Annotated in this window: 118 protein-coding genes and 4 tRNA genes (2 of these 122 running past the window's edge); 66 read left to right on the top strand and 56 right to left on the bottom strand. The window is 52.4% G+C overall.

The window, feature by feature from the left end:
• The 3 genes in view from E3E37_RS09705 to E3E37_RS09715 are tightly spaced (at most 10 nt apart) and all read left to right on the top strand, a layout consistent with a single transcriptional unit that may run on beyond the window.
• Positions 1 to 827 carry the 3' portion of an OB-fold nucleic acid binding domain-containing protein gene (locus E3E37_RS09705; protein WP_167717193.1) on the top strand. The gene continues 238 nt to the left of window position 1, outside the view, so the window shows 827 of its 1,065 coding nt (coding positions 239-1,065); its start codon lies beyond the left edge, outside the window; it ends in the stop codon at positions 825 to 827.
• Positions 828 to 837: 10 nt separating this feature from the next.
• Positions 838 to 1,215, top strand: coding sequence for a replication protein RepA (locus tag E3E37_RS09710; RefSeq protein WP_088863976.1), 378 nt, complete (start codon positions 838 to 840; stop codon positions 1,213 to 1,215).
• Complete coding sequence (locus tag E3E37_RS09715) at positions 1,212 to 2,015, top strand: OB-fold nucleic acid binding domain-containing protein (RefSeq protein WP_088863975.1); 804 nt, start codon at positions 1,212 to 1,214, stop codon at positions 2,013 to 2,015. The genes E3E37_RS09710 and E3E37_RS09715 overlap by 4 nt, the downstream gene beginning before the upstream one ends.
• 37 nt (positions 2,016 to 2,052) lie before the next feature.
• Here E3E37_RS09715 and E3E37_RS09720 read toward each other — a convergent pair whose 3' ends face one another.
• From E3E37_RS09720 to E3E37_RS09730, 3 genes are read right to left on the bottom strand one after another with little or no spacing between them, the layout of a single operon-like run.
• Positions 2,053 to 2,433 (bottom strand): ribonucleoside-triphosphate reductase, encoded by a 381-nt coding sequence (locus E3E37_RS09720; RefSeq protein WP_088863974.1) that lies wholly within the window; start codon positions 2,431 to 2,433, stop codon positions 2,053 to 2,055.
• Positions 2,434 to 2,445: 12 nt separating this feature from the next.
• Positions 2,446 to 3,276, bottom strand: coding sequence for a geranylgeranylglycerol-phosphate geranylgeranyltransferase (locus E3E37_RS09725; protein WP_167717195.1), 831 nt, complete (start codon positions 3,274 to 3,276; stop codon positions 2,446 to 2,448).
• Positions 3,277 to 3,320: 44 nt separating this feature from the next.
• On the bottom strand, positions 3,321 to 4,388 hold the full coding sequence (locus E3E37_RS09730; RefSeq protein ID WP_167716964.1) for a Clp1/GlmU family protein: 1,068 nt from the start codon (positions 4,386 to 4,388) through the stop codon (positions 3,321 to 3,323).
• A gap of 163 nt (positions 4,389 to 4,551) precedes the next feature.
• Between E3E37_RS09730 and E3E37_RS09735 the strand changes: the two genes are divergently transcribed.
• A complete protein-coding gene (locus E3E37_RS09735) occupies positions 4,552 to 5,016 on the top strand; it encodes an Lrp/AsnC family transcriptional regulator (protein ID WP_088863971.1) in 465 nt (154 codons plus the stop codon).
• On the opposite strand, the gene engB is transcribed toward E3E37_RS09735, so the two are convergent.
• Positions 4,963 to 5,592 (bottom strand): GTP-binding protein EngB, encoded by a 630-nt coding sequence (gene engB / locus E3E37_RS09740; RefSeq protein WP_088863970.1) that lies wholly within the window; start codon positions 5,590 to 5,592, stop codon positions 4,963 to 4,965. The two genes, E3E37_RS09735 and engB, sit on opposite strands and share 54 nt — an antisense overlap.
• Before the next feature lie 94 nt (positions 5,593 to 5,686).
• On the opposite strand from engB, the gene E3E37_RS09745 reads away from it, so the two are divergent.
• A complete protein-coding gene (locus E3E37_RS09745) occupies positions 5,687 to 6,343 on the top strand; it encodes a hypothetical protein (RefSeq protein WP_088863969.1) in 657 nt (218 codons plus the stop codon).
• Here E3E37_RS09745 and E3E37_RS09750 read toward each other — a convergent pair.
• Positions 6,340 to 6,510: a preprotein translocase subunit Sec61beta gene (locus E3E37_RS09750; RefSeq protein WP_088863968.1), complete on the bottom strand. Its 171-nt coding sequence runs from the start codon at positions 6,508 to 6,510 to the stop codon at positions 6,340 to 6,342. The two genes, E3E37_RS09745 and E3E37_RS09750, sit on opposite strands and share 4 nt — an antisense overlap.
• A 148-nt stretch (positions 6,511 to 6,658) precedes the next feature.
• On the opposite strand from E3E37_RS09750, the gene E3E37_RS09755 reads away from it, so the two are divergent.
• The 3 genes from E3E37_RS09755 to E3E37_RS09765 all read left to right on the top strand — a co-directional run bounded on the left by E3E37_RS09755 (position 6,659) and on the right by E3E37_RS09765 (position 8,828).
• Complete coding sequence (locus E3E37_RS09755) at positions 6,659 to 7,036, top strand: 30S ribosomal protein S6e (RefSeq protein ID WP_167716966.1); 378 nt, start codon at positions 6,659 to 6,661, stop codon at positions 7,034 to 7,036.
• Positions 7,037 to 7,143: 107 nt separating this feature from the next.
• Positions 7,144 to 8,376, top strand: coding sequence for a translation initiation factor IF-2 subunit gamma (eif2g, locus tag E3E37_RS09760; RefSeq protein ID WP_167716968.1), 1,233 nt, complete (start codon positions 7,144 to 7,146; stop codon positions 8,374 to 8,376).
• A gap of 35 nt (positions 8,377 to 8,411) precedes the next feature.
• Positions 8,412 to 8,828 (top strand): PIN domain-containing protein, encoded by a 417-nt coding sequence (locus E3E37_RS09765; RefSeq protein WP_167716970.1) that lies wholly within the window; start codon positions 8,412 to 8,414, stop codon positions 8,826 to 8,828.
• A gap of 8 nt (positions 8,829 to 8,836) precedes the next feature.
• Here the strand turns inward: E3E37_RS09765 and E3E37_RS09770 are convergent, their stop codons facing one another.
• Together E3E37_RS09770 and E3E37_RS09775 are read right to left on the bottom strand one after the other, a co-directional pair.
• Positions 8,837 to 9,256 carry a type II toxin-antitoxin system VapC family toxin gene (locus tag E3E37_RS09770; RefSeq protein WP_167716972.1) on the bottom strand — a complete coding sequence of 140 codons (420 nt, stop codon included), beginning with the start codon at positions 9,254 to 9,256 and terminating at the stop codon, positions 8,837 to 8,839.
• Positions 9,240 to 9,428 (bottom strand): antitoxin family protein, encoded by a 189-nt coding sequence (locus tag E3E37_RS09775; RefSeq protein WP_167717198.1) that lies wholly within the window; start codon positions 9,426 to 9,428, stop codon positions 9,240 to 9,242. Before E3E37_RS09775 ends, E3E37_RS09770 begins: the two co-directional genes overlap by 17 nt.
• 189 nt (positions 9,429 to 9,617) lie before the next feature.
• On the opposite strand from E3E37_RS09775, the gene E3E37_RS09780 reads away from it, so the two are divergent.
• The 6 genes from E3E37_RS09780 (at position 9,618) to E3E37_RS09805 (ending at position 16,042) form a co-directional block, all read left to right on the top strand.
• On the top strand, positions 9,618 to 10,388 hold the full coding sequence (locus E3E37_RS09780) for a metal-dependent phosphohydrolase (protein ID WP_167717201.1): 771 nt from the start codon (positions 9,618 to 9,620) through the stop codon (positions 10,386 to 10,388).
• A gap of 21 nt (positions 10,389 to 10,409) precedes the next feature.
• Positions 10,410 to 11,063 (top strand): DUF434 domain-containing protein, encoded by a 654-nt coding sequence (locus E3E37_RS09785; RefSeq protein ID WP_167716974.1) that lies wholly within the window; start codon positions 10,410 to 10,412, stop codon positions 11,061 to 11,063.
• 130 nt (positions 11,064 to 11,193) lie between these two features.
• Positions 11,194 to 12,327, top strand: coding sequence for a hypothetical protein (locus E3E37_RS09790; RefSeq protein WP_167716976.1), 1,134 nt, complete (start codon positions 11,194 to 11,196; stop codon positions 12,325 to 12,327).
• Between the two features lie 231 nt (positions 12,328 to 12,558).
• Positions 12,559 to 14,253, top strand: coding sequence for a hypothetical protein (locus E3E37_RS09795; protein ID WP_240921971.1), 1,695 nt, complete (start codon positions 12,559 to 12,561; stop codon positions 14,251 to 14,253).
• A 39-nt stretch (positions 14,254 to 14,292) separates the two neighbouring features.
• On the top strand, positions 14,293 to 14,934 hold the full coding sequence (locus E3E37_RS09800) for a DUF432 domain-containing protein (protein ID WP_167716980.1): 642 nt from the start codon (positions 14,293 to 14,295) through the stop codon (positions 14,932 to 14,934).
• Between the two features lie 4 nt (positions 14,935 to 14,938).
• Positions 14,939 to 16,042 (top strand): mechanosensitive ion channel family protein, encoded by a 1,104-nt coding sequence (locus E3E37_RS09805; RefSeq protein ID WP_167716983.1) that lies wholly within the window; start codon positions 14,939 to 14,941, stop codon positions 16,040 to 16,042.
• 11 nt (positions 16,043 to 16,053) lie between these two features.
• Here E3E37_RS09805 and E3E37_RS09810 read toward each other — a convergent pair whose 3' ends face one another.
• The 6 genes from E3E37_RS09810 to dph2 form a co-directional block, all read right to left on the bottom strand.
• Positions 16,054 to 19,056: a PKD domain-containing protein gene (locus tag E3E37_RS09810; protein ID WP_167716985.1), complete on the bottom strand. Its 3,003-nt coding sequence runs from the start codon at positions 19,054 to 19,056 to the stop codon at positions 16,054 to 16,056.
• 143 nt (positions 19,057 to 19,199) lie between these two features.
• The gene (locus E3E37_RS09815) at positions 19,200 to 20,528 is read right to left on the bottom strand and encodes an RsmB/NOP family class I SAM-dependent RNA methyltransferase (protein WP_167716987.1); all 1,329 of its coding nucleotides are present in this window, start codon (positions 20,526 to 20,528) and stop codon (positions 19,200 to 19,202) included.
• A gap of 38 nt (positions 20,529 to 20,566) precedes the next feature.
• On the bottom strand, positions 20,567 to 22,276 hold the full coding sequence (locus E3E37_RS09820) for a hypothetical protein (RefSeq protein ID WP_167716989.1): 1,710 nt from the start codon (positions 22,274 to 22,276) through the stop codon (positions 20,567 to 20,569).
• 57 nt (positions 22,277 to 22,333) lie between these two features.
• Entirely contained in the window at positions 22,334 to 23,287 is a 954-nt protein-coding gene (locus E3E37_RS09825; protein WP_167716991.1) for a hypothetical protein, read from the bottom strand.
• Between the two features lie 61 nt (positions 23,288 to 23,348).
• Complete coding sequence (locus E3E37_RS09830; protein ID WP_088863955.1) at positions 23,349 to 23,960, bottom strand: METTL5 family protein; 612 nt, start codon at positions 23,958 to 23,960, stop codon at positions 23,349 to 23,351.
• A complete protein-coding gene (dph2, locus tag E3E37_RS09835; RefSeq protein WP_167716993.1) occupies positions 23,957 to 24,991 on the bottom strand; it encodes a diphthamide biosynthesis enzyme Dph2 in 1,035 nt (344 codons plus the stop codon). Before dph2 ends, E3E37_RS09830 begins: the two co-directional genes overlap by 4 nt.
• Positions 24,992 to 25,087: 96 nt before the next feature.
• On the opposite strand from dph2, the gene E3E37_RS09840 reads away from it, so the two are divergent.
• The 6 genes from E3E37_RS09840 to E3E37_RS09865 all read left to right on the top strand — a co-directional run bounded on the left by E3E37_RS09840 (position 25,088) and on the right by E3E37_RS09865 (position 28,019).
• Positions 25,088 to 25,462, top strand: coding sequence for a hypothetical protein (locus tag E3E37_RS09840; RefSeq protein ID WP_167716995.1), 375 nt, complete (start codon positions 25,088 to 25,090; stop codon positions 25,460 to 25,462).
• A 19-nt stretch (positions 25,463 to 25,481) separates the two neighbouring features.
• The gene (locus tag E3E37_RS09845; protein WP_167716997.1) at positions 25,482 to 25,862 is read left to right on the top strand and encodes a hypothetical protein; all 381 of its coding nucleotides are present in this window, start codon (positions 25,482 to 25,484) and stop codon (positions 25,860 to 25,862) included.
• A gap of 81 nt (positions 25,863 to 25,943) precedes the next feature.
• A complete protein-coding gene (locus E3E37_RS09850; RefSeq protein ID WP_088863952.1) occupies positions 25,944 to 26,525 on the top strand; it encodes a YiiX/YebB-like N1pC/P60 family cysteine hydrolase in 582 nt (193 codons plus the stop codon).
• A gap of 86 nt (positions 26,526 to 26,611) precedes the next feature.
• Entirely contained in the window at positions 26,612 to 26,950 is a 339-nt protein-coding gene (locus E3E37_RS09855; protein ID WP_088863951.1) for a heavy metal-binding domain-containing protein, read from the top strand.
• Positions 26,951 to 26,952: 2 nt separating this feature from the next.
• Complete coding sequence (locus E3E37_RS09860) at positions 26,953 to 27,657, top strand: YhfC family glutamic-type intramembrane protease (RefSeq protein ID WP_167717000.1); 705 nt, start codon at positions 26,953 to 26,955, stop codon at positions 27,655 to 27,657.
• Positions 27,658 to 27,662: 5 nt separating this feature from the next.
• A complete protein-coding gene (locus tag E3E37_RS09865) occupies positions 27,663 to 28,019 on the top strand; it encodes a PadR family transcriptional regulator (protein WP_088863949.1) in 357 nt (118 codons plus the stop codon).
• Positions 28,020 to 28,124: 105 nt separating this feature from the next.
• On the opposite strand, the gene E3E37_RS11785 is transcribed toward E3E37_RS09865, so the two are convergent.
• The 3 genes from E3E37_RS11785 to E3E37_RS09880 are packed head-to-tail and all read right to left on the bottom strand — an operon-like array spanning position 28,125 to position 30,620.
• Complete coding sequence (locus tag E3E37_RS11785; RefSeq protein WP_371731714.1) at positions 28,125 to 29,204, bottom strand: helix-turn-helix transcriptional regulator; 1,080 nt, start codon at positions 29,202 to 29,204, stop codon at positions 28,125 to 28,127.
• The gene (locus E3E37_RS09875) at positions 29,197 to 29,934 is read right to left on the bottom strand and encodes a hypothetical protein (RefSeq protein ID WP_167717002.1); all 738 of its coding nucleotides are present in this window, start codon (positions 29,932 to 29,934) and stop codon (positions 29,197 to 29,199) included. Before E3E37_RS09875 ends, E3E37_RS11785 begins: the two co-directional genes overlap by 8 nt.
• A complete protein-coding gene (locus E3E37_RS09880; protein WP_167717005.1) occupies positions 29,931 to 30,620 on the bottom strand; it encodes a hypothetical protein in 690 nt (229 codons plus the stop codon). Before E3E37_RS09880 ends, E3E37_RS09875 begins: the two co-directional genes overlap by 4 nt.
• Positions 30,621 to 30,712: 92 nt before the next feature.
• Here E3E37_RS09880 and E3E37_RS09885 point away from each other — a divergent pair, with 92 nt between their 5' ends.
• Positions 30,713 to 31,513: a class I SAM-dependent methyltransferase gene (locus tag E3E37_RS09885; RefSeq protein WP_167717006.1), complete on the top strand. Its 801-nt coding sequence runs from the start codon at positions 30,713 to 30,715 to the stop codon at positions 31,511 to 31,513.
• Here the strand turns inward: E3E37_RS09885 and E3E37_RS09890 are convergent.
• Together E3E37_RS09890 and E3E37_RS09895 are read right to left on the bottom strand one after the other, a co-directional pair.
• The gene (locus E3E37_RS09890) at positions 31,497 to 31,883 is read right to left on the bottom strand and encodes a multidrug transporter (RefSeq protein ID WP_240921972.1); all 387 of its coding nucleotides are present in this window, start codon (positions 31,881 to 31,883) and stop codon (positions 31,497 to 31,499) included. The two genes, E3E37_RS09885 and E3E37_RS09890, sit on opposite strands and share 17 nt — an antisense overlap.
• A 224-nt stretch (positions 31,884 to 32,107) precedes the next feature.
• Positions 32,108 to 32,902, bottom strand: a complete 795-nt coding sequence (locus E3E37_RS09895; protein WP_167717008.1) for a nitrilase — start codon at positions 32,900 to 32,902, stop codon at positions 32,108 to 32,110.
• A 509-nt stretch (positions 32,903 to 33,411) separates the two neighbouring features.
• Between E3E37_RS09895 and E3E37_RS09900 the strand changes: the two genes are divergently transcribed.
• Together E3E37_RS09900 and E3E37_RS09905 are read left to right on the top strand one after the other, a co-directional pair.
• Entirely contained in the window at positions 33,412 to 34,068 is a 657-nt protein-coding gene (locus E3E37_RS09900) for a metallophosphoesterase (RefSeq protein WP_167717010.1), read from the top strand.
• Between the two features lie 92 nt (positions 34,069 to 34,160).
• Positions 34,161 to 34,502: a transcriptional regulator gene (locus tag E3E37_RS09905; protein WP_088863940.1), complete on the top strand. Its 342-nt coding sequence runs from the start codon at positions 34,161 to 34,163 to the stop codon at positions 34,500 to 34,502.
• Here the strand turns inward: E3E37_RS09905 and E3E37_RS09910 are convergent.
• The 4 genes from E3E37_RS09910 to E3E37_RS09925 form a co-directional block, all read right to left on the bottom strand.
• Positions 34,499 to 36,187 carry a DUF4910 domain-containing protein gene (locus E3E37_RS09910; RefSeq protein WP_167717012.1) on the bottom strand — a complete coding sequence of 563 codons (1,689 nt, stop codon included), beginning with the start codon at positions 36,185 to 36,187 and terminating at the stop codon, positions 34,499 to 34,501. The genes E3E37_RS09905 and E3E37_RS09910 overlap by 4 nt on opposite strands.
• Before the next feature lie 60 nt (positions 36,188 to 36,247).
• A complete protein-coding gene (locus E3E37_RS09915; RefSeq protein WP_167717014.1) occupies positions 36,248 to 36,655 on the bottom strand; it encodes a hypothetical protein in 408 nt (135 codons plus the stop codon).
• Positions 36,656 to 36,664: 9 nt separating this feature from the next.
• A complete protein-coding gene (locus E3E37_RS09920; protein WP_088863937.1) occupies positions 36,665 to 37,378 on the bottom strand; it encodes an ATPase domain-containing protein in 714 nt (237 codons plus the stop codon).
• A 271-nt stretch (positions 37,379 to 37,649) separates the two neighbouring features.
• Entirely contained in the window at positions 37,650 to 38,708 is a 1,059-nt protein-coding gene (locus tag E3E37_RS09925; protein ID WP_167717205.1) for a glycosyltransferase, read from the bottom strand.
• Between the two features lie 73 nt (positions 38,709 to 38,781).
• Between E3E37_RS09925 and E3E37_RS09930 the strand changes: the two genes are divergently transcribed.
• The 17 genes from E3E37_RS09930 to E3E37_RS10010 all read left to right on the top strand — a co-directional run bounded on the left by E3E37_RS09930 (position 38,782) and on the right by E3E37_RS10010 (position 48,601).
• Positions 38,782 to 38,859 (top strand) — tRNA-Pro (locus E3E37_RS09930).
• A 152-nt stretch (positions 38,860 to 39,011) separates the two neighbouring features.
• Positions 39,012 to 39,087, top strand: a tRNA-Gln gene (locus E3E37_RS09935).
• Positions 39,088 to 39,493: 406 nt separating this feature from the next.
• The gene (locus E3E37_RS09940) at positions 39,494 to 39,709 is read left to right on the top strand and encodes a hypothetical protein (protein ID WP_088863936.1); all 216 of its coding nucleotides are present in this window, start codon (positions 39,494 to 39,496) and stop codon (positions 39,707 to 39,709) included.
• A gap of 3 nt (positions 39,710 to 39,712) precedes the next feature.
• Positions 39,713 to 40,147 carry a hypothetical protein gene (locus E3E37_RS09945; RefSeq protein ID WP_167717017.1) on the top strand — a complete coding sequence of 145 codons (435 nt, stop codon included), beginning with the start codon at positions 39,713 to 39,715 and terminating at the stop codon, positions 40,145 to 40,147.
• A 218-nt stretch (positions 40,148 to 40,365) separates the two neighbouring features.
• The gene (locus E3E37_RS09950; RefSeq protein ID WP_240921974.1) at positions 40,366 to 40,947 is read left to right on the top strand and encodes a DUF1102 domain-containing protein; all 582 of its coding nucleotides are present in this window, start codon (positions 40,366 to 40,368) and stop codon (positions 40,945 to 40,947) included.
• Between the two features lies 1 nt (position 40,948).
• Positions 40,949 to 41,500, top strand: coding sequence for a DUF1102 domain-containing protein (locus E3E37_RS09955; RefSeq protein ID WP_167717019.1), 552 nt, complete (start codon positions 40,949 to 40,951; stop codon positions 41,498 to 41,500).
• A 58-nt stretch (positions 41,501 to 41,558) separates the two neighbouring features.
• A complete protein-coding gene (locus E3E37_RS09960; RefSeq protein WP_167717021.1) occupies positions 41,559 to 42,068 on the top strand; it encodes a DUF1102 domain-containing protein in 510 nt (169 codons plus the stop codon).
• A complete protein-coding gene (locus E3E37_RS09965; protein WP_167717023.1) occupies positions 42,065 to 43,132 on the top strand; it encodes a signal peptidase I in 1,068 nt (355 codons plus the stop codon). The genes E3E37_RS09960 and E3E37_RS09965 overlap by 4 nt, the downstream gene beginning before the upstream one ends.
• Complete coding sequence (locus E3E37_RS11570; RefSeq protein ID WP_206204092.1) at positions 43,129 to 44,511, top strand: hypothetical protein; 1,383 nt, start codon at positions 43,129 to 43,131, stop codon at positions 44,509 to 44,511. Before E3E37_RS09965 ends, E3E37_RS11570 begins: the two co-directional genes overlap by 4 nt.
• Positions 44,508 to 45,533 carry a DUF5305 family protein gene (locus E3E37_RS09975; RefSeq protein ID WP_240921973.1) on the top strand — a complete coding sequence of 342 codons (1,026 nt, stop codon included), beginning with the start codon at positions 44,508 to 44,510 and terminating at the stop codon, positions 45,531 to 45,533. Before E3E37_RS11570 ends, E3E37_RS09975 begins: the two co-directional genes overlap by 4 nt.
• 111 nt (positions 45,534 to 45,644) lie before the next feature.
• Positions 45,645 to 46,181: an inorganic diphosphatase gene (locus E3E37_RS09980; RefSeq protein WP_088858767.1), complete on the top strand. Its 537-nt coding sequence runs from the start codon at positions 45,645 to 45,647 to the stop codon at positions 46,179 to 46,181.
• 36 nt (positions 46,182 to 46,217) lie between these two features.
• Positions 46,218 to 46,778: a DNA-directed RNA polymerase gene (locus tag E3E37_RS09985; RefSeq protein ID WP_088863929.1), complete on the top strand. Its 561-nt coding sequence runs from the start codon at positions 46,218 to 46,220 to the stop codon at positions 46,776 to 46,778.
• Positions 46,778 to 46,966 carry a transcription elongation factor subunit Spt4 gene (gene spt4, locus E3E37_RS09990; protein ID WP_088863928.1) on the top strand — a complete coding sequence of 63 codons (189 nt, stop codon included), beginning with the start codon at positions 46,778 to 46,780 and terminating at the stop codon, positions 46,964 to 46,966. The genes E3E37_RS09985 and spt4 overlap by 1 nt, the downstream gene beginning before the upstream one ends.
• Complete coding sequence (locus E3E37_RS09995) at positions 46,963 to 47,496, top strand: GTP-dependent dephospho-CoA kinase (RefSeq protein ID WP_167717025.1); 534 nt, start codon at positions 46,963 to 46,965, stop codon at positions 47,494 to 47,496. Before spt4 ends, E3E37_RS09995 begins: the two co-directional genes overlap by 4 nt.
• Positions 47,486 to 47,782 carry a 30S ribosomal protein S24e gene (locus tag E3E37_RS10000; protein WP_167717027.1) on the top strand — a complete coding sequence of 99 codons (297 nt, stop codon included), beginning with the start codon at positions 47,486 to 47,488 and terminating at the stop codon, positions 47,780 to 47,782. Before E3E37_RS09995 ends, E3E37_RS10000 begins: the two co-directional genes overlap by 11 nt.
• Position 47,783: 1 nt before the next feature.
• Positions 47,784 to 47,939, top strand: coding sequence for a 30S ribosomal protein S27ae (locus tag E3E37_RS10005; RefSeq protein WP_167717029.1), 156 nt, complete (start codon positions 47,784 to 47,786; stop codon positions 47,937 to 47,939).
• A gap of 74 nt (positions 47,940 to 48,013) precedes the next feature.
• Positions 48,014 to 48,601: a HemK2/MTQ2 family protein methyltransferase gene (locus E3E37_RS10010; protein ID WP_167717031.1), complete on the top strand. Its 588-nt coding sequence runs from the start codon at positions 48,014 to 48,016 to the stop codon at positions 48,599 to 48,601.
• On the opposite strand, the gene E3E37_RS10015 is transcribed toward E3E37_RS10010, so the two are convergent.
• A complete protein-coding gene (locus E3E37_RS10015) occupies positions 48,579 to 48,716 on the bottom strand; it encodes a hypothetical protein (protein WP_167717034.1) in 138 nt (45 codons plus the stop codon). The two genes, E3E37_RS10010 and E3E37_RS10015, sit on opposite strands and share 23 nt — an antisense overlap.
• Positions 48,717 to 48,861: 145 nt before the next feature.
• On the opposite strand from E3E37_RS10015, the gene twy1 reads away from it, so the two are divergent.
• The 11 genes from twy1 to E3E37_RS10070 all read left to right on the top strand — a co-directional run bounded on the left by twy1 (position 48,862) and on the right by E3E37_RS10070 (position 63,157).
• The gene (gene twy1 / locus E3E37_RS10020; protein WP_167717036.1) at positions 48,862 to 49,863 is read left to right on the top strand and encodes a 4-demethylwyosine synthase TYW1; all 1,002 of its coding nucleotides are present in this window, start codon (positions 48,862 to 48,864) and stop codon (positions 49,861 to 49,863) included.
• 74 nt (positions 49,864 to 49,937) lie between these two features.
• Positions 49,938 to 52,160: a prenyltransferase/squalene oxidase repeat-containing protein gene (locus tag E3E37_RS10025; RefSeq protein WP_167717038.1), complete on the top strand. Its 2,223-nt coding sequence runs from the start codon at positions 49,938 to 49,940 to the stop codon at positions 52,158 to 52,160.
• A 7-nt stretch (positions 52,161 to 52,167) separates the two neighbouring features.
• On the top strand, positions 52,168 to 53,337 hold the full coding sequence (locus E3E37_RS10030; protein ID WP_167717040.1) for a cell division protein FtsZ: 1,170 nt from the start codon (positions 52,168 to 52,170) through the stop codon (positions 53,335 to 53,337).
• On the top strand, positions 53,330 to 53,959 hold the full coding sequence (locus E3E37_RS10035) for a hypothetical protein (protein ID WP_167717042.1): 630 nt from the start codon (positions 53,330 to 53,332) through the stop codon (positions 53,957 to 53,959). The genes E3E37_RS10030 and E3E37_RS10035 overlap by 8 nt, the downstream gene beginning before the upstream one ends.
• Positions 53,960 to 53,997: 38 nt before the next feature.
• Positions 53,998 to 54,630, top strand: coding sequence for a class III signal peptide-containing protein (locus E3E37_RS10040; protein WP_206204093.1), 633 nt, complete (start codon positions 53,998 to 54,000; stop codon positions 54,628 to 54,630).
• 2 nt (positions 54,631 to 54,632) lie between these two features.
• Positions 54,633 to 55,073: a hypothetical protein gene (locus E3E37_RS10045; RefSeq protein ID WP_167717044.1), complete on the top strand. Its 441-nt coding sequence runs from the start codon at positions 54,633 to 54,635 to the stop codon at positions 55,071 to 55,073.
• Positions 55,054 to 55,527, top strand: a complete 474-nt coding sequence (locus E3E37_RS10050; RefSeq protein ID WP_167717045.1) for a hypothetical protein — start codon at positions 55,054 to 55,056, stop codon at positions 55,525 to 55,527. The genes E3E37_RS10045 and E3E37_RS10050 overlap by 20 nt, the downstream gene beginning before the upstream one ends.
• Positions 55,524 to 56,936 (top strand): hypothetical protein, encoded by a 1,413-nt coding sequence (locus E3E37_RS10055; protein WP_167717047.1) that lies wholly within the window; start codon positions 55,524 to 55,526, stop codon positions 56,934 to 56,936. Before E3E37_RS10050 ends, E3E37_RS10055 begins: the two co-directional genes overlap by 4 nt.
• Positions 56,933 to 59,032: a hydrolase gene (locus E3E37_RS10060; protein ID WP_167717049.1), complete on the top strand. Its 2,100-nt coding sequence runs from the start codon at positions 56,933 to 56,935 to the stop codon at positions 59,030 to 59,032. Before E3E37_RS10055 ends, E3E37_RS10060 begins: the two co-directional genes overlap by 4 nt.
• Positions 59,032 to 62,397 (top strand): DUF2341 domain-containing protein, encoded by a 3,366-nt coding sequence (locus tag E3E37_RS10065; protein WP_167717051.1) that lies wholly within the window; start codon positions 59,032 to 59,034, stop codon positions 62,395 to 62,397. The genes E3E37_RS10060 and E3E37_RS10065 overlap by 1 nt, the downstream gene beginning before the upstream one ends.
• Before the next feature lie 4 nt (positions 62,398 to 62,401).
• Positions 62,402 to 63,157, top strand: coding sequence for a DUF2101 family protein (locus E3E37_RS10070; protein WP_167717053.1), 756 nt, complete (start codon positions 62,402 to 62,404; stop codon positions 63,155 to 63,157).
• A gap of 390 nt (positions 63,158 to 63,547) precedes the next feature.
• On the opposite strand, the gene E3E37_RS10075 is transcribed toward E3E37_RS10070, so the two are convergent.
• From E3E37_RS10075 to purD, 8 genes are all read right to left on the bottom strand, one after another.
• Complete coding sequence (locus E3E37_RS10075; protein ID WP_088863912.1) at positions 63,548 to 64,114, bottom strand: GMP synthase subunit A; 567 nt, start codon at positions 64,112 to 64,114, stop codon at positions 63,548 to 63,550.
• 9 nt (positions 64,115 to 64,123) lie between these two features.
• Positions 64,124 to 65,047, bottom strand: a complete 924-nt coding sequence (gene guaA / locus E3E37_RS10080; RefSeq protein ID WP_167717215.1) for a glutamine-hydrolyzing GMP synthase — start codon at positions 65,045 to 65,047, stop codon at positions 64,124 to 64,126.
• 69 nt (positions 65,048 to 65,116) lie between these two features.
• On the bottom strand, positions 65,117 to 66,112 hold the full coding sequence (locus E3E37_RS10085) for a formate--phosphoribosylaminoimidazolecarboxamide ligase (protein ID WP_167717055.1): 996 nt from the start codon (positions 66,110 to 66,112) through the stop codon (positions 65,117 to 65,119).
• Entirely contained in the window at positions 66,109 to 68,250 is a 2,142-nt protein-coding gene (purL, locus tag E3E37_RS10090) for a phosphoribosylformylglycinamidine synthase subunit PurL (protein WP_167717056.1), read from the bottom strand. Before purL ends, E3E37_RS10085 begins: the two co-directional genes overlap by 4 nt.
• A 4-nt stretch (positions 68,251 to 68,254) precedes the next feature.
• Complete coding sequence (purQ, locus tag E3E37_RS10095; RefSeq protein ID WP_167717058.1) at positions 68,255 to 68,926, bottom strand: phosphoribosylformylglycinamidine synthase I; 672 nt, start codon at positions 68,924 to 68,926, stop codon at positions 68,255 to 68,257.
• A gap of 1 nt (position 68,927) precedes the next feature.
• Entirely contained in the window at positions 68,928 to 69,170 is a 243-nt protein-coding gene (gene purS / locus E3E37_RS10100; RefSeq protein ID WP_167717060.1) for a phosphoribosylformylglycinamidine synthase subunit PurS, read from the bottom strand.
• Between the two features lie 10 nt (positions 69,171 to 69,180).
• On the bottom strand, positions 69,181 to 70,323 hold the full coding sequence (locus E3E37_RS10105; RefSeq protein ID WP_167717063.1) for a formate--phosphoribosylaminoimidazolecarboxamide ligase family protein: 1,143 nt from the start codon (positions 70,321 to 70,323) through the stop codon (positions 69,181 to 69,183).
• A 10-nt stretch (positions 70,324 to 70,333) separates the two neighbouring features.
• A complete protein-coding gene (gene purD, locus E3E37_RS10110; protein ID WP_167717217.1) occupies positions 70,334 to 71,650 on the bottom strand; it encodes a phosphoribosylamine--glycine ligase in 1,317 nt (438 codons plus the stop codon).
• A 106-nt stretch (positions 71,651 to 71,756) separates the two neighbouring features.
• On the opposite strand from purD, the gene purE reads away from it, so the two are divergent.
• A complete protein-coding gene (gene purE / locus E3E37_RS10115; protein ID WP_167717219.1) occupies positions 71,757 to 72,188 on the top strand; it encodes a 5-(carboxyamino)imidazole ribonucleotide mutase in 432 nt (143 codons plus the stop codon).
• A gap of 130 nt (positions 72,189 to 72,318) precedes the next feature.
• On the opposite strand, the gene purT is transcribed toward purE, so the two are convergent.
• Entirely contained in the window at positions 72,319 to 73,608 is a 1,290-nt protein-coding gene (gene purT, locus E3E37_RS10120; protein ID WP_167717065.1) for a phosphoribosylglycinamide formyltransferase 2, read from the bottom strand.
• 117 nt (positions 73,609 to 73,725) lie between these two features.
• Between purT and purM the strand changes: the two genes are divergently transcribed.
• Both purM and E3E37_RS10130 read left to right on the top strand, forming a co-directional pair.
• On the top strand, positions 73,726 to 74,727 hold the full coding sequence (gene purM, locus E3E37_RS10125) for a phosphoribosylformylglycinamidine cyclo-ligase (RefSeq protein ID WP_167717221.1): 1,002 nt from the start codon (positions 73,726 to 73,728) through the stop codon (positions 74,725 to 74,727).
• Positions 74,728 to 74,757: 30 nt separating this feature from the next.
• Positions 74,758 to 74,919 carry a hypothetical protein gene (locus E3E37_RS10130; RefSeq protein ID WP_167717067.1) on the top strand — a complete coding sequence of 54 codons (162 nt, stop codon included), beginning with the start codon at positions 74,758 to 74,760 and terminating at the stop codon, positions 74,917 to 74,919.
• On the opposite strand, the gene purC is transcribed toward E3E37_RS10130, so the two are convergent.
• Positions 74,906 to 75,598 (bottom strand): phosphoribosylaminoimidazolesuccinocarboxamide synthase, encoded by a 693-nt coding sequence (gene purC, locus E3E37_RS10135; protein ID WP_305849825.1) that lies wholly within the window; start codon positions 75,596 to 75,598, stop codon positions 74,906 to 74,908. The genes E3E37_RS10130 and purC overlap by 14 nt on opposite strands.
• 162 nt (positions 75,599 to 75,760) lie before the next feature.
• Between purC and purF the strand changes: the two genes are divergently transcribed.
• Complete coding sequence (gene purF / locus E3E37_RS10140; protein ID WP_167717071.1) at positions 75,761 to 77,095, top strand: amidophosphoribosyltransferase; 1,335 nt, start codon at positions 75,761 to 75,763, stop codon at positions 77,093 to 77,095.
• Here purF and fdhF read toward each other — a convergent pair.
• The 7 genes from fdhF to guaB all read right to left on the bottom strand — a co-directional run bounded on the left by fdhF (position 77,058) and on the right by guaB (position 85,706).
• Complete coding sequence (fdhF, locus tag E3E37_RS10145; RefSeq protein WP_167717223.1) at positions 77,058 to 79,079, bottom strand: formate dehydrogenase subunit alpha; 2,022 nt, start codon at positions 79,077 to 79,079, stop codon at positions 77,058 to 77,060. The genes purF and fdhF overlap by 38 nt on opposite strands.
• 73 nt (positions 79,080 to 79,152) lie before the next feature.
• Complete coding sequence (gene pdxT, locus E3E37_RS10150) at positions 79,153 to 79,746, bottom strand: pyridoxal 5'-phosphate synthase glutaminase subunit PdxT (RefSeq protein WP_088863896.1); 594 nt, start codon at positions 79,744 to 79,746, stop codon at positions 79,153 to 79,155.
• Between the two features lie 32 nt (positions 79,747 to 79,778).
• Positions 79,779 to 80,786, bottom strand: a complete 1,008-nt coding sequence (pdxS, locus tag E3E37_RS10155) for a pyridoxal 5'-phosphate synthase lyase subunit PdxS (RefSeq protein WP_167717074.1) — start codon at positions 80,784 to 80,786, stop codon at positions 79,779 to 79,781.
• A 132-nt stretch (positions 80,787 to 80,918) separates the two neighbouring features.
• The gene (gene nadC / locus E3E37_RS10160; protein ID WP_167717076.1) at positions 80,919 to 81,752 is read right to left on the bottom strand and encodes a carboxylating nicotinate-nucleotide diphosphorylase; all 834 of its coding nucleotides are present in this window, start codon (positions 81,750 to 81,752) and stop codon (positions 80,919 to 80,921) included.
• Between the two features lie 50 nt (positions 81,753 to 81,802).
• Positions 81,803 to 82,711 (bottom strand): quinolinate synthase NadA, encoded by a 909-nt coding sequence (nadA, locus tag E3E37_RS10165; RefSeq protein WP_167717078.1) that lies wholly within the window; start codon positions 82,709 to 82,711, stop codon positions 81,803 to 81,805.
• A 63-nt stretch (positions 82,712 to 82,774) separates the two neighbouring features.
• Positions 82,775 to 84,175, bottom strand: a complete 1,401-nt coding sequence (locus tag E3E37_RS10170; RefSeq protein ID WP_167717080.1) for an L-aspartate oxidase — start codon at positions 84,173 to 84,175, stop codon at positions 82,775 to 82,777.
• Positions 84,176 to 84,245: 70 nt separating this feature from the next.
• Entirely contained in the window at positions 84,246 to 85,706 is a 1,461-nt protein-coding gene (guaB, locus tag E3E37_RS10175) for an IMP dehydrogenase (RefSeq protein WP_167717082.1), read from the bottom strand.
• A gap of 466 nt (positions 85,707 to 86,172) precedes the next feature.
• Between guaB and E3E37_RS10180 the strand changes: the two genes are divergently transcribed.
• The 3 genes from E3E37_RS10180 to E3E37_RS10190 all read left to right on the top strand — a co-directional run bounded on the left by E3E37_RS10180 (position 86,173) and on the right by E3E37_RS10190 (position 89,147).
• Positions 86,173 to 86,436 (top strand): hypothetical protein, encoded by a 264-nt coding sequence (locus E3E37_RS10180; protein ID WP_232460720.1) that lies wholly within the window; start codon positions 86,173 to 86,175, stop codon positions 86,434 to 86,436.
• A 131-nt stretch (positions 86,437 to 86,567) separates the two neighbouring features.
• Positions 86,568 to 88,550: an IGHMBP2 family helicase gene (locus E3E37_RS10185; RefSeq protein ID WP_167717084.1), complete on the top strand. Its 1,983-nt coding sequence runs from the start codon at positions 86,568 to 86,570 to the stop codon at positions 88,548 to 88,550.
• A 3-nt stretch (positions 88,551 to 88,553) separates the two neighbouring features.
• On the top strand, positions 88,554 to 89,147 hold the full coding sequence (locus E3E37_RS10190; RefSeq protein ID WP_167717086.1) for a hypothetical protein: 594 nt from the start codon (positions 88,554 to 88,556) through the stop codon (positions 89,145 to 89,147).
• A gap of 5 nt (positions 89,148 to 89,152) precedes the next feature.
• Here the strand turns inward: E3E37_RS10190 and thsB are convergent, their stop codons facing one another.
• Positions 89,153 to 90,790, bottom strand: a complete 1,638-nt coding sequence (gene thsB, locus E3E37_RS10195; protein ID WP_167717088.1) for a thermosome subunit beta — start codon at positions 90,788 to 90,790, stop codon at positions 89,153 to 89,155.
• A gap of 170 nt (positions 90,791 to 90,960) precedes the next feature.
• On the opposite strand from thsB, the gene E3E37_RS10200 reads away from it, so the two are divergent.
• A complete protein-coding gene (locus E3E37_RS10200) occupies positions 90,961 to 91,704 on the top strand; it encodes a hypothetical protein (RefSeq protein ID WP_167717091.1) in 744 nt (247 codons plus the stop codon).
• A 110-nt stretch (positions 91,705 to 91,814) separates the two neighbouring features.
• A complete protein-coding gene (locus E3E37_RS10205; RefSeq protein WP_167717227.1) occupies positions 91,815 to 92,840 on the top strand; it encodes a lipopolysaccharide assembly protein LapB in 1,026 nt (341 codons plus the stop codon).
• Here the strand turns inward: E3E37_RS10205 and E3E37_RS10210 are convergent.
• From E3E37_RS10210 to E3E37_RS10240, 7 genes are all read right to left on the bottom strand, one after another.
• Positions 92,837 to 93,061, bottom strand: a complete 225-nt coding sequence (locus tag E3E37_RS10210) for a DUF2283 domain-containing protein (protein WP_167717093.1) — start codon at positions 93,059 to 93,061, stop codon at positions 92,837 to 92,839. The two genes, E3E37_RS10205 and E3E37_RS10210, sit on opposite strands and share 4 nt — an antisense overlap.
• Entirely contained in the window at positions 93,058 to 93,342 is a 285-nt protein-coding gene (locus tag E3E37_RS10215; protein ID WP_167717095.1) for a DUF4258 domain-containing protein, read from the bottom strand. Before E3E37_RS10215 ends, E3E37_RS10210 begins: the two co-directional genes overlap by 4 nt.
• A 123-nt stretch (positions 93,343 to 93,465) precedes the next feature.
• On the bottom strand, positions 93,466 to 93,741 hold the full coding sequence (locus E3E37_RS10220; RefSeq protein WP_088865731.1) for an elongation factor 1-beta: 276 nt from the start codon (positions 93,739 to 93,741) through the stop codon (positions 93,466 to 93,468).
• A 20-nt stretch (positions 93,742 to 93,761) separates the two neighbouring features.
• The gene (locus E3E37_RS10225; RefSeq protein ID WP_012572828.1) at positions 93,762 to 93,941 is read right to left on the bottom strand and encodes a zinc finger domain-containing protein; all 180 of its coding nucleotides are present in this window, start codon (positions 93,939 to 93,941) and stop codon (positions 93,762 to 93,764) included.
• Positions 93,942 to 94,602: 661 nt separating this feature from the next.
• Positions 94,603 to 94,677: transfer RNA gene (locus E3E37_RS10230), tRNA-Ile, on the bottom strand.
• A gap of 13 nt (positions 94,678 to 94,690) precedes the next feature.
• A tRNA-Glu gene (locus tag E3E37_RS10235) sits at positions 94,691 to 94,768 on the bottom strand.
• Positions 94,769 to 95,170: 402 nt separating this feature from the next.
• On the bottom strand, positions 95,171 to 96,124 hold the full coding sequence (locus E3E37_RS10240; RefSeq protein WP_167717097.1) for an NAD-dependent epimerase/dehydratase family protein: 954 nt from the start codon (positions 96,122 to 96,124) through the stop codon (positions 95,171 to 95,173).
• 82 nt (positions 96,125 to 96,206) lie between these two features.
• Between E3E37_RS10240 and E3E37_RS10245 the strand changes: the two genes are divergently transcribed.
• The 5 genes from E3E37_RS10245 (at position 96,207) to E3E37_RS10265 (ending at position 103,112) form a co-directional block, all read left to right on the top strand.
• On the top strand, positions 96,207 to 96,614 hold the full coding sequence (locus tag E3E37_RS10245; protein WP_167717099.1) for a nucleotidyltransferase domain-containing protein: 408 nt from the start codon (positions 96,207 to 96,209) through the stop codon (positions 96,612 to 96,614).
• Positions 96,615 to 96,744: 130 nt separating this feature from the next.
• Complete coding sequence (locus tag E3E37_RS10250) at positions 96,745 to 98,823, top strand: hypothetical protein (protein WP_167717101.1); 2,079 nt, start codon at positions 96,745 to 96,747, stop codon at positions 98,821 to 98,823.
• A 37-nt stretch (positions 98,824 to 98,860) separates the two neighbouring features.
• Positions 98,861 to 100,090, top strand: coding sequence for a GDP-mannose 4,6-dehydratase (locus E3E37_RS10255; protein ID WP_167717103.1), 1,230 nt, complete (start codon positions 98,861 to 98,863; stop codon positions 100,088 to 100,090).
• 36 nt (positions 100,091 to 100,126) lie between these two features.
• Positions 100,127 to 101,368 carry a flippase gene (locus tag E3E37_RS10260; protein WP_167717104.1) on the top strand — a complete coding sequence of 414 codons (1,242 nt, stop codon included), beginning with the start codon at positions 100,127 to 100,129 and terminating at the stop codon, positions 101,366 to 101,368.
• A 28-nt stretch (positions 101,369 to 101,396) separates the two neighbouring features.
• Positions 101,397 to 103,112 carry a hypothetical protein gene (locus E3E37_RS10265; protein WP_167717106.1) on the top strand — a complete coding sequence of 572 codons (1,716 nt, stop codon included), beginning with the start codon at positions 101,397 to 101,399 and terminating at the stop codon, positions 103,110 to 103,112.
• A gap of 2 nt (positions 103,113 to 103,114) precedes the next feature.
• On the opposite strand, the gene E3E37_RS10270 is transcribed toward E3E37_RS10265, so the two are convergent.
• The 8 genes from E3E37_RS10270 to E3E37_RS10305 all read right to left on the bottom strand — a co-directional run bounded on the left by E3E37_RS10270 (position 103,115) and on the right by E3E37_RS10305 (position 111,998).
• A complete protein-coding gene (locus tag E3E37_RS10270; RefSeq protein ID WP_167717108.1) occupies positions 103,115 to 104,281 on the bottom strand; it encodes a glycosyltransferase family 1 protein in 1,167 nt (388 codons plus the stop codon).
• A complete protein-coding gene (locus E3E37_RS10275) occupies positions 104,250 to 105,368 on the bottom strand; it encodes a glycosyltransferase family 4 protein (protein ID WP_167717110.1) in 1,119 nt (372 codons plus the stop codon). The genes E3E37_RS10270 and E3E37_RS10275 overlap by 32 nt, the downstream gene beginning before the upstream one ends.
• Before the next feature lie 14 nt (positions 105,369 to 105,382).
• Positions 105,383 to 106,354, bottom strand: a complete 972-nt coding sequence (locus tag E3E37_RS10280; RefSeq protein WP_167717112.1) for a glycosyltransferase family 2 protein — start codon at positions 106,352 to 106,354, stop codon at positions 105,383 to 105,385.
• Between the two features lie 79 nt (positions 106,355 to 106,433).
• A complete protein-coding gene (locus tag E3E37_RS10285) occupies positions 106,434 to 106,979 on the bottom strand; it encodes a hypothetical protein (protein ID WP_167717114.1) in 546 nt (181 codons plus the stop codon).
• Positions 106,980 to 108,278, bottom strand: a complete 1,299-nt coding sequence (locus E3E37_RS10290) for a DUF58 domain-containing protein (protein ID WP_167717116.1) — start codon at positions 108,276 to 108,278, stop codon at positions 106,980 to 106,982.
• Between the two features lie 3 nt (positions 108,279 to 108,281).
• On the bottom strand, positions 108,282 to 109,211 hold the full coding sequence (locus E3E37_RS10295; RefSeq protein ID WP_167717118.1) for a MoxR family ATPase: 930 nt from the start codon (positions 109,209 to 109,211) through the stop codon (positions 108,282 to 108,284).
• Positions 109,201 to 110,214, bottom strand: coding sequence for a DUF4350 domain-containing protein (locus E3E37_RS10300; RefSeq protein WP_371731715.1), 1,014 nt, complete (start codon positions 110,212 to 110,214; stop codon positions 109,201 to 109,203). The genes E3E37_RS10295 and E3E37_RS10300 overlap by 11 nt, the downstream gene beginning before the upstream one ends.
• 5 nt (positions 110,215 to 110,219) lie before the next feature.
• Entirely contained in the window at positions 110,220 to 111,998 is a 1,779-nt protein-coding gene (locus E3E37_RS10305; RefSeq protein ID WP_167717121.1) for an Ig-like domain repeat protein, read from the bottom strand.
• A gap of 58 nt (positions 111,999 to 112,056) precedes the next feature.
• Here E3E37_RS10305 and E3E37_RS10310 point away from each other — a divergent pair, with 58 nt between their 5' ends.
• A protein-coding gene (locus E3E37_RS10310) for a hypothetical protein (RefSeq protein ID WP_167717123.1) crosses the window boundary here: on the top strand, positions 112,057 to 112,689 show its 5' portion. The gene runs 114 nt beyond the window's last position; 633 of the gene's 747 nt are visible here — the first part of the coding sequence; it begins with the start codon at positions 112,057 to 112,059; its stop codon lies off the right edge, out of view.

The following is a 112,689-nucleotide window of genomic DNA, read 5'->3' on the forward strand; positions in this document are numbered from 1 at the left end:
TGAGGAAGTACCCACCCAGGGAGTACCAGAAGAGGGACGGCTCCACCGGCCAGGTGGCCAACGTGATAATATACGACGCCACCGGAAAGACGAGACTCGTCCTCTGGGACGGCCTCGTGACCAAGTACTACAACGAACTCAGCCCCGGTGACCTCGTCAAGATAATCGACCCCAGCGTCAGGGAGGGCCGTAACGGCGTCGAACTACACGCCAACTTCAGGACGAGGATAATTCTCAACCCTGAAGACCCGCGCGCGGAGGAGATACCCCCACTTGAAGAGGTCAGGAGTTACAACTACCAGAGGAGAAAGATAGGGGAGCTGATGGGTGGCGAACGGTTCGTTGAGGTTCGCGGGACTATTGCGAGGCTTTACCGCGTCACCGTCTACGACGCCTGCCCGCAGTGCCGGAGAAAGGTGGACTACGACCCGGCCACTAACGCCTGGATCTGCCCGGAGCACGGGGAGGTTCAGCCGGTTAAGATAACCATAGTGGACTTCGGCCTCGACGATTCCACAGGGTACATAAGGACAACGCTATTCGGGGACGATGCCGCCGAGCTGGTCGGGAAGGACCCAGAGGAGATAGCGGAGAAGCTCAGGGAGCTCGTCGAGAGCGGCCTGACCCTCAGGGAAGCCGGAAGAAAGCTGGCCGAGGAGGAGTACTACCACCTGCTTGGCAGGGAAGTGATCGTCAGGGGCAACGTTGTTGACGACAAGTTCCTCGGACTCATCCTGAAGGCCTTCGGATGGGACGAGGTTGACCCGAAGCGCGAGATCGCCAGGGTGAGGGCCGAGCTGAGGGAGGTTCTGAAGGACCTGGTGTGAGGTGTTGAGAATGGAGGAAGTCAGATTCAGGCGCAGGAAACCCGCAGTCGAGAGAAAGATTGGGGAGATAAGGGAGGACGACACCAGGGTTTCACTCATCGGGAAGGCGTTCAAGGTCGATAAGATGGACTACACCTTCTGGCTCGACGACGGAACGGGGGTAATACTCATCGAGAGCGAGGAGAACGTTCTCCCGGAGAACGGACAGATAGTCAGGGTCATCGGAAGGGTCATCAGAAACGAGGAGGGGATGCACATCTACGGCGAGGTCGTCCAGGACTTCAGCAACGCAGACCTCGATGCGCTGGAGGAGATACGGGAGCTTGAGAGGAAAGTCCTGCCCAAAGTTGAGGGCATCATAGAGTTCTTCGGGGGTGAGGAACTATGAAGAAGCGCCTTCCAGCGAGCAGGGTTTACCTCAGGGACATCATAGAGGGCTACTACGTCAAGAGCGAGGGGGACTTTGAGCCGAACTACCTGATCACCAAAGACGCCAGGAAGGTCTACCGCGTCAAGGTCGTCGCCACGGTCGTCAGGGACCCCATGATGAGCGAGGACGAGAGCTACGGAAGGTTCCAGATCGACGACGGCACGGGGACGATGTGGGTCTTCGGTTTCAGGGAGAACACCCGCTTCATAAACCTCGTGAAGAAGGGCGACCTGGTTCAGATCATCGGAAAAATCGGAGAGTGGCGCGACGACAAGCAGATACTCGTGGAGGGCGTGGCGAAGGTGGAACCGAACATGTGGATACTCCACCGCTTCGAAACGCTGAAGGAGAAGGCCGAACACGCCAAGAAGGCCAAGATAGCCTTCGAGATATACGACCGCTACGGGATAACCGCCAAGGCAAAGGTCATAGCCAAGAACAAGGGCGTCAGCGAGGACATGCTCATGACCATAGACGAGCTATACACTATGATGCTCGAACAGAGAAGCACCGAGGAGGCCCTCTTTGAAGAGGAAGTCGTTGAGGAGGAGCCCAAAGCTGAGAACCCGGAGCTTGAAAAGGCCAAGAAGGCCGTTCTCGACCTGCTTCGCGAGAAGGGTAAGGCGCTATCACACAAGTTCATAGTCAAGAAGCTCTCGAAGGAAATCGATGAGGAGCTGATCGAGGAGGCAATAACCCAGCTCCTGGCGGAAGGGGAGATATACGAGCCGGAAATCGGCTACTACGAGCCGCTTTGAGGTTCTTCATCTTTTCCTTTGGAAAAAAAGGAAAAGCTCAGTACTGCTCCCTCATCGTCCTTATCACGGGGTCGTGGATGAGCGTTGAGGTTATGCTGTCCACCATGCGGAAGAACTCGTCGCGTCCCTTCTCAAGCGGCATGTTCTCCAGCCGTATCAGCTCGCATTTTCTTCCCAGTATCCACTTGCCGAGCACTATCTTCTCCCGGTCTCCTTTCCTGGCGTCTATCCTCGCCAGGCCGTAGGGGATGTCAGCGGTCCACCAGTTGGCCTTGAACGTGATGTGCCAACCCGCATCCTCAACGGCTTCCACGAGCTTTTCAAGGGTCTTCGCTGGTCCGTAGGGCGTCTTAAAGGTGATGACAGTCCACAGCTCCTCGGATTCGAGGTTTCTCACGAGTTCGTCTTTAAACTCCATACCCTCACCCCCTCACACCATCGCGGCCACTATGAACGCCATAACTGCCAGGAAGATGCTCACCTTGAGCAACTTCTGGGCCCTGTGTGCCGATTCCCTGTCCTGGTTCTTAAGTATAATGTACGCGGCGTAGAGTATTATCAGGTCAACCGGCACCATTGCATAGTAGCCGAGGCCAACACCGGCCCGAACCGGAAGAAAGGAAGCCGCCACAGTCAGAAGGGCAAAGGTTGCCCCGACGTAAGCCGCCTTCTTCTTGCCCCAGATTATGGGAAGCGTCCTGGCCCCCTTGGCAACATCACCCTCCACGTCCTCGATGTCCTTCACAACCTCCCTGGCAACGTTTACCAGAAAGGCACAGAGAGCGAGATAGCCAGCTAAGCCGATGCGCTCAACGGCGAGAGCACCGTAGAGCGGTGTTGCACCCGTGAGACCCGCAACGACTAGGTTCCCTATGAACGGGAGTGGCTTGAGCTTCCAGGCGTAGAGGAGCATCGCCGCATACGCAATAACAGCGAGGAGGAATGCCCGGACGTTGATGAAGTACGCAAGAACCAGGCCGATCGCGAGCAGGAGCATTGAATAGTAAAGGGCGGTTTTTCTGTCCATTGCTCCCCTGGGAAGCGGCCTTTCGGGCCGGTTGATTTTATCTATCTCGTAGTCAAAGTAGTCGTTTATGGTGTTACCCCCGGCACAGCCAAGGGTGACGACTAAAAAGACCAGAAATGCCGTACCCAGGTCCGGAAAGTGCCCAACCGCGACTATCGAACCCAGGACACCCACAACCCCCGCCAGAATGCAGTTGTGGGGCCGAGTTATCTCCACGAACGCCTTGAGTTCCATTAGGGACACCTAATTCGATTAGGTAATTGCCTTAAAAATCTTTGCTAGAGCTCCTCCCTTCGAAGGAGACCAAGTTCCTCACCCGTCTCAAGCACCCTTATCCGGCCAAAGCGGAGTTCAACCGCTCTGTCGAGTTCATTGGACGAAAGCGGCGTCAGGACCTGTGCTTTCATCCCACCAAAGTTTATCCATTTCAGTATACCCACTCCAAGACAGAGCCCGTTCTCGTCGATGAACCCCACCAGGAGATTGCTCAGCATCTCAAAATCGATGGCATGGATTACCGAGCGGCTGTACTGCCTGGGACCCGAGTCCGCATCGGCCTTGACAACGGCGTACCGCTCTCCCTTCCAGCCGGCTATCACGAGCCACCTGAAAAGCGCCGAGAGGAGATCCTTCTCCTCCTGTTTCAAAGGTCTGCCCCTGAAGAGCTCCGTTCCGGAGGGCACTACCTTCGAAAGGTCAACCTCAACCAGCGACGCGTTTGAGAAGTACGCCCTCCACTTTTCTCTCCGCACCTCTCTGCGCTCACCCCTCGAATGCTCCCGCGCCTTCTCGCTAACGGACAGAGTCACCATCTCCCCGTACGGGGAGAGAAGCCTTCTCAAGTGAGAAAGCTCACCGTTCCGCTCCAGAAAAACCATGAGCTCGGGCCTTACAAGCTCGGCTTTGAGGCGCTTCATTTCAATTCCCGAACCGGTTACAAAGCCGGTCGTGTCTATGAGAACCACGTCGGCTTCCCTGGAAGCCAGGTCTGTCAGTCTCTTGACTCCGACGGCCATCTCACCTATGTACTGACCGGGGGTTATGGTGCCAATGAAGTAGTGGGCCATGGCGGAGAGCTCTCCTGGAGATTCGAAGGGGCCCTCAGGGAAGGCAAGGCTCACGGTGGCTGGGGGAAGAACACCCTTCTGGCCGACGTCGCTGTCAACCACTGCCACCTTAAGGCCCTCATCGAGAAGCCTGTTGGCCAGGAAAGTCAGCAGTGTCGTTTTCCCACTGTCCGTGGCCCCTATCAGCATGACCCTTGCGGGTCTTCCAAGGGACATTATCCTCTCAAGGAGCCCAAACCTGTCCGGTGGGACATCCTCCGTGTAGGTCGCTTTGTTCATATGGGTTCCTATGAAGGCAGGAATTAAAAAGCTAACTTTTGGAAAGACTTATAAGAGCCGTAGTGGTCATAATCTATGGAACCGGAAAATTTGACATAAGACTTAAAAATGGTTGGTTTAATAAAGCTGTAAACGCTAATCCTGCAAAAAGGAGGTTTTGGATATGGAAGGGAGGTCAACCCTTACCCCGAGGCAGATACGGCTGCTCAGGAAGTTCTATGAGGAAGGAAAGACCATCGAAGTGCATACAGTTGAGAAAACTCAAGACGAGCTTGCGGAGGAGCTTGGAATAACCAGACAGGCCTTGAGTAATCATCTCAAGGTGCTCAAAGAACTCGGTTACATAAGAACCGGAAGGGGCTTCATAGACCTCACCGACAAGGCCCTTGACCTTCTCGGCGAGAAGAAGGGCGATGTCTTCGTCTTCGTGAAGATAGAGCCCACCAAGAGGAAGCACGTCTACGAGCACATCAAAAAGCTCAAGATAAAGAAGATATACCGCGTGACTGGAGACATTGACCTCATAGTTGAGGCCGACAAAACCAGGCTCGACGAGATACTCGAGGAGATAGCCTCACTCGACGGCGTCAAGGAGACCATTACCCACATCGTCCTTGAGGCCCTCTGATTCCGCTTCCCCGGAGGGCCGCTTCCTGCCCTCTTTAAGCTTCTTCTCCATCAGCATTCTAAGCTCCATCAGGTTCTTCCCGAACTTGGCGGAGATGGGAACAAAGGTCTCGGGTATCTCACTATAGGGGACACCGAACTTCTCCGCTAGGAAGTTTATGGTTTTCTGGAGGTTCTTTACCTTGTCCATCTTGTTGACCGCTACTATAGTTGGTATTCCCAGCTCTCGAAGGAAACCGTAGAACTCCACATCAATGGGTATCTCCCCCCGCTTCTCCCAGCGCTCTATTATCTCAGGAGCAGCCTTTCCGTCTATGACGAGAACGGCCAGCTCTATCTTCTCGGCGTTGTCCTCGATAAAATGGACTATCTCGTCCTTGATTCTCTCCTGTCTTGCCTTTGGAACGCCGCTCATGAATCCAAAGCCCGGCATGTCCACCACAAGCTTCCCGCGCCAGTTTATCTCCACCGGCTTCCGGGTGACTCCTGGTCTCTTGCCACGCTTTACCCACTTGCCCGTCAGGCGGAAGATGAGCGTGCTCTTTCCAACGTTCGAACGTCCCACGAATATTATCATCCGTCTCACCGTAAGCGATGAAAGTTTTTTCGCCTTATAAGCCTTGGCGGAAAAGTTAAGTAGGCGAAGGGACAAGTCCCAACGGTGGTGTTTTATGGTAGAGGGTGGCGAAACCAAGGCCAACCAGCTCATAAACAAATTCGTCATTTCCCTGACGGACGGAAAGATACTGGGTTTTGTGACCGACATAAACGTCGAGGTTGAGGGTGACCAGTTCTACTTCATCCTCAAGATGAAGGAAGTTGAGAACCTCGGAAAGGGCCAGAGCATGTTCTCCAGCGAGAAGAAGCTCAAGATAAGACCGAGCGACATAGTCAACGTTGGGCCCGACGTCATAATCCTCGGAAACGGCAAAGTCCCACCCCTCAGGGAGATAGAGAGGCTCAACCAGATAGCGGAGGAGTACAACTCCCTCGTGAGGGAGCTTGAAGCCAAGGAGAGGCTCATTGAGAAGCTCAAGGAGGAGAACTACGAACTCACCAAGAAGCTCGACGAGATACAGCGTGAGTTGAGGAAGCTCCAGGTTATGAAGGAGGACTTCGAACACCTCAAGGAACAGCTGGTAAGGCAGGAGGGGCAGCTTGAGATGGCCAAGGACTACATAAGACTCCTCGAAGGGCTGAGGCACGACATAGACAAGATAAAGGACGACGTGGACAGGCTCATCCAGACCCAGCTCGAAGAGGTCGTCAGGGCGATAATCAACGAAGAACTAAACGCAAGGGGATTAAAGAAGACGAGCTTTATTTAACCGAAGATCTGCGCTCCAAATGCGTGGAGGAGTATCTCAAGGGCGACCAGAATCAGCGTAACCGCTATGACTCCCCTTGGGCTTATCTTTATCGCCCTGGTGTCTTCGTCGAAGAACCTCATGAGACCTGCACCGGTTGGTGGAAGCGTTGTTCTCTCTTTTGCCATTTATCTCACCCCTCAAGAAGTGCCTACGGGCGCTAAGGTATAAAAAAGTTTTGATTGAGGGGAAACTTTTTAAAGGCCAAACCACAGCGCTCACTGGATAAGGGGTTTACCCAATGAATCCCGCTAATGACATCGGAGGTGGGAGGAAATGGCGACCTTTAAGCTCGTTATATCCAACCCCAAGAACGGGATAGCCAGACAGGTTGAGATAAGCGGCGAAGGAGCCGAAAAGCTCATAGGAAAGCGCATAGGGGAGGAGATTCCCGCGAGCGAGCTCGGACTCAACCTCACCGAGATATTCGGGGAGGAGATTCCGGGCAACGTCAAGCTAAAGATAACCGGTGGTACCGACAAGGACGGCTTCCCCATGAGGCCCGACGTCCACGGCCCGAGGAGGGTCAAGATACTCGTCTCCAAGGGGCCGGGCTTCAGGCCGAAGGAGAAGGGTGAGAGGAGGAAGAAGACCGTCAGGGGCAACACCATCAGCCCCGAGATCGTCCAGATCAACATGAAGCTCGTCTTCTGAGCTTCCTCCTTTCCCCAAACTTATCGCTTTTCTGCTACACTCAAGTTCTCCCCATCGAGGTAACCTTAATAAACCGCCCGACGCTCTAAATTTAGGGGTGAGAGAAGATGGCAAAGAAGAAGGAGTTTAGGCAGGCCGAGGTTAACATAGGGATGGTTGGTCATGTTGATCACGGTAAAACAACGCTCACAAAGGCTTTAACTGGAATCTGGACCGACACCCACAGCGAGGAGCTGAGAAGAGGAATCACAATCAAGATAGGCTTCGCCGATGCCGAGATAAGGAAGTGCCCCAGCTGCGGGAGGTACTCGAGTTCACCGGTTTGTCCCTACTGCGGTGCCGAGACAGAGTTCGAGAGGCGCGTTTCCTTCATAGACGCTCCGGGCCACGAGGCGCTCATGACAACCATGCTCGCCGGTGCCTCCCTCATGGATGGAGCCGTTCTCGTCATAGCCGCAAACGAGGGCGTAATGCCCCAGACCAGGGAGCACCTCATGGCGCTCCAGATAGTGGGCAACAGGAACATAGTAATAGCCCTGAACAAGATCGAGCTGGTCGATAGGGAGAAGGTCATCGAAAGGTATCACGAGATAAAGGAGTTCGTTAAGGGCACCGTCGCCGAGAACGCTCCAATAATCCCGATTTCCGCGCTTCACGGAGCCAACGTTGACGTTCTCCTTGCAGCGATAGAGGAGTTCATACCAACTCCGAAGCACGACCTCAAGAAACCGCCCAAGATGCTCGTTCTCAGGAGCTTTGACGTCAACAAGCCAGGAACCAAGCCAGAGAAGCTCGTCGGCGGTGTCATCGGCGGCTCGATAATCCAGGGCAAGCTCAAGGTCGGTGACGAGATTGAGATTCGCCCCGGCGTTCCCTACGAGGACCACGGCAGGATAAAGTACGAGCCGATAACCACCGAGGTAGTGTCCCTCCAGGCCGGGGGAAGGTTCGTGGACGAGGCCTACCCCGGCGGTCTCGTTGGGGTGGGAACCAAGCTCGACCCGTACCTCACCAAGGGCGACCTGATGGCTGGAAACGTCGTCGGAAAGCCCGGGAAGCTCCCGCCGGTGTGGGACGAGCTCCGCCTCGAGGTTCACCTCCTTGAGCGCGTTGTCGGAACCGAGGAGGAGCTCAAGGTCGAGCCGATAAAGAGGAGGGAAGTGCTTCTCCTCAACGTGGGCACCGCGAGAACGATGGGCCTCGTCACAGGCCTTGGGAAGGACGAGGTCGAACTCAAGCTTCAGATTCCGGTCTGCGCCGAGGTCGGCGACAGGGTCGCCATCAGCAGGCAGGTTGGCTCAAGGTGGCGCCTCATAGGCTACGGCTTCATAAGGGAGTGAGTTCCCCTCTTTTTCATTAACCTTCGGTGAGACCCATGTCCAAGGGACGGGAGTGGCTGGTAATCCCGGACACGAACTTTCTGCTGGTTCCCGGGCAGTTCGGCGTTGACATAATCGGCGAGCTTAACAGGGTTCTCGATGTCAGATTCAGGATAGCCGTCCCGAATGTGGTTCTCCGGGAGCTGGAGGTTATAGAGAGAAAGTCCCGCGGGAAAGACCTAATGGCCATTAGAATGGCCAAAAAGCTTGCGGAAAGGTTTGAGATCCTTGAGATAGGCCGCTTTGGAGAGAAGCCTATAGACGATCAGATTTTCGAGTTTGCCGTGAAGAACGAGCGCGTTGTGGTCTGCACCAACGACAGGGGGCTGAAGAAGCGCCTGCGTGAGAGCGGCGTTCCGGTAGTTTACCTCCGCTCGAAGAAGATACTCGAGCTCGAAGGCATTCTGGAGTGAGAAAAAACTTAAGGCCGCATTATCTCTACGAAATCCACCCTTTCAAAGTCCGAATCAAAGGTAGCGATTTTTTCAATGCCCTCAATCTTGCACGTCAATGCTATGGAGGCGTCATTTGGTAAAAGTCTGTACCTGTAGATGACATCCAACAAGTCCCCCACCGAGTATTCAGGATTCAAAAGTGTAAATTCTGATAGCAAATCCCCAACAGGTAGCAGGTCAACTTCTACCTTTAGAAGCTTTTTCTTTAGATTGTAAGGGCTCAAACCGGTTGTTAGCCTAAGATAACCATAGGTAACTTCCGAGAGCACAATGGGGCTTATCACGCCCTCAACATCTCCCCTCAAGGCAAGCTGAAGGAGCAACTTGGCGTTCTCGTCTCCTCCAAGGAACTTCAGAAATACGTTGCTGTCAAAAAACACCCTCATTCTCTATCTCCTCTATAACTTCCTCAACTTTCTCTTTTTTGAACATTCCAAAGTACTTCTCCAGTTTTCCAGGTTTTTTGAGTACTATTACTACCTCCTCCCCCTCCCGAAGGTCAAGTTTTTTCTCCGGAATCAATACACCGTGCCTATAAACAGCCTTTATGCCCTCCATTCTCACCACAACGGGTATTCCGAGTCCCTCATATTTATTGATTTCGCTTGCAGATATGACATCACACTTGGAGTTAACACGTCATTGTGGATAGAAAAAGGAGTTGAAAGGCCTACCACAACAACATTAACCACGAATTCTTCGAAAACCCTTAAAACCTCCTTCCCTCCACGCCCTTGGGTGGAAAAGATGTACACGGAGGAAGAACTGCTGGGCGAGATTAGAGAACTCCTCGGCGACGAGGAGCTCTACGGGCTCTACGAGAGGGCATTCAGGGAGTACCACTACTACTTCGAGACGACCAACTACATCGTTCTGAACGTCTATGGCTTCAACGACCACGGGCCGATTCACGTCCTTCTCACGACCAGGAGGGCCCTTGAGCTGCTCAACATCATCGAGAAGTTCGGAATCCAGACGACGGCTGAAAAGCTCGGAAAGCCCTTCCGCTGGAGCAGGTTCATAGTGGCCTTTGGAGCGCTGTTCCACGACGTTGGCAACATGATACACAGGATAAACCACTACGAGTTCAGTGTCTTCCTCGCCGAGCCGATAATAGACGCCCTCGTGAGGGAGTTCGAAAGCAACGACCCACTCCTACTGAAGGCGCTCACCCTTAACGCTATATACACCCACGACGAGGCGGTTCCCTGCACCACAATCGAGGGTTCCCTCGTCACGATAGCGGACGGCTGCGACATGGAGGCCGGAAGGAGCAGACTCGTCCACAAGAAAGACAAGGTTGACATACACGCGGTTTCCGCCCTTGCCATTGAGAGGGTGGAGATAAGGGAAGGAAACGAGGAGCAGCCGATACTCATCGAGATATGGATGAAACACCCGGCGGGAATCTTTCAGGTGGACGAGATACTGACGAAGAAGGTCAAAAGCTCCCTGCTGGCCGGAAAGGTCAGGCTCAGGATACACACCGGCACGGAGGTCATGGAGAAGGTTATTTAACCTTCCACCGTTTCTTTATCCATGCTGGCCGAGGCATGCCGTGACCTGAAGTACCTACTCAACAGGGGCTACCGGAAAAGGTATGCCCTTGACTTCGTGGCCAATCATTACCGGCTGACCAGGGGCGAGCGCTACCTCCTAGCAAGGTGCGTGTTCTCCGACGGGTGGGTGGGGGAGGTAAGGAAAAAGCTCCTATCGCCCGAGGAAATGAAGGGCAGGGTTCTCGGGATAGACGGCTTCAACGTCCTGATAACCCTCGAGTCGCTTCTCGAAGGACGGGCCATACTCTGCGAGGACGGGCTCGTGAGGGATTTGAAGTACCAGGGAAGGTACAGGCTCAACGAAGGCACCGGCCGGCTACTCGGGAATATTGCACAGGCCCTGCAGGAACTTGGGATTGAAAAAGCCGTGGTCTTTTACGGTTCGGCGGTTCCAAGGAGCGGGGAAGTAAAAAAGCTGACGGAGGAAGCATTCGGTCGCAAATGGCTTGAGGTTGAGGTGAAACTCGTAAGAAGCCCAGATTTCGAGCTCAAGAGGTTTGAAACCGTCGCAACTGCCGACATCGGGATAATCTCAAAGGTTCCCCACGTCTTTGATCTGGCAGCCTATACCGGCCTGCTATTGGGACGGAAGGCAAAACCATTTCACGAGATTCCCCTGAATGGGATCCCATGACCATATTAATGCACCCAACTACTTCAGTTTCATTTGAAGTCTTAGAAAGTTTTTAATATGACAACTGACAAGAACATAACATAGTGTCTTTATGGCCCGCCTTGTTTTTTGCGGGTTTGGGGGGATGTGGATGAAACGCGCCGTAACGGCTATGCTGGTGTTGTTGCTTCTCGGGATGGTCGCCGCGGCCGGCTGTCTCGGAGGAGGTGGCGAAACCCCAACAAAGCCGGAAACTCCCGCAGAGGGGACCTCACCTTCAAGCACTCCCTCAAGTCCTTCTTCATCAGAGGATACAAGTTCTCCCTCAGCAACAGAAACTCAGACTGAGAGCCCATCAACCACCGAAACTGAATCCCCTACTGAAACCCAGCCACCATCCGAGGAAGACTACTGGGAAAACCCCTGGGAGTACGCACCCTTAACCATTGGAGACGAAACATACTGGATAACCTACTATAAGTACCGCTACAAGATACAGCCGGATCAGAACTCCCCCACTTACGAATACATTGTAGAAAAAAGCATCGAAAGAAGCACCGTCAGCGTATGCGGCATGGATCTTATGGGAAACAAAAAGGACCTTGGGGAGCATGAAGTGTACGCCTATAAGACCGTGGTAACACCCATCAATGCCGCCGGTCTCGAAAACAAGCTCACCATAACCGTATGGTATCTCTCGAACGTAAGTAATGCGTTTATCTACCCATGGGACGTGCTTTGGCTTTCGTATGCCTCCCCTACTGGAGCCGGAGACAATGTTTTTGTTGGCATGGAGTTTGAGTACAAAGGAAAGAGCTTCTGGATTATGAATCCAGCCCCCTTCCAGAACGGTCTCTTCCCATGCTTTGAAGGGGACACGGAACTGCCAGATGCCGTGAACGAAGATCTTGGATACCTCTACATGGGGTGGGTCGCCCTTATACACCTCGGGTTCTGGCATGAATGGAGCAGTATGAACGTCTTGGTACCCCAGTCGGGAGTCTGGAGCGATGGGATGGGACACACCTGGAAATGGAGCACTAGTCCAGATGGCATAGTGAGATACTCTGGCTTCACCTTCAAGCTGGTCAATTTCGAGTGGAGCTATGAAGGTACGGTGGAAGGTGTCAAGCTTCAGGGAGAAGGTAAATTCTCACCGGACCTGCCACTCCTGGTTGAGAGCGAAGGGTACTACTCCTACAAGGATCAAGTCACCGGTAGGACTACGGTGATTTACAGCTACCTGAAGCTGGAGGATCTGAAGCTGGAGGAAAACCTGCCCTGAGATTTTGTTTTTATTTTACAATTCTACCAAAACGTCCCAATGTTTAAATAGTTTGTTTAACATAGAAAGACCGGAGCTGATATTATGGAACCCAGGTCAAAAAGTGCCCTTGCTATTTTTGTTTTTATCCTGCTTTTTTTAAGCATCAGCGGATGTTTGGGTGGAAGTGAGGGGGAGGCCCCATCTCTCACATCTACCCAAGACGAGCACCGCACTACCGAAACGGATGGGATGTCAACCGACACCACGGAGTACGCCACCTGGGCAAACCCCTGGGACGCCTACAACCCGGTCCAAGTTGGCGGTCAGAGCTACTACATCACCTACATAAAGTACACCTTCACGGTCAAGAGCTCCGAGGGGGAGCGCTCCTACGAGGTGATAAAGCAGAGGGGCTACGTGAAGGCCCACATCTACTCCGACGACAACGGGAAGAAGGACCTTGGCGAGTACACCCTCTTTGCCTACTACGGAAAGATAACCCCCCTGAACGACCCCGACATGAGCGGCCCGCTCGAGTACCTCATACTCATCAAGGAGAGAACCAGGGACAGCGACACCTATTTCCTCACGCCCTTCCCCGACTTTGGGGCCATGATGTCCGGGACAACAGCGGTTATCGAGGCCTCCTACGGCGGTAACTATTTCTACTGGAGCAACCCAGCGGCGGTAGGGGAGTATTCGGAGCTTCCATACACCGAAGGAGACTTCGGAACCGTGATGGGTGGCATATCGGGCGCAACGATCCAGGGCTGGATGGCAATGGTGAGCTCGGCGGTCTGGACGGGACTGGAGGACCACGACCTCTCAAAACCCGACGAGTACAGCTTCTCGTTCATGGGCATGGGATATAGCTACAAGGTTGAGCCTGACGGAACGGTGACCTTTGACGGAAAGAGCTTCAAGGTGAGCGATGTCGAGTGGAGCTGGGCCTTTGGAAACGTCAGGGGGCAGGGAAAGGCGAGGATAGCCCCCGCGTTGCCGATACCTGTGGAGACGGAGGGGACATTCAGCCAGATGGGCGGTGAAAGCTACTACTCGAAGCTGAAGATTGAAGACCTGAGGCTATCGAGGGAGTTCGAGGGCATAGACGTTGAGATAGAGAGCCCAACTTCCCCGGGAGAGACCGGAACATCAACGGAAACCCAGACGGAAACCTCAACGGAAGCGCCGGGTGAGGGCTCGGACAACTGGAAGCTCGCCTGGGATGCAAGTGAGCCCATAACCATAAACGGTGAGGAGTACGTCGTGAAGGAGGTGACCTTTGAAGCCGATTACCGCGTCTCCGGCGGTTCCCATGTCCGCATGGAGGTCAAGAAGGGCTACTACGAGACCACCCTGAACGGGGAGGACGTTTACGCCCTCTATGCCTTCCTCAACATAGGCGGAGAGAGCTACAACTATGTGGTCTACGTTGAGCCGGACTCCCTGGACGAGTACACTTCGGGGATACTCTGGATACCGGCCGTCTACGACATGGTCAATGGGCCCGAGTGGGTAAAGGTCGAGATAACCGGGCCGAACTGTCACTACTCGATAGACGATTCGGGCAACATCGAAGGCGACATGGACTGTGGCATGATAAGCGAGGACTTCCAGCAGTACAACATGATATGGAGCTACCCCACGGGCTTCTACGGTGGCATATACGGGGACGTGGTTGAGGTAAATTCCCTCACGGGCGGCCAGGGCTACACGGTCGAACCGGGAGGGCCAGTAACCATCGCCGGGATGGAGTTCGAGACGTACACAATAACCTGGAACGGAATAGCGCAAAACTCTGGAATACAGGCCAACGGAGGCACGATAGTCGCTCCGGAACTGCCGTTCCCCGTGGAGGTCACGGCTTCCCTCGCGATGCCTGGCGGCATTGGCATCTACGTCCACGCGAAGCTTATCGACATGAAACTCGAAGAGACCAGCTAGCAGGCAAACTTTAAATCTTTTCTTACATTATTTTTATCCATGTTCGGTGAGCACGAGCTGAAGACCCAGTTCATCAAGATCGGCGAGAAAAAGGTACACATCGTCGAGGAGAAGGGCGACGTGTTCAAATACAGGAGAGACGATGTTGAGGTAATGTTCAAGGGAGCGGGCAATAAACTTGAGATACTCCCGGCTCCCGCCACCGGTTACGGTGTCAAGCTTCTCATGATTGACTTTGGAGAGAGCGTGGTTGTACCTCCGGGTGAAAAAATGGAGTTCTTCCTCAGCGCCCCGGTGGAAGTGGACGTTCGGCTCGGTGATGTGACAATAGACCACTTCAACCTGAGCAGGGAAAAGTACGCCCTCTACGGCACCCCTGAGGTCGGGGCGATAGCGAGGTACTGGAGATCCAGGCTATACATCTCCGAACCGAATGAGACGGGAGTGGTTAAGGTTCACATAAACAACGGCTCGAAAAGATGGTGGGAGCTCGACCATCTGGTCATATACCTTAAGGACACAGTGATGTACTACTCCGAGGAGAGGGCCTACTACCCCCTGATAATCGTGGAATTCAAGACCGGAGTGCCGGAAATCAACAACACTGGAGATCCCCCAAAGGAGGGTCTGAAGCCCACCAAAGAGCCCCTCCCCCTTCCGAACTTCGTCATGAGGTGGTGACGGGATGTTCAGCTCCTTGATTAACTCAACGATCACCCTTCCAGTGGAGCCGGGGGTTCCCCTCGAAATTCCAGTAAACGCCATCATAAAGGCCGTCCTGATACTTGTCCTGGGAGTGTTCATAGCGAAGATAGCCAAGAGACAGATAATAAAGGCCTCAAGGAAAACCACCCACGTCTGGATAATCAACGAGGACACCGCGGCGGCGATATCCAATCTCATAATCTTTGTCGCGATAATACAGTCCCTCGATGCCCTCGGTGTCCTCTCGTACGAGATATGGGGAATGCCCCTCAGCAACATGCTTACGGCAATACTCGTCTTCTACTTCGCCTACCTCCTTGCGAAAAAGTCAAAGGACTACATGATCACGAGAACTCCCCAGAGCAAACTTCCCGAGGTTCAGGTTAAGGCGAAGCTCTTCTACTACACGGTCATCATCCTCGCCTTCTTCCTCGCCCTCAACATAGCGGGGATAAGCGGCGAGCTCGGAACCCTCATGGCTGCCGCAGGCATAACTGGTATAATCCTCGGTTTCTCCGCCCAGACCGTCGTTTCCAACTTCGTATCCGGCGTCTTCATGTACTTCGACAAGCCCCTCCAGATTGGCGATGCGGTCAGGCTCAAGGACACGTCCGGAACGGTTGTGGAGGGAGTAGTAGAGGACATCAGGATAATGTCCACGAGGATAAGGCAGTGGGACGGAACCCTGTTAAGGATACCCAACGACAAGCTCTTCAACAGCGAGATAGTCAACCTCCAGAAGTACCCCGCGAGAAGGACGACGCTGGAGATAGGCATAGCCTACAGCGCCGACGCGGAAAGGGCTATCAAGGTCATCGAACGCGTTCTTGAGGAAGAACCCTACGTCCTTGCGATACCTGCCCCAAGGGTCTACGTTGACAGGCTGGAGGACAGCTCCGTGGTCATAAAGATATGGGCGTGGACACCCAGCTCGCTGTGGATAGGGGAGAACCTCCTTCGCTCGAAGTACCACCTGCTCCAGAGGATAAAGGAGGCCCTCGACAGGGAGGGAATAGAGATACCGTTCCCGCAGAGGGTCAACTGGTTCGCCAACGAACTGAAGGTAAAAGTGGACAAAGAATAAAAAGACCCCGATCACTTTTTCTTTATTACCGTTCCGAGAAGCACCGCGAGCACTCCAATCACGGCCGGCCCGCAAACTGCTCCGGAGGGTGACGGTGAAGGTTTCTCTGAGGAAGTCTGTGATGACTCGGTCTTTTCAGAACCTGTTGGTTGATCCTCTGTGGGGCTTTCGGTTGGCAATTTCTCCGGAACCATTCCTTCAACCACTATGGCCAGTCTCGCTGAGTCATCTTGTCCGCCACTGTCCCTTACAGTAAGGGTTACGGTATAGTTGCCGGGCTCTCTGAAGACGTGAGCAGGCTCCCTCTCAGTGGATGTCTTCCCATCTCCAAAGTCCCAGCTCCAGCTCATAATGGATCCGTCGGGGTCATAGGACTTATCGACAAAGTTCACCACCTCCCCGGCCCGAGGATTCTTGGGAAAAACTGTGAAATCTGCTGTGGGGGGCAGATTCTCTGGGGAGACCGTTATTTCCGCACTGTACGTTCCCAACATACCCTCACTATCACTTACAGTCAATGACACAACATAAATTCCCGGAGCACTGTAGACGTGTTCGGGGTTGGTTTCTGTGGACTCTTCCCCGTCCCCGAAGTCCCACCGCCAACTTGCAATATTTCCATCAGGATCCTCTGCTCTCCCTTCAAACCGAACCATGTCCCCTACCCTGATCCCGGAGGAGGGGGTGTATGTGAATGACACGAGGGGCCGTTCATTGTTCAGGACGCGAATGGTGGCCGTACACGTTGATTCCGCTCCCCATTCGTCACGAACTTTCAGCGTTGCTTTGTATTCCCCCTCACTCTCGTATCTGTAGGAGACTTCCGTTGAGTTTCCTTCCACAAAGCTTCCGTCACCGAACTCCAATCTCCAGCTGGTTCTATCGTTTTCTGGATCCTCGATATTAATCCCAAATACAACGTCGAGCGGTTCTTTGCCGGTATCCGGGGTCGCCGCGAGAACACAGTTGGGAGCACTGTTGTTGGCAAGAATATCGACGAGGTTAAGATGAACAATGACTGGGGGTAGATGCGGGAAGTTCGGGTTGATTACCGGTTTTGCCACTATTAGTGGACTTGATTTCCGTGTTTTGTAGTAGCTGCCCATACTAGGCACGTAAAAGTCAAGAACAAGATGCCCGTCCTCACTGTCTAGATAGATAACACCGGTAGCGTTATATTTCCTGTCCTCATCCTCAACCCTTCCTTTATACTCAACGAGAACCGTTGTTTCCTCGGAGAAGCTTACTTTGTGGGTAGTTATCTCGGTCTCCCCATATTCACCTCCGAGGTCTGCATCAACCCGCACACCTGGAGAGACCATTCCGCCAACCTTAAGGCTTGCCTTAACCCCTATGCTGAACATGTTTGTGGTTTCCTTCCATCTCAGTGTCTTCATAACCTTCTCATAGGAACCGCCGATCTCCCCAACCATAATCGAGAACGTTGCCAGCATGTTGGAGGCTTCGTAGTTTCTAAGCTCATAGATAGTCGTGGGGTATGTTGTGATGTCACCAATCTTATGAAGGTCCGAGTGATACTCTGTGAATGCAATCGAAGGGGGCCCCTTAGGAACGGTTGCCAAGATATACTGCTGTTTTCCATCGACAACGGCCAGTTCCCTTGGAGATATTATGGGAAACTCATACACATCATAGTACGTGGTAACGACCACGGCCCCATCCATCATGTCGGCCCATAGCGTGAGCGTTTGCTGTGTGGAAAAGGACTCCCCCGTTTCCTCAACAGTCTTCTTCTCCATGCGGAACTTTATGCTGGCCTCCATGCGCGCCACCTTTTCCTCGCCCAGAGTAAGCTTGAGTCCGATGCTCATCTTGGAATCGGTCGTGGCTTTCACAGTGGTGGTAACAGTCTCACTTTCCCTGCTTCTGTACTTGGCATAAAATACACCATCCTCGTTTATAACGTCGTAGTCAACGGGCGGAGCGTTGATGACCGCTATGACCTTTTCCTCGACGACCATTGTTCCCCTTCTTGGGGGCCCAACGATTATAGAGTTCCCATCCACGTCCCCTACGGCCAAGCCCGCACCGTACTGGAAGTGAGAACTAAACCCTCTGCCGTTGAGTATATTGCCCTGCATGTCGTAAACTTTTATGAGACCCTGCTGGGAGGCCCATACTATCTCCTCCATCCCGTCGGCGTTGACGTCTCCAACGGCGATCCTGTCCCCTTTCTTAAATGAGATGGGGAAACGCGAGATCTCTACCGGCCGGTATTCTCCCCCCTCCCTAATGAGTAAGAAAACATGAACTCCTATGTTCTTTCCCCTGTTGCGCGTGTCCTGAGTTGCCACTATGAGCTCATCCACACCATCAAGGTTTACGTCTCCAGCGCCCATCTCATCCCGGGCCGTCAGCATGAAGTAGTCCTCCGTTGAAAAACGGCCAAGGATGTCTCCCTCCATGCTATATACAGTTATAATCCTCTCACTGAAGTCTGCATGAACAACCTCACAGACACCATCCCCATCAAAATCCCCCACGGTTATGCTGTCCTCATTGCTGAAGTCGTCAACTCTAAACCTCTTTTCAGTTTGCAGTGTCTCAGAGAGGGCATTTATCCAGTTGCTACTCCGGTCGGCAAAGATGACCTCAGCTTTTCCATCGCCGTCCACATCACCAGCCGCCAAGTCATCCCCGGCCTCAAAATCCAAATCTCTTTTAGCCAGCATCATACCCTCCTTTGTGAACACGTAAATATCATCAGTACTTCTGTCTCCATGTATTATCTCAGCCTTTCCATCGCCATTTATGTCCCCCGCTGTTATTTCGTCCCATTTCTCATAATCCTTCTTGAATGAATACAAGCGTCTCCCATTTTCGTCCTCGTAGACGAAGAAGTTGTCCCCCCTGTCGCCGATGATTATCTCCTCGTCCCCGATGACCATCCCGTCTTCCCAGAAAGGCACTTCCTGGGCGGCACCACCGGATACGTAATCAAAACTGGAAAATATCAACAAAAACCCGCAGAGAACCGGGATCCAACACTTCATATCCCCTACCCCCACTGCCGTGAGCTTACGAAAATCCATAACAGGACTTTCGTAAACTCATAATTAACAAATACTTTAAAAATAATAAAGTTTTTTAAAATATTAATCAAAACCTTCAGCCTGAAGTCATCACAATCTAAACCCTACTTTGACTCCTTCTCGATTAGAGCATAGAAAAACCCTATCGTCCCGTGTCTGTGCGGCCATGCTCGCATGGTCCCCTTCAGAAAGCCCTCGTCGTAGGGGTCCCTCAGCGGGACGAGCCGGGCATCGCCGTGCCGCTCAAGGAACCAGCCCACCACATCCTCGTTCTCCTCCTTGAGCATGGAGCAGGTGGAGTAGAGGAGCCTGCCACCGGGCTTTAAAAGCTCCCACGCGCTCTCGATGAGTTCCTTCTGGAGCTCCACAACCTTTGGGATGTTCTTCTCGCGGAGGCGCCACCTGAGCTCGGGGTTCTTCGCTATCGTCCCGTCGCTCGTGCACGGAGCATCGAGCATCACCCTGTCCGCTATTCCCTCTCCCAGAAGCTCCGGCGCCTTCCTGCCGTCCGCCCTTATAGTCTCCGCTATCTCAACGCCGGCCCTCCTGAGGACTTCCCTCATGCGCTTTATCCTTGCGCCGTCCACATCGAAGGCGTAGATTCTGCCCTCGTTGTTCATCAGCTCCGCCATGTGTGCGGTCTTTCCACCCGGAGCGGCTGCGAGGTCAACAACGGTTTCACCCGGCCGCGGAGCAAGAACCAGAGAGGCAACCGCGGCAGCCTCCTCCTGTGCTATCGCCCAGCCCTTGTTAAAGAGCCATTCGGGGTTGAAGGGATCGAGGATTCTGAGAACGGTCTCAATCCTCCCGCTCCTCTCGAAGCGGACGTTCCTTTCCCGGAGGTAGTCCTCGACCTCCTCAACGCTCGCCTTCAGAAGGTTCACGCGAAGGCTTACGGACAGGGTCTCATTGAGGGCTTTGAGCAGCTCCTCTGCCTCGTCACCGAGAAGGCTTTTCATCTTCCCTATGAACCACTCCGGAAAGAGGTAGTCCCACTTCAGCCTCTTCTCCTCCGAGTCGAGCTTCGGGACGTAGTCTATGACCTTGGGCAGGAGGTCGTAGTAGTAATAGCCGACGTAGGGGTGCGTCCGCCTTGAAAGGAACTGGGCAAGGCCCTTCAGGTGCTGGAGGGTTTTCTGGTTGGGGTCGCGGAAGACGGCTATCTCAACGGCCACCCTCAGCGTGGCCCTCAGCCAGGGGTCGAGAATGAGGGGAGAAACGCCCACGAGCTCCTCGATTATCTCGTCTATTAAACCGAGCCTCCGCTGGACGGAGTAGAATATCCCTGTGAGCTTTGAATTTTCCCACCCTTCAATTTTGTATTTAGCAAAGGCCTTTCTCTTTGCCTGCTGGCTTGGCTTTACCTCCTCCCCAAGCTTCACGGCCTCTATGAGCGCGTAAAGCTGCCTGTCGCTAAGTTTAAGCTTTCCCAACTCGGGCCCTCCTTCCATACGGATATCAGAAACTAACCTCAGGCAGTTTTGAACCTTTCCATTATCCTTGCCGCGATCTTCCGAACCTCTTCATCGTCAGACTTAAGTAGTCCCTGGAGGATCGGCTCAAAAATCGACCTGTCTATCTCGGGGCGAATTCCCCACATTGTGATGGCATCGAGCACCATGAGTGCCGGGAACTGAAGCTGGGGATTCGTCAAGGCATCCTTCAAGAATTTCAGAACCTGCGAGACGGCCTCTTCATCCCAGGCGTAAATAAAGTAATAGCCGAAGAATTCCAGAGCTGAAAGTGGCCGCTCCTCAAGGAAGGAAAGGAAGCTCTCAAGAACGTCTCTCCTACCGCCACGGGAGGCGAGAAAAGCCAGAATTTTTGCCGCTTTGTTTCTCTCCCAAGGATTACCGGACTCTATGACCTCAAAGAGCACCGGAATCAGAGGATTCAGAATTTCAAGCTCTCCGTTATTCAGTCTGGAGACCAGCTTGGAAAGTGCCCACAGGGTATTCGATCTCCTCTCTGCATCGCGAGAACGCAGGAAGCTCTCCAGCTCCGAGACACCCTCAGGTCTTGCACGGAGGACATCAGCAATCGCAGCAATATCACCGTCATCAACGAGCTTTTCCATGGGGGGCAGCTCAGATACTTCCCCAACCTCACCCGAGGGAGGTTCCTCCTCAATGAATTCCGAACTGGGAGCCGGAGGAGAAAACTCAAGAACGGCAGGTGACCCCTCTGAGGAACCACCGACAACCTGAATCCGGGGGGTAAAGTCCTCAATTCCCTCATGCTTCAAAGTTTTGGACAGCCACCTCAGAAGGAACTCGTCCCCGAGTGAGATAGCCAGATCCATCGCCATCTCATACTCGCCCTCCAACACGAGCCGATGGAGGACGTTCTTGGCCTCATCTGGCCTGGAGCGGTAGTACGACGCCAGAATCTCCTCGATTCTGCCCTGGAGTTTTTTTGCCTTTGAACGTATCAGAAAATCGTCACTCTGGACCGCGAGCTTTTTAACCCGGGAGAGAAGCCGGGGCAGGCTCTTTATTGACTCCCCAGGAAGCTCAGCGTGAAGTGCCTCCAGAAGCACATCAAGGACAAAGTCTCGAAGGAGGTCGTCTCCATCACCGAGGAGCAGGTCCGAGGCCTCTTCAAGAAGAGTTAGGACGCTCTTGGAATCCCCGGTAAAAACAAAGACGTTGAGCAGAAGCCTGAGTCCCATACCCTTCAGGCGCGGGTTCTCGTGAGAGACCAGCCAGGAGATCTTGGATCGAATCGCTGGAGACGGATGCGAGGTCGTGAGCTTGGTAACGAGGTTGGCCATCTCAATCGACGCAAACTCCATCTTTGGATCACTGATGAGACTGACCAATACATCCACAAGATACAGGAACTCGTCCTTTCTCAAAGGGAATCCATCAACCAGCACGGAGAGAACTCTGAGAGCCTTCGTGACTAGGCGTGGGCTCCCGGACTCCAGAGCCGAGACTATTGTTCCAAAACCGTTGTTCATGACCAGAAGCTTTGTCCTGTCGTCTCCCTTCTTCAGGACCTCTCCAAGTGCAAGAAGTGCCCTAACCTTGGTATCTTCATCCCCGTGTCCAACCATATCCAGGAGCATCAGAAGAACGTCACTGTCCCGGAGGGCCAGCTCAACTGCCTCGTTTATCTGCCATGAGAGGACCATTTCGCGCAGTTCATCCTTAGAGGGGATAGTCCTTTCAAGCGGCACAATGAGTAATATAGCCAACTTGACATATATCACTTTCGCTTGAAAGTCCAGTAAAGGTCATTGCGTCTTTGGGAATCCGAGCAGATCCGCGAGTCTCGGGTCTGCCCCCTCTGGATCCTCCTCCCAGAGCTTTATCAGCAGGGCTGTGCCTCCAATTATCAGGGCAAGGTTTAGAGCGTCCTCAACGCGTCCCTTCAAGAGGAGCTCCCTCATAACTTCAAGCGCCTCGTCCTTTTTGGAACCGTAGTGGGAGAACAAAGCCTTCTCAACCTCAGTCCTTACGTTGGAGGCCCTGGAACGGATAAGAACGTTCTCGGCCCTATTTTCTATGTCCTTGAGAATCGGCAGAAAACCCACCAGCGACTTCATCATGTCAGGAGACATGTGAAATGCGAGCACCTCCTCAAGAAAATCAAGGCCTGTCTCAACCAGAAGCACGTTATCACTCCTCATGAGATGCGAGATGCACTCCAGAACCTCACGACCCTTTCCATCCAGACTTCCCGAATTCAAAAAGAGGCGCATTCCGAGGGCCCGTATGTAGAGATTATCGGAGGACAACAGTTCGTTTATCCTCTCCCTGCTCTTCCAGCTCAGGGGAGGCATTTGAAGCTCACCAAAGAGGTCCAGAACGAGGAGATGCAGGAAGGTATCGTCCCTCTCCATAATGGGAACGACCGCATCTATGAGCGCCAGGAGGCGGAATTCATCAATCTGAATCCCATCGAACAGCCGAAGGAGAACCTCTATCGTCCTTGAAACTATTCTGCTGTCCTCGTCTCTAAGGAGAACCATCAGTCTGTTAAAGCCGTTTCTAAGTACGGTAGACTTTATCCGACCATTCTGCTCTTTAAGGAGCTCTGCAAGTGCCGTCAACGCCCTTAGGCGCGTTGCAGTATCCTCATCCTCTAGGAGGTTGAGGAGAGACGTTACAACGTACTCGTCCCCGTTGGCAATGTCAATTATATCCATCGCCCGCCAGGACATCACCAGCTCCCTAATTTGATCCATGGGTTTCACCCCTCATTATACCCACGAGATATTGAACTTCATCCAATATATTGTTTTCGCTTCACATCCGCTGGAACCTGTACACGTCAACCGAGATTCTCTCAAGTCTCTTCCGATGGAAAAAGAACTGGGCCGGAATCTCGAAGGGAAGTGTTACTCTGTGAGTTATCGAAAAACCGGAGTCCTTCACAAAGGATTCGATGAAGCGTCTCACCTCCGGCTTGGCCAGGTGTATGGAGTAAACAACGTCGCTCACCTCGAAGGCCTTCAGCAGGAAGGGCCTGTCCGCGTGGCGATTCTGGCTCCCAAAGGGCGGGTTCATCACCACAGTATCAACCCTCACCGAAAAATCGGTGACATGGGTGCGATGGATTTCAACACAGTCAGTAAGGGCGAGACGTTCCACGTTTGCGCGGAGAATATCAACCGCCTCGCCGTCAACCTCAACCGCGTGAACACGCTCGGCGCCCAGTAGGCAGGCCCCCACCGTCAGGACGCCGGTTCCGGCTCCGAGATCAGCAACAACTCTACCGGCGATGTCGCCCATGGAATGGGCCAGCCAGAGCAGCTCGGCCGCGACATCCCCGGGGGTTCGGTACTGCTCAAGTTCTGGCTTGGGGTTTCTGAAGCCTTCAAGACGGGAGAGGGCCATGGCAAGGTGTTTTTTCTTCAATCTCTCACCCCGTGGACGGCTATGCCGAGGGGCTCGTCCTTCTCGCGCTCCACTCCGAGTATCTCGTCGAATTCGTATTCCTCCCGCAGGCCAAGGAGTATCTCAACCTCCCTGGGGGTCAGCACGGGCTTCCGCCAGTTCTCATAGTCATCTATCGGAACGCGTGGGCAGGCCACGACAACGTAGGCGTCGAAGTCAAAGCCTTCGAGGGCCGGGTAGCCGATGTGGTTCATCGCTATGAGCCTCGCGTACCTTCCATGCTCGCGGAGAAGTCTGACTACTCTTTTTGCCTCGGCCAGGCGAAGCTGGCCCTTCTTGGTGCTGGTTATCACACCGAATTTCCGAGCGTCCATGGCCTTCGCTATCTGCGCCCACCTCTTCCTTATTAGCCGTTCAGCCTCCTGGTCCATCCATACCGCATCGCCGCTATAGGGGTTTACAGCCAGAGTCGGCTTTTTCGTGGCCAGGGCAACGCCGAGCGGGTGAAAGTAGCCGGCGCCGATGAAGAGAACCCCTTCCGCATCAACTTTCGCCGCGGTGAAGTTGCACCCGAGAACCTGTCCCGGCCAGCTGACGCGGGAGTCGCCCTTTCCGGTGATAACCTCAAAGCCATGCCTTTCCAGGAAATCCCTGGCCAAGTCAAGTTGATGGACGTGCTGGGCCGTCGTCACGAGCGCTATTCTCGTCCCAAGCTTTCTGATCTCGCCGAGGTTTTTCTCAAGCGCAGGAACCACATCAACGCTCGCGAAGGCTGGAACGAATATCGTGGGAACCTCCAGGTGGAGGCGCATGTAGCTGTGGCCAAGATGGATTAGAGCGTCGCATCCGAGCAACTTCGCCTCCCTGTCGGCCGGATCGCAGGCGCCGTAGTTGATATCCCCGCTTATTATTGCCTCGATTCCTTTCTCTTCAAGGAAATCCGCCAGATACTGGGCCTCCCTCTTCAGCCCCTCGGGGGTCTGGATGAGTACTCGCTCAGCGCTGAGGTCTCGCAGGGCTTTCAGTATCTCGCCGGTTGGAATCTCGTGCATGGAACCACCACACTGTGTAGCCGGGAAGCGTTTAAATGTCCATCGGCGCTGATACCATTAGAAAGAGTTAAAAACCAAAAATCGTTGCATAAAACGGTGAACAACGTGGTAGAGTTCACCGAGCTCATGAACGAGGCGTGGGGTAAGTTTGAGGAAACAAAATGGCTCCTGCCGGTGCCGGTTATCCTGAGTCTGATGGATTACAGCAAGGTGATGGAGGTTCTGAACCTGGAAGGCCCTCACGTTGGAATCCGGTTCCCGCTTCCCGAGCCCACGCCAACCCTCTGGAGCTTCGTCTCGCTGCCTGCGAATGCGGCCGGCTCAAGCTTCTCACCCCAAACTCTCTTTGTAATGGCCCTCTTCATCCTCCTCGGGAGTTACTTGGAGGCCGGCTACGTTGGGAGCATAAGAGACGCGGTGAAAATGACCGGGGGAAGCTTCCTCGACAACGCGGGGAGGGACTTTTTTTGAGTTTCTCCAGTTCAACCTGATGCTCTACGCCGTCATGGTTATCCTTATCGTCCCCCTCATGGCCATGCCGTTCATGTTTCTCCTCGCCTTTCCGGCCTTCCTAATATTCCTCTACGCAATCTACGGAGTACCCTTTCTAATCTCGGTTCAGAGACTCGAATTCCGCGATGCATTGGCGGAGAGCATTCATCTGGCAAAAAGGGGTGGAGAATACCTGGACTACGCCCTCAAGTACCTGGCCATAGGGGCGCTGATTTCACTCCCCCTAACGCTCGTCGTAACGAACATGGGTCTGCCGGGTCTCGTGATTGGACTGCTGCTATCCGCACAATTCTCCCTGACTTTGAGCACTGCCACGGTTCTCTTCTTTATGAAAGCTGGGAACACGACATGGGAGTGACGGAGATAGACATCAGTGGCTTTCAGTAAACTTTATCAACCATCAATGCACATATTACGTCTGCCGTTCGGAGGTGGTGGCATGAGAAGGGAAGTCGGTGTGGTCCTTGGGATTCTGGTTCTCCTGGCAATGGCCAGCCCGGTCTCAGCCTTCAGCAAGGGAGGGGGAGACTACTGGCACCCGTATCCAACAAACGTCATACCCGGCGATATCGTAATCGGACACGGCGAAAAGAGCGACTTCTTCATACCCGGCTACTGGACGCACACTGGAATCATAGCCTACTATGACACCTATTACAGCGATTGGGTTGTCATTGAGGCCTGGGAGTCTGGAATAAGGATGGTTCTTCTGTCGGACTTCCTTAGCAGGTACGACACGGTTGCCGTTCTTCGCGTCGCCACCAGTGACTACGTGAGACAGAACGCGGTTTACTTTGCCTACTACCAGCTGGGCAAGCCCTACGACTGGGGCTGGTGGACAAAGCAGGTTTACGGGGACAGCTACTACTGCTCCGAGCTCGTCTGGGCAGCCTACATAGCCGCCGGCGGTCCGGACATAGACGCTAACCCCGGCTGGACATGGACATACCTCAACGGTGTGGCCCCGCAGGAGATTTACGACGACGGCGACACCTACGTGGTCTACTACCACTCGGTCTGACCCTCCCCACTTTTTTGTGAAGGGAAAACCTTAAATATCCTAAATACCAACAATACCTCGAAGTTCGATGCATCGGGGTGAGTGGTATGGACGATTTTATCATAACGACCACCGAGGAGATACCTGGCTACCGGGTGGTCGAGGTCAAGGGGCTCGCGAGGGGCGGTATAGTCCGGGCCACCCACGTCGGGAGGGACATAATGGCGTTCTTCAAGAACCTGAAGGGCGGCGAAGTTCAGGAGTACACCCAGATGCTCGCCGAGGCCAGGGAAGAGGCCCTGAGGAGGATGAAGCTCCACGCCGAGGATATGGGGGCCAACGCGGTAATAGGGGTTCGCTTCATGACCTCGGCCGTTGCTTCCGGCATGGCCGAGATATACGCCTACGGCACGGCGGTGGTCGTTGAGAGGATCGAGGAGGAGTGACCATGTACCTCCTTCCATTTCCAATACTCGGCGGGCTGCTGGCATGGGCGACGATTTATTTCCTTGGCTTCGATAAGCAGAGGTGGGGGGAGTTCGTCCTCGGTTTGGCCGCGTTCTTCATTGCGATAATCATTCAGAACCCCGTCCAGCAGCTTCCCCTCCTTGGAATGGGAATAAAGTCCAACGCCGACGTTATAGCGAGGGGAACCGCGTTCACCGTAGGTGTTTCGGTATGGTTCGGCCTCACCGCGGGAATATTTCAGGAGGGCGCAAAGTACCTCCTGGTGAAGGGAAAGAGCCTGAACACGGGGCTGTTCCTCGGCCTGGGCTTCGGAATAACGGAGGTCTTCGTTATAGCAGGAGCGGCCCTCGCAGGAGCGCTCGCAACGGGAAAACCGCTCGACGTCCCGCTGAGCACGGCGCTTATATCAATGGTAGAGCGCTACTTCGTCGTCCTCTTCCACGTGGGAACCGGGATATACCTCGCGTACGCTTACAGGGAGGGGTTCGGAAGGAGCGGCCTACTGGCGATGGTGGGAATCCACGCGGTCATAGACTCGCTGGCGGCCTACTACCAGCTCACGAAGAGCGCGCCGGCCATGTACGCGGTAGAGTTTATAACCGCCATTGCCGCACTGGGTCTGCTGTACTACACGATTCCAAAGGCAAAACTCGAACTCCCGAAGGAAGAGGAAGCCCTGTGGTGAGCGACGTGCTGATGGACAGAAAGGAGAAAGCCCTAAAGAAGCTGAGGAAGGACCTTCGCTCAGGGCTCTACTCCTACTTAGTTCTCCTTCTCCTGGAGAGAGAGGATGAGCTTCACGGCTATGCGATAAGAAAGAGGCTCGAAGAGCTGAGCGACGGCAGGATAGTGCCGAGCGAGGGGGCGCTCTACGACATCCTCAAGAGCCTGAGGAAGACCGGCCTCGTCCAGGACACCTGGGCGGAGGTCGGCGGGAGGCCGAGGAAGTACTACTCCCTGACGAAGCTGGGCAGGGAAGTCCTGGGCGAGCTGAAGGCCGAGATAGGGGCGATAATGGAGACCCTGGAGAGGATGGAGGAAAAATAGTCAGAGGGGGAGTTATGGGGCCGTCCTGCTCCTCCTGATTTCGCTCGGCGCGATATTCTACGCGGCCTTTACCTCTCTCCTCAGCGCCTATGAGGAGGGCTACTACTAGCTCTCAAGGGCTTTTATCAGCTCATCGCTATCGGGTTTTCGGGTTATTCCCATCTCGACCGCGTGCTCAAGCACGTAACCCGGAAACTCCCCACCGAAGAAGGCCTTTATTCCCTTTCCAGGGAAGTAGAAAGCGTAGATGCGGACGTTTCTATCGAGACACTTCCCCCTCGCGACCATGAAGCCCTTCTCGGCGTTGACCCTCACCACCTCCCATGAGAAGACCTCGGCGAGGCCGAAGAAGGCCTCAAACAGCTTTACCCTAGCGTCCTTTAGGGCCTTGTTTACAGCCTGCCGGGAGATTCCAAGGGCATCGGCTATCTCGACCTCCCTCATTCCCCTTGCCTTCATCAGCCATACTCTCTCCATGCCCTCAGGAAGTCTAAGCATTTTCCATGGCCTCCCTGACCGCTCTGAGGACTTCTCCCCATCATTAGAGGAGAGAAGATAAGACTTTCCGTCCGCGACTATCAGGATGAGGTCATCCTTTTTGAATACCTTAACCATGAAAGCTATCAACAGAACAAAAAACATCCCTGGAACCAAGGTTTTAGAGCCCCACTTAAAGAGGGGGAAGACCACCAGAAACGCGGCACAGCCAAATGCAACCACGCGAAGGATGCCTTTTTCGGTCTTCGGAAGGGTTAGTGAAAGGAAGAAAAGGGTAAACGTGGCCATTACAAAGACGTCCATGTAGGGCCTTAGGGGATTCCCGCCCCAATCCAAAACAAAGAGATCCACGGATGCCCACAAAACCACCACGAGCCAGGTGAAAGCGTAAGCTTTGAAATGCCCCGTTATACTCCCTCTGTCCAGCCTTGAAAGAATCGACAGTTCCTCAACGGAATCGAGAGGTATTCTCTGCTTTATAGCCCAAAAGCCGTAGAATAAGATGAGTTCATTCCCGTCGAGACCAACGCCAACGCCGTTGGAAAAAACCCAGATGATAACAAAAATCCACTCCACCGGAATTCCGGCCAGCTTCGATAGATACCACACCCCCATTATCCCGATAAGTCCGGAGGCGAAGAGGAGGAGTGGAATGCCCCCAACCGGGAGCGGAGCTGCCTTAATCATCCGCAGCGGGTACACCCCCAAATCCTGTTTTCCCGACATCTCCGGGGAGGATCAACCCCTCCAGGACATCGAAAAGCATTTTCCTGTTTTCAACGGCCAGCAAATAGCTCCTCTTTGAGGTTTTTATCAGGACGTAGTCCTTTCTGTAGTACCCAACGAGCAGAAGGAAAGATAGGAGTGCCGCCGTGAAAATTGAAAACGCATCAACGGAGCCTGGCCTCAGCAGGTTCAGCATGAAAGCAAGTGCGGGAGGGAAAAGAACCAGGGGAAATGCCCAGTGTTCCTTGCTAAAGGGGAGCAGGAGAAGGGCCAGATACACAAACCCGGTGCTCATAAGGACGAACCAGCCGTTAAAGCCATACTCCTGCGCCAGGGGGTAAAGGAGAATTTCTCCCAGTGCAAAGACCATCACAAAAACCACAAATGCCAGCATCACCGGAAACTCCTTCGCAATAACCGCCCCTTCCAGCCGATTGAAAACCTTCAGCTCCTCGATGTCCTCGATTCGAATCTCACAGCTCAATTTCCCGAAGAAATAACTCAGTTTCAGTTTTTCCCCTTCGGTCTCAACCGATTTTCCCCAAGAGGCCGCCAGGAGGAACCAGCCCAGCAGGGAGATCCAAGTATGGTTCCGGAAGAGGGGAACCGAAACGATAATCACACTGCCCGCTGCGGCCAGTAGGAGTTGAACGCCGGAGATGTTACAGGGAACCGCACCCTCTACCTTCATTCCCCTCCCTCCAGGGCCGAGATCAGCTGCTTCAGTTCTGATCTGGACGTGTAGCTTACCGAGTACACTCCCCTTTCGGTAACTATTATCAGGGTGTTTCCAATCAGCGGTCCGCTGCTCCAGAGGCTTGCCGCCATCAAAACGCCCGCCATTAAAAAGCCGGCGAGGACAGGGAGGACAGTTTTCCACGGTGCTACAAAGTAGCCAACGAACATCAGGGCTCCCGTCATGAGAAGAACACCCACGGCCCCCGTCTTTCTTCTTTCAGCCGAGAGGACATGGTTGGCAAGTTCAATGGCCCCAAGGAGTATCCAGCCGAGTCCAACCCAACCGTTTTCCGAAAAGAGGAGTATCAGCAGGCCCATCACCACCATGCCGGCTGGAAGCAGCAACGCCTCCGGACGGTACTTTGCGAGCACGAAGTATCTGCTGGAGGGGGCGTCTATGATATCCAGAATCTCGGCCGAGGTTATCTCCCTGCGGTGCTTGAGGAGCACTCCCCATTCCAGGATTACCCTGCCACTCTCTACCCTGACCTCACGACCGTAGAAGGCGAGAATTCCAGCCGAGAGGAGGACGAAAAACGCCGCCACCAGAATGGGCTCTCTCAACAGAACGCTGGCGGTGAATATGAGCAGGTCGATGAACATGAGGAACGTGTATGCCCTCGGTGTTCCCGCTCTCATGCTCCCACTTGTCAACCTATGTAAGTTGACAAAATATTTAAGCCTTTCGATGAATTTAAATAATTTCATACATTCCTTCCGATGGTGATGGGATGTCCCTTGAGGAGCTCTATCGCTACATAAACTGGCGGATGAATCCAGGGGATGAAAAGGCAAGGGAGAGGTTCGAGAAGATAGAGAGGTTCTTCAGGGAAATCTCCGACGAACTGCCTTCAAGCGGCAGGGTTCTTGACATCTGCGCAGGGACGGGCATAGCGGGGGTCGCCCTCGCGAAGGTAACGGGGGCCAGACTGCTGACGGTTCTCGATGCAAGAAAAGACGACCTTGAGCTGGCAAGGGAATGGCTCAAGCTGGCAGGAATACGCCCCGAACTGAGGATAGTCCCCGGAGATGCCAGAGAAGTCAACAAACTGGTAGGCGAGCACGACATCGCGCTACTGTGGGGATTCACAATGCCGCACTTTGACCCTTTCGATGCCGTCAGGCTCTTCGCGGGAGTTGCCCTATCGCTCAGCGACGACGGTGTATTCCTTGTGGAGGACACGGACAGGGTTTACTGGATAATGTACCGCGCCGGCTACCGGAAGTTCCTGGTCGAGGGGAAGAGGGATGGTTACACGATAGCATCAATTCATGAGGGCTACGACTTCGTCAGAGGGACTTTCATAAGGGGTTACTACCTCCTTCCGGGGTTCAGGAGGATAAGTGGCGTGGATTTCCACTACTGGGACATCTCAACCCAGCTCGCGATTGGCAGGATTTTTTTCAGGGAAGCCAGGCTCATACCCGGGAAAGGGCATGGAACTGAGAACGTCTGGGGTGTGCTTTACTTCATAAAGCCGAGAAAGGATGTAGCAAAGCTCGTGCTGAAGGACTTCAACGCTCCGCTTTGAACCTCATCTCTATTTCCTGGCTCTCGTTGCCGTTTTCAATCACCAGATAGTAGCTCCCGTCAGAAACGTTGAGGTCTATGGTGACGTTTGTGACGTTCTCCCATTTCATGAGGACGTTATTATTGCCGCTTCCTTCGAAGTATCCTGACTCTGACGAGACCACATAGGCGGAGAATGGCCTCTCCGCGAGTATGTAGCCGTATATGTGAGAATTTGCGGGTAGGATTTCAGCCTGAACGTCGTTTGGCCCAAAATCAATCCTCTGATAGGAGTAATCACCCGGAAACATCTCCGCATTGACGACTAGGGTAACCACCACGGCCACCGCAACGGGCACCAGCAGAAGGAAGTATCTTCTCCCTCTCGTCATCAGGTACCATGTTCTGCCTTAGTTCTTAAAACTCTTTCGAATCCTCACCCTAAAAAGGGAAAGAAGCCCAGAGCTGGGATTTTTATGGAGATTCTGCAAGGGAAGAATGCAAAGGTTGTATGTTGTTTCATTCACTCGACCAGATTTTGGTAATACTGCAACTGAATTGTCCGCACTCCATAACCCCCGGAAGAGAAATGAGGAAATTTCAAAGTAAATGAACATCACAGTACGTAGAACTCCGGCCGTCTATCGCTGAATACGTCGTTGATGTCGTTGAGCCTCTTGTCCCGTGCAAGGTCAAGGTTAACCTCAACGACGGCGACCTCCTCTTTGTCCTCGCTTCCCATTGCCAGAATTTCGGCCTTCGGCGAGGCTATGGTGCTCTTGCCTATGAACCTAAGTCCCCTCTCCTCGCCCACCCTGTTGGCTGTTACCGTGTAAACCCTGTTCTCCAGAGCTCTGATAGGCATCGCTCTCGGTGCGTACGGCATCACAAGGTTGCTGGGGTGGGCTATGATGTCGGCACCCTTCAACGCCAGGGTTCTCGTTGATTCGGGGAAGAACCAGTCAAAGCATACCATCACGCCGACCTTGGCTATGCCTATGTTGAAGACGTGGAAGCCAAGGTTCCCGGGCTCAAAGAAGAGCTTTTCACGGTAGAAGAGATGTACTTTGCGGTATTTGCCTATGTAGCCGCTTCCTATCGGGCCGGTCATCACGGCCGAGTTGTAGAGCCTGCCCTTTTCGTCCTTTTCAGCGGTTCCGGCGACTATGAAAACACCCAGTTCCCGTGAAAGCTCCATCAGGAACTGAGTCGTCGGGCCATCGGGGATCTGGCCGGCAACCTCTTCAACCTCCTCCCGGCTCTCAAAGTTGTATCCTGTATCAAAGAGCTCCGGCAGAACGATGAGCTGGGCACCCCTGTCAGCCGCCTCGCGGATAAGCTCCTCGGCCCTGGAATAGTTCACCTCCGGCTCAAGGAGGGCCGGTTCCATCTGGACGTAAGCCACCTTCATGCTACCACCGGCTTAACATCGCCCCGGGAATAGATAAGGTTAGCGGAAAGTTCTTCCAAACATTGGAAGGGACAACATATACAAACAAAAATGATATCGTCTCCAATTGTCCATTGCGATACTCACACCAACGCATAAACCAAAAAACAGTTCACAACTACAGAACTAAGCCAGAACAGATTTTAAAAAAGGGGAAAATTGGAGGACTTGGAACCTGCTCCCGCAGGGCCTTTCGGGACGGTTGGGACGATACGGCAGCTTTTCAGCGGTTCGGAGGTAGCCGACCCTCTCCCATGGAAAAGCTTAAAAAGGAACCGCTGGAGCTAAGGCTGGAGAGAAAGCTCAGGGGTGATGATCATGAAGAGGCGCCCAAGGAAGTGGAAGAAGAAGGGAAGGATGAGGTGGAAGTGGATCAAGAAGAGGATCAGGAGGCTCAAGAGGCAGCGCAGGAAGGAGCGCGGACTCATCTGATGCTCCTCCTTTTCTCCACCGTTTTGTCCGGTGGTTCCATGTACTCTTTTGAATCCTTTGAGAGGCTCTCGATGGAGATTGAAACCTCCAGAGGGAAAACTCTCCTGATAGCGGATCCACACATAGGCTTTGAGCTGTCCAGGGGACTTAGAATAAGAACCAGGTTTGAAGAAAAGCTCGCAGGGTTCATAGCGGAGAAAGACCCAGATCTCCTAGTCATCCTCGGTGACGTCAAGGAACCGATAGGATTGAGTTTCACGGTGAAGCGCCTCCTAATGGGATTCTTCTCCGACCTGAGGGGAATACCAACGATAATAACCAAGGGAAACCACGACGGCAGGATAGAAGAGGTGGCGGGAAAGTTCCAACACGTTGAGGTCGTTGAGCATGCGCTTATCGATGGGATTCTGTTCCTGCACGGGCACACAAACCTTCCTAGGGCGGAGTTCTCAGAGGCCTATCTGGGCCACATACACCCGGCCTACACCTTCAAAAGTGGAGGAACAGCGAGAAAGACAAAGATTTTCTTCCGCGTGGGAAGGTTTCTCATCCTGCCGACGATTAACCCCTTCATCGAGGGCTTCGATGTACGGCAGGGGATAAAGATGGTGCCCTTCCTGAAGGATTCGAGGGAGGGCGAGGCGTTCCTACCTGAGGGCGTTTACTTGGGGCATGTTCCACTCCAGGAACAATAGACTGCCCTTTTGTCCCGCTCGCGGGGAAAGTTTATTAAGGTATGAAGGGAATACTTCATAGGTGGGATAAAAGTATATCAGGTGAGCCAGAGATGAGCGACGTCTACGAGAGGCTTGAGGCACTGCTGCGTTCACTTGGGGTCAAGAAGACCGAGCTGAGGATATACCGCCTCCTCCTCGAAAAGAGCGAACCCATGAGGATAACAGAGATACAGAAAGAGCTCGGCATAAGCGAGCGCTCGGTGAGGGAGCACGTTCTGAGCCTGTACCGGAAAGGAATACTTAGGAGGAAACTCATCGAACAGGGCTGGCTGGGCTACGTATACACAGCGGTTTCGCCAAGTGAGGTCCTGGAGCACCTGAAGGAGAACCTGATAAAGAGGATAAACGAAATCGAAAAGGAGCTGAAAAACACCTCTAAACAGAGGAACTAAAGAGCCTCTATAATCCCCGTCTTCTCCAGCAGGGCCAAGAGCTTTTCCAGCTTCTCCTCTTCAACTTCTCCGAACTCCTCCTCCAGCGCGCGTATGGCGTCGTCCTTTGGAAGAAGCTCGCCAAGCATTAGAAGCTCGTGGAGGTGTACGAGTGTCTTCCTGTCCCTTGTCAGCCCTTTGAACTCCTCGTAGGCCTTTTCATCGATGCTCTTGATGAGCTCACCGGAGACCCTTCCCTTCCTGACCCAGCGCATCCAGGGCCTCTTCTCAAAGGGATGGCCGCTCTCGATGCCCAGGAAGTGCGAGTCCCTGGCCAGGCCCATCATGACCAGCTTTTCCGCGTGTTCTGTGTCCCTCTCACGGGAAAGTTCGCCGAGGTACTTCATGGCGTATCCGCGCGCAAAGCGCTGGAGTTCATCGCTCCGGGCCTTGGCAAGGGCAAGTGCAGTAGCCAGGACTGCCTTCCCGATAACCTCAATACTGGCTTTGCTGACTTTCTCAACGGTGTCCTCGCTGGAGTGATAGAAGCGGTCTGGCCAGGTTATCGGCATCACGGCGGGAACGCCGAAGAAGTTAAAGACGTCGTGGTCACTTCCCATCTCGTAGGGGTAGCTCTTGAGCTTTAAGCGTGGCATCGGGCTTCCAGAGAAACTCTTTCCTGAGGAGTTGGAAAGTTCGAGGAAGTACTCAAGGACGCCAGAAACCACCGAGAACCTTGACAGAGGCGTTCTCACAAGCATTATCGTTGAACCCGCTCTGTCCTCGCTCCCGGCAACCATGTCAAGGTTTATAACGGCGTAGTACCTGTCCAGCCCCGCGTAGTTCTCCACAAAGGCCTGGGTTCCGTAGTACTCAGGAACCCACAGGAAGGCAAACCCAAACCGGAAGGATTCGTCGTAGAGCCTCCCCAGAACCCTTGCGAGTTCCATAAGCATCGCACTGCCGCTGGCGTTGTCGTTGGCACCGGGCTTTGGATGGCATATATGGGCAGTGAAGAGGATGAAGGGTTCCTTCCCTACCTCAGCATAGAGAATCGGCAGAACCTGGCGCTCGTTTATCTGGGTCTCAACTTCAATCCTCGCCTCGACTTTCTCCCCGGAGTTCAGCTTCCCCACGACCTCCTTTGCCAGACTTTCAGGAACGGCAACGGCGGGAATTCTCGCCCATTCCAGGTCGTCCTTGGAGAGGAAAAGCCCGATGTAGGGAATCGCATCCCCTGTTCCCTCACGGTATGCAATGAAGCCAATCGCCCCCGCCTCGTTGGCCTTCCTGTACGAGTCGCGCCAGTCCCCACCAACCAGAACTATCTTTCCCTCCACGCTCTTCCAGTCTTCCTCGCGGGCTATGTGGACGACCTCGCCCTCGGCCTTTCCTCCAGGCGAGTGCGCCATGACTACGAGGGGGCTCATGGATGTCGTCAGGGTTTTCCCCAGAATCTCCACCCTTCCGTGCACTAAGTCCCAGGCTATGGGGGACTTCAGTGTCAGGAACCAGCTCTTTCCGTCGTAGAATTCCTCGTAAAGCTCCGCGCTGATCCCCCATATCCTCAGCTCTTCGCGGATGAAGCGAACGGCCTCAGGGAGTTCCTTCGAGCCCTGTATCCTGTGGAACTGGCTTATCTCGGCTATGTAGTGCAGAACGTTTAAAGGGTCAAACACCTCGGCTTCCTTTAAAAAGCGCCTCATAATTATCCCCAAGCATAGTTCTTTAAAGGATATTTAAGGTGCTCGCACAGAAAAGGGAAATCAACGTCCAAGGTGAAGCATCCTCGGCGGCTTCAGATGCTTCAGAGTGTCCAGGAGATCGGGTGGAAGAAGAAGCCGCGTGCTCTCAAGGAAACGGACGAACTCCACATCAGGGGCTTCAATCGTCTCTTCAGCTTCCTCCGGAGATACCCTGGGCCTTGGACGCTCCTCACCGGCGGTTTCCTTTCCGAGTCCCTTCCTTATCTCCTCCTCCCTCTTCTTTGCCCCCTCCAGCTTTCCACGGTTGTAGGCATTCTTGACAAGCTCATAGACACCAAGCTCCTGGGCTCTCGCGTAGAGCCTCTCTCTGCGCTCACGAACCCACTCCGCCCATTCACTGTGGCCCTTGTAGCCCACGAAGTAGCCGAACTCGTAGGCCTCCTGGACGAGTCTTTTAACATCTTCCATGCTTTCACCTCAGAACGGTGCCTCTGGATAAACCCTGAGGCCCTCCTCGGTGAAGCGGAGCTTCTTGAGGTTGCTGTCGTGGGCAACACCATGCATCTTCAGAACCTGAAGGGCCCTGACCATCTGATAGTTCCTCATGAAGTGGTGGAGGACTATAACGCCGTCAGTAAGGTAGTAGTCCTCAGTGTAGTTCTCGGAACTCATCATCTCCGCCACTATGAGGCACGTAACTCCTCTCTCGTGGAGCTTTCTTATGAACCTGCCCAGTGCCATCCTCTTGTGTTCGGGGTCGAGAACCGAGTACTCCAAGGACGTGAACGAGTCTATAACCACCCTCTTGACGCCCTCTGCCTCGATGATCCTGAGTATGTTCTCAAATATCTCGCTCCAGGTGAACCTCCTTCCGGCGCCGAAGATGCTCTCTCCCATGTCGTAGAAGAGTATCCTCTTCGACTTGAGGTGGGTCAGAAGGCCGAAGTTGTAGCGGAGCATGTCCTGGGTTATTATCTTTGGGTGCTCCAGAAGGGATATGAACAGCCCCTTCTCCTCGTTTTTGGCGCCCTCAATCAAAAACTGAATTCCGAAGGTCGTTTTTCCACTCCCAGGGGGGCCAACGATCAGGTACACTCTCCCTGGAATAAAGCCCCCACCGATTAAATCGTCGAGCCCCGGAACGCCGGTTGAAACCCTGTCAAGACTCTTGAGGAGTTCCCCTACGTACATGATCACTCCCTCCGTACTACATAAACGTTCCCAGGGTATTTAAGGTTGAAGTGTCCATTGATGTCCATATGAACCGACAATATGAGAAGCGGTTTGAATCATGACGTAACTGAGTGGCACAGGGAAGGTTCAAATTCCATCACCCAAAACGAAAAGAAGCAGACGTGTTTTCACCTCTGCTTACGGTCACTTTGAGGGCTTCCGGAACTGGCCGCTCCACCCTGTCGTGATGCCGAGCCGAAAGACCCCCTTGAAATCGGAGAGAGTTGCACTAACCCCAGGTCACGTGTCTGTTGACGAGGAAGCGCACGACGAACGAAACTACTATGCCGATCAGGTTGGCGATGAGATAGTACAGCCCCAGGTAAACGAGGCCGGCGTAAATGAGCCACTGGACAACTGCACCAGTCAAAGCCGCTATGTGAAACGTGAGGAGCCTCCGCCAGAGGGGTTTTTTCTTGAGGTCTCTGAACGTCCAGAGGTCGTTCCATGTGAAGTTGTTCAGTATTGCCAGCTCGGTCGCCGGAACGTTGGCGAGTATCTTATCCCAGCCAAAGCCTGAGACAAAGAGCCACAGAAAACCCTCGTTGACGAAAACGCCTGAGAGGCCAACGAGGGTGAATTTGAGGAGCCTGTCCAGCTCTCCCTCCCAGCGCATGAGCCTGTAAACGTGCCTGAGGTAGTTCAGCATGGTCTTGGTACCGAGCTTGCTCTCGCCGGCCTTCCGGAGACCGAAGGTGAACGGAACCTCTGCGACTCTTTTGTACTTACCCTTGATGAGAATCTCCATCAGAATTTTGAAGCCAACCGGATTCAGGTTCACACCCTCAACGACCTGCCGTTTGAGGGCAAAGAAGCCGCTCACGGGGTCTTTAACATCCCTTATTTTGGGCAGTGCGAGGCGACCTATCATTATCGCACCCTTGGAGATTAGCTTTCTGTACCAGTACCAGTTCCTCACGCCTCCCCTCGGGACGTACCTGCTTGCGATGGCCACATCGGCACCGTCTTCGATGGCCTTCAGGAGCTCGGGAATAACCTCCGGGGGATGCTGAAGATCGGCGTCCATGACAACAAAGACATCGCCAGAGGCCTCTTTAAAGCCCCTTATAACGGCAGAGGAGAGGCCCCTCTCCCGGGTACGGCGTATCACCCTGACGGGGTACCTCTCACCCAGCCGCTGGGCAAACTCCCAGGTTCCGTCGGGGGAATCATCGTCGACAATTATTATCTCGTAATCGTAACCATCAAGCGCCCTGCTGATTCTATCGAAGAGCTCCTCAAGGTTCTCCCTTTCGTTGTAGGTAGGAACTATCACGCTGATTCTCAAGGGGCTTCCCTCCACCCCAATCAACTGTTCCGTAAACTTTATAAGTCCTGCGACTGCGCTTATCAGCGGGCATGGGGCCGTGGGGTAGCTTGGCCTATCCTTCCGGCTTCGGGAGCCGGGGACCCGAGTTCAAATCTCGGCGGCCCCACCATTAGAAACTTTTGCTTGGCAAAAGTTTCATCAAAGTTTGTGGCTCCTGAACAAATTGCTGGACTCACTTGTTTTCACCGCCTAAATTCCATCTGAACCGAGGACTCAAACGGTAAAATTTATAAATCCACCCCTTAACCTATCAACGGGCACAGCCCCGTGGTGTAGCGGCCAAGCATGCGGGACTCTGGATCCCGCGACCGGGGTTCGAATCCCCGCGGGGCTACCATTCAACTGGGCTCCAGACCCTCGAACCCCACTATCTTCTTCATCTTAGATTTGTGTTTCAAACCACACATTACACCTCAAAACGTATCCCATTGGTTCTCCAAGCTACCTCATCACTACCGTGCAGGGTTCAATATCCCAACGCTCTATGGAATTTCTCCAAGATACTGTTGTATTTTTTACAATATTCTGCATAATATACAATAAAACTGAAAGGGCTCGCCGGAGAACAAAGAGATAACGGGAGTATTTTTGAGATTCATTTCAGAAATGAGAGATTTAGCCAGGAATGATAATAAAACATCTCAAAATTCCGAAATCAGACTTTTTAGGAACTTTTAAATACTATGCCGCCAAGATTAAAGTGATGTTACATATGCATTGCTTAACACGGAGGGGGTGAGGATGTGAGCAACGTAGTTAACCTGGAGGGTGAGATTATGAACCTCCTTAGGGTCCACGGATCACTCAGTGTCGCTTTTCTGACGCGGTTCCTCAACGAGAGAGGCATTTTCTGCACGAGGCAGAAGGTTGAGAGGACCCTCAGGAAACTGGTGGAGCAGAAGAAAGTGGAAGCGTTCTACACCAACGGGAATAAGAGAAAGCATTACAGGTTGAGATGAGCCATGGGCGCGACAACCACGATACTCGGAAACGACAGGAGAATGTTGATGATAGAGTATCTCAAGGAGAAAGAGGGGCAAGCAGAGCTTAGGGAGCTTGTTGAGTACATAGCCGAAAGGGAAGGAGACACGGATCGGAAGCACAGGAAAAGCGTCTACGTCAGCCTGGTTCAGACGCACATCCCCAAACTGGAAAGGGAGGGTGTCATAACCTTCAACCACGGCATCGTCACGCTCCTGAAGATTCCGGACGATGTTACCGTCTACATGGAGGTAGTCAACAAGCACGATATAAGCTGGAGCACCTTCTACATGGGAACGTCGTTAATATTCATCATAGCAGGATGGTACCTGGGCAGCATGCCCTTATTGCTGGCTGCCATCGTGTATCTGGTCATAAGCCTGATACACCACAACCGAGTAAAGAGGCTGTTTTAGCTTAATCACGCTACAACTTGCCTCTTCTAATCAAACTGGGCCTTTTTATCCCCGGTAATGAGGGATTACCACCCAGTAAGCCGGAATTTACTATATAGGTTGACTTCACTAATAAACAGTGAGGCATCCCCATGATGGCCTTCGCCTAGGGTGTCGGTTTGGAAAATATGGAGGAATGTACCATGAAGAAAATTTTGGCCCTCGGTATGCTAGGGCTGATGATCGCAGCGGCCTTTGCTTTGGGCACAAGCGCGACCTTCAGGGACTACAGGTCACAGAGGAGCACCCATATTGCCGTCGTCGCAGACGACGCGGAGCTCATCGACCTGACCCCGGTCCAGCCCTATACGTACCTTAACGATGGAGGGCAACTTGTTATTGACTTCTCTATGAACAACCCTAAGTGGCCAGGATGGGAAAATGAGAGCTGGTGGATGGAAGACATGCCCTACAGAGGACTCGGCTTGAGCCCGCAGAGCAGGTACAACTTTGACCACGTTTTCAACGTTAGCAACCACCTCTGGGAGCAGGAGACCATAGTCGTTAGGATAGTATCCTCGGACCCAGGCATAGTCTCATTCTATGACGATACTGGGAACATGTACTACACCAACGGCTTTGGACAGCCCTACAACTCAGACACCGCCTCGGGAGACGTCTGCTTCTACCTTGACCCCGGAGAGGCGCTCGGTATCGGCATGGAGCTCGCAGCTCCGAACACCCTGGGTGAGTACGACGTTAACATAACCATCAAAGCATGGCCTGCCGACGAGGCACCGTTTGTGTGCGGAGGTGTCTGAAATGAGAAAGATCATTGGACTCTTTGCACTAATGATCGGTCTACTCGTTGCAGTTGCAGCCAGCAGCGCCCACTTCGCGTACTTTGAAGCTGACAGGAATGTCCACATTGCCGTTGTTCCCGACGACAACGAGCTCATTGACCTCAGGCCACTCCAGCCCTACGCCTACATAAGCGACAACGGAATGCTCGTCATAGACCTAAGCCAGAACAACCCCAAGTGGTGGGAGCTTGTTAATGAGGAGTTCACCCCAGGCAAAGGTGTCAGCCCGAACAGCACCTACGTCTTTGAGGAAGTCTTCGGAGTCAGCAACGACCTTTGGGAAGGCACTCCGATCTGTATGCACATAACCTACAGTGGAGACGGCGGCGTTAGGTTCTTCGTGGGAGACTACACCGGCCAGGAAGGCGAGACAACCCTCGACGTTACTATAATGCCAGGGGAGGTTGTCAAGATCGGCATGATCCTCGACAGCACTGACCTTGAAGAGGGCGACGCCATCGACGGCCAGCTTCAGTTCTACGCCGAAGCTGGAGTATGTGAGGAGGAGTGAGTACGATTTCTTTCTGGAGCGTTTGCTCCTTTCTTCATAATTATTCGGGGGAAGAGAAATGGGAACAAAGACTAAGATCATTGTTGGCATTGGGATACTTATTATCCTGCTCATAGGGGTCAGGGGATTGTATCCCTCGGACCCGATCACAGTTGTATATGCGACTCCAGAGGAAGGAAATGTTTCAATAGAAAGTCCCATTCCCCCATATGCTTATTCAGAGGATGGTGTTCTTGTCGTGGATATATCCCCGAACAACCCATTCTATCCAGGAGAGGGAGATGGCTTGAGCGTTGAGAGTGTGTATGTCTTCGAGAATGCTTTTCTGATTGAGAACAACCAGAGTGAGACGGGTTATAAAGAGATATGCGTGAGAGTTAGCTCAGAGACACCAATGATGGGGTTTTTCATCGGAGACTTTGACGGAAGCTGGAGTGATGTGGTTGAGATAACTCTCCATGCCAATGACAGCGCGGGCGTTGGGATGAGAATAGACACCCACGGGCTGGCCGTTGGAGACTACACCGAAATGATGCTAATAGAAGCCTGGGGAGGAAGCTGCGGATGAAGAATGTAATTGAGTACACCCTCCTGGCAATCATCGGAGTTCTGGTTATAGGCTCTCTGATGGGAATTCTGCTGGACAGGCCGGTTTTCATGTCCTACGCTTATTCGGAAAGCATGAAACCGTCCATAGGTAAGGGAGACGTCTTCTTCATAAACCCCCTTGCGAGAGATCCGGACGTAGGTGACATAATAGTATTCCGAACCGGAAGTGTCTGGACAGTACACAGGGTATTTGCCATAACCGAAGAGGGATATATAACTAAGGGCGACAACAACATCGCAACGGACCAACAGAGCCACAATATCGCCCCAATACCAAAGGAAAGGATAGCAGGCACTGTGATAACTATCGGCGAAATCCCAATAAAGATACCAAAAATCGGCAATTACCTCGGGAACAGCCTCTCAGACCGTGGCAAGATACTAGTTTCGGGGCTCTTAATCATTATTGGGATCGTAGCATTTAGTAGTGAGGAAGCCTCAAAGCTGAGAAAGAAAAAGAAGAGAATCTTTGCAGTGAAGTTCAAAACCATTTACCTTCTGGCTTCAGTCTTCCTCCTAGTAATGGTGGCAATCTCAATGTTTGTTTCCTGGGAGGTAATCCCGATAGACTATGCCGTAACATCCGCGGGCGGCTTGAGGGAAGACTGGTATCTGCCGGGGGAGGAATTCCAGCGCGAGCTGACTATAAAGAACAACAACTTCTATCCGATGCTGTACTACGTTTCTGCGAGCTACCCCGTTACACACATTTCTACTGAGGAATTCAAGCTCAATGGAGGAGAAGAACAGGGGCTCACGGTAATGCTGCAAGCCCCGGAAGTTACATCAATGTATTCGACCAAGGTTAAGGTCAACGCATACATGCCCCTTCTGCCGGCATCGGTCATGGGGAGCCTCTACAGTATCCATCCAATGGTGCCGCTCATGGCGATTTTACTGGAGGTCTCCGTATTCCTCTGGGCTCTCTACTTGGTCTCAGGCATTGGAAACGAAGACGTGCTTAGAATCAGGAGAAAAAGGACTTCCTCCCTAAGAGGAATTACGGAGGTGTTTAGGATATGAGGGCTCTATTCTCAATCATCGTAACACTTGCACTGGCATCGCTGATTCTCGTAGGCTCCAGTGGGACTTTTGTAAGCTTTGAAGCATCGAGAGAGGTTAAGGTCGCGGTTGTTCCTCATGACAAAGAATACCTAGGCTTTGACTGCGAAGACGGCTACGCCGCAGTTGTAGAGGTCAGTCCCCACAGCGAAACCGACTTTGATGCACTGACAGTCAGGAACTATCTGAACGAGCTGAAAGATGTCTGGATACGTCTCGACCCGGATTATTCAAGCTTGCCGGGCAACGTTGACATGTTTATAGAAACAGAAGACGGAACCGAGAGGATGATAGCATCAGAGGAGGAATACACCTTCTCCGGGCACGTGAGCGTAAGCGACGTTGTACCCGGCGAGTATGTGATTCCCATCACCATGTACGCCCGCTGGGATGGGGGCGATGCCGTCATAGAAACCTGCTCCATAAAGCTAATCGTTAGGGGCGGGCCAACAATTGAGAAGGAACTGATAAGCGGCGATCTTGAGGTTCCAACGCACACCTACGAACAGTGGACTTTCCGCATCACGGTAACCAGCCCGGATGTTGCAAGAAGCCTGACGATAAAGGACGTCATTCCCGGAGAGTTTGATATAGACTCCATAGTCCCAAGCGCAGGGACGTATTCCATCGTACAGACCGGGGCGGCACACCACATAACATGGGGGGTAGAGGTCCCGGCCGATGGAAGCGCGTATCTGGACGTGACGATACACACCAAGCTCAACCCGGCAGGGAAGCAGGAGTTCACCTCATGCGGCGAATACCCGCTGAACGAAGGGGCCGAGATAGTGGGATACGACATCAAGAGCAACGGAATAAACGTCACGGCAAAGTGCGACAATGGCAACGACTGCCACTTCTGCATGTGGAGGAACGTTTGGGGGCCAGCAAAGATACCCCCTGACACCTCCGCCGATTACCATGTGGTGCTCGGAATCGTCAACGGTGGGGACGAAAAGACGTTAACGATAAGGCAGTACGTGGGGGAGCACTTCACGGTAAGCGGTTATTCCTCCACAGTCGGCACGGTATCCGTGACCCCGATGCCCGACGGCACCACAGAGGTCAGATGGGTAGTGCATCTGGAGCATGGAGAGACCGCAGTAATGCACCTCTGGGAACACACTGATGGAATAGAGGCTGGCAGGCACCACTCAAGCAAAGCCCTGGTCATCAGCAGGGCGCTCGTTGATAATTGCGGATACTACGGATGCGATGTATACGTCAAGATTGGAGGTTGCGGCTGCTGCAGTTGCCGCACGTCCGACGTCGACCTTCAGGCCCTCGGAGACAACGACAGAAGTTTTGAATCAGACACTGACATGGAGGCATGTGAATGATGAAGAAAGAAGATATTTCGAGATTCATTAGGAGGAAAGATGTGCTGGGTGCATTCCTGGTGCTCTTCCTTGTGTTTGGATTTTATTCGGTGAAGCTCATGAGCGCAAGCCCGTACGTGGTGAACACTCAAACGCTCGGAACGTTCAGGGAGGAGGGTCAGTTAAAGCACGCCGCATACCTCAAGCCCAACGAACTCTACGGCTACATGGTTTTCAGGGACGAGTACCCGATATCCCTGGTTGACAGGTTCCTGCTGACGTACACGTACCGTTCAGGCCCTCCGCTGAGCAGTGGCACCTACGAGGTCACGGGGAAGGTTATCTACTACGTCAACAAGGGTAGCGACGAAGTTATCATGTGGGAGGAGACCCTTTTCGATGAGAAGGGCAAACTCCAAGAAGGTGGATTCACGGTTGAATACACGCTAGATATGAACAAACTCAACGAGCTGAGTGCAAACGTGGCGGAAGAACTTGGAATGAAGAGGCTGAACAGACGTGTTATCATAACGACAAGCGTTAAAGGAACCGGGAAAGTTGGAGGAAAGACGATAAACGAAAACTTCGACCAAGAAGTGGAACTCGTAAGAGACGGCGGTGCGGGCCTTTACTACTTCACAGACACCACCAAGAGTGCAAAGAGGACACTAACAAAGACGACGCGGGAAGAAGTGAGTGCAACCGTTCTGGGAGTTGAGAGCGACCTGGACACCGCCAAAGTCGTGACCACACTGCTGGCACTACTGATGCTGATACCTCTGGTGGGCTACGTTTACACCGCGAGGCCGCCCAAGGACGAGCTGGCCAAGATAAAGCCGTACATAGTCAAGGGCGCTCCCGGGCCGGTCCAGAAGAGGGTCGTCCTGAAGACCCCCAAGGACTTGGAGACAACTTTCGAGCTTGTGGACAAGCCGATACTCCACTATATAGACGACGAGGATGAGGTCTTTGCCATAATAGACGACGGAATATCCTACGAGTACCGGAAGCCATTGCCCAAGGAAGGGGATGGAGCCAACTGAGGGCCCTCCCCTTCTCCCAACCCCTTTTCTGGTTTTCATAACCAACAACTTTAAAAGCCCTATCCGAAAGGCTAACCTAGAAGTTCTACAAGAGGTAAGAGGTGGTTAGAGATGAACCCGTTCCACGAGCTTGAGCCCGGACCGGAGGTTCCAGAGGTCGTTTACGCTCTCATAGAGATTCCGAAGGGAAGCAGAAACAAGTACGAGCTCGACAAGAAGACCGGCCTTATAAAGCTCGATAGAGTGCTCTACAGCCCGTTCTTCTATCCGGTCGACTACGGAATAATCCCCCAGACCTGGTATGATGACGGAGACCCCTTCGACATAATGGTCATCATGCGCGAGCCGGTTTACCCCCTCACGCTCATCGAGGCGAGACCGATAGGCATAATGAAGATGGAAGACAGCGGCGATAAAGACTGGAAGGTTCTCGCGGTTCCGGTCGAGGACCCATACTTCAAGGACTGGAAGGACATCGACGACGTCCCCAAGGCCTTCCTCGACGAGATTGCCCACTTCTTCCAGCGCTACAAGGAGCTCCAGGGCAAGGTCACTAAGATAGAGGGCTGGGGCAACGCCGAGGAGGCCAAGAAGGAAATCCTCCGCGCCATCGAGCTCTACAAGGAAAAGTTCGGAAAGAAGGAGTGATTTCTTTTCCCCTTATTCCCCACGGGAGGTAAAGGCATGTACAAGCTCCTCAAGATTAGGGACGTTGTGAGAATACCGCCCAAGATGTTCACGATGGATCCGAAGGAAGCTGCCAAGCTCGTCCTCCGCGAGACTTACGAGGGCATCTACGACCGCGACGAGGGTGTTATCCTAGCCATCATGGACGTCGAGGATATAGGCCAAGGCGTCATTGTGCCCGGTGACGGGGCAACCTACCACGAGGTCGTCTTCAACGTCCTCGTCTGGAAGCCCGAGATGCACGAGGTCGTTGAGGGCGAGGTAATCGATGTCGCCCCCTACGGTGCGTTCATAAGGATCGGTCCGATGGATGGCCTCGTCCACATCAGCCAGCTCATGGACGATTATGTCGTCTTCGACGAGAAGAACAAGCAGTTCCTCGGCAAGGAAACCAAGAGAATACTCAAACTCGGTGACGAGGTTAGGGCAAGGGTTATTGCGGTAAGCATCAAGAGCCGTGTTATCAGGGAGAACAAGATAGGCCTGACCATGCGCCAGCCAGGACTCGGAAAGAGGGACTGGATAGAGAAGGAAAAGCGCAAGGAGGCTGAGGCCTGATGGTTAAGGAGAGGGCCTGCAGGCACTGTCACTACATAACCACCGAGGACCGCTGCCCCGTGTGCGGCAGCAGAGACCTCAGCGAGGAATGGTTCGACCTCGTTATAATCACCGACCCGGAGAAGAGCAGGATAGCGCAGAAGCTGGGCGTCAAGGTGCCCGGAAAGTACGCCATAAGGGTCAGATGATGCTGTTCGTACTAACGCCCGAACTCAGAAAAGCCCTGAAGGAGCCCCTAGGCAGGCTCGTCCGGGGTGAGATTCCCGAGCCGTACCTCAAGATTAAGGGAGAGCTTGAAAGGGCACGGCACGTGGTTACCGTTGGAGACGTTGTCACGGAGAACGTCCTCAAGGTGGGCATAAAGCCGAGCCTGGCGATATACGATCACAGGACGAAGAGGCGGGAATACACGCCGGACATAGAGACCGGCGCGGTGGTCATGACGGTTCAGAACCCTCCCGGAACAATAACGAAAGCTTTATTAAACGCCATCAAAAAGGGGTTTGGACTGGCCGAAAGGGGCCGGAGGGTTTACATAAAGGTGAACGGCGAGGAAGACCTGGCGGCCATTCCGGCCGTGCTCTACGCCCCGGAGGGCACTTTGGTGCTCTACGGCCAGCCGGATGAGGGAGTAGTGCTTATAAGGGTAACACCCGAATGCAAGCTCAAGTGCGGGAAGCTCATGTCCAAGATGGAGGTGGTTCGCGATGGAGATTAAGGTTACCGAGATTAAGGAGAACAAGCTCCTCGGAAGGAAGGAGATATACTTCGATGTCATCCACGAGGGAGAGGCCACGCCGAGCAGGGCCGACGTTAAGGGCAAGCTCGTTGCCATGCTCGACCTCGACCCGGAGACGGTAGTTGTCCAGTACATAAGGAGCTACTTCGGTAGCCGCGTCAGCAGGGGCTACGCCAAGGCCTACGAGAGCAAGGAGAGAATGCTCTACATCGAGCCGGAATACATTCTCATAAGGGACGGAATAATTAAGAAGGAGGAGGAGTGAAATGGGGCAGAAGTGGAAGCTCTACGAGGTTCAGGGCGGAAAGGTTAGAAGGAAGAACAAGTTCTGCCCGCGCTGCGGTCCTGGAGTGTTTATGGCCGAGCACAAGGACCGCTGGAGTTGCGGCCGCTGCGGCTATACCGAGTGGAAGAGGAAGTGATTTTTCTCCTTCCTCCGGCTTTTCTACTACCCTTCCTGCGTTAACCACAAAAAGGGATTGGAGGTCCCTCCATCATGCCAGTCTACTACGGCATCAAGCTCAAGCTCCACCCCCAAGTCTACGAGCCCGCTGAGGACACGTTCCTTTTGGCAGAGAACCTCGCGGTGAGGGAAGGCGACCTGGCCCTCGACGTCGGTACCGGAACCGGACTTATAGCCCTCCTAATGGCAAGGAAGGCAATGTTCGTTTTGGGTGTGGACATCAACCCCCTCGCGGTGGAGCTCGCCAGAGAGAACGCAAGGATAAACGGGATTAAAAACGTCGAGTTCCGCTTGAGCAACCTCTTCGAGAGCGTTGAAGGCAAGTTCGACGTGGTAACCTTCAACGCTCCCTACCTGCCCGGAGAGCCTGAGGAGCCGATAGATCTGGCACTCGTGGGCGGCGAAACCGGAAGGGAAGTCCTCGACAGGTTCATCGGGGAGGTTCCAGCATATCTCAAGCCCTGCGGAACCGTTCAGATAGTCCAGAGCTCGATAACAGGGATTGAGGAAACGCTGAGGAACCTGGAAAAAGTTGGTCTAATGGGAGAAATAGCGGCTAGGAGGCATGTATTTTTTGAGGAGATAGTCCTTATAAACGCTAAGCCGAGTGATTGCGTTTGACCTCAAAGAGGAATTTGACCCTGGGTTTCTCCACCTGCTCGACCTCGTCCTCAAAGAAGTCGATTTTAATCCCCCTTGCATTCAGCGCCGGCTCGGGTTTCATCCTCTCGAACATGAAGGAAAAAGCGATGGTCAGCTTTTAAACCTTTCGCAGATTGACGAAGCATTTTTCGACGATAAAATACTGCGCAGTTCCGACCCATCACCTTTTTAAAAGGCTCGCCCAAAGCCAACCCAGAGAGATGAATTAGGTGAGACTAATGGCGATAACGTTCGTGTCCAATCCAAACATGCCGGAAGAGATAGCGAGACTGTTCAGGAAGCAGCACTACGCGCTCGTGGGTAGGCACAGCTCAGTGAAGCTCTGTCACTGGCTCAAGGAGAGCATAAAGCACGACCGCTTCTGCTACAAGCAGAAGTTCTACAACATACACTCCCACCGCTGCCTGCAGATGACGCCGGTTACAGCGTGGTGCACCCACAACTGCATATTCTGCTGGCGCCCGATGGAGGGCTTCCTCGGCACGGAGCTCCCGGAGCCGTGGGACGACCCGGCCTTCATCGTCGAGGAGAGCATAAAGGCCCAGAGGAAGCTCCTCGTCGGCTACAAAGGCATGCCGGGCATAAACATGAAGAAGTTCGAGGAGGCGTGGAATCCAAAGCATGCCGCTATAAGCCTCTCGGGCGAGCCGATGCTCTACCCCTACATGGGCGACCTCGTCGAGGAGTTCCACAAGCGCGGCTTCACGACCTTCATCGTCACCAACGGAACGGTTCCGGAGAGGCTTGAGGAGATGATAAAGGAGGACAAGCTCCCGACCCAGCTCTACGTCTCACTGACAGCCCCTGACCTTGAGACCTACAACCGCGTTAACGTCCCGATGATTCCCGACGGCTGGGAAAGGATAAAGACATTCCTGGAAATGATGAACGGCCTTCCCACGAGAACGGTGGTGAGGCTGACCCTCGTCAAGGGCGAGAACATGCACAACCCAGAGGGCTATGCAAAGCTGATAAGGCTCGCCAGCCCGATGTTCGTTGAGGCAAAAGCTTACATGTTCGTGGGCTTCTCAAGAAACCGGCTCACCATCAACAACATGCCCCGCCACGAGGAGATAAAAGCCTTCGCAGAGGAGCTGGTGGAGCATCTGCCCGGCTACCACATCGAGGACGAGTACGAGCCGAGCAGGGTTGTTCTCATAATGCGCGACGACGTCGACCCCCACGGGAGCGGAAGGGATGGACGCTTTATAAAACATTGAGTCCTCTCTTCTCCTTATTATGGAAAAAGTTTATTTATTCTGGCCGCTTAGAATGAGCTTAGGGGTGTAAGGTGATGAAGAAGGTTCTGGCTCTAGTAATGATTGTTCTCATGCTGATTCCAGCCGTTAGCGCCGGAACGATAGACGGCTCCGCAAGGTTTCTTAAAAATGCCGCCAAGTCAAGCCAGCAGACGAGGGAAATAAGCCTGGCTATAATGGCACTATCCGAGGCCAGCAATGATATGGAGTGGGACATAGGCCCAGACCTGGAGGGTCTCATCACGATGCTTCTCCAGTACCAGAACCCCGACGGCGGCTGGGGCCTGTATCCCGGCGAGACCAGCAACGTTCTCGACACAGCTTACGCTGTCATTGCCTTGGAAAAGGCAGACCCAGTCATTGGGACACTGCGGGTTGAGGGTGTTAGGGACGCCATTAAACGGGGCGTTTCATACCTCCTCTCAGCGGAGAACGAGGGTGGATGGGGTTACGTGCCGGGAACCCCAAATTCATGCTACCCAACTCTCGTGGCGATATGGGCCCTTGGAGAGAACGGATACAACTACAACAGCAAGGTTGTTAGGGACGCGATAAAATACGTGGAGAACACAACCACCTGCGAGATATCCCAGTACGAGGCCCTCGCCCTAAAGCTCATAGCGTACCACAGCACCGGCTATCCAGTATCCAACGAGACCATTGAAAGCGTCAAGGGAATCCTCCTCAACGACGAGAATCTCAAGATGAAGGAACGCGCCATGCTAACGTACGCCCTTGTACTCCACACCCCCATAGACTTTGACACGGCGAGAATACTTATCACGCTGGAATCGTACAGCAAGAGCACGAACGACCTCGTGTACTGGATGAACACCCCAGACCTGTTCTCCTCAACGGAACTTATAGCCACAACCTCCTACGCACTGATGGCCTTCTCGACATCGTTCGAACTTCCACCTGCGAAGGGGGTGAAGAACCCCTATGAGATGCCCTGTCGGGAGCTGAAGAACCTACAGAACCCAGATGGAGGGTGGGGTCTTGGACTCAACGAGCCCTCCGATGAGAAAGCCACTTACTATGCACTGGTGAGTATCCAGGCATGCTATCCCGAGAAGGAGAGCATTGAAAAGGCCCTCTCATGGGTGAGGGAGGCCTTCGAGAGGGATGCAGCCTGGATGAAGCAGAATCGCAGGATGTCCGTTGGCTACTACTACGCACTAAAGACACTCCTACTGTACAACAATCTGACCGCCGAAGAGAAGGCTCAGGCTGAAGAGCTGATACGCAGTGTCCAGCTCGACTACGGCCTCTGGGGCAACACTGTTCTTGGTCCGCAACCCTACGAAACAGCCCTGGCCATCAAGGCTCTACGTGAGCTTGGAGTTCCAGCCAACGATTCCCTGATCCAGAAGGCCAAGGAATGGCTTCTGAGTATAACCAACGGTGGATGGGGAACCCACGTGACGACGAAGTACTACTCATACATGCTCAAGCCGGACGTCCTGACCACAATAACCATTCTGGAGGCCCTGGATGGGATAGCCTCCCAGGAAGAGCTCCAGCCCCACTTAGAATGGCTCATTGACCAGAGGATAGAGGATGGCTGGCCGTACTGGAAGACATACTATGTCTGGGAAAAGAACAGGGAGTTCCCAGGAACGCCAACCGTTGAACTCACCGTCAGGGCTACAGACCTCTTGATTGGTTACGGGTACAACTACACCAACGAAACGCTTGAGTTCGTAATGAACGCCAGAGACTCAGGTGCAATAGACAACAAAACAATAGAAATCGCCAGCACAGTGGGCTATCTCTCCCGCTTCCAGTACGTTCCACCGGTGAGCCTCTACGACGTACGGGCTTCCCTTGACAGCGATGTGTTCGGGATAATAGCACCCCACATGGACGCCGTCACCGTAAACGAGACAATAGCCATTCTCAACGACCTCTTCAGTGGTGGCTTCATAGCGCTCAACACAACCAGCATAGGCGAGGGTAGCTACATAGTTCTGGCCCACTACGGGGAGTACTTCGTGAGACCGTATAACCCCTACCTGAAGTTCCATCTTACAGACGAAACCGTCACCGTCGGAAACGTCACGGTTCCTGTGGACAAGGCAGTCGTTCTCATTCCGGGCAAGACCCCCAAGGGAGTCGTCCTGTTCGTATTCTACGGACAGGAAAACGCCGAAATTGCCAAGGAAGTCTTTACAACAGGATTCATAAGGTACATTAGGGGAGAGGCGATGGTCCTCCTCAACGAGAACGGCAAGGTGAGGGTAATAGTCGTGGGGTGATCAAGGGGTGAGGGCTCTAATCATAGGGGTCGGCCAGTGCGGAACCAAGATAGCCGACCTCTTTTCTCTCGTTGATTTTGAGGCTCTGGCCATAAATACTTCCAGAGGCGACCTGGAGTACCTCAAGCACGTTCCACAGGAGCGCAGGATACTCATAGGCGAGAGCCTGACCGGCGGCAAGGGAGTCAACGCAAACCCGATACTTGGCAGGGAGGCCATGAAGCGCGATTTGCCCCTCGTCATGCGCAAGATAGGTTCAATAATCGGCTACGAGGACGTGGACATCTTCTTCCTCACCTTCGGCTTTGGAGGCGGAACCGGGGCAGGGGGAACGCCAGTCCTGGCCGAGGCGCTCAAGGAGGAGTATCCCGACTCCCTTGTGGTTGCAATCGGCGCTCTTCCCCTCAAGGAGGAGGGGATAAGGCCCACAATTAACGCGGCGATAACGATAGACAAGCTCTCCAAGATAGCGGACTCCATAATAGCCATAGACAACAACAAGCTCAAGGAAGGTTCTGACGACATAAGCAGAGCCTATGAGAGGATTAACTACACGATAGTCGAGAGGATAGCCTCGCTTTTGGCCCTCGTTGATGTCCCGGGGGAGCAGACCCTCGATGCGAGTGACCTGAAGTTCGTTCTCAAGGCCTTCGGGAGCTTCGCGACGGTTGGCTATGCCAAGGCCGATGCAAACAAGGTCAAAAGCCTCTCAAGGCTCATCATCAAGTCCTTTGAGAGCGAGGGGCTGTACCTTGAGGCGAACATTGAATCGGCCCTTTACGGGCTGGTCGCGATTCACGGCCCGCCGGAGATACTCAAGGCGGCGGACATCTTTGAGGCTCTCAACTACCTGACCAACAAAATCAGGGGCAAGCAGATATTCCGGGGTTTCTATCCTGACCCGCGGGAGAGGGAGGTGGAGGTTGTTACGCTTCTCAGCGGCATCTACGAGAGCAGGAGCATCGAGGACATAATACTCACCGCCAAGAGGTACGCCCAGTCCTTCATGGAGGCGAAGGAGGAAGCGGAGAGCAAGAAGAAGGAGCTCCTGAGCGGTCTGCCCGACTTTGACGACGTTTACGCCAAGGGCGGAAACGAGCTGAAGGGGATCCCCGACGGGGATTATCCCGATATAGAGGGCATAAGCAAGAAACTCCGGAGGGAGAAGGATGGCTGAGCCGATAAAGGACTCGGTGGAAGTGGCCCTCGACCTCGACGAGAAGGAGGTCTACGCTCACATCGCCCACGAGAGCGCCGAAGACATCATCAGGATAATCTCCTCCCTCGATGCCGCGAGGGCAAAGCTCCACGGCGAGGTCATCTACTACAAGGACGACTGGGACGACCTCATCCGGGAGAGGATAGCCAAGGGGAAGCGGCACACTGCCTTTGATTTCTACAACCCGGCACTGCTCGACATCTGGGAGGGAAAGGTCAAGGAGATTAAAGAGGCCAAGAAGAGGGAGAAGGGCCTGTACGCCGTTATAGGGGGTGTAGTGGGAGCGACGGCGGTTGCATCTCTCCTCACCGGCCAGCCGTACCTCATAGTCGGGCTTGCAATACTGCCGGCGGTTCTCCTGGTTCGGGATTCCACCCGCGAGAAGCTTGATTTGATATACTACGAGCTGACGCAGTTTTTCATCGACGAGCTGGCCGAGCTGATAGAAAAGCACTCCCTTCAACCGGAGAGGTACAAGTTCAAAATTTTCAGCGGGGATTATTTTGGCGTTGAGACCAAACGGGTCGGAACCGGCCTGTTTGCCGTTGTAAACGCCGGAAAATCGGAGAGTAACGATTAAATAGATGTTCGGAGATATACCATACTGAGGGGAGAAATATGCTGATAAAAAAGCGTGGTCAGGTTTCACTTGAGTTCATGTTAATCTTTGGAATGATGCTCATACTCCTGCTGTACTCCGTAAACAACATAACGTTCAAGGAGGGCTCAACATCAACCGAGACCCTTCGAATCCAGATAAGCCTTGAGGAGAAAAACCTAGCCAACGCCATCTCCAACACTATATCACAGGTGTACGCCCAGGGGCCCGGAGCCAAGTCAACCACCTACGTGAGACTGACGTACCTGCGTGACCCCGAAATGCTCCGGAAAGGGCTGAACATCAACAATGCCTCCCTGTTCATAACCTACGGAAACTACAGCACTGAAGGCAACGGAACCTATATCACGATCACCGGAACCAACGTAACCGCCGTTCTAACAGGGGGCGATAAGAACGTCTTCTGGAGCAGAGGGATGTACCAGGCGGTTCTGTACACCAACTCATCGGTATGGGCACCGTCCGGAAGCGTCACCTTCGGTTCATCAACGGTCTACGGTCTGACCATCGACCCCGCAACGCTCCCGGCAACGCTGGAGATAGTCGTCGAGTGGAATCCAGATAATCCAAACTCATGGGCCTTTGACCCAACCACCGGCGAGCTCCACATAAACATAAACCCCGGTGGATAAAGATGAAACGGGGACAGATAAGCCTCGACTTCCTATTTGCAGTGACCCTGATAACAATTACGATGCTCAACCTAGTCTACATTGCGGACAGCGAGAGGGCCCATTCCGAGACCTTTGACACCATCGCAAAGCTGAAGGCATTCTCCGTGGACATCAGGGACTCCGTGGTGAAGGTTTACGCGGCGGGGGATGGGTTCACGGTAAGGAAGGAACTTCCAATAAAGCTGAGCTCTGGGGACAGGGTCACGGTTAGCCTCGTTACCCCGAATAGCATCATCGTCAACGCGAGTTTGGGAGGACGAGGCTACACCGTCGTCCAGAGGAGCCCGGTTCCAATATATGAAAACAGCTCGGTAACGCTTACTGACACGAAGGGAGACTTCGGCATAGTGGCGACGTACAACGAAACGGAGGGGAGGCTCGATGTCGTCCTCTCCCCGTAGAGGTCAGAGTGCCATAGAGGTCCTGTTCATCCTGGCAATAATCCTGGCCGGTGTCCTAGTGGTTACTCCCGCCTATTTGGACGAGAACACGACAATGTCGGCGGTATCCTACGTCCGTACTTCGGCTTCCGACGCGTGTGCCTACCTGAACGCAGGGGTTGTAATCAATGACAGCATGTATTCCCCTCTCAACGCTATAATAATGGCCAGCAACTACACGTACAGGGCCTTTCAGCTCGCCGGTGTTCGCAGTGCTGATGTAAACGGCAAAATGCAGATCAACGTCACCATAACCTATGCAGGAGCAGGGCTTCCTGAAGCCACCGTAGAGGCCAACATAAAGCAGTACATAGAGGACGACCTGGTCTCCAAAACCAACGTCGTTAGAGAGAGTGGAAAGCTGTACCTCCGGGGAAAAGAGATTGAGATAAACGTTGATGTGGTGAGAAGATGAGGCGCGGTCAGTTGCTTTCACTCGATGCAATGCTATCCATGGTAATAATCATACTCCTGCTTGGCACGGTTACCACGACGTCCAACGCCCTGAAAGGGGAAATAACCACCGTACTGGGCTGGTACGAGAGGGCCAACATAGGCGACAACATGCTGGACATACTAGTGAAGAACCCTGGAACCCCAGAGAACTGGATTGAAAATCCCACAAATATCGTCTTGTTAGGTCTAAGAGACAACTCATACCCCTTTGCGGTGAGTTCAGAGAAGATTCGGGCGCTTGCCCATTTTGTTAATCTCTCACCCATAATCACAAACCTCTATACCTTGGCTGATTCCAAGGATTTTCAGCTTGAATTCTACCTAACCACAACAAACATAACGGTATCCGGCGAGTTCCCAGAGGAAATATTCATGAATCTCACGAGTGAGCTACAGAACATTAAAATAGCCCTTTCAACTGATAATTCTGGGAACAGAGCATTTCAAGTTGAATGTGACAGCGTCCTCCTTAACGGAGAACCCTCCCCAACTGGGAACGCCATTGAACTAAATGCCGGGGACATTTTGGAATTTGTAACGATTGACGAGGCACAGGTTCTAATTTCAGGAAACACCCAAGTGGGGATAATTCCCTCGGGGTCATACGTGGAGGTGCAGGTTATAGATTCACGGAGCAATTATCACTACAGCTTCGATTCTTCGGGTGGCGTCTGTACACTGCACATTGGCGGCCAAGGGCAGGTAAAGCTAATAATATACGGGAACAGTGCAGGGAGTCTCACTATAAAGCACGTGGTAATACCAGCGGCCAACCTAACTACTGCATCCATCAGGATTGCCCTAATAAACGGAACCGTTGTGGAAGACCAGACTACAATAAATGCCTCAAGATCCCGTTCCCCATGGGTAGAGTACATCTCAAGGAGGATTGTTAGTTCTGACATAATCTATGAAAAAACAAGGGTTGTGGGAAGTGCCCAGCCTTTCCCAATACTCCTTGGGACTCTAATTCATAATGTTCCAAGCTATGCATATTTTGAGGTTCAAGTACCAGAGAACAGCGCTGGAAACATGACCCTCGTTGCCATTGACGGGACTATCCTGAAGGGAATCCTGATCCAGAGAGACGCTCCGGGAGAGCCTCTGAGCGGTACCATAGCATGGAAAGCAGATGGACGAACCTATGCCGAGTTCTATGCCGGAGACGCGACTTCCATCCGGATTCCATGGAGTTCGCTGTTTTCAGAATTTAACGATGAAACCAATGAAAAACCGGTGGAGCTCTGGATGTACGAGAACTCCTTCGGCAGCAACGTCACAATAAACGATCTGGATAATATAGGTCTGCTGATGAAGCCTTCATTCAGAACAACGGTCATAAAACTGTGGGTGTGGGATGACTCATGAAGAGACGAGGATTCATATTCACCCTGGATGCAATACTCGCCCTCCTCCTAGTCACAATGTTCGTGGTGAGTATAACTCAGATCAATCCAAGCACTCAGGTGTACTCCACGTACATGCGCTCCCAGTCCAAGTACCTAGCGGAAGATGCCCTCACAACCCTGCGAACACAGCCCCTCTGGACTTTCGTTCCACAGGATGTTATAAAAAACTGGACCGATGACGGAACGCTAAACCTCACTCTCGTTAGCCCTGACATGTCCCCAATAGATATCGTTGCCACTTACTGGGCCACAGCCCCTGTGTTTCCTGGAGCAGACCTAACCCACAAAGCGGAGATTATCATGGGGTACATACTCAACAATACACTAAAGGACTACAACTACGAACTCATGATAAACAACTACACAAGTCCCTACCTTCGTAAGGTTGGTTCCAACTATTCCGCTGCCCAAGACGTGACGCCGGCAACGCTGATACTGAGCGGATATGCCTTCAATCAGACTCCACGTGGTTATATGGCGAGGGCATTTCTAAGCAAGCTGGGAAGTAAGGAAAACACTTATACAATAAGGGGCGGCTACATATACGCTAGAACGGACAACCAATATGATGAGGTTGTAATCAGATACATAATTCCCGCCGATGCCATTCCGCGCGATGCTGAAATAGAAGAGATAAAGTGGTTCCTTGAGCCAGCTTGGGTCGGCTCTAACTACGAGATATACCTTAACGGGCAGCCCATATGGTCGGGATACGTTAATAACAACAGGTTAATCTTAGATACAAACCCCAGCGGTGGATACGCCCTGATAGAAAACTTTCACCCAGGAGAGACTAACGTGTTTGAGGTCAGGGTCTACAAATCCGGGTACGACGGTGGTGAAGATGGTGCCCAGTATATAAGGATTAAGTACCGCACAGCTATACCCTCCACCTTAAGGTTTACTGACAGGTTCTACTTTGAGGACGTTACTGCCAAGTATGGAATAACCGCATGGAAATATCTCTTTGTGCCGGGTGAAATACACTCCCTTAGTGTCCAGGTAGCTGTAGGGAACGTCTCCGCCACCACCCCAGTTACCCTTTCCTTCATGTTCAACAATAAGGTTCCCGTACCACTAAGCACGCCCTGTCAGTATAACGCCACTACAAGGGTGAAGGTGTGCTACTGGGACAATGCCACAATAGCTAATGCCCTTGCCAGTGCTGGATACAACTACACCCACATATCAAGCAGATACACGACCCTTATCATTGAGGCCGGGAATGAGAATACTAAATACACTCCCAACATTCACCTCATTGGGAACGACTCGTTCGTCTATGCCGATTACACCCCCGGGGTCTTGATAACCTCTTATACCATTGACATAACCGAGCCTATCATCCTTCCTAACCAAGACTGGACACGCTCGGTTAACATAAACTTCGATGTTCCCCAAGGCGTGACTCCATTATGGGTTAAATTCCAGTTCCCTTGGTTGTACTATGTCAACTACAACGAACCATCCCAGTCAATAAGAGTGGACAATCCAGTAATAGCCCCTACATACATATACCAACACCCTCCAAATCCGTTTATCTATGCCCTTGCAAGGGTAGGATACACGAGGGATACCTTTGACTATCAGTACAATCCCCTCCCGAATGCTATAGCTCCCGGAACGAACACGCTAAGCATAAGCCTTGGAAACGGATATTATCTCCAGCCCAGAAACGGTGATGGAGAGCTAACCTATGTCATCCAAGGGTTTGCTGGATACGGTGATGTTTTTCCAGAACTTATCAGGGCCGGATGCTCCGGTTACAATATAACCTACTACTGGATTGGAGACAACTCTCCCCACTACGTCACCGCGGGCGACTCTCCTTACTGTGATGTTACCGCACAGGATCTCCTTAACGGCATGGACAGATACGCTGTTGACGACGCCATAATCAGGCTCTTCCACAATCTCGGCGGGGATGGAACACAAGCGAATCCAATACTAATAAAGTTGCCCCCCTCAGTCAACATAGTCTTTGTCTCCATGGGCAACATACCCGGCCTCTTTGAGCCCATAACAATAACACTCAGAGTCTGGAGGGAAAGCTGATGAGGAAGCGGCGGGCGTTCCTAATGAACTCTACTGTTATACTCCTTCTGATACCCCTTATGCTTCTCCTGGCGACTTATGAGGACGTATCCTCACAGATAATAGCGAGTCAGAGTGAGAGAACCCAGGTCGAAAGGACGTACAGAATAGTATCATATGTTGAAATGGACTTCCAGAGAACCCTCGAGATCTCGGGAAAAAGGGCCATAGTCACCATAGTTGACTATATAGCCAACACTCGTGACTTTTTAGACCCTAACAATCCGAATCACATGGCAAATGCAACAATACGCGACCTTGTTATCCTTGGGGAAGCAGATGAGGTAGCTAGCAACTACTCCGAAAGGCTAATGAGGGATCAGACCGTGGCAGGATGGCTCGGAAACATCTCCAATGAACTACTGAGGCAGGGATATGAGATAAGAATAGCAAACAAGACAGCAACCCAAATAAAAGCAATGAGCCCCTCACAGAGGGCAGACTTCCTGAGGCAAAACATTGAGCTGATTGTGGCCCCACTTGACTCATTCAGGATCGTGATAAAGGCAAGGATAAAACAGGTAACGATATCCGACATTTCAGGAACAGTTGTCTACAGCGGACCCATACCCCGGGAGGGTTATGTGTACTCCATTATCTCAATTGAAAACCTCGAAGATCCACTTTTTTCAGCCCTAACTTACGGTAGGTACTACCGTTCGATAGAGCCGTGTGAGTACACCTTCCCAGAACTCATAGAAAGACCAGTAAAAGCTCTATATGGGAACGGCAGCAGTGATGAGGATCATGTTCTCGGCAAATACTCCTCCACAAAATGGGAGGAAGGATATCTGTTTTATGGAGACTATTATCCTGGTGATGGTGCCGATGGTTACGTCCTGCGCAGTGGAGACATAACTTCCATTACCGCACCAGTGATAGTCAACACTACAGTAAAAGGGGTACCTATCTCCCCCAGGGAAATCTTCAGCGACAATGATGTTGGCGTCCTAGTGTTTGGCAACATCGGTCCTTCCATCCACTGGTGCAGCTCAAACTACAAGTGGAGAGTCAACCTCACAATCCCGAGCTTTACCGACGGGAGCCTTGTTCTCCTCCAGATTCCTACATCAACATTCCCGAACATCTACCATACGGATGGGCAGGCATCTATGATGATATACGAAAAATCCGATGTCACATGCATTCCTGTACCATTCTGGATCGAGTATTGGGGTACATCCTACGTATGGGTATGGATAAAGGCCAGCGGTACAGACTACACAATCTACTTCACAGACAACCCTTCCTACGCTACCGACGGCTACAACAAAGAATACCTCTTCTGGCTCATTGACACCTTTGAGGGGACCACAATAAACCCTGTCCTGTGGAACAATCTTGCCGATGCTTATTTGGATGGAAGCGGCCACCTCGTTGTTCCTGGTGGGGCTGAAAAGCTCGCCCTCCAAACAATTGATTCAATAGACGGAGAGTTCTTTGTAAGGTTCAGGATGAAACCGGACTTAACAAGTCTGGACTTTGATTCAGGTATTGAAACAGAGTTCAACTACACTGAAACTCAAGCCCTAGGGGATTACCTTAAGGTCGTGATAAACTACGATGGGCCACAGTTGGCCGATACCACAAACGTCCAGGTGCCCATCAGGCTCAGCGCTGAAAATGTGAGCAACATAAACTCGGACCCCTCCACCAATCGGGCAGAGATACTTGTGTACTCCGACGAACTCCTCCAGAACCAGATGCCCTTCTGGATCGAGTACTGGGACACAAATGGCGCTCAGGTATGGGTAAAAACCAACCTAACATATACCGGGAGGACTTGGAGCGGTGGATGGGTATATCATTATACCGCTACAGTCTACATAAAATACAACACGGGTACGCTCACGAGAGGAAACGGAGACCAAGTCTTCGAGTTCTTTGATGACTTCACTGGAACAACCATAGACACCGGAAAGTGGGATACCCATGGAAACCCCTCCGTAAACAACGGCTACCTCCAGCTACCAAGCCGGAGCTGGATATGGTCAAAGACAACGTTCCCAAGCACATACATAATGGACATCAGAGGGAAGCTTGTTGACAATCCTGGAATAATGTGGAACATCCGCCGGAGCACCGGATGGGGGCGTATTGAGGATATCAATTACTACAACGATGGTAGGGGATATCTGTGGTGGTTCAACGTCCTGACAAGCAATTGGATAGGATGGTACGACTCCAGCACAACGGAGTATAACCTAAACTCATTCCAAAACATAGAAGTACGGGTAACATCATCTTGGACAGACATATACCAATTCTCCGATTGGACTAACAAGATTTTGAGGAGCTCGTATAATGCGGGGGCTAGCAACAACCGTGCAATTGGTCTGGAACAATGGAATGGTGGACCCAGTGAATACGACTGGTTATTTGTCCGCAAGTACTTGGAAGACGAATACCTAGACTACACGATAACTGAGGCACCAGAGGGAACACAGACCATCATAAAGACGGATAAACTCCAGTTCATCGATGACAACTCAGCCTTTAACGACCACGGCGGAGATACTTTGGCGGTACTAGAAAACTGGACCAACAGTATAGTGTCGGGCAATCCCACAGTTCTGGGAGACTACCACAGATACCAGGTGGTTTTCACCCCAACTCCCACTGGGGTAGAGTTTGACTTTACCGACCTCGACAGCACCCTCAGGAGTGTTACCTCAGGGGTTGATAGAGAAATCAGCTCACCCGTAAAAGTTGGAATAATCATCGACAGCCCCAACACGGCGTACTTTGATTGGATAGTTATCGGCAGAATGCCCTACTACACCGCGGACCATACAGAAATCCAGAGCACGGGAGTTGAGTCCTCCCCAGTCACAAGCAACACTTACAACGCCCGCGCTTACGACCTCCAGCCGTTAATATCATGCATAATCGGTCAGAGGTACTTTGGAACATATGAGGGTATCTCATTCTTCGAGCGTCTCGAGAACAGCGTGACAAATCACGACAAGTACTTCCAGCTGGCAAAGAGGATACAGGACGAGCTCGGACTGAAATACGGTGGGGAGTACTATCCGATAGGACTCGTAAGCTTCATGGTGCCTAACGCGGACTATGACCAGAAGCTCTTTGAAATATTCAACAACTTCGGGATAACCGTCGAGGAGGGGCAGAGCAGCGTGGATTACTACTTCCTCAACTACTATTTCGGAAGGATAGAGAAGAAAACCGGCTACCGTGTCTGGGGTATTTCCTACGGCACAAGCGCACTAACTGGAGACCTGACCATAGTGCCTTTCTTCATGGACAACCAGACGGCCGCTGCAATACTCGGACCTGTCGGAGCAGAAGACCTCCTGAAGAGGTGAAATCATGTCGGTGGAGGACTTCCTTTACAGAATAGGCGAGTCCGTGGATTCAGCGATCCACGGCATCATCAATTTCATAAACCCCACACCATCGGAAGAGCCCCCGAGCTTTAGATACCTGAGCAGGCTCGTGAAAAAAAGACTCACGACCCATGAGTACCTCAGTCTCAAGCTCCAGATTGCTTTTCTTCTTTACCTCATTATGAACCTCATCCTGCTCTTCCTCAGGGCCAGTCCGCTGTGGCTTGTGGGAGTTGCGGCGGTTTACTTCCTTTACCTTAGATATACCCTGGTCAGGAACAGAGAGTTCTTTGTTGAACATGAACCGTACAGGTTCTTCTACTACGCAATATCACTGATTTCATTTGCTGTTTTCATGGGATATATCATGGTACGGAGGATCGCAACAAGCATCTACTATTACTACGCCTACCTCCTCGTTGCATTCGTGGCCGTCATGGCGTTCAGGTGGTACTTCAAGCAGAGATACGGAAGGGACTACACCTACGGCGTTGTTGAGGAGATTAAAGGCGAAGTAGTTAAGGTCTTCGTCCACGAGGACATAGCGGCAAACGTCAAGCCGGGCCACTACTGGGTCGATGCTGTAGAAGACTTGGAAGTCGGAAGGGTAGTGAAGCTTATCGTGGAGGACAGAAAGCTGAAGGGAGCCGTCCCGGTCAAGATTATAGAGGTTTACCTTAGCGATGTCGAGAATCAGTCCTCCCATAGCTCAACCGAGCCGAAGGAAGAAACCGAGTGAAGTACGAGCAGATATACCGAATGACAGGGCTCAATCATGTTGGTTTTTACAAACCCCTCCCCCTCCATTCTTATTTCAAGAGGCTCGACGTTACGACATTCCGGTATTAGGAGGATGGAGTCCCCGTTATCCACGAAGCCATAGCCAATCCCATTGCAAATTCGTTCAATGAAGCTTTTGAATCCATCCCACTCCTTGATTCTGATGCTGTAATATACGGTATGCCCCAAAGTATCACCCACAAGAGTAAGAACTAAAATTTTAAAAAGTTTTTGATTTTGCAATGCTTCTTAGTAACCAAAACGCTTTAACACCTTCCCCGGAAGAAGAGGACGGGATGATGACTGAACCCGTTGCCGATAAAAGATGAGGAGAGGCTCGACTAGCTGACTAGAGCTCGCCGCAGAGCTCCGCGAAGTTACGGTAGATATCCGCCCCGCGCTCGGTATGGAAGACCTCGGGGTGGAACTGGACGCCGTAGATGGGCAGGCTCTCGTGCTTCATAGCCTCGATCGGGCAGGTCTCGCTCCTCGCGAGGAGCCTGAAGCCCTTGGGTAACTCCTTCACCTCGTCCATGTGGCTCTCCCATACCTTGAGCCTCTCCGGAAGCCCACGGAAGATGTCGTTCTCCTCCAGTATCTCCACCTCAACGAGGCTGTACTCGGCCTTCTCACCCCTGCCGACCTTCCCTCCGAAGTGCCTCGCTATCAGCTGGTGGCCAAGGCAGATGCCGAGGATTGGGACGTTGAACTCCTCGTAGTGCTCAAGGATTGCCTCACAGTTGCCGGTCTTGTTTATGTCCGGTCCGCCGGAGAAGATTATGCCTTTGGGCTTCATCGCCTTTATCTCCTCAAGCGGCGTCGTGTTCGGGATTATCTTTGCCTCAACGCCAAGGTATCTCAAAGTCCTCCATATCCTGTGAACGTACTGCCCGCCGTTGTCCATTATGACTATCATGCCACCACCTCACTCGAACTCAATCGTTGCTGGAGGCTTGTTGGTGATGTCGTAGAGCACCCTTCCAACATCAGGAATCTCGCTCGTTATCCTGAAGGCTATTCTCTGGAGGACCTCGAAGGGAACGTTCATTGCGTTGGCCGTCATGCCGTCGAGGCTCTCAACGACGCGGACGGCGATTGTTTCCTTGTAGGCCCTTATGTCGCCCTGAACGCCGACGGTTTTGACACCGAGAAGAACGGCGAAGGCCTGCCAAGGCCTCAGCCCGGCCCTCTCGATTTCCTCCTCGACTATGGCGTTTGCCTCTCTAACGATGGCGACCTTCTCCGGAGTAACCTCGCCGAGGACACGGACGGCAAGACCCGGCCCCGGGAAGGGCATGCGGTTGTATATCTTCTCCGGGAGGCCGAGCTCCCTGCCAAGCTCCCTGACTTCGTCCTTGTAGAGGTCGCGGAGCGGCTCTATCAGCCTGAGGTTGAGCCTCTCAGGCAGGCCTCCAACGTTGTGGTGGCTCTTGATTTTGCCCCTGCTCTCAATCCAGTCCGGGGCAATAGTTCCCTGGATGAGAAACTGGGCGTCAATCTCCCTTGCGACCTCCTCGAAGACCTCGATGAAGACCCTGCCGATTATCTTCCTCTTCTCCTCTGGATCGGTGACCCCCTTGAGCTCGCTGAAGAACCTCTCGCCGGCATCGACGTAGTGCAGGTTGAGCCCGAACTCGTCGCGGAAGGTCTTGACGACAAATTCCGGCTCGTTCTTCCGCATGAAGCCGGTGTTCACGAAGACGGCGTGGAGTCTGTCGCCAATCGCTTTGTGAGCAAGCACCGCTGCGACCGAGCTGTCAACGCCGCCGGAGAGGGCTATTATGGCCTTCCCGTCACCGACCGTATTCCTTATCTCCTCAACCTTCTCCTCGATGAACCTCTCCCACATGAGCACCACCTTTTTGCCAACCATTCGGACGTCAATTTATAAACCTATCCGAGCGGAAATTAGACAGTTTCACGTCAAAATTTCATCGAGCCGATCCTCCTCCCGGGCCTGCCTCAGCTCCATCGCGATTCTCCTCCCCGTGCTAACGGGTTCGTCATAGCGGAGCCAGCTGTAGGGCGAGCCGTGGACAAAGGGGTTTGTTCCCGCCACTATCCTCGCGGAAATCTCGAAGACCACAAAGTCCAGCTCCTCGGTGAAGACCCCCTCCAGACAGAAGGGGCCCCACAGGCCGCCCATGAGCTCCTCGGCAGCTTTGACCGTCCTCTCGCCGGCCTCGATAATATCGATCAGCAGGCTCTCCCTCAGGACTATCGGGATGTTGCCCACCACCGTGTAGTTGGTGTTAATTTCGAGATCGAACTGCTCTTTGGCCGGGATCCTTCCTATCGCGTCGGCGTTGGACTCATACCTTCTGTCTATGCTCATCAGCTCCAGCTCGCGGTTGAGCTTCGAGTAGAAGTAGTGGGGATAAACCGGAACGCCGAGGACGTACTCCTGAATCTGAACCTTTCTTAGGTCTTCCTTGTCCCTGATGCCCAGTCGTTCCGCCTTTCTCCAGAAGTCCTGTGGGCTGTTAGCCAAAAAGTAGCCCTTTCCACCGCCCGCGCCGAAGGGCTTGACTATGACCGGCCCGTCTACCTCGTCCGGGTCATCGTAGACCCTCGGGAGGCGAAGCTTCGCCCTCTCGAGCCACTTCCTCTCGAGGTTCCTGTCGCTCTCCCACTTCAGGACTTCTTTGTTGCCGTAGTAGGGGACGCGCATTTTTTCAACAAGCTCGATTCCGAGATGGGCGACGAAGGAACCGGTTGGTATGACGACCGCATCGAGCTCAAGCAGCTCTTCCTCCGGATAGGTTCCCCCAATGAAGTAGTCCGCCACAGGGAAGTAGCGCGTGTAGAGGGGCTTAACGCGGGGGTTTCCAAAGGCTATCGTCTCAAAGCCCTCCCCCTTTGCCCCCTTCAAAATCTGGAGGGCAGAGTGTGAAGCGTAGGTCGCTACCCTCATTCCTCCTCACCCAGAAGCTTTGGCAGGGACTCATGGATTGCCCTGAGCTCTTCGAAGGGCTTCCGGAGGAGCTCCCTTCCGTCCCAGAGGAAGGCCGCCTCCTTTCCGCCGGCCCTTCCAATGACGGCGAAGTCCCTGAAGACGGCGGTGAGCTCATCGAGGTTCTCCTCCGGGAAGGCCACGATATAGCGGGAGTGACTCTCGCTGAAGGCGACCTCGACCGGGTTTGATGTTTCGGCTGGAACCTTCGAGAAATCCACCGTAAAGCCCGTGCTTCCTGCTAGAGCCATCTCCCCCAAAGCGACGGCCATACCGCCCCTGCTCACATCGTGCACCGCCCTAACGAGACCTTTCTGTATAGCCTTCAGAATCCCCTCGGCGTTGGCCCTTTCCATTTTAAGGTTTACACGGGGGGCAAAGCCGCCCTCGACTCCAAAGACCCTGTAAAGTTCTGAACCGCCGAGTTCAGGCCTTGTGAGGCCGACCACCGCGATGAGCAGCCCACCGCTCAGCCCCATCTCCGGAATTTCCTCAAGCTTTACCTTCCCGAGGCCGGCCACAACCGGAGTCGGCTTTATCGGCCTGTCAACGACCTCGTTGTAGAAGCTGACGTTGCCGCTGACGTACGCCAAACCGAAGGCTTTAGCCGCATCGGCCAGCCCCCTCACCGTCTCGGCGAAGCTCCAGTAAACCTCGGGCCTCTCGGGCGAGGCAAAGTTGAGGTTGTCCACCAAGGCCAGGGGTTCAGCCCCAACGCTGACGAGGTTCCTGACGACTTCAGCGACGGCACCCATCGCACCTTGGTAGGGGTTGAGGTGGCTGTGGCGGGGGTTTCCGTCGGCAACGAAGGCCAGGCCGTACTCGTCGTTGAGCTTCAGGACGGCGGCGTCTCTCCCGGGCTTGAGGACGGTCCTCCCCTGAACCTCGTGGTCGTACTGCTGCCAGACCCAGCGCTTGCTTACGACGTTCGGGCTGCTCCAGACGAGGTTGAAGGCCCTCTCGAAGGGGACGTCAGGCGTCTCAGCAGGCTTTTCGATGCTGTAAGGCTTCATCTCCCACTCTATCGTCGGCACATCTGCGAGGAGTTCCACCGGAAGGTCCGCTACCTTCTTCCCCATCCAGTATATCACAAAGCGCGGCTCCTCAACGACCTCCCCAACAACCGTCCACTCAAGGCCGTACTTCTCGAAAATCTTTCCGAGGGCATCGACGTCGGCTTCACTAACCGCGAAGAGCATTCTCTCCTGGCTTTCGGAAATCATTACCTCGGTAACGCTCATCCCCGGCTCGCGAAGTGGAACTCTGTCGGCGTAGATTACCGCGCCGAAGCCCTTCTTCCCTGCCATCTCAGAGGCGGCGCAGGTTAAACCGCCACCACCGAGGTCTTTGAGCGCCTTTACCCTGCCGGCGTAGACCGCCTCAAGGGTGGCCTCTATGAGCAGTTTCTCAGTGAAGGGATCAGGAATCTGCACCGCGGAGCGGTCTTCCTCCTCCGCGTTCTCGCCCAGCTCCTCGCTGGCGAAGGTGACACCGTGAATCCCGTCCCTCCCGGTTCTGTTACCGACAAGGATGAGTTTGAGACCGGACTCGGTGACGTAGCTGTGGACGAGGTGTTCCGGTTTCATGATTCCAACGCAGGCAACGTTGACGAGCGTGTAGTCCTCAAGGCTCTTATCGAACTCGGTTTCTCCTCCGACCGTCGGGACACCTATCCTGTTGCCGTAGTCGGCTATGCCCTTGACGACGTACTCAAAGAGATACCGGTTCCGCTCCTTCTCCAATGGCCCGAAGCGTATCGGGTCAAGCAAAGCTATCGGCCTTGCACCCATACAGAGTATGTCCCTGACGATTCCACCGACGCCCGTCGCCGCTCCACCGTAGGGCTCCACCGCTGAAGGGTGGTTGTGGCTCTCGATTCCGACGACTACCCAGGTCTCATCATCAAACCTGATTATTCCAGCGTCCTCACCGGGGCCCAAAATCACGTGCTCGTTCTCCGTCGGCAGGAGCTTCAGCCACGGCCTGCTCGACTTGTATGAGGCATGCTCGCTCCACATGACCTCCAGCATGGCCCACTCAAGCTCGTTCGGCTCTCTCTTCAAGCGTTCACGGATGAGCGTCTCCTCGTGCGGGAACATTCCATCACCTCCTCGCCCACTCCACCATGCTCCTGAAGAGCCTCAGACCGTCCTCGCCCCCCAAAAAGCGGTCGCTCGCGCGCTCCGGGTGGGGCATGGTTCCGAGGACGTTGCCCCTCTCGTTGGTTACGGCCGCTATGTTGAGAACCGAGCCGTTTGGGTTCGCTTTTTCGGTTACGTTGCCCTTTTCGTCGCTGTACTGGAAGACGATTCTGACCTTTGACGGGTCATCTGCGTAGTAGTTACCCTCCGCGTGGGCTATCGGCATCCTTATGACCTCCCCCGGCTCGTAGAGTGAAGTGAACGGCGTCTCTACATTGGCAACCCTCAGGTGCACCCACCTGCAGAGGAAGCGCGGTATTCTGTTCGGCCTCAGCGCCCCCGGAAGGAGACCGGCCTCGGTAAGGATTTGAAAGCCGTTGCATATCCCCAGAACGGGCCTCCCCTCGCGGGCGAACTCCCTGACCTCCTCCATTATCTCCTGGCGAGCAGCTATTGCTCCAGCGCGGAGATAATCGGCGTAGCTGAATCCTCCGGGTAGAACCACCCCGTCAAAGTCCTTGAGGCTGGCCTTGTACCAGACACGCTCGGCCTCTGCACCGGCCCTCCTTATGGCCCTCTCCGTCTCAAAGTCGCAGTTTGTTCCGGGGAAGACGATGACCGCGAACTTAACCATCTCAGCTCACCGGTTCGATGCTGTACTCGTAGTTGTGGATCAGCGGGTTGGCAAGGAGCTTTCTGCACATCTCCTCGACCTCTCGCTCAGGCTTCTCACTCTCCAGCTCGAACTCGAAGTACTTGGGAACGCGAAGGTTCTCCACCGCGTAGCCGAGGTTCCTGAGGGCGTTTCCTATGACCCTTCCTTCCGGGTCGTTGAGGCCTTCCTTAAGGCGAACGATGACGGTAACCTTCCATCTCATTTCAACCACCTCACGTTACCACCTTCTCAAGCTCGTCCAGCTCAACCGCGCGCTTTATCTCGAGGGCAATCCTCCTTCCGGTGCTCATCGGCCTCCTCCAGAGGGCGTTACCGTAGGGGTGACCCATCGCCATGTGAATGTTGGTTCCACCGCCCGTCCTCGGGGCTACATCGTAGATGTAGAAGTTGAGATCCTTGTCAACGGCCGTCTGGAGCGTGAAGGGCCCGATTATTCCGGGTGGATAGTACTCCTGCGTCGCCCTGACGTAGCGCTCGGCCATGTCGAAGACCTTCTCCAGAAGGCTCTCACGGAGCGTTGAGGCGGCATGACCGCAGACGGTGTATTCCGGCTCGAACTGGTGCTCTGGCAGGGTCAGCTGCTGGCTCGCCGGAAGCCTCACGTGGCCGTCCAGGCTCGTCTCGAAGCGCCAGTCGATTCCCAGGAGCTCAATCTCCTCATCTATCGGCGAGTAGAAGAAGTCGAAGTTGAAGACCGGGCCTATGATGTAGCGCTCGATTCTGGCCTTTGCCAGATCCTCCTCAGTTATGACGCCGAGCTTGATGAGCCTCTCTGACTTCTCGCGGAACTCCTTGTAGCTTGCTGCCGTGAAGAAGCCGCGCTCAAGCCTCTTCTTCGCGTGCGGCAGCTTGACGATGACTAGGCCGACCTCATCAATCTCTTCTGGGCTAACGGGCTCCGGATAGGGAAGACCAGCCTTCTCAAGGAGCCAGTAGTAGCTCTTCTCCTCGCTCCTCTCCTCGCTCCGAAGCAGGTTCCTGCTCCCGAAGAGCGGAACACGGAAATCGTTCTCCACCCTGTCTATGCCCGTGTAGACCACGAAGGAGCGGTTTGGCACAAAGATTACGTTCCTCTTTACCAGCTCCTCTTGGGTATCAATGATTTGGGCAAACTTCTCAAGGACTATAACCTCGTCTATGAAGCCCCTGGTTAGGTTATCCCTCGTCTTCCTCAGCTTGAAGTACTCCGCATAGGTCCTGTGCCTGCCCCTCTGGGCGACAACTAAAACTGGAAGGCCCTCCTCCTTCGCTCCATCGGCTATGTCCAGCGCGGAGTGGCTGCCTATAACGCCGACGGTTATCTTTTCAGGGTCGTATCTCTCAAGGACTCTCAAAATTTCCTCACGGCTTATCATCTTAACCACCTCAGCATGAATTCGGCTCGAAATCCTTTCCGAGGTTCCGCAGGGTTTCGATTCTCTTCTCAACGCTTTTCCGAGTCCCAACGTCTCTGCGGTAGAAGAGCTCTCCCTTCACGTAACTGACGGCATTCTGAGCTATCGTCTCCGCCTCTTCGAGAGTATCAGAGATTCCAACGACCGCTATGGCGCGCGAGCCGAGGAGCGTGAAGCTCTCATCGATTGAGGCGTAGTAGAGCCTTGCCCCGGCTTCGGCTATGGCTCCTTCGTTCACTTCGACCTTCACTCCATTCACGGGGCTGACTGGATAGCCCCTCGGTGCGAGGTACTTGACGACGGTGGCTTTGTTTTCAAACTCCGCTTTTCTCAGCCTCCCATCCACGATTCCCTCGGCTACCTCAAGCAGGCCCGTCCTGAGGAGCGGGAGGACGTTCATCGCCTCGGGGTCGCCGAAGCGGGCGTTGTACTCGATTATAACCGGACCATCTCTGGAGAGCATGAACTGGCCGTAGAGGATGCCCTTGTAGGGGATTCCTTCCTTCCTCGTCGCCTCGACCGTCGCCTTGAGCGTCTCCAGGGCCTTTTCGTAGTCCTCGCGCGTCACAAAGGGCAGCAGGCCGTTCGCGCATGAGTATGACCCCATGCCCCCGGTTATCGGCCCCTCGTCGTTCTCATAGGCGTGGGGGTAGTCCTGGGCAAGGGGCATCGGGATCACTTTCTTTCCATCCGTAAAGACCTGGAAGGTGAACTCGACGCCGTCGGTGCGCTCCTCGATGAGGACTTTGCCGTCCCGCCTGATGAGTTCCTCGGCGTAGGCTTTTGCCTCCTCGTTGTCCCCCAGCTGGTAGCCAACGACCTTAACTCCCTTACCGCCCGTCAGGCCAAGGGGCTTCACAACGACGGGCTTTCCGAAGTCATCCACCCAAGAGCGCATCTCGGAGACGTCCTCGAAGACGCGGAAGAGCTTCCTGCCGGGGATCTCGTGCCTCTCCATGAAGGCCCTAGCGAAGGCCTTGTTGGTCTCGAGCTGTGCAGCTTTCCTGCTCGGGCCGACCGCTGGAATCCCACTCTCTTCGAGCGCATCAACGATCCCCCTCTCCAGGGGAGCCTCCGGGCCGATGAAGGCCAGATCGACCCCCCACTTCTCCGCAAACTCAAGAACTCTGGGAACATCGGTTTCCCTGGCCAGGCCGTATCCCTTCGCCAGCCTTGCCAGCCCGGGATTTCTGTGCTTTGAAACGACGTAGAGCTCCGCACCGCCCCTTACGAGGGCCTCACCTATGGCGTTTTCCCTACCGCCGCCTCCAACGAGCAGAACCTTCATGAGCTTCACCATTTATTTGTCAAAAACTTCAGCTTTTAAGCTTTGTTTTTACATTAAAATGGCAAAATTTATAAAGTGCCGCGGACAATTTCTTTCGGTGAAGCCCATGAAGGTGCTCGTGGTTATGGGAAGCAGGAGCGACTCCCATATTGCGGAAAAGGTAACCCCGGTTCTCGACGAGTTCGGCATCGAGTACGACGTTGAAGTTGCCTCGGCCCACAGGAATCCGAAGAAGGTCGAAGAGCTAGCTAAGAAGGACTACGACGTCTTCATAGCGATAGCGGGCCTGAGCGCAGCTTTGCCAGGAGTCATAGCGGCACACACGGTTAAGCCGGTCATAGGAGTCCCCGTTTCGGCGAAGCTCAATGGCCTCGACGCCCTCCTCAGCATAGCCCAGCTGCCGCCGGGCATTCCCGTTGCAGCTGTGGGAATAGACAACGGAAAAAATGCGGCACTGCTGGCGATCGAGATCCTGGCACTCCAGAACGAAGAACTCATGAAGAAGCTTGAGGAGTACAGGGAAAGGATGCGGGCATGAGCCCGCATCGAGACAATCTCTTATTCAATCCCCACTTTATTTTAGAAACGTCTGATTTAAGCACACATTTTGGAACATTTCAGCCTTTTTAAGCCTTTCCTTCTTTCGTCGAACTGTAACAAAATGTTAATCAAATTATGTGTTTCCTCCTCTCATAATCCTGGGAGTGCCACTCTGAACTCCTGGTTCTAAGCTCAACGGAATGGGCGACCATCTCGGCGCGTTTCTTCGCTTTCTGAACATCCGTATCCCACGCTAAAGCGACACCTAGCCTTCTACCAGGGTATGCCTCCGGTTTTCCAAACAGCCTAACGGTAGTGTTGGGTACGCCCATGGCCCCTGCAAGACCCCTGAACCTCGGGGAGTGACCGGAAACGTTGGCCTTGATGACGTGTGTAGCGGCTGGCGTTAGGAGCGGGAACAGCCTGTAGCCTTCAACCCACTCGCCGGGTATCGGAAGGCCGAGGACCGCCCTGAGGTGGAGTCCAAACTCCGAGAAGCCGGTCGGGTGGGAGGCAAGGGTTACCATGCCCGTATCGTGGGGCCTCGGGGAGACCTCGTTCGCCCAGACCTTGTCGCCCTTAACGAACATCTCAACGCCGAACAGTCCGAGGCCGCCGAGAACGTCGGTGATGCGCTTGGCTATGCGGTAAACCTCGCGCTCGGCCTTCTCGCTTATCTCAGCCGGCTGCCAGCTCGAATGATAGTCGCCGTCAATCTGGTAGTGGCCGACCGGCTTCGGGAAGGTGGTAACGATCTCACCGTTCTCGTCGTAGTGCCTGACGGCAAGCTCGGTTATCTCGACGTCGAAGTCTATATGCTCCTCGACTATGATTTTCTCCGCGCTGCCGCGGGCCTTCTTCTTGGCCACCTCCCAGGCTTTTGGAACGTCCTCCGGTCCCTTCACGAAGTAGGAGCCCTTTCCAGAGGAGCTCATTATGGCCTTGGTGTGGCAGGGGTAGCCGATCTTTTCGCAGGCATCGTAGAGCTCGTCGAGAGTTGTTGCATAGGCGTAGCGTGAGGTCGGAACTTTAGCCTCTTTCGCGAGCGTCTCCCTCGTCCTCTCGCGGTGCATCGCTATCCCCGTAGCTTTAGCGTTCGGGACGACGAAGTAGCCATCCTTCTCAAGCTCGAAGAGGGCGTCAAGGTTTATGGCCTCTATCTCCGGTATTATCGCATCCGGCCTTTCGCGCTCGATGACGCTCCAGAGGAAGTCAGCGTTCTTCATGTCGCCGACGTAGGAGCGGTGAGAAACGTGCATCGCCGGGGCGTTGGCGTAGCGGTCAACGGCGATAACTTCAACTCCCAAGCGCTGGGCCTCGATGGCTATCTCCTTTCCAAGCTCGCCGCTTCCAAGGAGCACTATCTTCTGGGCAGAATCGGTCATAGCCGTTCCGAGCTCATCGCGGGGCTTAATCATAAGGATCACCTCAAGTTTTGACGTTAAGATGTTAAAAATTGCTTATATTTAAGTCTTTTTAAGCAGGAAGATGGCAAACCTTTTAAGCATGCTCGAGAACTATCGGCGGTGATGCTCATGCTGACCTACGCCCAGGCTGGAGTTGATGACGAAAAAACCTCCCAAGCGCTGAGGGGACTTATAGACCTCGCAAAGGCGACCTTCGAGTTCAGGAGAGGAAAACCCGGTGAGCCGAGAGGGATAGGCCACTACGCAGCTTTACTTAACTTCCGTGACTTCTACCTTGCCATGACGACCGATGGAGTTGGAACAAAAGTGCTCGTTGCCGAGGCCGTTGGGAAGTTCGACACGATGGGGATAGACATGATAGCCATGAACGTGAACGACCTGCTCTGCGTTGGGGCGGAGCCCATAGCGCTGGTCGATTACCTTGCCGTAAAGGAGCCTGACGAGAAGGTTTTTGAGGAAATAGCAAAGGGCCTCCACGAGGGGGCGAGACAGGCGGGAGTGGCGATAGTCGGCGGGGAAACGGCGGTTATGCCCGATTTGATAAACGGCTTCGATTTGGCGGGAACCGCCATCGGCGTGGTGGATAGAGAGAAGGTCATCACGGGTGAGAAGATAAGGCCCGGCGATGCCGTTATTGGCATAGCGAGTTCGGGAATCCACTCCAACGGCCTCACGCTGGCTAGAAAACTCCTCATCCCGAAGTACGGCCTCGACTACGAGTACGAGGGCAGGAAACTCTGGGAGTGGCTCCTGGAGCCGACGAGGATTTACGTGAGGGCAGTTCTTGAGCTGCTGGAAAGCGTTGAGGTTCACGGGTTAGCACACATAACCGGGGGCGGGCTGACCAACCTCAAGCGCCTCACGGGCTACGGCTTCAGGCTGAAGATGCCACCCATTGATGGCATATTCAAGCTCGTCCACGAGAACGGCGTCCCCCTGGAGGAGATGTTCAGGGTTTTCAACATGGGCGTTGGCATGATAGCGATAGTCCCGCCGAAGGAGAAAGAAGAAGCCCTCGATATTCTCGGCAAACACTTTGAGAGCTTTGAGCTGGGGACGGTCAGGGAGGAGCGGGGGATAATCGTTGAGAACTACGGGGTAAGGCTTTAAGCCCCTCCCCCAACTTTTTTCGGTGGTCCCATGGAGCTAACCGTAAAGAAGAAGGCATTCCTTGAGAACCTGCTGGAGCTGGTGGAAAAGGCCGTAAGCGAGTACGGAATCCGGCTGAGGAAAATAGTGGTGGAGGAAGACGAAAAGGGCTGTTACACCGTCTGGATAACCTACGAGGCTAAGCCCCCGTAAGCCTCCTGTACAGCTCCTCGTAGGCGTTGATGAGGTCGCCCCTGTCGAAGCGGAAAACGTCCTTGTCGAGGCTCTCCTTTGTCTCCGCGTCCCAGAAGCGGCAGGTGTCCGGGCTTATCTCGTCGCCGAGCACTATCTCGCCCCTCCCGTTTTTGCCGAACTCCAGCTTGAAGTCGACCAGTATGATTCCACGCTCGGCAAAGTACTCCCTCAGGACATCGTTAACCTTAAGGGCAATGCGCTCCATCTCCCTAATCTCCTCCTCGCTCACGCCAAGAATCTTTGCGTGGTGGTGGTTTATCATCGGGTCGCCGAGGCTGTCGTCCTTGTAATAGAGCTCGACTATTGGCTCCGGCAGCTCGGTTCCCTCCTCAAGCGGAAGGCGCTTCTTAAGGCTGCCGGCAACGACGTTCCTGACGACAACTTCAAGCGGGTACATTTCAAGCCTCTCAACGATGAGCCTGTTCTCACCGGCGACGCCTATGAAGTGGGTCTTAACCCCCTTCTCCTCTAAAACCTTGAAGAGAACCGCGCTTATCTGGGCGTTGAGCCAGCCCTTCCCCTTGAACTGGGCCTTCTTCTTGCCGTCGAAAGCTGTAGCATCGTCCTTGAACTCCATTATGACCTTTCCATCATCGAGCGGGATAATTTTTTTCGCCTTACCTTCATAAACCTGCATGGGCTTCACCATGTTTGTGTAAAATTTTAGGCTATTTAAGGGTTATTTTATCATAAAAATGGCAAACAATGGGCAAAGCTTTTAAACACGGGGAGCTAAAATACTGCCGTCAGATTCCAGTTTAATTAACGTGTTTAAGTTAATTGCACGGCGGGATTCATCATGAGGGAGAAGTGCGGGGTCTTCGCAGCAAAAACCGAAAACGCAGCAAGGAAGGCCTACTACGCGCTCATAGCCCTCCAGCACAGGGGACAGGAGAGCGCCGGGATAAGCGTGTGGAAGCACCGCATACGGACGGTGACGGGGAGAGGACTCGTCTCAGAGGTCTTCAGGAACGGCGAGCTGGCAAAGCTCAAATCCAGCACGGCGATAGCCCACGTCCGATATTCAACCTCCGGTTCACTGACCGAAACCCAGCCGCTCGAGGCAGTCTGCTGCGGGAAGAGGGTAGCCGTTGCCCACAACGGAACCCTCACTAACTTCCTTCCCCTCAGGAGACACTATGAAAAGCTGGGCCTTAAGTTCGGCCATTCAGTTGACTCCGAAGTTCTCGGCGTTTCTTTCCTCTGGCATCTGAGGGAGACAGGCGATGAGTTCGAGGCGATGCGGGAGGTTTTTAACGAGGTCAAAGGCGCCTACTCCGTTGCGTTCCTCTTCGATGGGAAGATAATCGTCGCAAGGGACCCCGTGGGATTTCGCCCGCTGAGTTATGGAAACGGAGACGGCCACTACTTCGCCTCAGAGGACTCAGCGCTGAGGCTCTTCGTTGATGATGTGAGGGACGTGAAGCCCGGGGAGGTCTTTCTGGTCTCGGAAGACGGGGTTGAGAGCAAGGTTTTGGCCAGAGAGAGCCACCATCACTGCGTTTTTGAATACATATACTTCGCCCGCCCGGACAGCACCATAGACGGGGTCAACGTGTACAGCGCCAGGGTCAGGATGGGACGGGAGTTGGCAAAGGAGAGCCCGACAGATGGGGACGTCGTTATAGCCGTTCCTGACTCCGGGAGGGCGGCAGCGCTTGGCTTCTCCCAGGTCAGCGGGATTTCCTACTCCGAGGGGCTGATAAAGAACCGCTACATAGGGCGGACGTTCATAACCCCCGGCCAGTTCTACCGTGAGCTGAAAGTCAAGCTCAAGCTCTCCCCGGTGAGGGAAGTCGTTGAGGGGAAGAGCGTCGTGCTGGTCGATGATTCAATCGTCAGGGGGACGACCATGAAGCGCATCGTCGCCATGCTGAGGGGGGCGGGCGCGAGAGAGGTGCACGTGAGGATCGCCTCACCCCCGATAAGGCATCCCTGCTACATGGGGGTGGACATCCCGACGAGACACGAGCTCATAGCGGCCTTTGGAAGTGTCGAGAATGTGAGAAAAACCATAGGCGCCGACAGTTTGGCTTACCTCAGCGTCGATGGGCTGAAAAAGGCCGTGGGGAGGAGAGACCTCTGCCTTGCCTGTCTCACCGGCGAGTATCCGGAGTGGGCCTTCCGCTTCTGAGCTTTCTCACTTTAGCTGCCGAGAACTTGAACTCCGGCGTTCCGGCCTTGTTCAGTGCCTCGCTCGTCAGCCTGTTGGCCTTGAAGTGGAATGGAACCGCCACAACTCCTGGAGGAACCTTCCCCAGTTTCACCCTCATGCGCACCCTGCCGCGCCTCGTTTCTATCTCCACCCAGTCCCCGTCGTCGATGCCGAGCTTCCGGGCGTCCATGGTGTTCATAAAGACCTTGGGCTCACCCATAAACCGGACCAGCGAGGGGCTCCTCAGCGTCATCTCGCCGGTGTTGTAGTGGCTTATGAGCCTGACCGTCGTCAGGATGAAGGGATACTCGGAATCCGGCTTCTCCCACGGCGATATCCTCTCCACCGCTATGAGCCGGGCCTTTCCGTCGGGGGTTGAGAACTCCCATGTGTGAAGCCTCTTCCTCGGCAGGAAGATGCCCTCCCCGGTCTTCAGCTCCTCGACACTCCTGTCCTCCAGCTCGGGGAACAGGCGGAAGTACTCGGCGGTTATCTCCTCAAGACTCGCGTAGTCAAACCCCGGAAGTCCCAAGGCTCTGCCGAGCATCGTCAGAATCTCCCAGTCGGGCTTTGAATCCCCCAGAGGCTCACAGACCTTGTGGCTCCACTGGATTCTCCTCTCGCTGTTCATGTAGGAGCCGTCCTTCTCGCAGAAGGCACTGGCCGGAAGGATGTAGTGGGCATAGCGGGCAGTTCTCGTCATGAAGATGTCCTGGACGACGAGCAGGTCGAGCTTTCTCAGCGCTTCTCTAACGCGGGCAAAGTTAGCCTCGCTGACGGCGGGGTTCTCACCGACGATGTAGAGCGCCCTGACGTCGCCGTTCTCGATGGCCTCCCAGAGCTCGGTGAGGTAGAGACCGCGCTCCGTTGGGAGGTCTTCCACGCCCCATATCTTCGCCACGCGCTTCCTGAAGCGCTCGTCCCTCAGCGGAACGTAGCCGGGCAGGAACTCACTGAGGGCACCCATGTATGCAGCGCCTTGGACGTTGTTCTGCCCGCGCATGGGATAGAGGCCGCCGCGTTCACCTATGTGCCCTATGAGCAAAGCGAGGTCTATGACGGCCAGAACGTTCTCCACTCCAGAAACGTGCTGGGTGAGGCCCATCCCCCACATTATCGCACCGCTCCCCGCGAGGGCAAACTCCCGTGCAACTTTTCGAATCGTCTCCCCCGGAATTCCCGTGACCTTCTCGGCGTACTCGGGTGTGTACTTCCTCACGGCCATCCTTATCTCGGAGAAGCCCGTTGTCCGCGTCCTTATGAACTCGTCATCGTAGAGCTCCTCCCTGATTATCACGTGCATCATTGCGTTGGCAAGGGCTATGTCGGTTCCGGGCTTGATCACCAGCCCGTAGTCGGCGAAAGCCATGCTCGTGGTTTCTCTCACGTCCACCACGATTATCTTCGCTCCGTTCTTCTTCGCACGGCTGATGTAGTCCATGACAACGGGGTGGGTCTCGGCCGGGTTGTAGCCCCAGATTAGTATAACCCCGAATCTCTCCAGGTCTTCGTAGGGGTTGGTCTGCGCCCCGGTACCCACCGCCATCTTGAGCGCGTGAACGCTCGCCTCATGACACAGCCTCGCGCAGTTGTCGATGTTGTTGGTGCCAAAGAGCCTCGCTATCTTCTGGAGGAGGTAGTTCTCCTCGTTGCTGACCTTGGAGGAGGCTATGAACGCAACGGCATCTGGGCCGTAGAGCTCCCTGATTTCCAGAAGGCGGTTGGCTATCTCATCAATCGCCTGCCCCCAGCTTATCGGCCTTATCCTGGCCCCTTCACGCCTCAGGGGGCGCTTGAGTCTGTCCCCCGAGAGAACAAATTCGGTTGCATGGAGTCCCTTGGGGCACAGCTTTCCCCGGTTCGGCTCACCTTTATACGGCTTTACCCTCATCGTCCTGGGGTCGACGAGAAGCCTGCAGCCAAAGCCGCAGTAGGGACACACGACCGTCTTGAGCTCGCTCACACTACCACCTATGAACAGATACACGGCAAAAATAAAAAGCTTTCCCGATAAAATTGATGAAAAAATGTTCAAACTAAAGGGCCTTACGCAGGAAATGCTCGTGCAGCCTCACGTCTTCGGTTAACTCAGGATGAAACGCTAAGCCCATGATGTTCCCCTGCTCTACGCCAACGACCTCATCGCCGTGCCAGGCTATGGGCTTGACCTTATCGCCCAGAAGCTCGACTATCTTTGGAGCGCGGATGAAGACACCCGGGAACGGTTCATCGCTGAAGGACAGCTTTAAGGGGGCTTCGAAACTGTCCACCTGCCTGCCGTAGGCGTTTCTGTTAACCCTGACGTCGAGGAGCCCCAGAAAGCGCTGTCCCTCAACGGCTCCCTCGACCTCCTTTGCGAGGAGGATTAAACCGGCACAGGTGCCCATTATTGGAAGCCCTTCCCCACCGAGCTTCCTAACCGGCTCAAAGAGACCGTTCCTCTGCATCAGCCTAGATATGGTCGTGCTCTCCCCGCCAGGCAGGATTATCGCGTCAATGGCATTCAATTGCTCGGGCCTCCTCAGCCAGAATGCCTGCCCCTCGACGCCGAGCCTCTCGAAGGCCCTCTTCACCGCCTCGATGTGCTCGCTAACCGCCCCCTGAACACCGATAACTCCGACTTTGAGCACCTTCTCCCCCCCAGAAATAGAGAAAGAAAAGCTCAGACGCCCCTCTCCTCGAGGAGGACCTCGAGCTCCTCAATCTCCAGGCCCTTCATGGGTTCGCCGATCTCTTTGCTTATCTCGGCTATAACGTCCGGCTCGTCCCAGTGGTTAACGGCCTCGACTATTGCCCTGGCCATCTTTTCCGGATTGGAGCTCTTGAAGATGCCTGAACCAACGAAGACGCCGTCCATACCCATCCCCATCATCAGGGCAGCATCGGCTGGAGTGGCGACTCCTCCGGCGGCGAAGTTAACCACAGGCAGCCTTCCGAGCTTCTTTATTTCCAGGAGAATCTTGTAGAGGCCGTCAACTATCTCGCGGTAGGTGTAGTGGCCGTAAACGGGCTCGTTCTCAAGGACCTGCTCCGGCAGGCCGCTTATCTCCCTTATCTGCCTGGCCAGCCTGAGGTACGGCTCGGCGAACTTTTCAGCCACGGCATAAACCTGCTCGTCCGTCATGCGCTGGATGAGCCTTATGTTGTCGGCGACGAGCCTAACGTGTCTGACTGCCTCGACGATGTTGCCGGTTCCGGCCTCCCCCTTGGTTCTTATCATGGCGGAGCCTTCCCATATCCTTCTGACGGCCTCCCCGAGATTCCTTGCTCCACAGACGAAGGGGACGTTGAACTCGCGCTTGTCTATGTGGAAGAACGGGTCCGCTGGAGTTAATACTTCGCTCTCGTCTATCATGTCCACACCGAGCGCCTCAAGGACTCTAGCCTCGGCGACGTGGCCTATCCTGACCTTAGCCATGACAGGAATCGTCACCGCGTCCATTATCTCCTGGATCTTCTCTATCGGAGCCATCCTGGCAACGCCGCCAGCCTTCCTGATATCGGCCGGAACTTTGTGAAGAGCCATGACAGAAACTGCACCGGCCTCTTCCGCAATCCTCGCCTGCTCGGCGTTGGTGACGTCCATTATGACGCCGCCCTTAACCATCCTGGCAAAACCGCGCTTCAGCCTCTCCGTGCCCTTAGCCTCAATAACGTGGAGCCTTTCCATACCCACCACCATTTCAAGTTTTGACTTGCAATACTATTCAAGAAAAAACTTGAATATAAGCCTTGCCGCGGAGAAGCATCAAAGATATCGAAAAGAAATCGATGGAGAAAGAAAAAGATGAAAAGCCTTCGTTCAGGCCTTTCCAATTATCTCAAGGCTGACGTCGAAGTTCTTAACGGAGTGCGTGAGGTAGCCGAGGCTTATCACGTCGATGTCGAGCCCCGCGTATTCGGCTATGTTCTCGGGCGTTATTCCACCGCTGACTTCAATTTTAACTCTCTCCCTGAGCCCTTCCCGCTTGAGGGCCTCCAAAACCTCGGCTATTTCCTCGGGCTTCATGTTGTCGAGCATCACAACGTCCGCCCCGGCCTTTGCCGCTTTGAGAGCATCCTCGAGGGTTTCGACCTCAACCTCGACGACTTTGTAGGCAGAGAAGGCCTTGGCGCGCCTTATAGCTTCTTCCAGGGGGACAAGAGCCAGGTGGTTGTCCTTTATGAGTACTGCATCGCTGAGGGAGAAGCGGTGGGGCTCACCGCCGCCGATGAGTATCGCCTTCTTGTCTATCGGCTTGAGGAGGGTTTTTCTCGTCCCGGCAACCCGAACCTTCGGGTTTACAGCTTTAACCCTATCGACCAGCTTCTTGACTTCGGTCGCTATGCCGCTCATCCTGCCCATGACGTTCAGAGCGGTTCTCTCGACGAGAAGTATTGCCCTCGCGTTGCCCTCAAGCTCGAGGATGGTATCACCCTTCCTAACTTCCTCTCCGTCGCGTTTCTTAACATCCACTTTAACCCCGAAGTGCTCGAAGAGGGCCTTGGCTTCCTCGACTCCCGCTATTATTCCTTCCCCCTTCGCGATGATTACGGCCTTTGCATTCAGCTCCTCCGGAATAACTGCCTCGCTCGTGACGTCGCCAAAGGGAGCGTCCTCCTCTATGAAGTGCAGGAGATAGTTGAGGGGTACCATGAAGTTTCCCTCCCTACTTAACAAAAATGGTGGAATCTTTCCCTCCAGACTTAACTCATCTCCAGCATCCTCTCTATGGCCCTTCTGGCCTTCTCGGCTATATCCTCCGGAACTTCAACCTCGTATTTCATGTCCCTGAGCGACTCGTAGACCTGGCTGAGCGTTATCGCCTTCATGCCGACGCAGATTGCATCTTCCCTCGCCGGGTGAAACTTAATATCCGGATAGAGCTTCTGAAGGCGGTAAACCATCTCGTGCTCGGTGAATACCACCCACTCGTTCCATTCCGGTGCGCGCTTTATCATTCCGCCCGTGGAGACTATGATGTCGGCCCTCTCCTGCACCTCCGGCTCGCACTCCGGGTGAACCATCAGCTTGGCGTTCGGATAGAACTTCCTCGCACGCTCCACATCTGCCAGCGTGAACTTCCTGTGCACATAGCAGTGGCCGTACTCGGGGACGGGGATGACCTTCTTTCCGGTGACCTTGGCGACGTAGTGGGCCAAGTTTTTGTCGGGACCGAAGATGATGACATCGGAATCGAGCTTCTCCACTATTTTGACGGCGTTGGCGGAGGTAACCGTAACGTCGGCGTAGGCCTTGGTCTCGGCGGTGGTGTTTACGTAGAGAACCACGGGCGCGTCCGGGTACTGCTCCTTGGCCCTGAGGATGTGCTCGACCTTCAGCATGTTGGCCATCGCGCAGGTTGCCCTCCTCGCCGGCAGGAGGACGGTCTTCTCCGGATTGAGGATTTTGGCGGTTTCGGCCATGAAGTCCACTCCCGCGAAGACTATGACGTCGGCATCAACGTTCACAGCCTTCCTCGCGAGCTCCAGGCTGTCGCCGAGGAAGTCCGCTATGTCCTGAATCTCGGGGAGCTGGTAGTTGTGGGCCATGATTATAGCGTTCCTCTCTTCCTTGAGACGTTCAATCTCGGCTATGAGCGTCTCCTTCTCCATACTCTCACCTCACTTGGATTGTGGTAGAATAAGGGGGATTAAAAGGTTGTTGGCCACCTTTGGTTAGAGCCTGCACCCCCCATCGAAGAAGCTCGGCCTCTCGAAGGATTTGCTCATAGCTGGAAAGTCCTCGCGGTAGTGGCTCCCCCTGCTCTCTTCTCTTGCCAAAGCACACTCAAGAACACCCCTCGCGAGCAGCTTAAGCCTCGGGTCAGCCTCGATCTCGCCAAGCTTTTCCAGGCCGGCCCTCAAGTTGCTGGCAGTCCTCACAATGCCAGCGTGCTCCCAGAGCACGTCGCGGAGGGCATCAACGTCCCCAAGGGAGTCGAAGGTGTAGGGAACCTCTGGAACCCCGCCAAGCCTCGGCCTATCCCTCGCTATGGTTCTGGCAACCTCAAGTCCGCTCACGATGCACTCAAGGAGCGAGTTGCTGGCAAGTCTGTTCGCCCCGTGGAAGCCGTTGCTCATAGCCTCGCCTATCGCATAGAGGTTTTCGATGCCCGTACGATACCAGGGGTCAACCGCCACTCCGCCGATGGTGTAGTGAGCTATTGGAAAGACTGGAATGAGGTCTTTGGAGGGATCTATGCCCTCCTTGATGAGGAAGGCGTATATCTGGGGGAACTTACGTTTGAAGTCCTCTATGCCAGTTGCATCGAGATAGACCCTCTTTCCAGCTTGCATCTGCCGGTATATGGCCCTCGCCACGATGTCCCTCGTGGAGAGCTCGTTCACGAAGCGCTCGCCGTCATCCGTCACGAGCTTAGCTCCAGCCCCCCTGACGGCCTCGCTCACAAGCTTGACGCCCCCCTTCCCCATGAAGCCCGTCGGATGGAACTGGATAAACTCCAGGTCCCTTGCGGGAGCACCCTTCAGGATCGCGTCACCTATGAGCAGGCCAACGTTGAGAGGGGAACCGGCTGTGTACTTGAAGAGCGAAGCGAAGCCGCCCGTAGCTATAACGGTGGCATCGAACTTGAGAAGCTCACCGTCGAGGAAGACCCCGTAGGCCTTTCTATCCCTTACGGCCAGCTCTTCAGCGAAGCCCTCGACGAAGTGAACGCCCGCTTCCCTCGCCGCCAGGTGGAGGAGCTTCATTAGGTGCTTCCCGGTCTCGTTCTTTATCGTGAAAACCCTGTGGAAGGAATGCCCGCCCTCGGTCTCATTGGCCTCGAACTCAAGCCCGAGGGAAGTCAGGAAATCATGAGCCTCCGTGGACTTGCTCAGGACGTTCCAGACCGTTTCTTCATCGTTGAGGTACTTCCCTGCCCGGAGGGTATCCAGAAAGTGTGCCCTCAGGGAATCTCCATCGAGAATCGGAAAGGCTATCCCCGCCTGGGCAAGGTAGGAGTTCGTGTTTTTGAACCCCTTACCTATGACCGTGACGTCAAAACCTCTCTTCGCAAGGGCTATGGCGGCGGTCAGAGCAGCCGCGCCCCCACCGATTATCCCGACTCCTCCCATTCTCTCCCCCGAGCAGAAATCGGAGAAACGCCTTATAACGGTTTTCAAAAGGAATTGGGGAGGGAAAGGTTCACTTCCCCACAGGGTAGTTCGGCGCCTCGTTGGTTATGAAGATGTCGTGCGGGTGGCTTTCCTCAACGCCGGCCTGGGTGATGACCACGAACTCGCCGCGCTCCTTAAGCTCCGCTATGCTGGCAGCCCCAACGTAGCCCATTCCAGAGCGCAGGCCGCCGACGAGCTGGTAGAGGACGTCGCCGACAGGTCCCTTGTAGGGTACGACACCCTCAACTCCCTCCGGGACAAACTTGCGCGTCTTCATGTGGCCCTTCTGGTAGTAGCGCTCCGCTCCACCTTTCATCATGGCACCGAGGGAACCCATGCCGCGGTACTGCTTGTATCTCCTGCCGTTGATTACAACCTCCTTGCCGGGGGCCTCCTTGGTTCCTGCCAAAAGGGAGCCGAGCATTACGGCGTCCGCTCCAGCGGCTATTGCCTTGACGATGTCTCCAGAGTAGCGTATGCCTCCGTCGGCGATGACGTGAATACCGTACTCCTGAGCTCTATCTGCCACGAGGGCTATAGCAGTTACCTGGGGAACTCCAACGCCAGCGACAACGCGCGTGGTGCATATGCTCCCCGGGCCGATTCCGACCTTAACGGCATCGGCGAAGGTTAGGTCGTCAACTGCCCTTGGATTGGCGATGTTCCCGACGATTAGATCCGCATCTACTGCCTTCCTTATCTCTTTCATGGCCTTTATCGCCTTGAGGTTGTGGGCGTGGGCGGTATCGACCACTATGACGTCGGCACCGGCTTTATCCAGGGCCTTCGCCCTTTCGAGGTCGAACGGACCAACAGCGGCGGCAACCAGCAGGTCTCCGTTTTCGTCCCTCACCGCGTTCCTGTACTTCTTCCTCATCATGAGGTCGCTCATCGTGATTATTCCGATTAGCCTGCCGTCTCTATCCACCACCGGGAGGCGGGCTATTCTATTGGCCACCATCGTCTCCAGAGCCTCTTCAACCGAAACATCTTCCCCGACCGTTATGACTTCGCCGGTCATGACATCCCTGACGAGCCGGCCCTCCTTTGCCGCTATGTCCTTCTTGGTAACGATGCCGACTATTTTTCCGTCCTCACCAACGACCGGGAGGCCGTCGATGTCGTTTCTCTCCATGAGGAAAAGGGCGTAGTCGAGGGTTTCATCAGGGCCTATGGTGATAACGTCCTCGACTATGAAGCGCTCTGCCCTCTTGACCTTTCTGACCATCTCGGCCTGTTCGCTTATGCTCATGTTCCTGTGGATGACTCCCAGGCCGCCCTCTCTGGCCATCGCGACGGCCATCTCCCACTCGGTGACGGTGTCCATAGCCGCGCTGAGAATCGGGACCTTGAGCCTAATCCTCGGCGTTATCTGGGTTGAAACATCAACGTCCTTCGGCTCGACCTCGGTCGGCTGTGGGAGAAGAAGAACGTCGTCGAAGGTGTATCCCTTAATCGCATTGACAAGTTTGTGTTCAAATTTTCCCATTTTTCCCGCGCCTCCACATCCTTTTTAACATGAACCTGGCAGGGGTTTTTAAGGGTTTCCCATTTTCCGGCCGAACCTTTCTCGGTTTTTTGAGATAGGGTTCGAACTTCCAACCCCTTTTAGTTGAATTTTACAAACGTAAAGCTTTTAAACCAGAAACACTCCCCATCCCCGGTGGTTCCAATGAACCTAGCCAGGGCTCTAGCCTATGTGGCCCCGATTGCCATAGTGGTGCTCCTGCTGGCCATAGCATGACGATAATCCCTCACGGGCTTTCATTGTTTGACGATCATCCAAAATAAATCCCCTTTCCTTTTCAATTCTGACACACTGACAAAAAAAGATTCGAAAGGCTAAAATACTGAGAGGCTCTTCTATCTTCGGTGATTCGCCATGAGGAGGGAGTACCAAACCCATCGCTAAGGAGAAGGTCTCTAAGGTAAGTGGCTTTGGTTTTGAGGAACTGTTGGATGAAATCCTGAAGGAAGGTCTCTTCTGGGCGGCTCTCGGCCGGCCGTCGGAGGTCATGCCGTTTCTGAGGGGCAAGCTCTTGAGCAACGGCGTCGGTGTGGAGAGGGGACGCAGGGAGTACCTGGAGTACCTGCTCGACGACCTGGAAAGGTTCTACAGGCGGGTATCGTGGAGCGACGAGATAGACGAACGCCACTGGAAGGCACTGAGATCCTTCCACAGGGACATAGTCTCGGTGATTTCCTCGGAGAGGGCTTAGCTTTTTAACCCCCTTTCTCTACTCTTCTTGGGATGATGAGGGAAGTTTCGTCCGAGCGGTGAGGAAACTCGCATGGGCTGACCACCCTCAACCTTTTAAACGGCTCTTCTCTTCGCCCATCGGGAGGAAAGATGAGAGAAAACGAAACCCTAACCGAGTTCATCTCTCACCTCAAGGTCCTCATCGAAATGGAGAGGAAGGCCGAGATAGAGGCGATGAGGGCTGAAATGAGGCGGCTTAGCGGGCGCGAGAGGGAGAAGGTCGGGAGAGCGATCCTCGGCCTCAACGGCAAGGTTGTTGGCGAGGAGCTTGGCTACTTCCTCGTCAAATACGGCCGCGAGAGGGAGATAAAGACCGAGATAAGCGTCGGCGACCTGGTGGTTGTAAGTAAAAGAGACCCCCTCAAGAGCGACCTGATCGGGACGGTCGTGGAGAAGGGGAAGCGCTTCATAACCGTGGCTTTGGAAACGGTCCCGGAGTGGGCGCTGAAGGGTGTCCGTCTCGACCTCTACGCCAACGACATAACCTTTAAGAGATGGCTTGAGAACCTGGACAGCCTGAGGGATAGCGGGAGGAAGGCGCTGGAGCTCTACCTCGGTTTGAGAGAGTCTGAGAAGAGTGGGGAGGTCGATTTTACCCCCTTTGACAGAAACCTGAACGCGAGCCAGAGGAAAGCTGTGGCGAGGGCTTTGGGCAGCAATGACTTCTTCCTGATTCACGGGCCGTTCGGAACGGGAAAAACGAGGACGCTCGTCGAGCTTATCAGGCAGGAGGTGGGGAGGGGCAACAAGGTTCTGGCAACGGCCGAAAGCAACGTTGCCGTGGACAACCTGGTGGAGAGGCTGGTCCATTCAGGCATTAAGGTTGTGCGCATCGGCCATCCGAGCAGGGTCTCTAAGAATCTCCACGAGACGACCCTGGCTTACCTCATAACCCGGCACGAGCTGTACGGCGAGCTGAGGGAGCTTCGCGTCATCGGGCAGAACCTCGCTGAAAAGCGCGACACATTCACGAAGCCATCTCCAAAGTACAGGCGGGGGCTGAGCGACAGGGAAATCCTCAGGCTGGCCTCTAAAGGAATCGGGACGAGGGGTGTTCCAGCCCGCTTGATCCGCGAGATGGCGGAGTGGATAAGGCTCAACGAGCGGGTTCAGAAGACCTTTGACGAGGCCAGAAAGCTGGAGGAGAGAATCGCGAGAGAAATCATAAGGGAAGCGGATGTCGTTCTGACGACGAACGCCTCTGCTGGCCTTGAGGTTGTTGACTACGGCTCCTACGATGTCGCGGTAATAGACGAGGCGACGCAGGCGACGATACCGAGCGTGCTCATCCCGATAAACCGCGCGAGGCGCTTCGTCTTGGCTGGAGACCACAAACAGCTGCCGCCGACGATACTCAGCGAGAGGGCTAAGGAGCTGAGCAGGACCCTCTTCGAGGGCCTGATCGAGCGATATCCTGAGAAAAGCGAGATGCTCACAGTCCAGTACAGGATGAACGAGCGCCTCATGGAGTTCCCCAGCAGGGAGTTCTACGACGGCAGAATAGAAGCCGACGAGAGCGTTAGGGAAATAACGCTGGCGGATCTGGGCGTGGAGTCGCCTGATGGGGGCGATATCTGGGGAGACGTTCTCAAGCCAGAGAACGTGCTGGTTTTCATAGACACGTCAAAGAGAGAAGACCGCTTCGAGAGGCAGAGGTATGGCAGCGAGAGCAGGGAGAACCCGCTTGAGGCCCGGCTCGTTGGGGAGACAATTGAAAGGCTGTTGAAGCTCGGCGTTAGGTCCGAGTGGATCGGGGTCATAACCCCCTACGACGACCAGCGGGACTTAATAAGCTCGCTCCTGCCAGAGGAAGTCGAAGTTAAAACGGTGGACGGCTACCAGGGCAGGGAGAAGGAAGTTATCGTCCTTTCCTTCGTTCGCTCGAACAGAAAGGGTGAACTCGGTTTCCTGAAGGACTTGAGGCGCTTGAACGTCTCGCTGACGAGGGCTAAGAGGAAGCTGATTTTGATAGGCGATTCCTCGACTCTAAGCGCACACCCAACCTACAAGAGGCTGGTGGAGTTTGTAGAGGAGAGGGAGACGGTGGTTGATGCCAATGAGCTGGAGGTGTGAAGAATGTTCCTCTACACGAAGAACTTCAACGAGCAGAAGGCTAAAGCGATGGAGGGCCTGAGGAAGGCTTTGGCCGAGAACAAGGTTGATGAGGACATAATACCTCTTCTGGAGAAGCTCAACGCCCTTGAGAACTACTTCACGACGAGCTCATGCTCAGGCAGGATTTCGGTCATGGAGATGCCCGACTTTGGAGACAAGGTTAATTCCGTCTGGCTCGGCAAGTGGCACCGCGAGGTTAACGTTGAGGAGGTTCTCGATGCCATAGAAAGGCATGAGAAGGGCCAGCTCTGGTTCCTCGTGAGGAGTCCAATCCTCCACGTCGGCGCGAGAACGCTCGAAGATGCGGTAAGGCTCCTTAACCTGGCTATAGGCCTCGGCTTCAAGTACTCCAACATAAAGAGCGTCAGCCACAGAAAGCTCCTCGTTGAGATTCGCTCGACGGAGAGGATGGACGTTCCGCTCGGAGCGGAGGGGGAGCTCTGGGTTGATGAGGCGTACATCGAGAGAATCGTCGCCATTGCCAACTCCCAGGTGAGGAGATTCAAGGGGAAGCTGAAGAAGCTGGAAGAAGAGATTGAAAGGTTAAAAGGTTAGGGACTTCAGTCGAGGTCGCTGCCGAAGTCCTCGCTTCCGCCCTTACCTTCCTTGTCCTTCTCAAGCTTGCTGGCGGCGATGACGTCGTCGATCCTGAGGATCATTATCGCAGCCTCGCTGGCGCTCTTGATGGCCTGCTTGGTGACCCTGACCGGGGCGATGACTCCGCGCTCCATCATGTCGGCCGGCTCGCCCTCGAAGACGTCGACGCCGATGGTCGGTCCCTTCTCCTTGTGCGCTGCTATGACCTTCACGAGGGTCTCGATTGGGTCGAGGCCGGCGTTCTCGGCGAGGGTTCTCGGTATGACCTTGAGGGCCTCGGCGAAGGCCTCGATGGCGAGCTGCTCCTTTCCGCCAACCTCCTTGGCGAACTCGTCGAGCCTTATGCTAAGCTCGATCTCCGGGGCACCGCCGGCGGCGAGTATCTTGCCGTCCTCGACGATGTCCTTGACGACCTTAACGGCGTCCTCCAGGGCGCGCTCGACCTCATCGACGACGTGCTCGGTTCCACCGCGGATGAGTATGGTCACAGCCTTCGGGTTCTTGCAGCCCTCAACGAAGATCATGTTCTCGCCGGCGACCTTCCTCTGCTCGACGAGCTCGGCCTCACCGAGGTCCTCTGGAGTCAGGTCGCGGACGTTGGTGACGATCTTGGCGCCGGTGGCCTTCGCGAGCTTCTCCATGTCGCTCTTCTTGACCCTGCGAACGGCCATTATGCCGTACTTGGCGAGGTAGTGCTGGGCGAGGTCATCAATACCCTTCTGGACGAAGACGACGTTCGCTCCGACCTCCTTGATCTTCTCGACCATCTCGCGGAGCATCTTCTCCTCCTGCTCGAGGAAGGCCTGGAGCTGCTCCGGGCTGGTGATCCTGATCTCGGCATCTGTTTCAGTCTCCTTGACCTCGAGGGCCTCGTTGATGAGGGCTATCTTCGCGCCCTCAACCCTCTTGGGCATTCCGGGGTGGACAACCTCCTTGTCGATGACGACGCCCTTTATGAGCCTGGTGTCCTTGACGCTGCCACCCTCCTTCTTCTCGAACTTGATGTTGTCGAGGTCGACCTTGTAGGTTCCGTCGACCTTCTCGGCCACCTGCTTGACGGCCTCGACGGCGATGTTGGCGAGGTACTCGCGCTCCTCCTCGGCGGCCTTACCGGTTATCGCGGTGACGGCTGCCTTCTTGAGCATCTCGACGTCCTCAACGTCGACGTCCCTGGCGATCTCGTCGAGAATCTCCTGGGCCTTCTCGGCGGCTAGAGCATAACCCTTGATGACTATGCTTGGGTGGATGTTCTGGTCGAGGAGTTCTTCAGCCTTCCTGAGGAGCTCGCCGGCGATGACGACGGCCGTGGTGGTACCGTCTCCAGCCTCCTTGTCCTGGGTCTTCGCAACCTCAACCATCATCTTCGCGGCCGGGTGCTGGATGTCCATCTCGTCGAGGATGGTGGCACCGTCGTTGGTGATGACGATGTCGCCGAGGCTGTCGACGAGCATCTTGTCCATTCCCTTCGGACCGAGGGTGGTCCTAACAGTCTCGGCTATAATCCTCGCGGCGAGAATGTTGAGCCTCTGAGCATCCCTACCAACGTACCTCTGGGTTCCCTCGGGCAGAATAACAACCGGCTGTCCGGCGAGCTGGGCCATCTCCCCCTCACCCCCGTCCGTTTTTGTTTTTATCGACGGAGGACTTTTAGTTACAATTAGTGTTTCCGGTTCTATGGTTCCGTTAGGTTATTTATAAAATTTTCGGTCGGGTCGATGTGCACTATGAATTACCCAGAAAGGTTATAAGCAGGATCATAATACTAAGTGATATGAAACGAGCAGTGCGATGGGTCAAAACAATTTTCATGATTCTGCTCATACTGGGAACGATCACCCTCGGACACGGCATCGCCCGCTGGGAAGTGGGGGCACCTCCTTCCACACCCAGGCCGGAGGATGTTCTCGACGCCATCTACAACACCTCCAGCACGGTGGTTGAATGGGAAATCAACTGGACTACTGAAGACGGGACGACATCTACCCGAGGGATTGTGCTAATCGAGAGTAACGCCATTACAGGGGTTTACAGGGTTGTCGGAGCTAACGGGAGTTTCAGAGGAGTAAAAACGGTTCGTTGGAACGGTAGGGCGGCGAAGATTGGGGGGCTCACAATCCTTGGAAATCTCAGCCTGCCAAGATACGAAAACAGGACTATGAACTTCAGCGAGGTTATACCCCTGGTTCTCCCCATTGCATCTGTATCCGCAGCCTTTGACCTGGGCTTTGGAAACTATACGGACAAAGTGAACGTCACATGCGCCGGAAACACCTGCACCGTGACCATCGTCAGAACCTCGAAGGAGGGAGGGATAAAGGGTACCGCGGTTTTTGTAGGTTCACGGCTCAGAGAGATTAAAACGATCATAACATACAGGGACAGCATGGAGGAGACCATCGTGTGGTTTTCGTACCCTGGGGAAGCGGGATATGAGGAAAGGAAGGAACAGCTCGCCGAAGAGATACGTAAAGCGAAGGAACTTTTATCTCTAACCTCTATGGAACGGCCCATATAAATCAAAACTCCCGATATACCCATCTCTCCCCGTTCCGGGGCTGTCAGTACACCGTTTCCAGCAACCATAGCTTTTTAACCCGTTCGGCCAAGCGAAGTGCGGTGGTGAAAATGACCGATATCAAGGTCGAATGGGAGAAAGCCCTAAGCGAGAAAAACTGTGAGAGGCTTTTGGAGCTGTTTGACGATTACATCGACTCCATTGAGAGCGAGGAGGAACTCAGGAATGAACTTAAAAGGCTCGGGGAAGTCGCGGTCGAGTGCGAGGAGCCCTACGACCTGCTCCACGAGATCGCCCACGTTTACGCCCATCTAGACGATGTCGAGGGCGGGATAGGTCTCTACAAAAAAGTTGCAGAGGCAAGGAAAGGGGATCCCGAGGAGTACGCTACCGCGCTCTACTACCTGGCCGATGCCTACGAGCACTTCGGCATGCCGGAGAAGGCGATAGAGACCTATAAGGAGCTGCTCAGGCTAGAGGAAGAAGTCCTCAAGAACGAGAGGGAGATAGCGCTAACCCTGGCGAACATGGCGGTGAACCACGACGAGCTCGGTGAAACCGAGAAGGCCATCGAGCTCATGGAGCGCGCCAGGGAGATTTTTGAGAGGCTCGGCGATGAAAAGAACCACCTCATAAGCCTTCTCGACTTGGCGCACTTCAGGTACGAAGCTGGGGACTACGATGCGGCCGAGGCCCTGATAAACGAGGTTCTCAGGAACCCGAGGGAGAACGAGATAGAGATAAACGCCAAGCTTGTGGAGGCGGAGATACACGCGGGCAGGGAGGACTACGATAAGGCCTTCAGGGCGATAAGGGACGCGCTCGTCAAGGCCATCAACGTCAGCGACGACGTCTTTGGCCTCGTCTTCGACACACTGGTTGAGTTCATTGAGGGACTGTTTAATGAGGAGGCTTATGAAACGGTCGCGAAGAACATGGAGGCCTTTGCCGAGCTCTTCGAGGACGACACCGATTACTTCTTCAGGGCGATTGCTGAATTGGCGCGCTGGAAGGCCGGAGAGGAAGGAGCCAAGAAGCGCTTTGAGGAACTATACTCCAAGGTGGAGAACGAGGAGCTTCGCTCGATTCTCGACGAGTGGAAGAGGCCGAAGCTGAGTTTGAGCCTGGGACTTTAAGCTTCCATTTTCTTATTCAACGCCTTCGTATAGCGCTCTATTTCCAAGAGACTTTTTCTGATAACATTCTCCCCAGCGTTCCATATTTCAATCCCTACGACGTTTCCTTCCTCATCGTACTCGAACCACACGTCTTCGTCAACTTCGTCGGTGTCTGCCACCGGGCCCTCTCTGATCAGAATATAGAGGATATCAGCCTTTGGGTCATACCTAACCTTCATACCCCAACCCACCTCCGGGATGATAATCTCCTTTCAATGATTTTATCAAGGCTTTTACTGGTGTCTATAACGGTTATCACTTCAGCAGTGCCCTCTCTTTTATCGTAGGCTATTATCAGCCAGTGCTCAGGGAGCCTTCTTCTGCCAACTGCAATAAAATGACCCGAGCGCAGATCATAGAACTTCCTCTTGGGTGAATCAATGACCGCCCCCACTTCTTTGATGTCAATTTCTCGTTCTTTAAGCCTTTCTTTCGCATGTTCAGTTAAGACAATCTCCATCAAAACTTAATCATTGTCAGAAAACTAAAAACATTGTGGTTTTACTTTTTTTCTCTCCTGAAAGTCCGCCCTTCATGGTGGGAAGAAGATAAGGATGACGGTATAGAGAAAAGGAACGAGGATTCATATCCTCGAAACGGTCTCAACTTCGGCGCTCTCGACGTTCTCGACCTGCCTGAAGATCTCGGTGACCTCGTCGTAGGAGTAGCCCTCGGCGTCCTTTCCGAGGACGTAGAACTTGAGGGCGACGAGACCAAAGGCAATCGGCTCGCGCTCGACCTTCGCGAGACCGAACTTCTCCGGGATAACAGCTTTCAGCTTCTCCTCGAGCTCGTCGAGGTTGACCTCCGGGTCGGTCGGCATGACCTTAATAACGCCAACAAGGTTGAAGTCAGCCATCTTTTTTCACCTCCTAAACTTCACGGCCCCTCCCAGCCGCACTTGGGGCACTTGTAGGGGACTGAGAGGACCCTGCAGCTTTCGCAGCGCCAGATTATCTCCTCGCCACAGTTCGGGCAGACGAAGTGAGTGGCGTGCTCCCTTGGGGTTATCTCCTTTCCGCATGATGTGCATACGGGTATCTCGAACTTGGCTTCCACTGCGAACACCTCCGAGAAAGGTGGTTTTTAATCACTGGTGGGCATTGCGGGGGTTGGCTTATAAACCTTTCTCTAGATGAGAAAGATAATCATAATAAAGTATCCAGAAACCCTAGCTGTCTGTATAACAATATGGGCACCGGGAACTAAATAACCCATAACATTCCCAGCACAATAAGCTTCCAAATTAAATCACAAACTCTTGAATACTTGTAAAAAACCCGCTCCAAGTACTTTCTCAGCTTTTATGAAAGCAAAAAACTGGAAAAATTCCTAAGTTCTGAGATGTACATTACACAATAAAAAATAAATAAAAACTAAAAACTATTAAGCACCTATCACAAACATCACCCAACTCTTTTCATATATCCACATCTAGGGCACTTAGCCACGTACCAAACTATAAATCCTTTCCCTCCCGGCCTAGGTTGTCTCATTGGAAAAACCCTCATCCGAGTACCACACCTCGGACAATAATATAAGGCCAATCCACACACCCCCAATAGATTAATTCAAAGATTCATAAGAATAATACATAACTAATTCTAAATAAGTTTTTTGTCCCCGTTCCAGTAAAGAAAAGATTCTGCGGGGGAGATAACTAGGGATTTAGATTTTGGATACATCCCCAAGAATCTCCAGAGAAAAAATTCTGGTATAGTGGGCCCGCGGGGCTTCGAACCCCGGACCTCCCGCTTATCAGGCGGGCGCTCTGACCAGGCTGAGCCACGGGCCCGCGAGAAAGGTTTTGGTGCCCCGGCCGGGATTTGAACCCGGGTCGCGGGATCGAGAGTCCCGCATGATTGACCGGGCTACACCACCGGGGCGCGTCCGAGATTAAGGGCGCTGGAGGATTTAAAAAGTTTTCGGTAATCTGGGGGACAACTTCGGAGTGTAAAACACGCTAAGGAGTTAAACCGATGATTTGGTCACGTTACAGCCATCTTCTCCCACAGACCGGCGGTACTTTTGTGAAATTATTTCGAAAAGTTGCCAAAAAATTTTGCTTTAAATAAAAGCAAAGGTTTATATAGTTAAAGACCATAGAAGTATATGAGGGGTACCTCATGGGAAGGACTGAAGCGAAAGCTTCACCCCAAACAAACCGAACCCGAGTGGTTTCATGAACCATAGCGGAACATGAGGCTACAATTGAGGGGAAAGGTTTGGACGGAGTGGAACTTCACTCCGGCCCTTTCCGTGGGGTGTCCCTCACTATTCTCCTAATATTAAAGACTAGAAAGGAGTTCCCTCACCGTTTTTCTCACAGCCTCATAGCTGTTGAGCTTCGGCTTCCAGCCGGTTTTCTTCGCCTTCTCTATGCTCAGGCGCATGAACTTGACGTCGCCCTTCCAGCCGCGGCCACCGTCGACGCCGCCCGTGAACCTGAAGGCCGGATTTAACCCAATCTCCTCGCTGACGATCTCGGCTATCTCCCTCACGGTTATCCAGTCATCGCTGCCCAGGTTGTAGAAGTCAACGGTCTTGTTTTCTCCCTTAAAGTGCTCGAAGATGTGGAGCATTCCCTCAACGGTGTCGCTCACATGGAGGTAGCTCTTCCTCTGCGTTCCGTCGCCCAGTATCTCAAGCTCTCCTGGATTTCTTCTGAGCTTGTTGATGAAGTCGTAGATGACGCCGTGGTTGGAGCGCTCGCCTATTATGTTGGCCAGGCGGAAGATTAACGCCCTGAAGCCAAAGGTGTGGGCGTAGCCGCTTATCAGGGCTTCGGCAGCGAGCTTCGCCCCGCCGTAGACGCTTATCGGCTCCAGCGGGGCATAGTCCTCCGGTGTCGGTATGAGGTCGGCGTCGCCGTATACCGTCGATGAGGAGGTGAAAACGAGATATTTGACCCCTGATTTTCTCATAGCTTCGAGGAGATTGTAGGTTATCAGCACGTTGGTCTCGTAAAGCAGTTCGGGGCTCTGGGAGCCGATTCTGACCTCCGGATTGGCCGCGAGGTGGAAGACGACATCTACATCTTCAACGGCTTTTTCCACGATTTCCCGGTTTCTCATGTCGCCCTCCATGAACTCAAACCGCTCATGTCCGAGCCAGTAATGGATGTTGTCAAGACTGCCTGCACTCAGGTCGTCGAGAACCCTCACCTCGTATCCAAGCTTCATTAGTCTGTCCACGAGATGGGACCCTATGAAACCAGCGCCGCCCGTGACGAGAACCTTCATTTATACCACCAAATCCAGTGGGATTGTTACACTCTTAAGTCTTAGGGTAAAGTTTTTAGTATTCCATGGTGGAGGTTAAATCATGAAAGTTTACTCCCTGGAAAAAGGCGAGCGGGAGAGGATAAAGCACCTGATAGCGGAGTTCCTGATGAACAGGGATGATGTTATTTTTGCCTATCTTCATGGCTCCTTTCTGAGCGGCGCTCCCTTCAGGGATATCGATGTAGCTGTGTACACAGGGAAAAAACATGACGTCTTCTACGAGCTTGGACTGGAGGAAGAGCTTGAGAGGCTCACGGGATTTCCAGTCGATGTCAGGGTGCTGAATGACGCCCCCATAAGCTTCAGGTTCAGCGTGCTGAAGGGTGAGCTGCTGTTCAGCAAAGACGAAGAAAAACGCTGTGAGTTTGAGGAGAGAACACTCCGTGAGTACCACGATTTCAGCTACCATCTCAACATGTACCGGAGGGAGGCACTTGGAATGTCATGAAAAAAGGATACGGGGTTAGAATAAGTCTGGTTTTATTCTAGGACAATATTTGAAATCCTATGAAGAAAAAGATTTAAGAGATAAGCTCAAGAATTACCTCAAGACACTATAAATTCCCCGAGGGTTCATCATGAACCGCAAAGATATTAAATCGTTACTAAATGAGAAAAAAGAAATACTTTTAGTAATTGTTCCGCTATTGCTTGGGCTATATCTAAGAGCCCAAACATTGAAATGGCACAGGATATTTGCCTATGACCCATACTTCTATTATAGACAAGCAGTTTATTTTGCCAATGGTGGGCACATCCACGATATTGACCCGATGATAGTTACAACGATCAGGAGATTTAGTGATAATGAGTACTTCCTACCACTCCTCTGGGCGTATCTAGGCAAAATATTTCATGTGGATTTATGGACGCTGGGAATTTATTTGCCATTGATAATATTTGTGGCCCAGATTATTGTTGTTTACAAAATAGGTAAAGACGCCTTTAACTGGAAAGTAGGCTTTTTTGCAGCGTTATTTTTATCGGTAATGGGAGCTCATGTGTATCGGACACACGCTGGGGGAATATGGAAGGATACCCTGGGTTCATTATTTATGTTGATGTTCCTTCACGCAACAATACTGATACTAAAGGAGGAACTCTTAGATAGAAAAAAGGCCTTTATGTATGGGATCTACCTAGTGCTGTCACTATACCTGTCTATCATAACCTTTGACGGATTTGGAGAATTTTCCCTAGTCGTCTCACTGTATCTTATACTATCGCCCCTGATTGCTAAGCCGAGAAAGAATGAATTCTTAATTGCAATTTTAATGATACCTGCACTATTATTAGGTGGAACGTCAGTCGGGACTTACTGGCCTTGGAGTGATTATCCGCTTAAGGAGATATACCTTTTTGTTCCTTTTTTAATTGCAGCAGGGGTAGGAATAACTACATTAACTGTTGGGTACGTGTTATGGAAGTATACTAAACGAGAAAAAATAATTTATGGAAGTGCCCTCACTGCAGGGATTTTAGGGACTCTAGTTCTGTTTTGGAAATTCAACCAGAACCCCGATAGAACCTCCTTCTGGTATCCATTGTACAAGTTCGTACATTACTTGTTAAATCCTGACGTGACTTTGCTTTCTGCTCAGAGTATGTCAGTTTCATCTGAAGTGTTATGGCTATTCTTTTCAACGTTATTTGCTTTTGCACTCATTGGAAGTATAGTTAAAGGGTATTACATAATAAAGGCCTCACCAAAATCTCAGAGACAGGTTAATTTGCTATTTTTAGTATTGTTTGCAATTGGAACTTTTCTTGGGGTTGCCACCATTAGACTTACTTATCTCATGTCCTTTGGAGTAGCGTTCCTATCGGCAACGTTCTTTGATAGATTACTTAACGTATTACAAACCAAATTACCAGACAGAAACAAGACTGCTGCCACTCTAACTGCGATTTTATTGATTGCTACTCTCCCGCCTTTTGTAGAGGCCAAACACTACGTCTCCATGTCCCCCCTTCCCAACAGTTACTGGTTAGATGCCACAGAGTGGATGAGAAACAATATACCCAGCGAGACAGTTTTTAACTGGTGGGATTGGGGGCATTGGATACAGGCATTTGGTGTAAAGACTACAAGCGATAACATCTACCAGCGGGGCACAGAATATGCATGGTTCGTAAGAGTAAATGAGAACGAATCTCCAAAGCTTATTAAACGAACTCAGGAACTCGCAAAGAAGAATATGGGAAAAAATATAACTATAAACCATGTCGTAATAAGTCAGGATTTACTATTAAAGTTCAGTGCATTAAACAGATACTATCCCAAAGACAAACTAATTCAAGTATACCCATTTGAACTTGTTGGAGTTATTGGAAACACCAGGATATATTCCACACCAAACGGGGCAGAACTAGTAGTTCAATTTAGAGAAAATACTACAAAAGCCATGCTTGTGTATAACGGAGTCACGAGAGAGCTAAGGGACATTGTAATTGAAGTCCCCTTCAAGCAAAACCCCCATTACGGGTCTGGCCAAGATGGATATATTGCTTACATAACCCCGTACATTTGCTTTTTAATACCCTCGAGTCTAGAAGATACTATATTAGTTAAACTTTTAATTTTTGAACGATCTGAGAAGTATAAACTAATCTATGATAACGGATATGTCAAAGTTTATAAAATAAGCAACATATAAGGCTAGAAAGTAAGCAAATAAGCGAGGAGGTGTCCAGATGAGCTGGAAGGACAAAAATGTTTTGATAACAGGAATTAGTGGGTTTGCCGGCTCGTATTTGGCTAAGTATTTGATTGACCAAGGGGCAAACGTCTATGGGTTAATTAGAAGAAGAGCAGATGGCAGAATTCCAAAGAACCTCATGGATAGAAGAATTCACAATGAAGTAAAGCTTATTGAAGCTGATTTAACAGATTTGGCCAGCTTAGCCCATGCTTTAGATGTAGCACAGCCAGATGTTATATTTCACCTGGCCGCACAATCTTTTGTTCCAAGAAGCTTTACGCACCCATTAGAAACCTTCCAAATAAACACTATTGGTACTGCTAATCTTCTTGAAGCCGTCAGAATTAAAGATTACGATCCAGCAATTGTCTTTGCTGGTTCTAGCGAAGAGTATGGGCTGGTTATAAGTTCCGCGGAGCAATATAAGAGAGTTAAGGAGAAGTATGGTCATATTTCACCAGAGCCAGAGGAAATTCCGGAAGTTCCGATAAATGAGAACAACCCACTGAGACCCATGTCCCCCTATGCTGTTAGCAAGATTCATGGAGAGTACATGTTCAGGAATTATTACTATACCTATGGTATGAAAACTATTGTCTCTAGAGGATTCAACCATGAAGGAGCTGGAAGGGGGATAATGTTTGTTACTTCTGTAGTTACAAATCAAGTTATGAAGTACAAGTTTGGGGAGACTGACAAAATTGTCATTGGAAATGTTAATGCTTTCAGAGACTGGAGCCATGTGATGGATATTGTCCGTGGCTACTGTCTGTTGGCTGAAAAAGGACGGCCGGGGGATGTTTACAACCAAGGATCAATGAGGACCAACTCCGTCATGAGTTATATCCTACTGAGTCTGGAGCAGGCGGGCTGGGAAGTTAGGAAGATAGAAACGATAAAGAACAACAAAGTCGTTGAGGATCCAACTGAAACTGATGATTCTGAAATGTTTGGAGTTAAATTCGAGAAAACCAAGCTGGATAAAATGTTACTAGAGCATGAGATTGAGTTTACAATAGAAGATGAGGGTGTTTGGGTGTATACGAATAACGGCAAAATACCAGTGGTTTTTGATCCAAAGAGATTCAGGCCCTCAGAAGTTCCAATCTTGATGGCGGACACGAGAAAGATACAGAAACTTGGATTCAAGGTTGAGCATAAGTTAACGGACATAATAAGGGATCAACTAAACTACTTCCTTAAGCCTGAGAATAGAATGTGAACTTTCTTTTAAGTTTTCTATTTTGGAGGAATTACTATGTCTACAGTCAAGACAGTAACCAAAAATACTCTGGCGCTTATGATCACATCTGTTGTTTCTAAAGCTTTTGCGTTTATTACATTAATCTTACTTGCAAGATATTTAGGAAGCGAGAATTATGGGAAATTAGCATTTGCCATGGCTTTGACATCATTTTTTACCGTAATAGCAGATTTTGGCTTGAGTTCTTTGATAGTTAGAGAGGTCGCAAGAGAGAAAGAAAAAGCTGGGTTGTATTTAGGGACTTTCTCGGTATTCAAAGTGTTGCTAGCTGTGGTAGTGTTCTTGGCTCTGGTTTTAATATCTCATTTTGGTGGTTATGAGTATAACACAAAATTCCTGATTCTTATATTCGGGATTTACACTATTTTGCTTTCATATTCAACGTTCTTTATCTCCTTTTTTAGGGCATTTGAGAGAATGGAATACGAAACACTAATTAGAAGTGTTGAGAAAATACTTCTTCTGGTTTTGACTGTAGTGCTTATTTACCTTAATAAACAGTTCATGTACTTTGCAGTTCCATATTTAATTTCAAGTGCAATTGCAGTTATCTTGGCTCTCTTTTTTGTCGTAAACAAGGTGAGCAAACCAAGGTTTTTATCTGACAAGGAGTTTTTAGTTGAAACAATGAGGGAATCTTTGCCATTTGCCCTTACTTCAATATTTGTTATTGTGTATTTCAAAACAGATACTGTAATGCTATCTTTTATGGTGGGGGATACTGCAGTAGGAATTTACAACGCCGCGCATAATCTTATTGATGGATTGATATTTTTGATACCATATCCATTATCAATGGCACTATACCCGATAATGTCGAAGTATGCAATTAATTCCATAGAAAAGCTCAGAAAAGTTTACATTTATGGGTTTTTGGCATCTCTCCTTCTTGGTTTAGCTGGTGTGTTGTTTGTTTTGAGTTTTAGAGAGAAGATAATATTACTTGTATATGGGGACGAATATATAGAGGCGGGAAAAGTTTTAACGGTTTTGGTCTGGACGTTCTTAGTTATTTGTGTGAGCACAATTTCCAGCACGTTGTTAAATGCTGTAAATAAGCAGAGGATAGTGACCATTGGGACAGCGATAGGAGCATCTTTAAATGTTGTATTTAATTATCTCTTGATTCCTAAATACAGCTATGTTGGGGCGGCTTATGCAACATTGATAACGGAGAGTGTCGGGTTTGGAATATATCTGGGGTTCATTATTAAGTTTTTAAAGAACCCTTCATAAAAGGTTATGGAGTAAAAGGTGAGGTGTGATGAGGCAGGTAATACGAAAATTATTGTTACTGTGGATTACTTCAATATCAGCTTTAGTCCCGTTATATATCAACCTCTATGTATTGCATTATCAAACAGATCCCTTCATATCGACAACAATTAACATGGGAAAACTAATATCCTCATTTGGTGATCTTAATAATGCTCGTCATTTTGTGCTAGACAATTGGGTTCCTTTTGGATGGCAAGGGCATACTAGAGATTTTATTCAATATGAACCCCTTTCTGGAGTACTTGTCCATGAAATAGGCTCCATAACAAATTTATCTATACGATCCGCTAGCTATCTCCCAGTTCCCTATTTTGTATACTTAATTTTGTTGTATCTTATCATGAAGTGGGCGTATTCTTTAGTATCAATAGAAAAACAGAAAATGACAAAATTGAATGTTCTGGTGTTATTTATTCTATTTGCTAGTGGATATGCTTACATATGTTTGTTTGTCATTGGTACTTTTTATGTTTTTGAGTATCACGGGATATATTACGTATACGCTTTGACTATGTATTACTTGTTGCTTAACTTAATATTTAATAGACAAGGTGTAAGGCTTGCAAAAAGAATAATAGTCCTCATCACACTTGTATTTCTAGCGAATTTGTTTACTCATTACGAAATACCTTTAACTGTTACTGGAGGTCTGCTTCTTTACCTTTTTGCTGTCTACTGGTTGTCTAAAATTACCGATACTAAGGAATCAGCTTTTTTGAAGGATTTGAAGGTTTTAATAGCAGTATTTATGGTGCTAATATTCTCTCAAGGTTTTTACTACTCCGCTCTTTCTAGTTCAGCTGGAATTATTCAAATGATACCTGTTTTCTTTACATCTATCTTAGATAGGGTAATCTCAGGAAGTGCAGGACAAATTGTTGGCAATATATACCCCTATGGTAATTATCTCGTATTTACCAAAAAATTATGGCATTTGGGATTTGCTGCTATGTTATTGCTTCAGTTATCTTTGGCTGTGTATTTAGTAAAGAAACACTCATTTATTCTCCCAGTGATTTTCTCGTATTTGTTCATCTTGGGTAGAGATATTTCGTGGATGATATCGTACTTTGCTATGTATCTAGGTAGTTTCTCCTTTGAATTAAAAACTGCATGGCTTCTTAATTTATTAGTGCCTGTACCAATATTGGGATTTTCTCATTTAACAAAAGCTAAACGGAAAAGAGCATCTCTAATAATCTTAGCTATTATTATATCTATAGCCCTCATTGGATGGTCGACTTTATATGCACATATGTTTATAGAAGGATATTCAGCGTATCCTGGGCAGGTTAAGGAACAAGCTTGGACGGTTGCTCCATTCATTAAACATAATTTACATCAAGATAACATTTCCATAGTAATAACCGGCTCACTTCAAGCAACCTCTGGAATATATGAAAATATGCCCTTGTATGTGCTAGATGAAGTATATTTAGTGCCAGCAATATTTTATATAAAAGAAAAACTTGACACAAAACAACATATCCCTGTTCAGGAAATCCCAAACTCGCTGAGACAAAGTGATGTGGACTTCCTTGTGGTGACCGAATATGAAAATAAAAAAGGCTTTTATGGGGGGCTGGCAATTGCTCCACTGAATAAAGATGAAGTCAAACTACTTACTCATCTTATTACAGTTCAAGATACTGTTATTTATTCTTCGGATATTGTCAAAATTTATATGATAAGAGAAGGATAAAGTCAAGAAGAATCGTATACTTCCTCATAAACTTTTAGGGTTTCTTCTGCTGTTTTTTTCCAGCTAAACATTTTAGCTCTCTCCAACCCTCTTTTTCTCAATTCTTCTCTTAATCTATCATTAGTTAAAACCTCATATATGGCTTTGGCTAAACCATTTACATCATAAGGATCAACCATTATTCCCGCATTACCAACAACTTCAGGCAGGGAAGAAGTATTTGATGTAATTACTGGTGTTCCGCAAGCCATAGCTTCCAAAGGTGGGAGACCAAATCCCTCATAGAGGGAAGGATAAACGAATAAATCTGCTGCATTATATAATGCGGGTAAGTCTTCTCTTGGAACATAACCAGTGAAAATAACATCTCTCTGCAGATTGAGCTTGCTAATAAGTTCAAAAATATTTTTGTATTTCCAACCTTTTTTGCCTGTGATAACTAGTTTATGAGGCAACCCTTGTTTTTTAAGCTTGTAAAGAGCTTTTAGAAGTGTTGGAATGTTTTTTCTTGGCTCCAGAGTTCCAACATAAAGTATGAATGGATAATTGAGGTTGTATTTTTGCTTAATTTTTTTGATTTCATTTTCTGGTAAGAGTTTGTAGTCCTCATCAACTCCTAGGTGAATGACTCTTATCTTTTCTTCTGAGATTTTGAAATATTTTACAGCGTCCTTTTTGGTACTGTAAGATATGGATATTATCTTATCTGCATATCTTAAGCTACGCATTAGTGCATATTTATGGGCTAGAATAGTATCCCCCCGATGGGTCTGAGGAAATTTTATGGGTACTAAATCATAGATTGTTATTATTTTTTTGGTTTTTTGAGGATAGAAAAAAAAGAGTCCCAAATACACATCATGGACAAGGTCTAAGCGTAATTTTTTGCTGTGCGTAGGTATAATAAATAACTTTCGTACAAACTTTGAAAGTCTTTTTTGTGGATCAAATGGTAATTTTGGAATTTTTACAACATACTGAAATGATTTTCCATTATATTTCATGGAGTCCATTATCTCCTGTAATATTTTGTCTTCTGGATGAATAACAATGATTTCAATGTCTTGGGTTGCCATTAAAGGGAATAAGTTCTTAATTAAATTATAGGAATAATTATCTATCCCTGTAACTCTGTTATCAATATTCCCCGCCACTATCCCTACTCTCATACAAAAAACCTCCATTTGTTTTTTTGGTCAGCAAAGCGAAGGTACTGTAATACTTTTGCGAAATCTTGTTCCAATTATACTTATCTAAAACCATTTGCCTTATCTTTTTCTTTATTTTCCTGTTTTCTCTAACAGATTCTAGCATTTTTAATATTTCTTTTGCAAACATATCAGGATCTAGTGGCTCTACTAAAACTCCAGTTTTTTCATTTACAACAGCATCTTTAATTCCTTCCAGATTTGAGGCTATAACTGGAATACCATGCGAAGAAGCCTCTAATATTACAATGCCAAATCCCTCCATGTCTCCATCTACTGGAATGTTTGGCATTATAAATATATCTGCGATGTTATAGAGCAATTCTAAGTCCTCATCGCTAACCTTTCCAAGTAACTTGACGTATCTTTCTAATCCTTTATTAGAAATTATATTCTCTATAATTTTTCGATAGGGCCCGTCTCCTGCAATTATATAGACAAAATTCTTATCTTTTTCAACTAATTTAGGAATGACGTTTTCAACAAACCAATTGATTCCTTTCCTTTTTACTAACCGGCCTACAGATAGAAGAACATGTTTATTTGCAATGTTCAATTGTTTGCCATCTGCTTTTTTTGAATGAGTGTATGTTTTTTGATGTTCTTTGTCTATCCCTATAAGGATGACCTTGCATTTATCTGGAGAAATTCCTCTTTTTATGCATTCCTCCCTTGTTGCTCTACTTATACAAACTACATTATCGGCCATATTAACGAACTTCGGAATAAAGAATTGGTAAATTTTGTTTGGAACAGTAATATCTAGACCGTGCACTTTAATGACAACTGGCTTTTTTACTATTTTTTTAATAACAGGTATAATTGGAGAGAGATATGCATCGCTTAAGAACACAATATCCACTTTATCTCTGTTTAGCATAATTTTAAAGATGGAATAAACATGGAACAAAGGAGAATACTTTCCAAACCTGTTGGGTATAACCTTCACATCTACAAACTTCCCTAAATTTTGAGCCAAATTGTAATTGAGTCTCTCTGCTCCGCCCACATGTGGTGGATAATTCCTAGCAATAAAGAGAACTTTCATTATTCTACCACCGTTTACTCTTTCTTCTCATACTCCAACTTCTTCAACCGGTACAACACATCATCTAACAGCATTCTCTGAGATTTAAGCATATCGGCCAGCAATCCCAAAACTATCGTTTGGACACCCACTATAAGCAATAGTGTTGCCAGTATCGCAGAAGGCAGTCTGCTACCTACTTGCCCAGTATCCAGATAATACGACACGACACGCCATCCATAGTACAGGCCCACCGCAACAAAAATCCCCCCAATAATCCCAAACACCTGCAGGGGATTATAATCTCTATAAGATCTCAAAATTATCATGCCTGCTCTTTTGGCGTATCCAAAGATATTAGATATCAACCTAGATTTCCCATCTCCCTGCCTCTTCCTGAACTCAACTGGGACTTCAACAATCTTTAAGCCGTAGTGGTTTGCCTGTATGATTGTCTCCTGGACGTAGGTATAATCTGCCAAAACATGCAGCCTCATTGCGGCGTCCCTTGAAAAAGCCCTAAATCCTGTTTGAGCATCAGAAGTTGGAAATCCAGAAGCAATCCTCGTGACCCAAGTTGCAATTTTGTTTCCTATTTTCTTTTGTAGCGGCATGTACTCGATCCAGCCCTTAAACCTTGAGCCTAAAACTATATCCGCCTTGCCATCAAGTATTGGCTTCACCAGTTTTGGAATCTCCTTAGCGTTATATTGACCGTCGGCATCGATGTTAACAATTATATCCGCCCCTAAATTCAAAGCGGTTTCCATACCTTGCCTAAATGCCCTTGCAAGCCCTCTGTTTCTCCTAAAGCTAACTACAACATCAGCTCCAGCTTCCTTGGCAACTCTAGCGGTCTCATCCGTTGAGCCATCATTAATAACAATAATTTTGATATCATTGATTTTCCCCTCAAAATCTTCAGGCTTAAGATGCCGGATTTCTCGGATAACACCCTGAATAGTGCTTTCCTCATTATATGCTGGGATTGTGACAGCTAGTTTCATTTTGTCGCCTCCGCTTGTTTCATGACTCAGATTTGAATCCAAATACATAGTAATGGTTTGTGGTAATTGAAACAGCTCACTACCAATTGAACATCTCCCTCTTTTTAAGATTTTTCCAAGTGAGGCTCGAAACGGCCAGAAAAATTCCAAATGCCGCCATAGCCATAACCTGCGTTGAAGCCGCACCGGGGAAGTCAAGCTGACCCCGAAAGATCAAGAAAGCTGCCGTTACGGCACCGAGGAAGGCAAAAATTCTGGCGTCCATCCTGAACCTGAGCAGGAAGTAAAACACCGCACCGGCCAGAAAAGCCTCCGGAACCGCAAGTCCGAGGGCCATAAAAGCCGCCGCCAGCAGCTCGGCCTTTCCAAATGCGGGCCGCCTCTTAAGAACATCATCGAGGAGCAGGATTGATGCCAGGGACAGGGAGAGGGCATTCACGAGTCCGGAATATGAATACAGCGTCGGAACCGTGACGGAGTTCCCGAGGTAGAGAACATAGACTAGGTATGCCACGAGCCCCAGATCCCTGTTCCTCAGGCCCAGGAGGTAGACGATGGGAGCCAGCAGCGTTACGTAGGTTCCTGCGACAAAGCCAGCCAGTACCGAAGCCACTACCCCGATCATTCACACCACCCTCGCGAGTTCCTTTATGTAGTCGCTCGGCCCCAGGTCTATGGTGGGAGCCAAGGCGTTAAACTTCTTGAGGAGCCTCTCGCGCTCTTCGTAGGCATCGTAAAGCCTCCTGAGAGTCCTCTCGTCCAGCTCACCGCCGTAGAACAGCACCGGATTGGGGGAGAGTATGAGAACCCTGTGGCTCTTCAAGGCCATGGCCACGGCCCTGTAGGTCTCGGTGGGGTTGCTCAGGTCGGTGATGAGAATGATGAAGGACGGATTTTTGAGCAGGGAGATGGCCTCAAATATTCCCTTAGAGCCGCGTCTCCCCTTCCGGAGGGGAAGAACCTTCCGAAGGAACTCCCTCGTCCTCTCACCGAAGGAAGGCTCGAACCCAAAGCGGAGGCTCATTTTACCCCCTTCGCCCCGGAGGTCGAGCCTTCTCCGTATGGTCTCGAGCTGGGTCGGGCCTTTGCCGGCACTCACGATGTCGGCGCTCACCTCGTCGTAAACGACCAAGCCTACCCTGTAGCGCTTCACCAGGTTGGCCGCCACCTGAAGCGCCAGAACTGCAGCGTAGTCTATCTTGGCCATCCTGAGACCCTTGCGCATCTCCCTCGTGTTGTCAAGGAAAATGTAGACGTCAGCGTTCTCCTCCTTTATGAACTCCCTCACTATAAGCTCTCCGAGCCTCACGCTGGCCTTCCAGTCTATCCTCTTGAAGTCGTCGCCGTGCTGGTACTCCCTGAGGTCCTTGATGTCCAGCCCCTCTGCCCCAAAGAGCTGGCCCCTCTTGTAGACCTCCGCCAGGCGGAGGTTGTACTCGACCCTGGCGGCCTCTTTTATGCTCTCCACGGATGGATAGACGCTTACATCCACCGTTGGGCCTATGAGGAACTCCTCGACGTAGAGCCCGCGCGAATCCTCGGCGATGATTCTAACTGGCTCAAGCACGAACCTCCCCTTCCTGAGGGGCCTAAAGCGGTACTCGAAAGTCTTCTCTCCTCCTGAGGGAAGGAAGAAAGGTTCAAGCCCCTCAACATCGAAGTCCTCCCCTCTCACCTCTGGTTTCACAGAGACGTCCCCACCAAGGTTCCTCAAGTGAAGCTTCGCGGTGTGCCACTTCCCCTCTTCAAGTCTCTCAGCGGGGGGAACCCTCTCACCCTCGATAGAAAAGCTGACGGCGTTCCTAACGCCGTAGAGATACAGAATCACCAGCATCCCGAGGAGGGCCGGGAAGACGGTCTCGGCAAGGTAGCCCTCCACCATGAGGAGAAAGGCAAGGACGAAGAGAAAGTCCTCCCGCGTCATGGGCTACACCGGAACCTCTGTCTCCCTCAGGATGTCCTCAACAACGTCCCTGACCCTCACTCCCTCAAGTTCGTACTCCACCTTGAGGACGAGCCTGTGGGTGAGCACCGATAGGGCGACCTTCTTAACATCGTCGGGAATAACGTATTTCCTGCCGTCAAGGAAAGCAGAGGCCTTTGCCGCATAGAGGAGATGTTCTCCAGCCCTGGGCGAGGCCCCAAAGAGAAGCCTTTCATCGCTCCTTGTTGCGGAGATTATGGTGTATATGTACTCGATTATCTCATCGCTGACTTCAACGGTGGTAACGTCAGATATCAGGCGCATGAGCTCTTCGTGGGTAATTATGGGCTCAACATCCGAGAAGTCGCCGATGCTCTTTCTCTTGAGGAGCATTATCTCCTCATCCCTCTCCGGAAAGCCTATTTCAATTTTGAGCATGAACCTGTCGAGCTGGGCCTCCGGGAGAATGTAGACCCCCTCATGCTCCAGAGGATTCATCGTGGCTATGACGAGGAAGGGCCTTGGAAGGGGGAACGTCCTGCCCTCAATGGTCACCTGTCTCTCCTGCATGGCCTCCAGCAGGGCGCTCTGAGTCTTGGGCTGGGCACGGTTTATCTCGTCCGCCAGTACAACGTTGGCGAATATTGGCCCCTTCTTCGTCGTCCACTCGCCGGTCTTCTGGTCGTAGTAGAAGACCCCGATTATGTCCGCGGGAAGGAGGTCTGGTGTGAGCTGTATCCTCGAAAAGCTCAGTCCTATGGCCCTCGAAAAGGCCTTGGCTATGGTGGTCTTCGCCACACCCGGAATGCCCTCGATAAGCACGTGCCCCTCGGAGAGAAGCGCTATCGTCAGGAGTTCGATTACATCCTCCTTGCCAACGACCGCTTTACCGACTTCCCTCTTCAGTAGCCCGATGAATTCCTTACCGTCCATGACCACCACCCAGCTTTGACCCGGTCTCGATTTCTCGGAGTATCTTTTTTAACTTATCCCCATCGAGGCCGCTTTCCTCGAGTCTCGATATAATCTCATCCAGGCCCTTCCTTTCCTCTCGGAAGAAACGGTCAAGGAAAGAGAACAGCCTGTTCAGCAGGAGTCCAAAGATACCGCTCTCGATGATAAAGGCCAGCGCTGCTATGAAGAGAACGTAGTAGAACACCAGCCTTTTGTTAATCGCCCTCCTGATGACGATGGTTCCCGCTGAGTAGGGGTTGAAGTCCCGGTGGTGGGCCTCGTCAATGTAGAACGCCCTCTCCGGGAGCGAGCCTATGAGGTTTCTGAGAAACGGCTCGTTCTGGGGGAATAGGGAGTTCGTGAAGATGTCGGGATCGGAGATTATGATTATCTCTCCTTTCCCATAGGAAACAACATCCATTATTGGAAAGGCCCCGTATTCTCCCCTCAGCATCGATGCGTTGCTCGTGTAGACAGTGGGGCTCTGAGCATTGAGGATCACCGCGGGTCTGCTCATCACGACGTAATCAACCCCCTGTGAAAGCGTAGTGTCCGTTATTTCCCTCGTCACCGGAAACTCGTAGTTTTTGGTGTAGGTCAGGCTTATCACGGGTTTCTTCGAGAAACGCTGGGGTAACCCCAGCCCCTCAAGGAGTTCGTTGCCGGTGCCAAAATCATCGGCCAGTATAACGGTTCCCCCACCCTCAAGAAACTCCCTAACCTGCTCTATCTCTCCCCTAGAAAAATCCATATCCGGGCCAATGACGATGAGGGTGCCGTTCATGTCCCCAAGACCGAGCGAATCGTAGGGAACAAGGACGGGGGTTATCTCCCCCGACTCGTACAGGAGCTTTCCGAAGCTCGACAGGCCGTTCCATTCGGTGTTCAGCACACTGTAGGCCGCATCGCTCTTAAACCTGGGAACCGACATCGGCATTACGAGGAGGGAAACGCCGACTATGAGCAGTATCGCGTAGGCCACCCTGTTCAAAGCTCATCCCTCACGATGGCCGTTATTATCACGCGAGAGGCCCTCTTAACCGCCCCGATGGCCTCGGAGAGGCCGAACCTGACCCGGCCGTAGAGGCTCCGCTCATGCATCCCAGTCAGCTCCGCTAGGTCGTCGTGGAAAGGCTCGCCCCTGAACCTCTCCAAGAGCTCCCTGGGGGTTATGGACGAGGGCAGGGAGTAGAACCTCCTCAGGAAGCGGTACACCACCCTGTAGGCCCTGAGGACATCCGGCTTGGCCGAACCGGCCTCAGACTCAACGCCGGCCTTTTCAGGGACAGTCTCAGGAGAAGTTTTCGCGGGCTTCTCCTTTGTGAGAAACTTATAGGCAACTCCCGCGGCGAGCAGGAAGAGCAGGAGGAGCAGGAACCGCAGAGTGTAGCTGATTGGAGTTGCAGTTATCTGAACAACGTTAGATCTGCTGGCCTGGAGCTCACCGCTACCGGGGAAGTAAGCGTATATCCTGTGCTCGCCTTCACTGAGCTGAACCTGGAAGGAGAACTCGCCCCGAGCGTTCAGCGTCGTGTAGGGGGAATCGTCAACGTAGATCACCAGAGGAACGGCAACGTCCGGGCTCACCTTTCCCGTTATCGTTACAGTGTCACCCGCCCTGACGCTTCCACCGTCGTAGAAGAGCCGTATGGTCGGCTTGAGCTTAGCAGGAAGGAGCAACAGGGTGGCGTTTGATGGGGCGTAGTAGGGACTCCCTCTAAAAATCAGCGTGGCGTTCACCTCCGAGGATACGTTAACGGTGGTGTTGAAGAATCCCTCCTGAGTGGTAACCAGAGTGTAAACACTACCCCCAACGACCAGTTTTATAGGAACTCTAGAAACCCCCCTCCCCCAGTAATCTAAGAGGTAACCAGAGATAGTGACGGTCTCCCCCAGGCTCTCCTCCGCCACAATCCTGGTCGGGATTCTGCTCACGTTAACCGTTAGAACGTTTGATCTGAAGGAACCGCTGGCGTTTACGCCCACCGCGTATATCTCATACTCCCCCGTTTGAGGGAACGTATAAACGAGGCGGAAGGTTCCACTAGCAACTTCCGGCGTGTACATGGTTCCGTTCACCATCACAAGAACCACACTCATGTTAGGAGCGTAGCCGAATATCGTGATGTTTTCCAGCACCATCGGGTCTGGCTTGGATATAAAGACCGAGAAGTTAGAGGGGGCCTCCACGCTTTCCAATCTCCTGCGGTAGTCGGAAAGAAGGCTCTCAAGACCCTCAAGCCTTGAAGAAAGCTCCCCAACATCGAGATGAAGGGTCTCATTGTTTTCTCCAACAAGCGCAACCGATGAAATAGAAAGGAGGGCCTCCCTGCAGGAGGAAATACCCACCTCCATCAGGATGAGAGAGTTCCTGGCGTTTACATAGTCCGCATCATCCATGGCCACTCGAAAGCCCGCCGCGCCCGAAGAGATGTAAAACGAGCACTCACCGAGCTCCCTGAAATCAGCAGCTAGGGAGACTATTTTGCCACTTGAACCAGAGGAATACATGATCACCGTCCCGTAGGTGGAATTCGTGACGGTGTAAAGTTCAGATGAGACGTTAACAGCGGAGTCATTTTCAGCCAAGACAATGTCGTAGAGGGACTGAAAGTCCCGGAGCAGAGACATGAAATAGAGGTAAGCCCCATAATCATTCGAATTAGCCAGGTGGTAATCGATTCCAGAGGCGGAAACCACGTGCAAACCCGCCGTCACGAGTAGCAAGGCCAAGAACAACGTAATTCCAGCTCTCATATCAATCAAGGCCTTCTCGGAGGAAATCTTTTATAAGGTTAGTGGTCGTTGTGAAGTCGGGGTAACAATGGAGACCAAGAACATAGTCAGCGGCGTGCTGGTGATAGGTGGCGGTGCACTGGCACTTCACGGATTCCTCAGCGCAAGCACCGGCCTGATAAATCTAGGGATAGCCGGTGCGTTCCTAGGGGCAGTAATCTTCACGTTCAAATCCTCAAAATACGTAAAAAAAGAATCCATTGAGAACCTGTTGGAACCCTACAAGAGGGTTTTCTCGTCGTTCTCGGAGAACCTAGCCCTGGGTGGAAACGCCATCTACATACCGCCCTACGAGAACCTTCCAAAGGGCGGACTCTTCATTCCCCTCCACGAGAACTTTGAGCTCGACCTTGCGAGATTGGATGAGAAAACCGTCTTCCTTACGGACGTTCCGAACGAGAGGGCCATGGGGCTCTTTCTGGGCCCCTTCGGAGCTTCCCTGGTCGAGAAGTACGAGGAGCACATGGAAGCCCCCCTTGACGGTGCAGGCTCTTCCGCCGTTGAGAGCGCAGCAGGCTCGGTTCTGAGGACGCTCGGACTCGCCAGAAGGGTTTACATAGAGGAGAACGAGGATGGCTTCAGAGCCGTGATCCAGCCGGAAATTGAATGTGAACCAGAAACCTGCGAGAGGGCCCCCTGTCCAATCTGCGCTTCAGTTCTC

It is taken from the genome of Thermococcus sp. ES12, assembly GCF_012027515.1.
Lineage (GTDB): Archaea > Methanobacteriota_B > Thermococci > Thermococcales > Thermococcaceae > Thermococcus > Thermococcus barossii.

Coding starts and splice junctions, on each gene's coding strand:
- E3E37_RS09775 (WP_167717198.1), bottom strand. CDS start 9,428: ATGGAGGGCATAAAGGCTGTTTATAGGCACGGTGTATTGATTCCGGAG.
- E3E37_RS10190 (WP_167717086.1), top strand. CDS start 88,554: ATGTTCCTCTACACGAAGAACTTCAACGAGCAGAAGGCTAAAGCGATG.
- E3E37_RS09805 (WP_167716983.1), top strand. CDS start 14,939: ATGTTCAGCTCCTTGATTAACTCAACGATCACCCTTCCAGTGGAGCCG.
- E3E37_RS10215 (WP_167717095.1), bottom strand. CDS start 93,342: ATGGAGATTGTCTTAACTGAACATGCGAAAGAAAGGCTTAAAGAACGA.
- E3E37_RS09965 (WP_167717023.1), top strand. CDS start 42,065: ATGAAGAATGTAATTGAGTACACCCTCCTGGCAATCATCGGAGTTCTG.
- E3E37_RS09880 (WP_167717005.1), bottom strand. CDS start 30,620: ATGAGAGCGGGAACACCGAGGGCATACACGTTCCTCATGTTCATCGAC.
- purL (WP_167717056.1), bottom strand. CDS start 68,250: ATGTTCCCGCACGAGGAGACGCTCATCCGTGAACGCTTGAAGAGAGAG.
- E3E37_RS10185 (WP_167717084.1), top strand. CDS start 86,568: ATGAGAGAAAACGAAACCCTAACCGAGTTCATCTCTCACCTCAAGGTC.
- E3E37_RS09810 (WP_167716985.1), bottom strand. CDS start 19,056: ATGAAGTGTTGGATCCCGGTTCTCTGCGGGTTTTTGTTGATATTTTCC.
- E3E37_RS09875 (WP_167717002.1), bottom strand. CDS start 29,934: ATGAAGGTAGAGGGTGCGGTTCCCTGTAACATCTCCGGCGTTCAACTC.
- E3E37_RS10055 (WP_167717047.1), top strand. CDS start 55,524: ATGAGGCGCGGTCAGTTGCTTTCACTCGATGCAATGCTATCCATGGTA.
- E3E37_RS09790 (WP_167716976.1), top strand. CDS start 11,194: ATGAAACGCGCCGTAACGGCTATGCTGGTGTTGTTGCTTCTCGGGATG.
- E3E37_RS09895 (WP_167717008.1), bottom strand. CDS start 32,902: ATGAAGGTGGCTTACGTCCAGATGGAACCGGCCCTCCTTGAGCCGGAG.
- eif2g (WP_167716968.1), top strand. CDS start 7,144: ATGGCAAAGAAGAAGGAGTTTAGGCAGGCCGAGGTTAACATAGGGATG.
- purC (WP_305849825.1), bottom strand. CDS start 75,598: ATGCAGGTTTATGAAGGTAAGGCGAAAAAAATTATCCCGCTCGATGAT.
- purQ (WP_167717058.1), bottom strand. CDS start 68,926: ATGGTTAAGTTCGCGGTCATCGTCTTCCCCGGAACAAACTGCGACTTT.
- guaB (WP_167717082.1), bottom strand. CDS start 85,706: ATGGGAAAATTTGAACACAAACTTGTCAATGCGATTAAGGGATACACC.
- purS (WP_167717060.1), bottom strand. CDS start 69,170: ATGAGATGGAAGGTTACCGTCATCGTTCGCCTTAAGGAAGGCCTCAAC.
- E3E37_RS09845 (WP_167716997.1), top strand. CDS start 25,482: ATGCTCTACGCCGTCATGGTTATCCTTATCGTCCCCCTCATGGCCATG.
- E3E37_RS09960 (WP_167717021.1), top strand. CDS start 41,559: ATGGGAACAAAGACTAAGATCATTGTTGGCATTGGGATACTTATTATC.
- E3E37_RS10200 (WP_167717091.1), top strand. CDS start 90,961: ATGAAACGAGCAGTGCGATGGGTCAAAACAATTTTCATGATTCTGCTC.
- purM (WP_167717221.1), top strand. CDS start 73,726: ATGCTGACCTACGCCCAGGCTGGAGTTGATGACGAAAAAACCTCCCAA.
- E3E37_RS09715 (WP_088863975.1), top strand. CDS start 1,212: ATGAAGAAGCGCCTTCCAGCGAGCAGGGTTTACCTCAGGGACATCATA.
- E3E37_RS09885 (WP_167717006.1), top strand. CDS start 30,713: ATGTCCCTTGAGGAGCTCTATCGCTACATAAACTGGCGGATGAATCCA.
- E3E37_RS10280 (WP_167717112.1), bottom strand. CDS start 106,354: ATGAAACTAGCTGTCACAATCCCAGCATATAATGAGGAAAGCACTATT.
- E3E37_RS09730 (WP_167716964.1), bottom strand. CDS start 4,388: ATGAACAAAGCGACCTACACGGAGGATGTCCCACCGGACAGGTTTGGG.
- pdxS (WP_167717074.1), bottom strand. CDS start 80,786: ATGGAAAGGCTCCACGTTATTGAGGCTAAGGGCACGGAGAGGCTGAAG.
- E3E37_RS09825 (WP_167716991.1), bottom strand. CDS start 23,287: ATGGATCAAATTAGGGAGCTGGTGATGTCCTGGCGGGCGATGGATATA.
- E3E37_RS10245 (WP_167717099.1), top strand. CDS start 96,207: ATGAAAGTTTACTCCCTGGAAAAAGGCGAGCGGGAGAGGATAAAGCAC.
- E3E37_RS10025 (WP_167717038.1), top strand. CDS start 49,938: ATGAAGAAGGTTCTGGCTCTAGTAATGATTGTTCTCATGCTGATTCCA.
- E3E37_RS09770 (WP_167716972.1), bottom strand. CDS start 9,256: ATGAGGGTGTTTTTTGACAGCAACGTATTTCTGAAGTTCCTTGGAGGA.
- E3E37_RS09980 (WP_088858767.1), top strand. CDS start 45,645: ATGAACCCGTTCCACGAGCTTGAGCCCGGACCGGAGGTTCCAGAGGTC.
- E3E37_RS10250 (WP_167717101.1), top strand. CDS start 96,745: ATGAACCGCAAAGATATTAAATCGTTACTAAATGAGAAAAAAGAAATA.
- E3E37_RS10050 (WP_167717045.1), top strand. CDS start 55,054: ATGTCGTCCTCTCCCCGTAGAGGTCAGAGTGCCATAGAGGTCCTGTTC.
- E3E37_RS10035 (WP_167717042.1), top strand. CDS start 53,330: ATGGCTGAGCCGATAAAGGACTCGGTGGAAGTGGCCCTCGACCTCGAC.
- E3E37_RS10105 (WP_167717063.1), bottom strand. CDS start 70,323: ATGATAAGCCGTGAGGAAATTTTGAGAGTCCTTGAGAGATACGACCCT.
- dph2 (WP_167716993.1), bottom strand. CDS start 24,991: ATGCACGAGATTCCAACCGGCGAGATACTGAAAGCCCTGCGAGACCTC.
- E3E37_RS11785 (WP_371731714.1), bottom strand. CDS start 29,204: ATGATTAAGGCAGCTCCGCTCCCGGTTGGGGGCATTCCACTCCTCCTC.
- E3E37_RS09755 (WP_167716966.1), top strand. CDS start 6,659: ATGGCGACCTTTAAGCTCGTTATATCCAACCCCAAGAACGGGATAGCC.
- E3E37_RS09995 (WP_167717025.1), top strand. CDS start 46,963: ATGATGCTGTTCGTACTAACGCCCGAACTCAGAAAAGCCCTGAAGGAG.
- E3E37_RS09765 (WP_167716970.1), top strand. CDS start 8,412: ATGTCCAAGGGACGGGAGTGGCTGGTAATCCCGGACACGAACTTTCTG.
- E3E37_RS10040 (WP_206204093.1), top strand. CDS start 53,998: ATGCTGATAAAAAAGCGTGGTCAGGTTTCACTTGAGTTCATGTTAATC.
- E3E37_RS09955 (WP_167717019.1), top strand. CDS start 40,949: ATGAGAAAGATCATTGGACTCTTTGCACTAATGATCGGTCTACTCGTT.
- E3E37_RS09750 (WP_088863968.1), bottom strand. CDS start 6,510: ATGGCAAAAGAGAGAACAACGCTTCCACCAACCGGTGCAGGTCTCATG.
- E3E37_RS10075 (WP_088863912.1), bottom strand. CDS start 64,114: ATGATAGTCATAATGGACAACGGCGGGCAGTACGTTCACAGGATATGG.
- E3E37_RS10045 (WP_167717044.1), top strand. CDS start 54,633: ATGAAACGGGGACAGATAAGCCTCGACTTCCTATTTGCAGTGACCCTG.
- E3E37_RS10085 (WP_167717055.1), bottom strand. CDS start 66,112: ATGAGGGTAGCGACCTACGCTTCACACTCTGCCCTCCAGATTTTGAAG.
- E3E37_RS09745 (WP_088863969.1), top strand. CDS start 5,687: ATGGTAGAGGGTGGCGAAACCAAGGCCAACCAGCTCATAAACAAATTC.
- E3E37_RS10065 (WP_167717051.1), top strand. CDS start 59,032: ATGAGGAAGCGGCGGGCGTTCCTAATGAACTCTACTGTTATACTCCTT.
- E3E37_RS10170 (WP_167717080.1), bottom strand. CDS start 84,175: ATGGGAGGAGTCGGGATAATCGGTGGGGGCGCGGCTGCTCTGACCGCC.
- purF (WP_167717071.1), top strand. CDS start 75,761: ATGAGGGAGAAGTGCGGGGTCTTCGCAGCAAAAACCGAAAACGCAGCA.
- E3E37_RS09785 (WP_167716974.1), top strand. CDS start 10,410: ATGCTGGCCGAGGCATGCCGTGACCTGAAGTACCTACTCAACAGGGGC.
- E3E37_RS09905 (WP_088863940.1), top strand. CDS start 34,161: ATGAGCGACGTCTACGAGAGGCTTGAGGCACTGCTGCGTTCACTTGGG.
- E3E37_RS09945 (WP_167717017.1), top strand. CDS start 39,713: ATGGGCGCGACAACCACGATACTCGGAAACGACAGGAGAATGTTGATG.
- spt4 (WP_088863928.1), top strand. CDS start 46,778: ATGGTTAAGGAGAGGGCCTGCAGGCACTGTCACTACATAACCACCGAG.
- E3E37_RS09720 (WP_088863974.1), bottom strand. CDS start 2,433: ATGGAGTTTAAAGACGAACTCGTGAGAAACCTCGAATCCGAGGAGCTG.
- E3E37_RS10275 (WP_167717110.1), bottom strand. CDS start 105,368: ATGAAAGTTCTCTTTATTGCTAGGAATTATCCACCACATGTGGGCGGA.
- engB (WP_088863970.1), bottom strand. CDS start 5,592: ATGATAATATTCGTGGGACGTTCGAACGTTGGAAAGAGCACGCTCATC.
- E3E37_RS10260 (WP_167717104.1), top strand. CDS start 100,127: ATGTCTACAGTCAAGACAGTAACCAAAAATACTCTGGCGCTTATGATC.
- E3E37_RS10060 (WP_167717049.1), top strand. CDS start 56,933: ATGAAGAGACGAGGATTCATATTCACCCTGGATGCAATACTCGCCCTC.
- E3E37_RS09735 (WP_088863971.1), top strand. CDS start 4,552: ATGGAAGGGAGGTCAACCCTTACCCCGAGGCAGATACGGCTGCTCAGG.
- E3E37_RS09915 (WP_167717014.1), bottom strand. CDS start 36,655: ATGGAAGATGTTAAAAGACTCGTCCAGGAGGCCTACGAGTTCGGCTAC.
- E3E37_RS09975 (WP_240921973.1), top strand. CDS start 44,508: ATGATGAAGAAAGAAGATATTTCGAGATTCATTAGGAGGAAAGATGTG.
- twy1 (WP_167717036.1), top strand. CDS start 48,862: ATGGCGATAACGTTCGTGTCCAATCCAAACATGCCGGAAGAGATAGCG.
- E3E37_RS09950 (WP_240921974.1), top strand. CDS start 40,366: ATGATCGCAGCGGCCTTTGCTTTGGGCACAAGCGCGACCTTCAGGGAC.
- E3E37_RS10220 (WP_088865731.1), bottom strand. CDS start 93,741: ATGGCTGACTTCAACCTTGTTGGCGTTATTAAGGTCATGCCGACCGAC.
- E3E37_RS10205 (WP_167717227.1), top strand. CDS start 91,815: ATGACCGATATCAAGGTCGAATGGGAGAAAGCCCTAAGCGAGAAAAAC.
- E3E37_RS10010 (WP_167717031.1), top strand. CDS start 48,014: ATGCCAGTCTACTACGGCATCAAGCTCAAGCTCCACCCCCAAGTCTAC.
- E3E37_RS10070 (WP_167717053.1), top strand. CDS start 62,402: ATGTCGGTGGAGGACTTCCTTTACAGAATAGGCGAGTCCGTGGATTCA.
- E3E37_RS10005 (WP_167717029.1), top strand. CDS start 47,784: ATGGGGCAGAAGTGGAAGCTCTACGAGGTTCAGGGCGGAAAGGTTAGA.
- purD (WP_167717217.1), bottom strand. CDS start 71,650: ATGAAGGTTCTGCTCGTTGGAGGCGGCGGTAGGGAAAACGCCATAGGT.
- E3E37_RS09780 (WP_167717201.1), top strand. CDS start 9,618: ATGTACACGGAGGAAGAACTGCTGGGCGAGATTAGAGAACTCCTCGGC.
- E3E37_RS09855 (WP_088863951.1), top strand. CDS start 26,612: ATGGACGATTTTATCATAACGACCACCGAGGAGATACCTGGCTACCGG.
- E3E37_RS09710 (WP_088863976.1), top strand. CDS start 838: ATGGAGGAAGTCAGATTCAGGCGCAGGAAACCCGCAGTCGAGAGAAAG.
- E3E37_RS09920 (WP_088863937.1), bottom strand. CDS start 37,378: ATGTACGTAGGGGAACTCCTCAAGAGTCTTGACAGGGTTTCAACCGGC.
- E3E37_RS09910 (WP_167717012.1), bottom strand. CDS start 36,187: ATGAGGCGCTTTTTAAAGGAAGCCGAGGTGTTTGACCCTTTAAACGTT.
- E3E37_RS09985 (WP_088863929.1), top strand. CDS start 46,218: ATGTACAAGCTCCTCAAGATTAGGGACGTTGTGAGAATACCGCCCAAG.
- E3E37_RS10290 (WP_167717116.1), bottom strand. CDS start 108,278: ATGACGCGGGAGGACTTTCTCTTCGTCCTTGCCTTTCTCCTCATGGTG.
- purT (WP_167717065.1), bottom strand. CDS start 73,608: ATGATTAAGCCCCGCGATGAGCTCGGAACGGCTATGACCGATTCTGCC.
- E3E37_RS10000 (WP_167717027.1), top strand. CDS start 47,486: ATGGAGATTAAGGTTACCGAGATTAAGGAGAACAAGCTCCTCGGAAGG.
- E3E37_RS09850 (WP_088863952.1), top strand. CDS start 25,944: ATGAGAAGGGAAGTCGGTGTGGTCCTTGGGATTCTGGTTCTCCTGGCA.
- E3E37_RS09900 (WP_167717010.1), top strand. CDS start 33,412: ATGTACTCTTTTGAATCCTTTGAGAGGCTCTCGATGGAGATTGAAACC.
- nadC (WP_167717076.1), bottom strand. CDS start 81,752: ATGGTACCCCTCAACTATCTCCTGCACTTCATAGAGGAGGACGCTCCC.
- E3E37_RS11570 (WP_206204092.1), top strand. CDS start 43,129: ATGAGGGCTCTATTCTCAATCATCGTAACACTTGCACTGGCATCGCTG.
- E3E37_RS10240 (WP_167717097.1), bottom strand. CDS start 96,124: ATGAAGGTTCTCGTCACGGGCGGCGCTGGTTTCATAGGGTCCCATCTC.
- purE (WP_167717219.1), top strand. CDS start 71,757: ATGAAGGTGCTCGTGGTTATGGGAAGCAGGAGCGACTCCCATATTGCG.
- E3E37_RS10285 (WP_167717114.1), bottom strand. CDS start 106,979: ATGATCGGGGTAGTGGCTTCGGTACTGGCTGGCTTTGTCGCAGGAACC.
- E3E37_RS09890 (WP_240921972.1), bottom strand. CDS start 31,883: ATGACGAGAGGGAGAAGATACTTCCTTCTGCTGGTGCCCGTTGCGGTG.
- E3E37_RS09860 (WP_167717000.1), top strand. CDS start 26,953: ATGTACCTCCTTCCATTTCCAATACTCGGCGGGCTGCTGGCATGGGCG.
- E3E37_RS10130 (WP_167717067.1), top strand. CDS start 74,758: ATGGAGCTAACCGTAAAGAAGAAGGCATTCCTTGAGAACCTGCTGGAG.
- E3E37_RS10255 (WP_167717103.1), top strand. CDS start 98,861: ATGAGCTGGAAGGACAAAAATGTTTTGATAACAGGAATTAGTGGGTTT.
- E3E37_RS09795 (WP_240921971.1), top strand. CDS start 12,559: ATGTCAACCGACACCACGGAGTACGCCACCTGGGCAAACCCCTGGGAC.
- E3E37_RS10270 (WP_167717108.1), bottom strand. CDS start 104,281: ATGAGAGTAGGGATAGTGGCGGGGAATATTGATAACAGAGTTACAGGG.
- thsB (WP_167717088.1), bottom strand. CDS start 90,790: ATGGCCCAGCTCGCCGGACAGCCGGTTGTTATTCTGCCCGAGGGAACC.
- guaA (WP_167717215.1), bottom strand. CDS start 65,047: ATGTGGGAGAGGTTCATCGAGGAGAAGGTTGAGGAGATAAGGAATACG.
- E3E37_RS10265 (WP_167717106.1), top strand. CDS start 101,397: ATGAGGCAGGTAATACGAAAATTATTGTTACTGTGGATTACTTCAATA.
- E3E37_RS10210 (WP_167717093.1), bottom strand. CDS start 93,061: ATGAAGGTTAGGTATGACCCAAAGGCTGATATCCTCTATATTCTGATC.
- E3E37_RS09725 (WP_167717195.1), bottom strand. CDS start 3,276: ATGGAACTCAAGGCGTTCGTGGAGATAACTCGGCCCCACAACTGCATT.
- E3E37_RS10295 (WP_167717118.1), bottom strand. CDS start 109,211: ATGGACGGTAAGGAATTCATCGGGCTACTGAAGAGGGAAGTCGGTAAA.
- E3E37_RS09800 (WP_167716980.1), top strand. CDS start 14,293: ATGTTCGGTGAGCACGAGCTGAAGACCCAGTTCATCAAGATCGGCGAG.
- nadA (WP_167717078.1), bottom strand. CDS start 82,711: ATGGAGAAGGAGACGCTCATAGCCGAGATTGAACGTCTCAAGGAAGAG.
- E3E37_RS10015 (WP_167717034.1), bottom strand. CDS start 48,716: ATGTTCGAGAGGATGAAACCCGAGCCGGCGCTGAATGCAAGGGGGATT.